The 115343-nt window shown below is 33.7% G+C and carries 83 protein-coding genes and 1 pseudogene (1 of these 84 running past the window's edge); 51 read left to right on the top strand and 33 right to left on the bottom strand.

What is annotated here, in order from left to right:
• Window positions 1–2210: the 3' portion of a TonB-dependent receptor gene (locus tag J8M14_RS03545; protein WP_211073135.1), read on the top strand. Its footprint begins 418 nt before the window's first position; only the last 2210 of its 2628 coding nucleotides appear in the window; the start codon falls outside the window, past its left edge; the stop codon is at window positions 2208–2210.
• Between the two features lie 160 nt (window positions 2211–2370).
• On the opposite strand, the gene J8M14_RS03540 is transcribed toward J8M14_RS03545, so the two are convergent.
• The 4 genes from J8M14_RS03540 to J8M14_RS03525 all read right to left on the bottom strand — a co-directional run bounded on the left by J8M14_RS03540 (window position 2371) and on the right by J8M14_RS03525 (window position 5243).
• The gene (locus tag J8M14_RS03540) at window positions 2371–3171 is read right to left on the bottom strand and encodes an alpha/beta hydrolase (RefSeq protein ID WP_211073133.1); all 801 of its coding nucleotides are present in this window, start codon (window positions 3169–3171) and stop codon (window positions 2371–2373) included.
• Window positions 3158–4033 (bottom strand): alpha/beta fold hydrolase, encoded by an 876-nt coding sequence (locus J8M14_RS03535; RefSeq protein WP_211073131.1) that lies wholly within the window; start codon window positions 4031–4033, stop codon window positions 3158–3160. The genes J8M14_RS03540 and J8M14_RS03535 overlap by 14 nt, the downstream gene beginning before the upstream one ends.
• A gap of 105 nt (window positions 4034–4138) precedes the next feature.
• On the bottom strand, window positions 4139–4777 hold the full coding sequence (locus J8M14_RS03530) for an outer membrane beta-barrel protein (RefSeq protein ID WP_211073129.1): 639 nt from the start codon (window positions 4775–4777) through the stop codon (window positions 4139–4141).
• A gap of 115 nt (window positions 4778–4892) precedes the next feature.
• On the bottom strand, window positions 4893–5243 hold the full coding sequence (locus J8M14_RS03525; protein ID WP_211073127.1) for a 4Fe-4S dicluster domain-containing protein: 351 nt from the start codon (window positions 5241–5243) through the stop codon (window positions 4893–4895).
• Window positions 5244–5310: 67 nt separating this feature from the next.
• Here J8M14_RS03525 and J8M14_RS03520 point away from each other — a divergent pair, with 67 nt between their 5' ends.
• The 6 genes from J8M14_RS03520 (at window position 5311) to J8M14_RS03495 (ending at window position 10506) form a co-directional block, all read left to right on the top strand.
• Complete coding sequence (locus tag J8M14_RS03520; RefSeq protein WP_211073125.1) at window positions 5311–6372, top strand: acyl-CoA reductase; 1062 nt, start codon at window positions 5311–5313, stop codon at window positions 6370–6372.
• A 127-nt stretch (window positions 6373–6499) separates the two neighbouring features.
• Window positions 6500–7564: a 3-phosphoserine/phosphohydroxythreonine transaminase gene (gene serC / locus J8M14_RS03515; protein WP_211073123.1), complete on the top strand. Its 1065-nt coding sequence runs from the start codon at window positions 6500–6502 to the stop codon at window positions 7562–7564.
• 85 nt (window positions 7565–7649) lie between these two features.
• Window positions 7650–8600, top strand: a complete 951-nt coding sequence (locus J8M14_RS03510; RefSeq protein ID WP_211073121.1) for a D-2-hydroxyacid dehydrogenase — start codon at window positions 7650–7652, stop codon at window positions 8598–8600.
• 196 nt (window positions 8601–8796) lie between these two features.
• The gene (locus J8M14_RS03505) at window positions 8797–9435 is read left to right on the top strand and encodes a DUF937 domain-containing protein (RefSeq protein WP_211073119.1); all 639 of its coding nucleotides are present in this window, start codon (window positions 8797–8799) and stop codon (window positions 9433–9435) included.
• 83 nt (window positions 9436–9518) lie between these two features.
• Window positions 9519–9953 carry a DUF6146 family protein gene (locus J8M14_RS03500; RefSeq protein WP_211073117.1) on the top strand — a complete coding sequence of 145 codons (435 nt, stop codon included), beginning with the start codon at window positions 9519–9521 and terminating at the stop codon, window positions 9951–9953.
• Window positions 9954–9984: 31 nt separating this feature from the next.
• The gene (locus tag J8M14_RS03495) at window positions 9985–10506 is read left to right on the top strand and encodes a DUF6787 family protein (RefSeq protein WP_211073115.1); all 522 of its coding nucleotides are present in this window, start codon (window positions 9985–9987) and stop codon (window positions 10504–10506) included.
• Here the strand turns inward: J8M14_RS03495 and J8M14_RS03490 are convergent.
• The 3 genes from J8M14_RS03490 to msrA are packed head-to-tail and all read right to left on the bottom strand — an operon-like array spanning window position 10503 to window position 12026.
• The gene (locus J8M14_RS03490; protein WP_211073113.1) at window positions 10503–10802 is read right to left on the bottom strand and encodes a hypothetical protein; all 300 of its coding nucleotides are present in this window, start codon (window positions 10800–10802) and stop codon (window positions 10503–10505) included. The genes J8M14_RS03495 and J8M14_RS03490 overlap by 4 nt on opposite strands.
• A gap of 58 nt (window positions 10803–10860) precedes the next feature.
• The gene (folE, locus tag J8M14_RS03485; protein WP_211073111.1) at window positions 10861–11457 is read right to left on the bottom strand and encodes a GTP cyclohydrolase I FolE; all 597 of its coding nucleotides are present in this window, start codon (window positions 11455–11457) and stop codon (window positions 10861–10863) included.
• 11 nt (window positions 11458–11468) lie between these two features.
• Entirely contained in the window at window positions 11469–12026 is a 558-nt protein-coding gene (msrA, locus tag J8M14_RS03480) for a peptide-methionine (S)-S-oxide reductase MsrA (RefSeq protein ID WP_211073109.1), read from the bottom strand.
• A 147-nt stretch (window positions 12027–12173) separates the two neighbouring features.
• Here msrA and J8M14_RS03475 point away from each other — a divergent pair, with 147 nt between their 5' ends.
• The 5 genes and pseudogenes from J8M14_RS03475 (at window position 12174) to J8M14_RS03455 (ending at window position 18381) form a co-directional block, all read left to right on the top strand.
• Entirely contained in the window at window positions 12174–14606 is a 2433-nt protein-coding gene (locus tag J8M14_RS03475; protein WP_211073107.1) for a DUF5916 domain-containing protein, read from the top strand.
• Between the two features lie 53 nt (window positions 14607–14659).
• Complete coding sequence (locus J8M14_RS03470) at window positions 14660–15322, top strand: ABC transporter ATP-binding protein (protein WP_211073105.1); 663 nt, start codon at window positions 14660–14662, stop codon at window positions 15320–15322.
• Window positions 15323–15327: 5 nt separating this feature from the next.
• The gene (locus J8M14_RS03465) at window positions 15328–16101 is read left to right on the top strand and encodes a TIGR02757 family protein (RefSeq protein WP_247672540.1); all 774 of its coding nucleotides are present in this window, start codon (window positions 15328–15330) and stop codon (window positions 16099–16101) included.
• Window positions 16102–16952: 851 nt separating this feature from the next.
• Window positions 16953–17906, top strand: a pseudogene (locus J8M14_RS03460) (RHS repeat-associated core domain-containing protein); the annotation flags it as partial.
• A complete protein-coding gene (locus J8M14_RS03455; RefSeq protein ID WP_211073102.1) occupies window positions 17878–18381 on the top strand; it encodes a hypothetical protein in 504 nt (167 codons plus the stop codon). The pseudogene J8M14_RS03460 and the gene J8M14_RS03455, both read left to right, overlap by 29 nt.
• Before the next feature lie 199 nt (window positions 18382–18580).
• Here the strand turns inward: J8M14_RS03455 and J8M14_RS03450 are convergent, their stop codons facing one another.
• The 6 genes from J8M14_RS03450 to J8M14_RS03425 form a co-directional block, all read right to left on the bottom strand.
• On the bottom strand, window positions 18581–19174 hold the full coding sequence (locus J8M14_RS03450) for a hypothetical protein (protein WP_211073101.1): 594 nt from the start codon (window positions 19172–19174) through the stop codon (window positions 18581–18583).
• Complete coding sequence (locus J8M14_RS03445; protein ID WP_211073100.1) at window positions 19149–30542, bottom strand: RHS repeat-associated core domain-containing protein; 11394 nt, start codon at window positions 30540–30542, stop codon at window positions 19149–19151. Before J8M14_RS03445 ends, J8M14_RS03450 begins: the two co-directional genes overlap by 26 nt.
• 16 nt (window positions 30543–30558) lie before the next feature.
• Window positions 30559–31284, bottom strand: coding sequence for a hypothetical protein (locus J8M14_RS03440; protein ID WP_211073099.1), 726 nt, complete (start codon window positions 31282–31284; stop codon window positions 30559–30561).
• Between the two features lie 8 nt (window positions 31285–31292).
• A complete protein-coding gene (locus tag J8M14_RS03435) occupies window positions 31293–46085 on the bottom strand; it encodes a leucine-rich repeat domain-containing protein (protein ID WP_211073098.1) in 14793 nt (4930 codons plus the stop codon).
• Window positions 46086–46146: 61 nt separating this feature from the next.
• Window positions 46147–52494: a hypothetical protein gene (locus tag J8M14_RS03430; RefSeq protein WP_211073097.1), complete on the bottom strand. Its 6348-nt coding sequence runs from the start codon at window positions 52492–52494 to the stop codon at window positions 46147–46149.
• A 181-nt stretch (window positions 52495–52675) separates the two neighbouring features.
• On the bottom strand, window positions 52676–53188 hold the full coding sequence (locus J8M14_RS03425; RefSeq protein ID WP_211073095.1) for an OmpH family outer membrane protein: 513 nt from the start codon (window positions 53186–53188) through the stop codon (window positions 52676–52678).
• Between the two features lie 458 nt (window positions 53189–53646).
• Here J8M14_RS03425 and J8M14_RS03420 point away from each other — a divergent pair, with 458 nt between their 5' ends.
• From J8M14_RS03420 to J8M14_RS03410, 3 genes are all read left to right on the top strand, one after another.
• Entirely contained in the window at window positions 53647–55110 is a 1464-nt protein-coding gene (locus J8M14_RS03420; RefSeq protein ID WP_211073093.1) for an alkaline phosphatase PhoX, read from the top strand.
• Window positions 55111–55118: 8 nt separating this feature from the next.
• Entirely contained in the window at window positions 55119–56924 is a 1806-nt protein-coding gene (locus tag J8M14_RS03415) for a cytochrome c peroxidase (RefSeq protein WP_211073091.1), read from the top strand.
• A gap of 108 nt (window positions 56925–57032) precedes the next feature.
• Complete coding sequence (locus J8M14_RS03410; RefSeq protein ID WP_211073089.1) at window positions 57033–58235, top strand: GAF domain-containing sensor histidine kinase; 1203 nt, start codon at window positions 57033–57035, stop codon at window positions 58233–58235.
• On the opposite strand, the gene J8M14_RS03405 is transcribed toward J8M14_RS03410, so the two are convergent.
• Window positions 58236–59795: an FAD-dependent oxidoreductase gene (locus tag J8M14_RS03405; RefSeq protein WP_211073087.1), complete on the bottom strand. Its 1560-nt coding sequence runs from the start codon at window positions 59793–59795 to the stop codon at window positions 58236–58238.
• A 223-nt stretch (window positions 59796–60018) separates the two neighbouring features.
• Between J8M14_RS03405 and J8M14_RS03400 the strand changes: the two genes are divergently transcribed.
• The 10 genes from J8M14_RS03400 (at window position 60019) to J8M14_RS03355 (ending at window position 68720) form a co-directional block, all read left to right on the top strand.
• The gene (locus J8M14_RS03400) at window positions 60019–60561 is read left to right on the top strand and encodes a porin family protein (RefSeq protein WP_211073085.1); all 543 of its coding nucleotides are present in this window, start codon (window positions 60019–60021) and stop codon (window positions 60559–60561) included.
• Between the two features lie 167 nt (window positions 60562–60728).
• The gene (locus J8M14_RS03395) at window positions 60729–61706 is read left to right on the top strand and encodes a YitT family protein (protein WP_211073083.1); all 978 of its coding nucleotides are present in this window, start codon (window positions 60729–60731) and stop codon (window positions 61704–61706) included.
• Between the two features lie 76 nt (window positions 61707–61782).
• Window positions 61783–62190 (top strand): RDD family protein, encoded by a 408-nt coding sequence (locus J8M14_RS03390; RefSeq protein ID WP_247672539.1) that lies wholly within the window; start codon window positions 61783–61785, stop codon window positions 62188–62190.
• Window positions 62191–62269: 79 nt separating this feature from the next.
• Window positions 62270–64195 (top strand): BatA domain-containing protein, encoded by a 1926-nt coding sequence (locus tag J8M14_RS03385; RefSeq protein WP_211073081.1) that lies wholly within the window; start codon window positions 62270–62272, stop codon window positions 64193–64195.
• A complete protein-coding gene (locus J8M14_RS03380; RefSeq protein WP_211073079.1) occupies window positions 64192–65451 on the top strand; it encodes a dihydroorotase in 1260 nt (419 codons plus the stop codon). Before J8M14_RS03385 ends, J8M14_RS03380 begins: the two co-directional genes overlap by 4 nt.
• A 1-nt stretch (window position 65452) precedes the next feature.
• Window positions 65453–65782 (top strand): hypothetical protein, encoded by a 330-nt coding sequence (locus J8M14_RS03375; RefSeq protein WP_211073077.1) that lies wholly within the window; start codon window positions 65453–65455, stop codon window positions 65780–65782.
• 109 nt (window positions 65783–65891) lie between these two features.
• Window positions 65892–66227, top strand: coding sequence for a hypothetical protein (locus J8M14_RS03370; protein WP_211073075.1), 336 nt, complete (start codon window positions 65892–65894; stop codon window positions 66225–66227).
• A gap of 14 nt (window positions 66228–66241) precedes the next feature.
• On the top strand, window positions 66242–67051 hold the full coding sequence (locus tag J8M14_RS03365) for a hypothetical protein (RefSeq protein WP_211073073.1): 810 nt from the start codon (window positions 66242–66244) through the stop codon (window positions 67049–67051).
• 42 nt (window positions 67052–67093) lie between these two features.
• On the top strand, window positions 67094–67753 hold the full coding sequence (locus J8M14_RS03360; RefSeq protein WP_211073071.1) for an alpha/beta fold hydrolase: 660 nt from the start codon (window positions 67094–67096) through the stop codon (window positions 67751–67753).
• A gap of 136 nt (window positions 67754–67889) precedes the next feature.
• Window positions 67890–68720, top strand: coding sequence for a M57 family metalloprotease (locus tag J8M14_RS03355; protein ID WP_211073069.1), 831 nt, complete (start codon window positions 67890–67892; stop codon window positions 68718–68720).
• A 78-nt stretch (window positions 68721–68798) separates the two neighbouring features.
• Here the strand turns inward: J8M14_RS03355 and J8M14_RS03350 are convergent, their stop codons facing one another.
• Genes J8M14_RS03350 through J8M14_RS03340 form a run of 3 tightly spaced genes read right to left on the bottom strand, consistent with a single transcriptional unit; the run spans window position 68799 to window position 70995 of the window.
• Window positions 68799–69212, bottom strand: coding sequence for a hypothetical protein (locus tag J8M14_RS03350; protein WP_211073067.1), 414 nt, complete (start codon window positions 69210–69212; stop codon window positions 68799–68801).
• Window positions 69213–69216: 4 nt separating this feature from the next.
• The gene (locus J8M14_RS03345) at window positions 69217–69774 is read right to left on the bottom strand and encodes an RNA polymerase sigma factor (RefSeq protein WP_211073065.1); all 558 of its coding nucleotides are present in this window, start codon (window positions 69772–69774) and stop codon (window positions 69217–69219) included.
• A gap of 27 nt (window positions 69775–69801) precedes the next feature.
• Complete coding sequence (locus J8M14_RS03340; RefSeq protein ID WP_211073063.1) at window positions 69802–70995, bottom strand: hypothetical protein; 1194 nt, start codon at window positions 70993–70995, stop codon at window positions 69802–69804.
• Between the two features lie 194 nt (window positions 70996–71189).
• Here J8M14_RS03340 and J8M14_RS03335 point away from each other — a divergent pair, with 194 nt between their 5' ends.
• Entirely contained in the window at window positions 71190–73730 is a 2541-nt protein-coding gene (locus J8M14_RS03335) for a PQQ-dependent sugar dehydrogenase (RefSeq protein WP_211073062.1), read from the top strand.
• 6 nt (window positions 73731–73736) lie between these two features.
• Here J8M14_RS03335 and J8M14_RS03330 read toward each other — a convergent pair whose 3' ends face one another.
• Both J8M14_RS03330 and J8M14_RS03325 read right to left on the bottom strand, forming a co-directional pair.
• Window positions 73737–74327 (bottom strand): DUF1801 domain-containing protein, encoded by a 591-nt coding sequence (locus tag J8M14_RS03330; protein WP_211073060.1) that lies wholly within the window; start codon window positions 74325–74327, stop codon window positions 73737–73739.
• 252 nt (window positions 74328–74579) lie between these two features.
• Window positions 74580–75365 carry a hypothetical protein gene (locus tag J8M14_RS03325; RefSeq protein ID WP_211073058.1) on the bottom strand — a complete coding sequence of 262 codons (786 nt, stop codon included), beginning with the start codon at window positions 75363–75365 and terminating at the stop codon, window positions 74580–74582.
• Window positions 75366–76065: 700 nt separating this feature from the next.
• Between J8M14_RS03325 and J8M14_RS03320 the strand changes: the two genes are divergently transcribed.
• The 10 genes from J8M14_RS03320 (at window position 76066) to J8M14_RS03275 (ending at window position 84405) form a co-directional block, all read left to right on the top strand.
• Window positions 76066–76983 (top strand): DPP IV N-terminal domain-containing protein, encoded by a 918-nt coding sequence (locus tag J8M14_RS03320; protein ID WP_211073056.1) that lies wholly within the window; start codon window positions 76066–76068, stop codon window positions 76981–76983.
• Between the two features lie 71 nt (window positions 76984–77054).
• Window positions 77055–77996: a PD40 domain-containing protein gene (locus J8M14_RS03315; protein ID WP_211073054.1), complete on the top strand. Its 942-nt coding sequence runs from the start codon at window positions 77055–77057 to the stop codon at window positions 77994–77996.
• A 62-nt stretch (window positions 77997–78058) separates the two neighbouring features.
• Window positions 78059–78409, top strand: coding sequence for a hypothetical protein (locus J8M14_RS03310; RefSeq protein ID WP_211073052.1), 351 nt, complete (start codon window positions 78059–78061; stop codon window positions 78407–78409).
• Between the two features lie 96 nt (window positions 78410–78505).
• On the top strand, window positions 78506–78961 hold the full coding sequence (locus J8M14_RS03305; RefSeq protein WP_211073050.1) for a GNAT family N-acetyltransferase: 456 nt from the start codon (window positions 78506–78508) through the stop codon (window positions 78959–78961).
• A gap of 190 nt (window positions 78962–79151) precedes the next feature.
• A complete protein-coding gene (locus J8M14_RS03300; protein WP_211073048.1) occupies window positions 79152–79556 on the top strand; it encodes a lipocalin family protein in 405 nt (134 codons plus the stop codon).
• Between the two features lie 108 nt (window positions 79557–79664).
• Window positions 79665–80588, top strand: coding sequence for a GyrI-like domain-containing protein (locus J8M14_RS03295; protein WP_211073047.1), 924 nt, complete (start codon window positions 79665–79667; stop codon window positions 80586–80588).
• Between the two features lie 48 nt (window positions 80589–80636).
• Window positions 80637–81164, top strand: a complete 528-nt coding sequence (locus J8M14_RS03290) for a sigma-70 family RNA polymerase sigma factor (RefSeq protein ID WP_211073045.1) — start codon at window positions 80637–80639, stop codon at window positions 81162–81164.
• A gap of 74 nt (window positions 81165–81238) precedes the next feature.
• Complete coding sequence (locus J8M14_RS03285) at window positions 81239–82126, top strand: PhzF family phenazine biosynthesis protein (RefSeq protein ID WP_211073043.1); 888 nt, start codon at window positions 81239–81241, stop codon at window positions 82124–82126.
• 70 nt (window positions 82127–82196) lie between these two features.
• The gene (locus tag J8M14_RS03280; protein WP_211073042.1) at window positions 82197–83522 is read left to right on the top strand and encodes a cytochrome P450; all 1326 of its coding nucleotides are present in this window, start codon (window positions 82197–82199) and stop codon (window positions 83520–83522) included.
• A 10-nt stretch (window positions 83523–83532) separates the two neighbouring features.
• On the top strand, window positions 83533–84405 hold the full coding sequence (locus tag J8M14_RS03275; RefSeq protein WP_211073041.1) for a hypothetical protein: 873 nt from the start codon (window positions 83533–83535) through the stop codon (window positions 84403–84405).
• 5 nt (window positions 84406–84410) lie between these two features.
• Here the strand turns inward: J8M14_RS03275 and J8M14_RS03270 are convergent, their stop codons facing one another.
• Window positions 84411–84950 (bottom strand): DUF1569 domain-containing protein, encoded by a 540-nt coding sequence (locus tag J8M14_RS03270; RefSeq protein ID WP_211073040.1) that lies wholly within the window; start codon window positions 84948–84950, stop codon window positions 84411–84413.
• 26 nt (window positions 84951–84976) lie between these two features.
• Entirely contained in the window at window positions 84977–87361 is a 2385-nt protein-coding gene (locus J8M14_RS03265) for a TonB-dependent receptor (protein ID WP_211073039.1), read from the bottom strand.
• A 331-nt stretch (window positions 87362–87692) separates the two neighbouring features.
• Between J8M14_RS03265 and J8M14_RS03260 the strand changes: the two genes are divergently transcribed.
• The 3 genes from J8M14_RS03260 to J8M14_RS03250 all read left to right on the top strand — a co-directional run bounded on the left by J8M14_RS03260 (window position 87693) and on the right by J8M14_RS03250 (window position 90200).
• Window positions 87693–88706 (top strand): histidine kinase, encoded by a 1014-nt coding sequence (locus J8M14_RS03260; RefSeq protein ID WP_211073038.1) that lies wholly within the window; start codon window positions 87693–87695, stop codon window positions 88704–88706.
• A 1-nt stretch (window position 88707) separates the two neighbouring features.
• On the top strand, window positions 88708–89466 hold the full coding sequence (locus J8M14_RS03255; RefSeq protein ID WP_211073037.1) for a LytTR family DNA-binding domain-containing protein: 759 nt from the start codon (window positions 88708–88710) through the stop codon (window positions 89464–89466).
• A gap of 287 nt (window positions 89467–89753) precedes the next feature.
• On the top strand, window positions 89754–90200 hold the full coding sequence (locus J8M14_RS03250) for a hypothetical protein (RefSeq protein WP_211073036.1): 447 nt from the start codon (window positions 89754–89756) through the stop codon (window positions 90198–90200).
• 126 nt (window positions 90201–90326) lie between these two features.
• Here J8M14_RS03250 and J8M14_RS03245 read toward each other — a convergent pair whose 3' ends face one another.
• Together J8M14_RS03245 and J8M14_RS03240 are read right to left on the bottom strand one after the other, a co-directional pair.
• Window positions 90327–90761, bottom strand: a complete 435-nt coding sequence (locus tag J8M14_RS03245; RefSeq protein WP_211073035.1) for an Hsp20/alpha crystallin family protein — start codon at window positions 90759–90761, stop codon at window positions 90327–90329.
• A gap of 430 nt (window positions 90762–91191) precedes the next feature.
• Window positions 91192–91593: a TerB family tellurite resistance protein gene (locus J8M14_RS03240; protein ID WP_211073034.1), complete on the bottom strand. Its 402-nt coding sequence runs from the start codon at window positions 91591–91593 to the stop codon at window positions 91192–91194.
• Between the two features lie 83 nt (window positions 91594–91676).
• Here J8M14_RS03240 and J8M14_RS03235 point away from each other — a divergent pair, with 83 nt between their 5' ends.
• Window positions 91677–91934: a DUF1456 family protein gene (locus J8M14_RS03235; protein WP_211073033.1), complete on the top strand. Its 258-nt coding sequence runs from the start codon at window positions 91677–91679 to the stop codon at window positions 91932–91934.
• 58 nt (window positions 91935–91992) lie between these two features.
• A complete protein-coding gene (locus J8M14_RS03230; RefSeq protein ID WP_211073032.1) occupies window positions 91993–93606 on the top strand; it encodes a class I SAM-dependent methyltransferase in 1614 nt (537 codons plus the stop codon).
• On the opposite strand, the gene J8M14_RS03225 is transcribed toward J8M14_RS03230, so the two are convergent.
• The gene (locus J8M14_RS03225) at window positions 93603–94109 is read right to left on the bottom strand and encodes a cupin domain-containing protein (RefSeq protein ID WP_211073031.1); all 507 of its coding nucleotides are present in this window, start codon (window positions 94107–94109) and stop codon (window positions 93603–93605) included. The two genes, J8M14_RS03230 and J8M14_RS03225, sit on opposite strands and share 4 nt — an antisense overlap.
• A gap of 249 nt (window positions 94110–94358) precedes the next feature.
• On the opposite strand from J8M14_RS03225, the gene J8M14_RS03220 reads away from it, so the two are divergent.
• Complete coding sequence (locus tag J8M14_RS03220; RefSeq protein ID WP_211073030.1) at window positions 94359–95687, top strand: OmpA family protein; 1329 nt, start codon at window positions 94359–94361, stop codon at window positions 95685–95687.
• Window positions 95688–95841: 154 nt separating this feature from the next.
• Here J8M14_RS03220 and sucC read toward each other — a convergent pair whose 3' ends face one another.
• The gene (gene sucC / locus J8M14_RS03215; RefSeq protein ID WP_211073028.1) at window positions 95842–97035 is read right to left on the bottom strand and encodes an ADP-forming succinate--CoA ligase subunit beta; all 1194 of its coding nucleotides are present in this window, start codon (window positions 97033–97035) and stop codon (window positions 95842–95844) included.
• Between the two features lie 147 nt (window positions 97036–97182).
• Window positions 97183–97818 (bottom strand): LON peptidase substrate-binding domain-containing protein, encoded by a 636-nt coding sequence (locus tag J8M14_RS03210; protein WP_211073026.1) that lies wholly within the window; start codon window positions 97816–97818, stop codon window positions 97183–97185.
• Between the two features lie 151 nt (window positions 97819–97969).
• On the opposite strand from J8M14_RS03210, the gene lysA reads away from it, so the two are divergent.
• Window positions 97970–99202, top strand: coding sequence for a diaminopimelate decarboxylase (lysA, locus tag J8M14_RS03205; protein ID WP_211073025.1), 1233 nt, complete (start codon window positions 97970–97972; stop codon window positions 99200–99202).
• Between the two features lie 57 nt (window positions 99203–99259).
• Here lysA and J8M14_RS03200 read toward each other — a convergent pair whose 3' ends face one another.
• Window positions 99260–100825 carry an amidohydrolase family protein gene (locus tag J8M14_RS03200; protein WP_211073023.1) on the bottom strand — a complete coding sequence of 522 codons (1566 nt, stop codon included), beginning with the start codon at window positions 100823–100825 and terminating at the stop codon, window positions 99260–99262.
• Window positions 100826–101024: 199 nt separating this feature from the next.
• Here J8M14_RS03200 and J8M14_RS03195 point away from each other — a divergent pair, with 199 nt between their 5' ends.
• Entirely contained in the window at window positions 101025–101537 is a 513-nt protein-coding gene (locus tag J8M14_RS03195) for an SRPBCC domain-containing protein (RefSeq protein WP_211073021.1), read from the top strand.
• Window position 101538: 1 nt separating this feature from the next.
• Here J8M14_RS03195 and J8M14_RS03190 read toward each other — a convergent pair whose 3' ends face one another.
• From J8M14_RS03190 to guaA, 4 genes are all read right to left on the bottom strand, one after another.
• Window positions 101539–101766, bottom strand: coding sequence for a DUF3820 family protein (locus tag J8M14_RS03190; RefSeq protein WP_211073708.1), 228 nt, complete (start codon window positions 101764–101766; stop codon window positions 101539–101541).
• Entirely contained in the window at window positions 101766–102302 is a 537-nt protein-coding gene (locus tag J8M14_RS03185; protein ID WP_211073019.1) for a DUF922 domain-containing protein, read from the bottom strand. The genes J8M14_RS03190 and J8M14_RS03185 overlap by 1 nt, the downstream gene beginning before the upstream one ends.
• 366 nt (window positions 102303–102668) lie before the next feature.
• Window positions 102669–104837, bottom strand: a complete 2169-nt coding sequence (locus J8M14_RS03180) for a LysM peptidoglycan-binding domain-containing protein (RefSeq protein ID WP_211073017.1) — start codon at window positions 104835–104837, stop codon at window positions 102669–102671.
• 50 nt (window positions 104838–104887) lie between these two features.
• Entirely contained in the window at window positions 104888–106420 is a 1533-nt protein-coding gene (guaA, locus tag J8M14_RS03175) for a glutamine-hydrolyzing GMP synthase (protein WP_211073015.1), read from the bottom strand.
• Between the two features lie 139 nt (window positions 106421–106559).
• Between guaA and J8M14_RS03170 the strand changes: the two genes are divergently transcribed.
• From J8M14_RS03170 to J8M14_RS03155, 4 genes are all read left to right on the top strand, one after another.
• Window positions 106560–107342, top strand: coding sequence for an alpha/beta fold hydrolase (locus J8M14_RS03170; protein ID WP_211073013.1), 783 nt, complete (start codon window positions 106560–106562; stop codon window positions 107340–107342).
• A gap of 89 nt (window positions 107343–107431) precedes the next feature.
• Entirely contained in the window at window positions 107432–109300 is a 1869-nt protein-coding gene (locus J8M14_RS03165) for a tetratricopeptide repeat protein (protein ID WP_211073011.1), read from the top strand.
• A gap of 231 nt (window positions 109301–109531) precedes the next feature.
• Window positions 109532–110278, top strand: a complete 747-nt coding sequence (locus J8M14_RS03160) for a hypothetical protein (RefSeq protein WP_211073009.1) — start codon at window positions 109532–109534, stop codon at window positions 110276–110278.
• A 109-nt stretch (window positions 110279–110387) separates the two neighbouring features.
• Window positions 110388–110933 (top strand): pyridoxamine 5'-phosphate oxidase family protein, encoded by a 546-nt coding sequence (locus J8M14_RS03155; protein ID WP_211073007.1) that lies wholly within the window; start codon window positions 110388–110390, stop codon window positions 110931–110933.
• A gap of 358 nt (window positions 110934–111291) precedes the next feature.
• Here the strand turns inward: J8M14_RS03155 and J8M14_RS03150 are convergent, their stop codons facing one another.
• On the bottom strand, window positions 111292–111657 hold the full coding sequence (locus J8M14_RS03150) for a helix-turn-helix domain-containing protein (RefSeq protein WP_211073004.1): 366 nt from the start codon (window positions 111655–111657) through the stop codon (window positions 111292–111294).
• 105 nt (window positions 111658–111762) lie between these two features.
• Between J8M14_RS03150 and J8M14_RS03145 the strand changes: the two genes are divergently transcribed.
• Entirely contained in the window at window positions 111763–112215 is a 453-nt protein-coding gene (locus J8M14_RS03145) for a nuclear transport factor 2 family protein (RefSeq protein ID WP_211073002.1), read from the top strand.
• Between the two features lie 11 nt (window positions 112216–112226).
• Window positions 112227–113423, top strand: coding sequence for an antibiotic biosynthesis monooxygenase (locus tag J8M14_RS03140; RefSeq protein WP_211073000.1), 1197 nt, complete (start codon window positions 112227–112229; stop codon window positions 113421–113423).
• Between the two features lie 256 nt (window positions 113424–113679).
• Here the strand turns inward: J8M14_RS03140 and J8M14_RS03135 are convergent, their stop codons facing one another.
• Window positions 113680–114660: an SMP-30/gluconolactonase/LRE family protein gene (locus J8M14_RS03135; RefSeq protein ID WP_211072998.1), complete on the bottom strand. Its 981-nt coding sequence runs from the start codon at window positions 114658–114660 to the stop codon at window positions 113680–113682.
• A gap of 91 nt (window positions 114661–114751) precedes the next feature.
• Between J8M14_RS03135 and J8M14_RS03130 the strand changes: the two genes are divergently transcribed.
• Window positions 114752–115168 carry a helix-turn-helix domain-containing protein gene (locus J8M14_RS03130; protein ID WP_211072996.1) on the top strand — a complete coding sequence of 139 codons (417 nt, stop codon included), beginning with the start codon at window positions 114752–114754 and terminating at the stop codon, window positions 115166–115168.
• The last annotated feature ends 175 nt before the right edge of the window (window positions 115169–115343 follow it).

Genomic DNA, 115343 nt, shown 5'->3' with positions numbered 1-115343 from the left:
AATACTCAGCTCCTTCTTTTAATGCGAATAAACAATCAGGATCCGATGGTGCTGACCATATTGATCCGGCAACATTAAGAGGTTTAGGACCTGATCAAACCTTAGTACTGATTAATGGAAAAAGAAGACACTCTTCATCATTAATTAATATTTTTGGAACCAGAGGAAGAGGAAATTCAGGAACCGACCTTAATGCAATTCCTGCTACGGCTATAAAAAGAATTGAAGTATTAAGAGATGGTGCAGCAGCACAGTATGGTTCTGATGCGATTGCTGGTGTTATAAATATTGTTCTGAAGGATAGTCAAGATAAAGTTTCAGGTAGTATTAGTTATGGTGCTTATAATGCAAATGCTAAAGGAGACTTCCCTATTGGCACCCCAAATACAGATGGAAATAGACTAGACACTGAAAATGATGGAAATCGAATTGCAGATGATAAAGATTTTGATGGAGGTTCTGTAAAAGTAACTGCTAATTATGGTGTAGGGATTGGAGAACGTGGTTTTGCCAATTTCACAACCGAATATATCAGTAAAAATAAAACACTAAGACCAGGATTTAATTTTAGGAGAGGGTTTGGAGAAGCGGCTATTGATGGTTTTAATTTCTTTGCAAACGCTGCAATACCAGTAAGTGATAAAACAGAAATATATGCCTTTGGAGGACGAAATTATCGGGATACGGATGCCTTTGCATTTACCAGAAATGTAGGTGATGATGACGAAAGAATAATTCCTGCAAAATTTCCAAATGGTTTTACTCCTAGAATTACTTCTAATATTATTGACAATTCAGTTTCTGCAGGCATTAGAACAGAAACAGAAAATGGATGGAAAATTGATATTAATAATACCTGGGGTAAGAATAATTTTCATTACTTCATACAAGGGACTTTAAACGCTTCTTTAGAAGAAGCTTCTCCTACAGATTTTGATGCAGGAGGTCATAGTTTGAGTCAAAACACGACTAGTTTAGATTTCTCTAAGTACTATCCTAATACTGCAAAAGGACTTAATATAGCTATGGGTGCAGAGTATAGAACAGAGAATTTTATCATTTTTGCAGGAGAAGAAGCATCTTATGCTACTTATGATACAAATGGTAGACCGATAATTGATCCAACTACTCAGAGTCAACCAATAGACCCTATAACAGGAGATCCAAGACCTGGAGGATCTCAGGGCTTTCCGGGATACAGTCCTGATAATGAAGTAGATCGATCTCGCTCTAATTTATCATTATATACAGATGCCGAATTAGATATTTCTGATAGTTTTTTAATAGCTGCCGCAGCAAGATTCGAGAATTACAGTGATTTTGGAAGTACGATTAATGGAAAAATAGCCTTTAGAGTAAAAGCTATTGAAGGAATCAATATCAGAGGGTCAGTTAGTACCGGGTTTAGAGCTCCATCTTTAGCACAGATTTATTACAATCTATTATTTACAGATTTTCAAGGAGGAGAAGCTTCAGAAACCTTACTATCCCCTAATAACAGTCCTGTAACCGCTTCTTTTGGAATCGAACAATTAAAAGAGGAAACGGCAGTAAATGGTGCTATAGGTGTAACTGCTAAACTTGGAGATTTTACAATTACAGCTGATGGATATTATATCAATGTAAAAGATAGAATTGTACTTACTGGAACTTTTCCGGCTCCTGATATTCCTGACGTTGCAGAAGCCCAATTCTTTGCTAATGGTGTAGATACAGAAACTTTAGGATTAGACTTAATTCTTTCCTGGAAAAGTAATTTTAGTTTTGGAAATCTATCTGCATTACTTACGGGAAATGTAAACAATATGTATATAACAGATATTAATACTGATCTAAGACCAGATATCTTTTTTGGAGAAAGAGAACAAGCATTTTTATTAGCATCAGCACCAAGGAGTAAATTTGCTCTTAACCTAAATTATAGCAATGAAAAGCTTAATGGCGGTATAGGTGTAACCCGTTTTAGTGATGTTACTTTGGTTGATTTTGGTGACGACGACGATGTTTATAGTGCAAAATTCACAACTGATCTTAATGTAGGTTATAAACTTACAAATAATCTAAAGTTCACTCTTGGAGGAAATAATATTCTTAATGAATATCCAGATATACAAGATGATGAAAATACTGAATCCGGTGGATATTGGGATTCTGTGCAAATGGGCTTCGGCGGAGCTTATTATTATGCAAGGTTAGATTTTAATTTTTAAATAAAATCCCGAAAACTTTATAAAAGAGGGCGTCTCAAAAGTAAAAAAAGAAGCTGTCACCTGGAGTGGAGTTGAAATATACTGAAAACAATACTCATTATTTCTCGACTCCGCTCGAAATGACGGTGTAGATTACTTTTTAGACCTATTTACTATTTGTTTACTTTCCTAAAACAGCATCAATAGTGTTAAGATATTCATCAAATTTGATTAAATCGTTATGACTGCCGCCTTCTACAGTAATCATTTCTTTATTTGGGATTGGAATACTTTTGAATAAACGTTTTCCAGACTTATATGCCACGACTCCATCAATAGTCCCATGATAAATCGTTATCTGACATTTTACCTTTTGTATAAACTCGTCTGATGGAAATTTATAGTTAAGGACATAGTTTATCGGAAAAACAGGAAGCCATCGTTGCACTACATCCGTCATATTGTAATAGGGGGTTTCCAAAATCAAATGCCTGGGAGAGTTCTCTGACGCTACCTTTGTAGCCAATCCCGTTCCTAAGGATCTGCCATACAATACAATTTGGTCTTCAGAATAATGCTTTAATGTATATTCATAAAACAGCTGCGCATCACTGTATAAATTTGATTCTGATATAGTTCCTTTACTCTTACCATAACCTCTATAATCCATAACAATAACATCATACTGCTTATTGGCAAAAAAAGATGTGATCCTCCCCCATCGCTTTAGGTTTCCTTTATTACCATGAAAATAAAGTATTACGTCTTTGGGGTTTTTATTTTTGAAATGAATGGCATTAAGTCTTGCATCATCATCAGTTTCAATAAAAAACTCTTCAAAAGTATGATCAAATTGAAATTTATAATTTGCTGGAAGATCTTCCGGTTGAAAAAGTATTTTTTCCTGAAACATATATAGGAATAAAGCAATCAAACCATATAGTATTATCGCATAAAAAAGTATCTTTTTAAGCTTGTGCATTTACTTTTTTTGAGGAATGCTTTACTCCAATACTGGTATTAGAAAGATTAATCTTCCTCATTTTGGAATTTATAATCTCCCCAAGCATTTTATGATATGATTCGAAATTATTTAAATTCTTATGTCCACCGCCTATCACGGTATACAATCGGGTTAATTTTGGCCTTATCTTAGACAACTTAACACTGGATTTAAAAGGGATTAGCTTATCCTGCGTGCCATGTATAATATGAATTGGGCAATTTACATACTTAAGCCATTTATAAGTTGGAATCGGATAACGCATAATTAAAGATACCGGCATAAAGGGAATAAATTTACCCGCAACTTTACTTAAACTATAGTACGGAGCATCAAGGATTAGCATTTTAGGGTTATTAATAGAAGCCAATTTAGCTGCAAAGCCTGACCCCATTGATCTTCCGTAGAGAATGATATATCTCTCGTCTACCTTTTCTTTCAGTTTATTATAGACAAATTGTAAATCTCGCTTTAATGCTTTAAAAGAACGCCTACCCGTGCTTTTTCCAAAACCTCTATAGTCTAACATAATAACATCATATCGATGTCTAGTGAAATCTACCGCAAATTTCCCCCAACCTTTAATGCTTTTAGAATTTCCCTTTAGATATAATACTACGCCTTTGGGGTTTTCTACTTTAAAATGAAGTCCATTTATTATAGCTCCGTCTCTTGTCTCTAAATTATATTCTTCGACAATTTGATTATCATAATGAAATTGGAAATCTTTATCTAGTTTCTCAGGTTTAAAAATGAAATACTCTTGTAGATAATATAAAGCTACGCTTACGACAATATAGACCGCAAGAACAATAATTGCTATATATCCCCAACCTGGCATAACTGTAAATTCCTTTTTTTTGTAAGTATCTAATTTACAAAAAATAAATTGAAGCCATAAAAAATCCTGCCGAAGCAGGATCTTAACTATATCATTTGTAATATTTTATCGCCTAGCATCATATATTCTGAATCGAACACCTACACGTGCATATACATCAAAAAACTTACTATCTATATCTACCAGGTTATCTGTAAAATCATTCGTAACACCAACTTCGGCCATAATATCAAACATCTCTCCTACCATCTGAGAAAAACCGGCACCATATACACCACTAATTACGAGCTGCTCGAATTGGTCACTGGATTCTAAATCGACATCCCCTGCTTTAAAACTAGCATTATATCTAATGGCAGGTCCAACATTAACAAAAGGCCTAAAACGATCTTTACCTCTATTAAATAAAAATCTGAATTTTGGATTAAATCCGATTTGTAATGCTGATAATTTTTCTCCTTGCGGAATAACTACATTTCCTTCAGCAGCTGGTAAAGCAATTGCTTGATCTAATTCACTATTACGTTGTAAAAGTTCTACGGAAAAAACGATACTGGTTTTAGCACGATAGCCGCTAACATAACCATATCCTGCATTAACATAAAAGCCAATTCCGCTACTAGTGTCTGTGTTTTCGAGATTAATATTAGAGAATGTTCCTCCAGCGGAAACTTCCCATCGATACTGCCCGTATGAAGTGAAGGATAAAATTCCAAAAAAGGCCAAGAATACTATTTTTTTCATAATTTCATGTTTTGATTTGAGGTTGTAAAACGGACTAAAATACTAAAATTTAAAAAACGAGTACAAAAAAACCCGTCAAAAGCGACAGGTTTTTATGTGTTTTGACATAAATTCTTTATTCCTTATGCATAAAAGATTGTTTCTCTAACAAAAACTCTTCAGTTTCTACAACATCTTCATCAGGAACACAACAATCTACAGGACATACAGCTGCACATTGTGGCTCTTCATGGAATCCTTTACATTCTGTACATTTATCCGGAACGATATAATAAATCTCATCGCTTACAGGTTCCTGCGCTTCATCAGCATTTATCGACTTTCCGCCCGGTAATACAACATCTCCTTCCAGATCAGTACCATCTGCATATCTCCAATCGTCTGCACCTTCATATATAGCTGTGTTTGGACATTCAGGTTCACAAGCACCACAGTTGATACATTCATCAGTTATTATAATTGCCATAGCTCTTTTTTATTCTAAATTTGCAATCACAAAAATAACTCGTAAACTAGTGATAAACAAATAAGAAATGGTATTAAATGAAAGGATTACAGCTTTTTCTGAATTAGGAAAGTTCTTGAAACAATTCAAATCTTCTGGTTATGAGAAAGTTAACAGCATTCTTCATAATGATGATTTTTTTGATGAAATGATCCTTAAAATTCAGACTGCAGAGCACCATAATGGCTGGTTTACAAAAGAGAATGTTATTTTCTCATTAGAACAATGGGGTAATACACTTACAACAGATAATTTGACTAAGTGGTTGTCAACATATAAGTTAAAAGAAATTATACCTAAAACTATTGGTATTATAATGGCTGGCAATATTCCATTAGTTGGTTTTCATGATTTCCTTTCGGTATTGATCTCCGGTCATAATGTATTAGTAAAACAATCATCAAACGACAATCAACTTCTGCCCTATTTAGCTTCTTATCTCATTGCTGTTGAGCCTCGTTTTCAAGATTGTATAACTTTTACTACAGAAAGATTTACCAATTTTGACGCTATCATTGCAACAGGAAGCAATAATACCGCAAGATATTTTGAGCATTATTTTGGCAAAGTTCCTAATATCATACGCAAAAACAGAAATTCTGTTGCGATTTTGACTGGTAATGAAACAAAAGATCAACTTAAGGCACTTGGAGAAGATATTTTCAGATATTATGGACTGGGTTGTAGAAGTGTTTCTAAACTAATGGTTCCTGAAGGCTATGATTTTGATACTTTTTTTAAAGCAGTCTACTCCTATGGAGATATCATCAATAGCGCAAAATATGCTAACAACTATGATTATAATAAAGCCGTCTACCTGATGAGTAATTATAAGCTATTAGAAAATGGTTTTTTAATGCTAAAAGAAGATGAAAGCTATGCTTCTCCAATTGCCTCTTTATTTTACGAAACCTATTCTTCTACAGATACATTAGCACAAAAACTAATAGCTGATAAGGATAAGATTCAATGTATAGTTAGCGATCGTTTTATGGAAAACTCCATTGATTTTGGCCGGACACAATACCCTCAACTTTCAGATTATGCAGATGGTATCGATATTATTGAATTTTTGACAAAAATTAATTAAATATTTTATCATTTTGATAATACTTTTGTATTAGATTATTAGCACCTTTGTGGTGTTTTTCCTAACCGGGATTTTAGGTTAAAAAAACATAGTAAACTGGAATATTCAATAATAATAAAAATTACCGATGAAGAAGCACAATTTTAGCGCTGGACCTTGCATTTTGCCGCAAGAAGTATTTAAAGAAGCATCACAAGCTGTATTAAACTATAATGACTCCGGTCTTTCTATTATTGAAATTTCGCATCGTAGTAAAGATTTTGTTGATATTATGGAAGAAGCTCGCAGCCTTGCATTAGAGCTATTAGGACTAGAGGGTAAAGGATACAAAGCCTTATTTCTTCAGGGTGGTGCAAGTACTCAATTCCTTATGGCAGCTTATAATTTAATGGAATCAAAAGCCGGTTATGTTAATACGGGTAGCTGGAGCGCTAAAGCCATTAAAGAAGCTAAGCTTTTTGGAGAAGTTGTAGAAGTAGCTTCTTCTAAGGATGCTAATTATAATTATATCCCTAAAGGTTATGAGGTTCCTGATGATTTGGATTACCTACATTTAACTAGTAACAATACAATTTTTGGTACGCAAATTAAAGAACTACCTACTACAAACATTCCTCTTGTTTGTGATATGAGTAGTGATATATTTTCTCGTCAATTAGACTTTTCTAAATTTGATTTGATTTACGCCGGGGCACAGAAAAATATGGGGCCTTCCGGAACTACATTAGTTGTGATCAAAGAAGATATTCTTGGAAAAGTTACTAGACAGATTCCATCTATGTTGGATTATGAAGTACATATTAGTAAAGCTAGTATGTTTAATACTCCACCTGTTTTTGCAGTATATACTTCAATGCTAACACTAAGATGGCTTAAAAAACTTGGTGGTATAGCAGCCATTGAAGAATTAAATGAAAAGAAAGCGAAGCTTATCTATTCAGAAATTGACCTAAATCCATTATTCAAAGGGTTTGCAGCAAAAGAAGATCGTTCTCACATGAATGCTACATTTACATTGGCTAATGGAGATCTTAAAGAAACTTTTGACGCAATGTGGAAAGAAGCTGGAATAAATGGAGTTAATGGACATAGAAGTGTTGGAGGATATAGAGCCAGTATGTATAATGCCATGACCATAGAAAGTGTAGCAGCGCTTGTAGATGTTATGGGAGATTTAGAAAGAAAAGCATAAGTGAAAATAGTTATCTATTTCTTAAAAAGAAACCAATTAAAAAATTAGATTCCCGCCTTCGCGGGAATGACATAAAAAATAATCAATGAAAGTATTAGCAAACGACGGAGTATCTCAAAGCGGAATTGACGCTTTAGAAAAAGAAGGATTCGAAGTTTTAACCACCACAGTAGCCCAAGATCAATTAGTAAATTATATCAATGAGAATGAAATTTCAGTTTTATTGGTTCGTAGCGCTACTAAAGTAAGAACAGATATTATCGATAATTGTCCTTCTCTTAAAGTTATTGGCCGTGGTGGTGTAGGTATGGATAATATAGATGTTGCATATGCCCGCGAAAAAGGATTACATGTAATCAATACTCCCGCTGCATCCTCAGGATCTGTAGCAGAGTTGGTTTTTGCTCACTTATATGGTAGTGTAAGATTTTTACACGATGCTAACAGAAATATGCCTTTAGAAGGTGATAGTAAATTCAAGAACCTTAAAAAAGCATATGCTGGAGGTACAGAACTACGAGGAAAAACTCTTGGAGTTATTGGTATTGGTAGAATTGGTCAGGCGACTGCAAAAATTGCTATTGGTGCAGGAATGAATGTGATTGCTTATGATCCATTTATCGAAGAAGTTGATATCCCATTAGAGTTTTTTGACGGACAGTCTTTAAATTTTAAAATAAAAACTATTTCTAAAGAAGAAGTGCTTAAAAATGCAGATTTCTTTACGCTACACGTCCCTGCCCAAAAGGAATATGTAATTGGTAAAGCTGAAATTGAGCAAATGAAAGATGGTGCCGGTATTGTTAATGCAGCACGTGGTGGTGTAGTGGACGAAGTAGCACTAGTAGAAGCTTTAGAGAATGACAAACTAGGTTTTGCTGGTTTGGATGTTTTTGAAAACGAACCAAGTCCGGCCATTAAAGTATTAATGAACAATAAAGTTTCATTAACACCTCATATTGGAGCAGCAACCGGTGAGGCTCAAGATCGTATTGGACAAGAACTAGCTGATCAAATTATCAGTATTTTAAAATAGATTTACAGTTATAAATATGTAATTACCGCTTCAGATTGAAGCGGTTTTTTTATGGGGAAAAATCACTTATACTTGTATTTCATCCAAAAAAACAACACTTCGTCTATTTTTAGTAGAAATAAAACTAGTTCATACCTATCATCTTAGATAGAAAAACTGTAAATTTAGATTCCTTTAACTAAAAACATTAAAAATCATGTCTGGAATTTTAGATCTTTTAAATAGCCCTATGGGGAAACAAATCATTAGTGGAGTAAGCCAACAAACTGGTCAATCTACTGATAAAACCGGAAATTTACTGAGTATGGCTATGCCAGTATTAATGGGCGCAATGCAACGCAATGCTTCTACTCCTGAAGGAGCTGAAGGGTTACTAGGTGCCATATCAGGAAAACATTCAGGAGGTGGAATTCTGGATAACCTAGGAGGTTTATTTGAAGGCGGTGTAGAAGAAAGTGTAACTAATGATGGAGCTGGGATTTTAGGTCACATTCTAGGAGGTAAACAACCTGCTGTAGAAAGTGCATTAAGTCAAAAATCAGGTATTGATGCTGGTTCTGTAGGTCAAATATTAAAAGTTGCAGCTCCTATACTTATGGGTGCTCTAGGAAAACAAGCCTCTCAAAATAATGTAAGCGATGCTAGCGGATTAACAAATTTACTCGGTAGCATGTCAGGAGGAGGACAAGGTTCTAAGCAACAATCTCTAATAGAATCTTTCTTAGATGCTGATGGTGACGGAAGTGTTCTGGATGATGTAGCAGGAATGTTATTAAGTAGTGGAAGCAAGAAAAGCGGACTTGGAGGATTACTAGGAGGGTTATTCGGAAAATAAATAGCACATACTTGACTTAAATATTGTTAAAGCCGAAGGTTATTCTTCGGCTTTTTTGTACTTTGAATTCATATAGTTGGAATATGAAATACATTATTTACACATTACTATTGGGTTTTTTGGCTTATAGTTGTGGTACTACAAAAGATAAAAACACATACATTTCATATGCAGATCAAGCAAATGATACCATCAGAATTGCTAATGATAGTTTAGAATATGAGATTATTATTATCGAACCCGGTTTTAATGCCTGGTTGGTTACTCAGCAACCAAGAGGGTTTTATGGCGAGAATTTTTTAGAAATGAGAAATAGGCAATATGTGGTGGAATATAATCTACGAGTAGCGCAGCCGCAGCGATTTGACCCTAACCTTTACATGCAGCAGATTAATTATGAACCATTTATTCATTATGGGTATGAGGTAAACTACCTCCTTTATAACTACTTTTTGTTTTTTGAACAACGATATAATCAGCGATTTGTATTTTCTAGGCGTGGTAGAGGTAGGTTTTGATTCTCAAACTTTTTAGTTGTATTTTTGCAGCATGCAGAAATTTAAAGATCGTTGGGAGATACAATCAAACTGGCAGCTAGTATTTCCTTTTTTAGGTGTAATTAGTCTACTTTTTTCAGGGTATCTTATCAGTAAAAATGTTTTAAAATCTGTTGGTGTAGAAAATACAGATATAGCATATATTGGTCTAATCTCATCCATTACTATATTCTTAACTATTTTCTTTCTTTTTATTACACTAAAACTTTTTAAAGCTTTAGCTACAAAATGGAAGGTAAGCTATCGTTGGGAACTCATTGCAATTTTTATTGCCTTCGCAGTAACGGGGTCCACAGCTGCTAGAATTTCTGATCCAATAATTTCCTTTCTGGGCTTTCACAAAGAAACCACTAATGGTTTCCTGTATTGGCCAGTTAGAGTACTACTTATATTTCCGGTATATCAGGTACTACTCATCATATTCGGATGGCTATTTGGTCAATTCAAATTTTTCTGGGAATTTGAGAAAAAAATGCTGAGAAGAATGGGATTTGCTCGTTTTCTTAAAGATTAAGAAGGATCAATATCTATGATCTCTTTTACTTCTTTCTTTTTTAGCACATAAGTATACACCCACATTATTGTAAACGTTGGAATAATATCCAAACCAGGTAAAGCTTCTTCTATAAAAGTAATAGCTCCGGCAGCTTTTCCTATGTTCCCCTTATACATTCTAGTCATTAACCATCCAGAAAGAGGTGCCCATAAAATATCTGCAAACTCCCCTATTCCCGGGATGATATAACTCGCCATTCCCAGTCCATCAAAAAGTAAACTTAATCCTAATTTTTTATATTTATTATCTGTCATTAAATAATTTGTTATAATTCAATATACGACAAATAAAGCAAAGAGTATTCCAAAAAAATTATCCTAGATCAGCAGTAATCAATCTTAGAAACTCTGTACGGGTCTCTATTTTTTCGAATTGCCCTCTAAACCCTGATGTTGTAGTCACAGAATTCTGTTTCTGTACTCCTCGCATCATCATACACATATGAGAAGCCTCTATTACCACCGCTACTCCTTTAGGCTTTAAGGTATTATTAATGCATTCTAAAATATCATGAGTAAGTCGCTCTTGAACTTGTAAGCGTCTTGCAAACACATCTACTACTCTAGGTAATTTACTTAGACCTACTATATGTCCATTAGGAATATAAGCTATATGGGCTTTTCCGAAAAATGGTAACATATGATGCTCGCACAAAGAATATAATTCTATATCCTTAACAATTACCATATCATCATAGTCCTCTGCAAACATAGCACTCCTCAATATCTCTGCTGGGTCTTGATGGTATCCCTGGGTAAGAAATTGCATAGCCTTTGCTGCTCTCTCGGGTGTTTTTTGTATTCCTTCTCTATTTACATCTTCGCCAAGGTCTTCGATAATAGATTCAAATTTCTCCTTAACTCCTTCTGTTACTTCTATGTTATACTCTTCAAAATTCTTATATGGCATTTTTTAACCTATTAGTTCTGCAATTCTTTTTTTAATTTGTCGCTAAAGGTACTGTGTAATTTTTTAAGTTTTGGATTTATTACAAATTGACAATATCCCTGACTACTATTCTGGTTATAATAATCCTGATGATAATCTTCTGCATTATAAAAAGCTCCAAGTTCAGTCACTTCAGTTACAATAGGATCTTCAAAAACGCCTTGTTCATTTAGGTCCGTAATTACCTGCTCAGTTATATTCTTTTGCTCTTCATCTGTATAGAAAACCGCACTACGGTATTGAGTACCCCTATCTGCTCCCTGCCTATTTAGTGTAGTAGGATCATGAGTCACAAAAAACACATCCAACAGCTCTCTAAAAGTAATTAAAGAAGCATCGAATTCTATCATAATAGCTTCGGCGTGACCTGTTCTACCTGTTGTTATTTCGCGATAAGCAGGATTCTTAATATCACCTCCGGTATAACCAGAAATAACTTTTATGACTCCTTCTAATCTTTGAAAAACAGCTTCTGTACACCAAAAACACCCTCCTGCAAAAACTGCAGTCTGCATTTTATTATTTTCCATAATACTGTTAAAAATTAAATTATGTTTAACGAAAATACACATAACCTAAACGCTAATTTATTTTTTAACTTTTCGTTAGTATCACATTTCAATCTAAAAGTTAGTTTTGTAGCCTATTCCAAAAAGTAAGTTTTTTTTTACATTTTTATGAACATTCAATTACGCTTTGTATTAAGTGTGCTATTCTTAGTTATGTCTATCATTTCTGTGGCACAAGAAAAAAAGGAAATTATAGCAGAACGAATCAGCAATCCTCCAAAAATTGATGGCGTATTAGATGATGAAATATGGAAAAACATTCCTTCCTATGGCAATTTTAGGATGTGGCAACCTGGAAACGAAGGGGAGATCTCAGAAAACATACGAACAGAGGTAAAAATGGCTTATGACAATAAAGCAGTCTATTTTGCTGCCTATTTGTATGATGACCAACCAGACAAGATACTGCGACAATTCAGTCAGCGAGATAATATATTTGTACAAGCGGACTTTTTTAATATCTCGATAAACACCTATAATGACGGGATTAACGAAACTCGTTTTTTTATAACCAGTGCGGGTACCATAGGAGATGCCAGAGCAGATCAGTTTAATGAAGATTTTAGTTATAATGTAGTTTTTGACGCTAAAATATCTTTTGACGACAAAGGGTGGTATGCAGAATTCAAAATCCCATATAATGCACTTCGTTTCCATGAAGTTGATGTACAAGACTGGAGTATAAATTTTTATAGAAGATTCCAAACCCGAAACCAAACACATACCTGGAACTTTATTGATAGAGAAGTAGGACAAAGAACTCAATACAATGGTATCGTAAAAGGTGTAGAGAACATTGATCCTCCGGTAAGACTTACTTTTTTTCCTTTTGTTCAAGGTTTAGCCTCTAGTTTTGATGGAGAAACTGAAACAGATTTTAGCGCCGGAATGGATGTTAAATATGGGTTAAGTGATAGTTTTACATTAGATGCTACCTTAATTCCTGATTTTGGGCAAGCTGCTTTTGACGAAGTACGTCTTAATCTGGGTCCTTTTGAACAAACATTTGGAGAAAACAGACAGTTCTTTACAGAAGGTACAGAACTATTTAATAAAGGCGGTATTTTCTTCTCACGTAGAGTTGGTAATGGACCCACAAGATCTATTTCTGATGACGACCTAAACCAAAATGAAATTGCGGAGGAAGCTCCTACCAAGGTAAATCTACTAAATGCTTTAAAAATTTCAGGAAGAACCAAAGGTAATCTGGGGATTGGTTTTTTTAATGCAATCACAGAAAAAACAGAGGTACGAATCACAGATACAATTACCGGGGCTTCTCGCAAAGAAGTTGTAGAACCATTGGCAAATTATAATATTTTTGTATTAGATCAACAATTCAACAACAACTCTTCTTTATCGTTGATCAATACTAATGTTACTCGTAGCGGAAGTGATTTTAGAGATGCTAACGTGACCGGATTGGTATGGAATTTAGCCAACAAAGCAAACTCATATCGACTTACCGGGAGATCTATTGTAAGCCAGGTGAATTTACCGGGAGATAATATAGGAGGATTTGCTTCTGAAATTGATTTTGATCGTATTAAAGGTAACATCAGATATGGTTTTGGTCACGATTTAGCAAATACCACCTACGATATCAATGACTTGGGTGTAAACTTCAGAAATAACTTTAATAGTTTTAGGGTCAATGTCTCCTATCAAATTTTTAAACCTACCAAAGTATTCAATGAATATAGAATCAACCTATTCACCAGACATCGTAGATTATATAAACCAAGTGTACAAACATCTAACTCTGTCGGTGTAGATTGGTTTTTTGTGACTAGAGAGCGATTTGGATTTGGAGGATTTACTATCTATGACTCTGATACCGATGATTATTTTGAGCCAAGAGTCGATGGTAGATTTGTTACCTATAGCGAAAACCTTGGGGTTAATTTATGGGTTTCTTCTGATTATCGTAAGAAATTTGCTTATGATGCCAGAGTTTTTCATCGTAACTGGTATGAAGATGGCCAGGAAACCTATAGCATGAACCTCTCACCGAGATATAGATTCTCTGATAAACTTCTTTTGATATGGAATACAGACTATTCTATCCGTAAAAATAACTTTGGCTATATAGATAATAACGATACTGATGTTTTTTTAGGGCAACGAGATATTGCTACCATCGAAAACTCGCTAAGCGCTAGTTATAATTTTGATCCTTATAAAGCTATAAACCTACGTTTTAGAAATTTCTGGAGTACTGCTGATTATTCTGAAAATATATTTTTTGTACTTAATGAAGATGGATCCAGAACCCGAACGGATTATGACACCTCAGAAAATGATCCTAATACTAATTTTAATATCTGGAACCTGGATCTTAGCTTTAGTTGGAGATTTGCGCCGGGTAGTGAAGCTACGCTGCTCTATCGTAATAAGATCTTTAATCAGGATGAGTTTTCGACCATTAATTATACCGAAAGTCTGGATAACCTTTTTGATCAACCCATACAACATAATGTATCGCTTAGAGTAGTATATTTTCTGGATATTAACAACTTAAAACCTTCTTCTAAAGGATAATCTTGGGGATTCTGTAGATATTGATTACTTTCACAGCTTCAATTGATGTATACATGATCAAAGCGAAAAATATTCATAAAAACTATGATGATTTACACGTACTCAAAGGTGTTGATCTTCATATCAAAAAAGGTGAAATTGTATCTATTGTTGGGGCTTCCGGGGCTGGAAAGACCACTTTATTACAAATATTAGGTACTCTGGATCAATCTAAAAAAGTAAATAATAGTACGCTTACCATTCACGAAACTGATATCAATACTTTATCGCAGAAGCAGTTATCAAAATTCAGGAATGAGCAGCTGGGTTTTATCTTTCAATTTCATCAATTGTTACCAGAATTTACAGCGGTTGAAAATGTGTGTATTCCTGCTTTTATTAAAAAAACATCAAAATCTGAAGCCGAAAAAAGAGCTAAAGAGCTGCTAGATTTCTTAGGCCTCTCTCATCGTTATGATCATAAACCTAATGAACTATCAGGAGGTGAACAACAACGTGTAGCTGTCGCAAGAGCGCTGATCAATAATCCAAAAGTAGTTTTTGCAGATGAACCCTCAGGTAATTTGGATAGTGAAGCGGCCGAAAACCTACATAAACTCTTTTTTAAGCTTAGAGATGAGTTTGGGCAAACTTTTGTGATCGTAACCCATAACCAGGAATTAGCAGATATGGCGGATAGAAAACTCACCATGGTAGATGGTAAAATTGTGGGTTAACAGCAATGAAAAAGATTCCTAAATCTGAGCTCAAAGATTTCCTTGACGAGAAAGCGGCACTGTATGAACAACCTAAATTTATAGAAACCGATCCGGTTCAAATCCCGCATTTATTTACTCAGAAAGAAGATATTGAGATTGCAGGTTTTCTTACGGCAACCATCTCCTGGGGAAATCGTAAAAGTATTCTCACCAATGCTCATAAACTCATGAATCTATTGGGTAACAGTCCTTATGACTTTGTGATGGAGCACAAAGAAGATGATTTAGAAAAATTAGAAGGTTTTGTGCATCGTACTTTTAATAGTACCGATCTTACCTATTTTATCACTGCATTGAGACATATCTATACCAAATATGGTGATATGGAAGCTTTCTTTACTCAGTATAAAGCAAAAAATGATTTACAGAATGCCATTCACCACTTTAAGCAAGCATTTTTTAGTCTACCACATCTCACCCGAACCGAAAAACATATTAGCGACCCTCATAAAAATTCTGCTGCTAAACGTATTAATATGTTCCTACGCTGGATGGTTCGCAATGCTAAAGCAGGTGTAGACCTTGGTATCTGGGAGAGCCTCTCTCCTTCTCAACTCTCTTGTCCACTGGATGTACACTCCGGTAACGTCGCCCGTAAACTTGGATTACTGAAACGAAAACAAAATGATGGCAAAGCCTTACAGGAGTTGGATACAACCTTAAGGAAATATGACTCTACCGATCCTGTGAAATATGATTATGCGTTGTTTGGGCTTGGCGTATTTGAGAAGTTTTAGGGATTTTCATAGCTTTTAGGGTAGTGCCGATTTGTAATTCGTTACGAGTACTATATAAAAAGAGACTATCTATGATGACAATCTCTTTTTATAGCTAAACTTTTATATAATATTTACTTATCGTTTATATAACCGCACGGATTGCAAATCCGCGTTATCGGGGTAAAAAAAACATAATGTATTCAACGAAAACAAGTACTTGTGATCACATACAGATATTTCCTGTTTAGACAGAGTCTGTTAAAAAATTAACACACGGATATGAGTTTAAGGTACCTAATTACCTACCTAACCCGACCCTAGAACCTGGTCTGGGTAAGACAAAAGCTTCTATAGTCGATGGTTTTTGCTCGGTGTCACCGAGGTTTGGAATAGGGTCATCGATGGTTTAGACTACCCCTAGCGATGCTTTGATAGTCCCTCATCGAAAGGTAGATATACCCTAATCGATGGTTTACCCTCGGGTTCACTATGTCTGGAGCTTCGATTAACCGAGGTTAAGAACACCCTGATGGTAGGTTTAGGCTCCGCTACCCCCACCTTAAAGGTGGGTTTTTGAGGTTTTAATGGTTTTTGTTAACAGTTTTTGTTAAAAACTGACTCTACCCGGGCAACTACACCCATCAATTTATTTTTATAACTACCTTTCTAAACTGATTGATAATTATAAGAGCTAAGTTTTTTATAAAAATTTATTATTTATATTTAGATCTAATGTTCATTGAAGATACTGCTTTTAAACCTGTTGTTTTTTTGACGTTTTTTGCATTAAACTGTAAAATAACAATTTATAGGATATCTATAAAAAACTTATTTACAGATGATAGCATCTATAATATTACTATCCGTTTGGGATGCTACTCCCTAACCGACACGGAAACTCATCTGAGTATAGGTATGGGTTTAACGGTAAGGAAAAAGATGATGAAGTTAAAGGAGAAGGAAATAGTTTGGACTTTGGAGCAAGGATATTAGATCCTAGGGTTGGAAGATGGCTAAGTCTTGACCCACAATCGGAACAGAATTCTTCAACTTCTCCATACAGTTATGTGATAAATAATCCAATTGCTTTTATTGACCCAAATGGAGAAAATTGGTTTTATTATCAAGGGGAGGGAGAAAGTAAAAAAACTTGGCATCATCATGATGGAAGAGTCGCACAGTATACTGATTCAGATGGTAATACTCAGACAATTGAAAGTGATATGGAAAAACTTGTGCTATTTGAGGTTGGAGCGGTTAACATCCGTGGGGCAGATACTGGTGATATTAAAATTTACGATCAAGATCAAGTTGTATTGACAATAGAAAATGCTTTTGCTGGGAGTAAATCGAAAGGACAAGGTAATCCACCAGAAAGGACATATTTACTTGATTTAGGAAATAGAAGTGTTGCTAATAATGTAACTAAAGGTCTTTTGGATTGGGATATGGGAATTGAACAGATTCCAGAAAAAGTTCAGGATAGAAACGGTTATAGCTATTCGCCTCGGGCTGAATGGGGTCAGGGTAGAATTAGATTACTTGAAATGAATGATGATGTGTCTATTGCAGAGGCACAAGGGACTGGGTTTTATTATCATGGTAGAGAAAAGAGTAACGATGCTACTGCTGGATGTGTAGCTGATAGAAGTTGCGGAGTGTTTTTATATTTTTGGAGTGGAGATGGAGAGGATTACAGAACATTGACCCCGTTTGTTGTTGACAGAGGGGAAAATGGATTAAAATTTGAAGAGAGCAATAATAGCGATGAAAACACTAACGATAGTAATAAAAATGAAGACAAAAAAGATCCTCAAGGATAGTCTTAGAAGAGGTTGTGTAGGTTTTGTATTTTTAGTTTTTAGTTGTAAATCCTTAAAACCTGAAACCAATTTGTACACCTTACATGTTTATGACCAAAAAAAGTACAAGAGCACTCTTATTGGGTTTTATAGTTTTTTTGAGTGGGATTTGGAAAAAAAGATGTTTGTTGAGCAAGCTGGTATTTGTAATTTGGTTGATGGAGAAAAGGATTATTATAATTCTGAAGAAGGAACAGTTTTTTATGGAAAAATAAAATGTATTAAAGGAGATGATGTTATTGTACAATATTATAAAAATGAAGGAGGGCTTGAGCCTTCCGATCCCAACAATAGGAAAATGAATCGTATTGATACAATAAATTTAAAATCTCATTTTGTTCTTAATAATAGATTTGAGTATCAAAAGAAAAATAAAGTTTATGACTTTAAAGGACTGTCGTCTAAAATAATTAAAAGAACATCTTGTGTCCACTAAATAGACGTAATATAAAAATATTTGTAATCGGATGAATTTTGTTATGATTAACAGAAGGATTAACCAGATTTCGTGAATTTCTAATTCTTGAGGTTACTAGGTCGATATTATAATTTTTTGTAACCGCCACAGAATGCAAATCCAAGCTATCATTTAAATTTGTTGGGTTATAGTGTTGCTATTTTTAATAAATATAATATTAATCATTGGTTATATTAGATAGGTGATTACTGAAGCACCAGGGAACCCTATTGCTTCCTTTAAAAGAATTATAGTTGAATTCTATAATACCATGTTCTAGGGATAATTTAAATATACAATTGTCAGGTTCAACACTACTATCTTCTTCAAACATTTCAAATGCTGTATGTTTTATTATGTAGTAATCATCATCCTTATCAATAATTTCTATTAAATATCCTAAACTAAAAAAAGGTATATCTTCACAATTTGAAGATTGTTCGAAATATTTTTTTTCATCACTGTTTGTAATCAAAATTGGGAATTTAACTATACAATCTTTGTCATTAAATAATGGGTTAATAAAATAAATAGTATCATTTAGTTTCCCCCAATAACCATAAACTTTATCTTCATTGGTAATATTAAAACTATATGCTTCAAAACAAGTAGTGTCATTTAGTTTTAAACAACCTTCCTCCAAAGTAAAATCTACCTCACTTTTATTGGAATCTGTTTTAAATAAAGAATTATTATTCTTATGACAGCTTTCAAAAATCAATATAAAAATGACAAATAAGGTTTCATTAACTCTTTTTCTTTTCTTGAGCATAAACTTTATAAGCTGCTCTAATTCTTTTATATAACTTCCCCGCCCAGGAATCCTTAGGGATGTCCTTTTTGGGGGGTGAATTACGAGGGCTTGTGCCAGTCTTTTCATAGTATTCTTTACCATGAGCCTCGATATGTTCTTCTTCACCAGATTTATTGTATTTCTCATCTCCAGTTACATAGTAATTAATATCATTTTTTATATGAAAATCAATTTCATGAGCTATTGTCATTACTTTATCCACTTCGGATTCGGTGTTATTTGAATTGATTAAAACACCAAAGCGTTTAGTGTTTTTATCGTCTAGTATTTTCTTATAATCCTTTGCAGTGATTCCTAAAGCTTCTAAAATTTGAATAGTACCTGGTATATTATCCTCAAAATCAGTTCCTTCAAATTTTGCAGTTTTTCTATTATACAAATCCACTGCTTTCACAAAACCTCGAATCTTTCTATTATTAAAAGCTTCTCCTCCCTTATCGGAATTCGGAAATGGATTTTCACCAAAATAGACTTTATACTTATCAGATAATTCGGGTTTGCTAATTGAGTTTAATAAAACTTCATTAAGAACATCATCCTTTTGAACGACTTCAAAAAATACATTACAAACATCATTACAAGAAGGATCATCATTTATAATAATCAACTCTTCTAATCCTTCAAGTTCAATTGCATGAATAACCTTATTTCCACTAAAAGAATAAGGTGTATAATGAGGATATTCAGCTGTCAACGGATCCACCGCAAAGAACCTCCCTAAACGTGGATCGTGCATCCTAAAGGTGTAGTTAATCGAGTTTCCTTCCCCTTTTACTTCATCATCTTTTTCCTGTCCCTGGAAGCCATATCTATACTCTGAACTGTTTCCGTGTCGGTTAGGGAGTAGCATCCCAAACGGATAGTAATCATTATATGAAAGAACGTCTGGTATAAAGGTAATCAAATCATCTCTTCCTGCTACATCTCCCGCCGTATTTATTACTTCACTAATGACTACATTATCCAGATAATAAGTCTGATCACCACCGTTGTAGCCATTTTCCCTTAACCTCGTATTAATACGATAGTTGCGGGATTCATCAGCTGTAAAGGTAATTTTAAACGTTCCGCTTAGGTTAAATAACTCCGTATGGATCCTATTACCACCTTTCCAAACTCCTACCTCCAGGTCTGGAGTAAAGCTATCTACATTGACATCCATACTTACCTCGTAGGTTCTTCCAGCTAATAAATAGTAGTTAGCATTTGCACCGTTATTGTTTCTACCAGTTACCACCTTAAGACTTCCGGCTTCTAAAGTCATGCTCGTAGTATTATTACTGGCTCTCCAAGGATTTACATCATTCGTAAACTCTGTTACATACAATGGTGGATTACCAGTGGTAATATCGATAATCTCAACCGTATCCAGGTAATAGGTTTGTTCACCATCGCTATATCTGTTTTGCGATAGTCGTGTTCGTAATCTGTAGTTACGTGATTCATCAGGGGTAAATGTTGTTTCGTATACACCGGTCTGAGTCACAATATCCGATTGCTGTTCCTGATTCCCCTTCCAAATGCCTATCTGTAGATCAGGAGCAAAGGTATCTTTATCTACTTCCATAATGATACGATAGGTTCTACCGGCATATAGCCAATAGTTAGCTTGTGCTCCTTGGTTATTTCTATCTGTAGTTACGGCTAGTCTACCATCTACTACCTCAGCTTTAATCGCACGGTTTGTTTTTTCCCATGGCCCTACTCCTGCTTCAAAATTATCAAAATGAATCACATTGGTTGGCCTTGGGTTGGGATCAGTTACAGTTTGATCATCAGCAATTACCTTACGGTCAGTGACGACACTTAGTACATTACCTAAATGGTTGCTTAACTCATAACGTTTATCCCCAACTTCATTAGTAAAGATATTTTGATCAGCTACTGATGCATCTGTTATAACTATATCCTTTTCCTCTAATCCTAATCTACTGCTACCATAAATATGGTGTTCTTTAACTCTCAAGTCCTCTACAGTATCTCCAGACGTATCAGCCTCATACACTGCCATCGTGTTTCCTTGTGCGTCTCTTGTATAAAGAGTAGTTTTATTCTCAGGCATTACTGTTTTAGAAATACGATTCCCTAGCCCATCATAAGCAAAACTAATGGTACTACCGTCATCTTTGGTTATCTTACGTACTTTACCATCTACTCTCCACTCGATATCGGTAATCCCTTCTTTCTTATCACTAATCAACTGACCAATAGCATCATACTCATAGTTTCTTGGTCTCTGATCTTTTAGATCATTAAATCGTCCACCTCTAACAGCATCATTAACATGATCCAACTGGTTGGAGCGTTTAGCTTCTCCGGTCTCAGAATCTATGACAGTCTTATATACATAATCCAAAGAATCCATTTTACGCAGTCTACCTCTATTATCAACTGTGGTTCTGTTTAATGTTAATAGGTTACCATTATTATCATAGGTATAGTTAGAACTATAATTTTCGTCCACATTAGATCCATCAACAGCTCTACCTCGCATAGATTTGATACGATTCAATTGATCATATTCATAATGATTCAACTGAGCTGCTAGCATTGACTCGTCATTATCCAACAGGCCTGTCACCATCTGCTTGATGTTACCGTTATACAAGTTTTTACCACTTTGTAATGCTGTAGTATTACTATATGAGAATGAAGGACTTGTATTACCCACCGATTTATAATCTCCATTATAATAACTTAAAGAATATCCCATTGCATCCTTTGCAACATCAGATCCCGTAGCACCATCACGTCCCATATCAGCATCTGGTGTAAGATTCTCTGAGTTCACTCCTTTTAACCAACCTTGTAAGGTATATGCGTAATCCATACCCTGCACTTGTTTATCACCTAATTCTGTTCTAGCCAGTGGACCGTGTGCAAAGTATTGATAGCTCACATCTTGCTCCCAGATCATACCATTATCAGAAGTTTGCACATTAACAATACGGTTATCCGCATCATATTCATACTGATGAATAAACTGATCTGCTTTCCCTTTCTGATAGAATACTTTATTAACATTTCCACTAATTAAATCATACTCATACTGCGTACGTTTCATACCAGAATTAGGATCCGTATTAGTCAAAGACATTTGCCTATTATGCTGTATCAACTCATTCACATTACCATGAATATCATACGTATAGAAGATAGCGTTATCATACTGACGCTCAATAGTAGTTCCTGCTACATAGTTATCATAATAATAGATAGCAGTCACTCTGTTACGAGTGTTACTATTATAAACATCAAGATCTGACACTGTTTCAAAAACAGTAGTAGCATCTACTAATAGATCATTATATCGTGTACGTGTAACTTCCACTCTATCGGTTGATACATTATATGGATAGTTGTCCTCCACTCTAGCAGGAACTTCTGCACCTCCGGAAGTGAATATTAATTTACCAGTTGTATCATTAATATCAATCGCTACACTAGGAATCAACTCACCCGCTTCTACAATTCTTCCTAATCCGTCATAAGTAGTGTAACTGAATCTATTGTTTACTTTTTGTTTTGCATTCTGAGAACCTATAATCCTACCCAAATCATCATAGGCAAAACGTGTTACTCCACCGTCCGGAGTTTTTTGCCAAACTAATTGATTCAACGAATTATAACGATACTCAGTAATCAACTCATGATCAGGTAATAATCGACTACTTTCCTTAGCTATATTGTTACTTCTATATAGATTGATCGAATCATTAAGAGTAAGTCCGTTAGAAAATGTTGTATCCAACTCATCATTAGTAAATCGATCTGTACCATCCGGCGGAACTGTTTGAACCAGATTACCGGATTGATCATAATAATATAATGTATATTGATATTCTTTATCAAAATACTTCATATCAAATTTCTCAACAGCATTATCAATAGCATTAGTTACGTAAGACTTTACAAATTCTTCTCGTTTAATATTCAAGAAACTTTCATATGTATCTCTTGTATATGCAGCACGTACACTTTTTACAAACTGTTCACAATCTGTATCGTCCGGGAGGTCTATCCTAACATTTGTAAAATCTGTCGGGAATGGCCTTGGTACGCAAATACTCTCATTACCTGACTCATTCAAGTAATTGGTTGTCCAGGCAGTCCATGATTCTACAACATCAGGAGTGCTAGCGGTAGTTACGTGAGTATAATATAAATCAATGATTGGAGCTCTGCCTTCGTATGATGCACGCATTCCTGGATATCCAAAATTAAACTCGGTAGCGCCAAAACGGCCAATAGACATATAATTAAGATCTAAAGTCGAAGTAATACCAAACTTGGTAATAAAATACTGATAATCATCTACCAAATATTGTAATGAATTATCACAGAAATCTTCTTCACTGGTTATATCACCTTCTTCTTTGTCAGATATCCCATTCATCAGCGTTTCATATACTGTATATTTATCAGTACAACTTACTGGGGGCACTACTGGAGGGATACAAATATCAATACCACAAGGCTTCTCTTCGGTAATAATAACTGTTGATTTAGAAGTAATTTCTGAAGCTATTGATACTGAATTTTTGAACATTATTTCTACTTCAGAAAGATTGTCATCCGGCATGTCAACACTTCCTTCAACTGCACTCATTTTTCCTAAAAATGATCGGTCAGACAATAAACCTATGCTTTTTCCAGAGAAATTAGACGCAACAGCATTAGAAGCAGACAAATCCACTGCAAATATATCGCATAAATCTACTAAAGGGTTAACGGAAAATCTACCGTCACTTCGTAAGTCCGCTCTTTCAACTAATATCGCTACATTTTTTGCGATTAATGACTGACCTGTAGAATTGATGTAATTTACAGTGCCATAAAAACTGTTATTGTTTAAAGATCTTCTTAAAATTTTGACATCCAATACTTCACTTACATCATAAAAATCCTCTTCAAAATTGATTTCTATTTTCGTATTGGAGAAAGTAGTAGATTGTGCAAAAAGTTCAAATCTGGTTCTTACAAAAGCTTCTTTATCGGAATTTTGATCATTTCCTTTTCGGTACCAATATCTTGAAAAATTATCATTAAATTCTACATAACCAGGTTCATAGTTTTCTGCATAGAAAGGTACAAGTATGGTTTTGTATCGTTCATTAAGATTGAAACCTGTTCTAAACAGTGAATCATAAAAAGTAGATGCCTCTTCATTGGTGATCTCTCCTTTTTCTTCTTTAAACATTGCAGTCAAAGCACTAGCTAATACTGATTCGAATTGATTTTCGACAAAACCATCAGCAGGACATAGGTCTACATCATTATTATCTAATGTATCTGGATCCGGTTGTAGTGAATAATTACCATAAACCTCATTTAGATCACAATCAAAATAAAGATCTGTAGCTACCTGAGCACCAGAAGTACCAGAAAATCCTACATTAGAACGAGATTGAACAATTCTTATTACAGTAAATTTTCTAGTGCCTGTATTATCGATATATGCTAACGTAAATTGGTCAGGTGCAAATCCTGTGTCATAATCATTTCGTAAAGTAAAAGATTCTATACTGGTCGCATTAATAAGATTCTCATCAATAGTAGTAAACCCAAAAGTATGAATATCAGAAAACCTAATTACAAAACTTGCACTACTACCATTATCATAAAAAGAAAACTGAACATGATCAGTATTATTAAAATCTATTGCTTCATTATTACAGAAAATTGGGTTTTTAGTGCAGTGATATGCAGTATTATCTGTAAAAAAGGACTGTAAAAAACCAGTATACTCAGGATAGTTTCCTAAGGAGATTAGTTGTCCAAAATTATCTCCTAGGGCTTTTCCATCTGTTATCATTTTATTTAGTAACACTGTCATTTCTTCCGCAAATTTTGTGGAATATCCTTCAGCAAAACTACATTCAACTGCAGGAGGCTCTTCATAGAAAGAACAGTCTAAGAAAAGCTCTGTTGCATTATTGCTACTATCAATTGTGACAAAATTGAATAACCCGCCTCTTCGTTCTATAGGTCTAACTACTGTTCCATCTCGTAATTCATAAGCTATAGAGATAAAACTACCATCCGTACCTTGAGTAAACTCTTTATCAAGACATTCTATTCGCTGTATATCCTCCCAGTTTTCCTTTAATGAGTACGTGATTCTAAAACCAACAAACTCATTATTTTCCTCAAGTCCAATTGGGAAAAGGAGGCTATATATAATATCATTTGAAGTATTTCTATTTAGATTCAGATAAAGTTTTGACATATCCACATTTGTAGGAATGTTAGAACTTGTACTTGCATTAATAGCTTCTATTTCTCGAATTAACCTCCCCTCAAGATTAAGATCATTGATGAGATCATTTCTTAAATACTCAGGTAATAAATATTTTTCGGTTCCTAATGCATATGAACTTCTTAGCACATAATTTGTAATCTGGAATAGATTATTTTCTAATGACTCCTCTAATTGTTGATAATCTATACATTCAACCTCTTTAATATCACACTGAATAGGTTCTTCAGACCCCACCTGATCATTAATATCACCACAACATAAGAAATTAAGTAACCTGCAATCATTAAAACTTCCTCCCTCAAAATTTGCATTCAGTTGCGCTTTACTATTGATTTTCCCCGATGCAACTATTGATTCTCCACTAAAGAAACAAGACTCATATATTTTACCCTTAATTATTTTTTTATCTAATTGAGTATCTATGTATGTTATTCTGATGTTCTGATGTGTTATTAATCCTGTGCTGGTATATGCATAGCTAAAACCTACTCCAGTAACAAATAAAATATCATCAGGGTCTAGAGATTCTTCTAACTCTAAGGTCATTAAAGTTTCATTAAAACCAAAGTTTTTACTAATTGAAGATGCTAAGAACTCTATGCCTCCACCTCCTCCGGAATTGATTTGATACACTCCTCCTCCTTCATTTGACCATGTAGCTCCTTCTGCCCCAAAAAATGAAGATAAATAGCTGTCTTTATACTCAGGTATATTAGTAAGATCTGTATAATCTAATTGATTATTTGCCTGCAGTCTATTTAATAATCGTGCTAAAGCTTGGGCAAAACGACTTTCTTTATTACATCCTGTCGAACTATTTGAGTTCCCTCCACTAGGTAAATATTCTCCGATACCATTGGCCTCTGTAATACTACAATTAGAGATTCGGGCTTGGGTAGTACCGTTTAAGATAATCTCCTTATAGTCATCATCAGTACTATTCGTTCTTACCTCTGCTATTACTGCATATTCAAATATTTCATCTTCCTCTGTATTGGTTGCATAAATATTTTTAAGCCTTGTAATCACCCAGTTTCCTTCTCCATATGAACTCCAATTATAATTGACATCTGTACTTCTAACTATTATTGGCTGAAAACCTACCTCAAATCCTGCTTGATTAAATTTAATTTCCAAAGTGTTTCCATTTATCGCTGCTCCAATCTGAACTGCATCTTCCGTAGGATGATTTCCTCCTAAATCTTTAAATAATGCTGGAGTTAAATAGTTTCCTTTAAACTCTTGTGTGGTGGTAAATCCTCCACTAGGGTAATCCTTAAAGTAATACGTTAAAAACAACTCCAAGTCTCTTCCCATAGGACATACTCCAGTTTGCACATAATACTCATAATTAGTCAACTCTTGTAAATCCTCTAGAATGTCCTGGTCACTATCCCCAGAATTGTATAAATTGTCCGATGGCTTAAAACGCTTCTCTTTATCATCATATAAAGAAGCATTAGGATCATTACAAATATCTTCTTTATTACTAATCAGTCCATTTACCCTACTTTTAATACTTTCACTATAATCTGAGATTACGGTAAGCAAAGTTGTTGGTGGTTCTTCTGGACCAATACATCCATTATAGCAACCATTATTCTCTGCATAAATATTAGCGAATAAAGATTGGATTACCTGCTTGGCTGTAAAGTAATTTGCCTTATACGTATTCCAGAATTGATCTTGTTCTTCTTCTGTGGTTAAATTACTTTCAACTGTAGTTGTTCCGTTAAAAGGCTCATCACAATTGTTTATACTTCCGCAAACCATCGTTGCATACGAAAACTCTAACAAATTTCTACCACTACCATTGTAATTTGTATTTAGAGACTCAATGATCATATCTCTACGAATACCTTGAACACTACTATTCTCAAAACCTGAAAATGAATTTCTAAAGTATGGATCCTGATCACCAATGGTAGTACCACTTAACAAACCTTTACGCTTGGCTTCGTTATAGGTTTTTATGGATTGCAAATACACTTCATAGCCATCAGAGTTCATCGTTGCACCATTTACCGATGATATCTGTGCACAAACAGATTGGCTATACTCTAAGTAACAATACTCAGGGTGATATACCAATAAGGATTCTGCCCAATTATCCTGCCAAATATCATCTGATAGAAAATCAACAACATCAGCTAAATGTTGTGGTTCTACATATACAAATTCGGGATCATTGGCGATTTCTATGATCTCTATATCTTCTAAAAGAGTTGGTTCATAGGTTCTCTCTTCTTGCTCTTCTCCATTTTCGTCAGTGGTGAAAGTAATGGTTTGTTTTACCTTCACATAACTAATAGTACCATCTTCGTTATAATAATGTCCATCTATATATGGAGAAGTAGTACTTGGTGCAACTAAGTCATATCTAAAATGACGTGGATTACGCCAGCTGTTAAATGTATCCGCAACTTTTGTGCTATATAACTCATTAGCTTGGCTATATATGCTTAACGTAGTATCATTAGTTGAAGTAGATTGAGCATTAGACGTATCTTGGTTATTATACACATTAGCAGTAAATGCTCCGTATTGACCTAATGGCTTCATATCATTAAGCAAAGCTGATTCTGCAATATTGCAACTTAAAGAATTTGCTACAATATCATCGATTTGCTCATCTGTAGGATTTGCAGGAACATCTATTGTACCGTCAGCACAAGGTGCATTACATGCTCTTACCAAAGCATCCCATTGTAATCCAAATACTTCTTCTAACCTTTGTTTTTCTTCTGCCAATTCTGTATCAGAAAGATAGTCCAGATCAGAAAAATCATAATTCTCGATCTGGGTAGTTACATATGCGCTTCTACCTCCATAATCATTTATTAAAGCTTCCTCACATTCTTCACAGCTAATAAAACATCCTTCAAAGCTTAATACTGGTAAATCCGATACTTCTTCAGGGCTAATATAACAAGCATCATTGGGGTCCTGCAGCCTTAACACGTACTGATCCGCATATAACTCTAATGAGTCTTTATTAATTACCAGGCTTTTGGTGACACTATAACTTCCTCGTTTTACAGAAGCAACAAACTCTGGTAAAATAAACTCCCCTCCTGATTGACCTAGATCAATTGTGTTTTCTATAGGACCTGCAATCAAAGAATTGGCGTCCATATCCAATACATCAATTGCCAAATCATATACCAAAGGATATTGTACTGTATTATTTACCGTATCGCAAGCATAAATAAAATAAGGATCATTGTTCAATGTATAATTAAAAGTACGGTTCTCTTCAAACGGAGAAACTTTGGTGCCTGCATATTCTAAGGCATCCTCTAGCGCTCCAAGAGATTGTGTAGCGGTCTTAATATTATTGTCTTGATTAGTATCTTTAGCTTCTCTTGATAACTTTCCTAACAAATCAACATTTAGTTCTTTATGTAGTCCACTCTCATCGGCCTCATCCGTAAGTCCATCTAAGTTTGGTGGTGTATATCCAGATAATGCCGTAGCAATGGTTCTTCCTTGAGGATCGATATAACTTATACTGGCTTGTCCGTTAGGATCAATCACCAAATTTTTCTTATAGTGTGCTTTGTTACCAACACTATATCCGAATAATCGGTTTAACTCTTTTTGCTCTGGCGTACCATAGTAATACTCCATCTCTTGGCCACTACCAAGCTGATGAGTGACTCCTACACCACTCTTTCTGCGAATACGTCCTGTATTATCCGGCATATATTCTATCTGAGAAAAAGGATGACCCTCGGCATTTGGAATTCTAGCTCTAAACTCATCATTAATATCATTGGACTCTGAGTAATATTTACTGGCTCCATTAGTCTCGGCCATTGCCTTGACAGTAGTCGACTCATCCAAGACATTTTGATCATTTAAATCAAAATCCTGATAATCATAAGGTGTTCCGGGTTGTATTGTACTTTGATTAAAATCTCTATTATATCCAATTTGTTTTCCTGTTGTGGGAACCGGTAGCACCTCAACTGCAGGACGACCTTGAGCATCATAAATCACCTCTCCAACGATTACATTGTCATCAGAGTTGATCTTTGTAACCGTCTGACGGTTACGAAGCGTACCATCAAAATAACTTACAACTTCTTTCTTCTTGCCTTCTTCTGCATAACTGGCTTGAAATTGCCAGTTTTTATCTTGTTCATGATCTCCATTAACCTGATATTTATCAGGCCAGTTGGCTATTGTAGTTTCGTTGCTAAGACCACTACTCCATTGACCATACTTATATTTAGATGTATTTTCACTGTAACGCCCAACAGCTCTTACTCTATAAATCACATAACCCTTACCGTAAATCAAAGGAATATTATAGTTCGTATTAGTTGTTTGTATACGGGTACTATTTAATTCAAAATCACGGCTACTAAAAGCAATATTATTAGCGGTTTCTGCCGTTGCAAAGGTATCTCCATAGCTATCTACCCAAGTCCATTCTACTTGATAATGGTCAGCACCGGAAATATCAGCCCAACCTACCGATAATTCATTATGAGAAGCGTCGTAAGTTCCAGTTATACCGGGTGCTGCTTCCGAAAGAGATGCATAATATTCACTAACCAACTCCATATCCAATAAAATGTTCTCAGGAATATATCCATTAACATCTGCACCTGAACCAGTTTCCAGATTCTCATATCTTCCTTCATCAATGATTACTCGGGCTCCATAACGATCCTTCAAAACATGCTTTATTACATCAATTCCTCCATTACCAGCTCCTAATAACATATTATGCTCTACAGCTAATTTTACAGTATATGTATTAGCGCTATCAAAATCTCCATTCAATAATCGAGGGGTTACGGATAACTGTAAAGAATACCTGTACCAATTAAATGGCGCTTCGTTCGTATCTACTCGTAAAACAATATTTGTTGCCGAGGACACTATTGCAGCACTACTAATAGTAGTAAGATCCGGATTAAACTCTATTGGAGTCCCGGAGGTAAGTACACCATTAATCTCTGATGAATTATAAGATACCTTATTTTGGCCATAACCTATGGTTACAACAAAAAATAAAATAATAAGCTTTAGATATTTGGAAATATTTTTCATAAATACACTTATTTTTTTAATTGGCTTGATTGATTAATGTATAGCCTTTATACTGTTCGGTTAATGAGATATTATTATCGGGTGATATTGTAATAAAATCACTTAGAGCTGGTTTAGAATTATTTTGCAGATCTTTTAATTGTAAAAGAATAACTAAACGCCCATAATCCATCTTTTTTGTGTTACTCTCTTCATCTACAAATGGAATCAGCGTAGAAAAAAACAATTCCTGTTTTTCTATTAAATAAGTGTTCTTATTGATGTGTAAGACCACTTTACCATATGGATTTTGAGAAACAGGCTTATTCGAAACCATTTCACATATTAGAACCCCATTCTTTTCGGTTACCGAAGTTTCATAATAAAGCTTCAAAAAAACACTTACATCTATAGGAGAGTGTTGTGAAGCGGCACCTATCTGCGTTTTTGCGTAAATCACTTTCTTTTGATTATGATCTATATTCAATTGCGCTTTAGGAAACTGAAGTATTTCAGTTTTCAAGACTCTAAATCGAGTGACATCTTCATTTCTGACCATTTCACCTTTATAAGATTCGGTGATCGAATTACCCGTCAATCCTCTATGCATATTGTAGATGGTTTCTATCTCATATTGCTTCTTATCGTCATAAGATTTTTTTACTTTTTCAAGTACATCTTTTGCTTTTTCATTTTGCGCCTGAGCAAGCTGTGCTGTAGATACAAAGCACAGTAATAGCATTATATATTTTAACTTTTTCATCTTTATTATTATTCCTGTGCGTTATTAAGTTTAGAATTACCAGAACGTGTTTCCTGAATTGTAAAGACTCCTCGTTCGGTTTCTTTTTTAACACGTATCAGACCGCCTTCCTGATCATATTCATAGAAAGTCGCATAGTTATTTTCATCTAGCTCTGATTGCAACCTTTGTGTAATTGGATCGTATACAAAGGTTTTCATATTACCATCAAATGGGTGCATACGTATATCATCAAAATATACATTCAATAAGGCTGAAGCATCATTCTGAAGATTGCTTTCTAAAGAGATAACCATATTCGTAGCTTCTAATGGAATTGTAAAGTCAGCCGAAACTCGTTGCCATCCATCAATGATAGCTCCTTTAGGTCTGAATTCTACTTTACGAGTTTCCAAAGGAATATCGACACCATCACTATTTCTATATCTCAACTTAAGTAGAGAATTTGCATAATCCATTACTTGATACGTAGGATCAGAAACATAGTCGTACATAGTAATTTGATCATTAAGCAATGAAGCTGAGTTACTATCATTACTCAAATTCTGATTATTGTAAGAAATATTTACATCTACTCTCCTTTCGATATCAAAATATACAATCTGTCCAAAAGGAAGGCGGTCTACTGCTTGCTCTGTTACTGTCTCTACAGTTTGTCCCGAAATTTCAAAAGAAGAAGTGATACAAAGTTTACTACCACATATGTTAGCTGTTTTGAAACTTAGTTTTAATTCTGGATTTCCTAGTAGAGGATACCTATATGAAGCATCACCATCATAACTGTTATAGTCACTTGGAAAATCTAACTTCACTTTTGGGGTTCTGTACTCAAATCTGGTTGCATTTGATTCTGGAGACAAAGCAAAACTAAATCCTATCGTTTTATCAGCACCGTTACCATCTTGTTTCTCCTTTATATATTCAAAGTTATAAATGGTTAAGTTTTTATCTTCTGTATTAGCTAAAAATGGTACCAATACATCAAACTCTCTTGTATCAGCCTTAGGAATATAAACTTCAGGAATATGTCTTTCTTCTGGTAATGATGCTAATACTTTATCTTTTAGAATATGATTAAGTAAGTCTACGAATACATCACTAACTTCACTGAAGTTTCTAGTCATAGGATTAATAGCTTGTAAACCATCTTCACGAACCCATGCACTAATCACATATCTTGCTCCAGGCTGAGGGCGAAAACGTATACATCCCACTAATGACGGAGGTAATTCATCTGTAATCCTAACGATAACCTCTTCACGCTGAGTACTTGAACAACACCCAATATCACCTGGCGAACAACCAGTTTCTGCTTGCGCTGCATAATAGGTAACGCCATCAATTAGTTGTTCTGATGGGCTGTATGCTGTTCCTTCAAAAGCAGCATCATACCATACAATGTTACTACCAATTGCTACTAAGTCTGAAACATAAACAGGCTCATTAGTATAAAATGTTTGAATTCTATCCGCTACATATGGTGCCGGAACGTCAAAAATGGAGACAACAATACGCTTTCTTGCGCTTTCATTACCTAAAACATCTTTTTGAGTTAAGTAATATACTCCATTATCAACCAATCCTTCATCCAAAGAATAGGTGGCACCACCCGTTTCTTCTTTATACCATACCAATTCATGATTGTCTGATATGGTATATCTTTCTTCCAAATCAGCAACAGTAGCATCCTCTGAAGCACAGAAAGATTGCCATCCATCACCTTCTGGTTCATAGACACCTACAAATACTCCTACTTCAAATCGACAAGCACCATCTACTTTCTGTCCATAATATTTCTTTCCATCCTCTAGTGCTAATCCAGGAGATAATTCCGTTCCTCCGGAACGCGCATCAAACCAACGAATAGTATTATCCTGAGGTTGTAAATCACTTATAGTAGGACTAGTAGAAATTAAAAACTCTTGATAGTTTAATTCGATTAAATCATATCCCGTAATCCCTTCATCTATAACAACTCTAACCGCAATTCTTGGTTGAGATGCATTTTCTTCTGCCCATATAGTTACTGTTTCTAAAATCTCAATATCCGAAGCCAATGGTGATCCTCCTGTTTCATTTTCGAACCAAGCAATGGAGTTACCTGTAAATGGAGATGATAAATCGTCAATAGTAGGATAGTTGTCTGCTGAAACACAGAAGGATTGTACCACAGGGGTTCCTCCTCCACAGTCTCCATCAACTTTAATTACTTTGATACCGTCTATAAGTAAATAAACAGGGGCATATTCAGTTCCTAAATATTCCAGATCTGCCAAAAACTCTAATCTTCCAGATACGTCTGTTGCCACAAACTCAATACTCTCCTGAGTCCAATTTACATTTTCCTCTGTTCTAATCGCAGTTGACTTTTTATACGATTCTGTAGAATTTAATCTCACTTTCCATAAACCGTAAGTATTATTGATGACTTCAGTATCTAAATATTTTCTACCTACAGCCTGATAAAATGTAACTTTATATGTGCTTCCTATTTCTAAATTAGGAAGTTCAACTCCAAAATTTCCAGATCTTGTAGGTATGTTATTAGCCGGAACGCCAATGAAGACACCTCCATCAGGTGAAGGGATAAGGTTATCACTAATAATATCACTAGAAGGATTTACCGGAGTTAACCAGGCGTCTGGACGAACTATATTAAAGCTAGTCCAAGTGTCACAATCAAAATTATATTGCACCTCATCATTACCCGTTCTTGCTATACCGCTGCAGCTCTCAAAACTTCCATCAGCAATTCCTTCCAATACATCACAACCTCCACCCGGAGGATTAATTATATCCTCTAGTTTAAGTATAATCCTATTACGCTCTAAAGTCAATCCTTCTATAGTGCTATTAGTTGCTGTAAAATAATAGGTACCTAAATCTGCTTCAGTGATATTATTAATAGGAATCTCACGTAACGTAGTTTCAATTAAAAATTCTCCATCTTTAAACCAACGATAAGTATTGTTGGTACTGGTAAGATCGTCTGTAAATAACCTTGCTGTTCCACCTAATTCCACAATGATAGTTTCTGTACGATCCACTCTAGCCTGAGGGATATAAGTGTAGTTTGTTAGATTATCTCGATAACCTGGGTGCTCAGGTTCAAAATCACTGAATACAAAACGGTTATTATTGATCTGAACATCTGTATTCGCAACAGCAAAGTTTGGAATCAACAATGGTAAATCACCTCCAAAAGAGTTGAAGTCCAGATGTACGCTATATAATCCCGGAATTGTTGCTATGCTAGCCGGAATACTTCCAGAAAAGTTATTCTGAGATAACCAGAACACTTCCAATTGTGATAAATTACCAATTGCATCAGAAACTCCTCCTCTAAGATTATTCTCTTGCAACTTGATCGTTTGTAAAGGAGCTATGGTATATAATCCATCAGGTATTGTTCCTTCTAGTTTATTTACACTTAAATCTAAGTATTTAAGATTTTGTAACCCACCAATTGTAGTCGGAATTACAGAAGAGAATCTATTCAATCCTAAATCTAAGGTCTGTAAGCTTGTTAAGTTTCCTATCGCTTCAGGAATGGCACCAACTAATACATTTTCTCTAAGGTTTAGGGTTTGTAAGTTTGGCATATTACCCAAGCTTACTGGAATCTCACCGATCATATTATTTTGCGCCAGGTCTAAGATTTTAAGATCATCCAATACTTCTAATGAAGCAGGAATCTCTCCTCTTAGATTGTTATTAGGTAGCCGTATGCTTTCAATTTTATAATCTGCACTTACCGTTACTCCATACCAATTACAAACTTTGGATTCTGGATTGTTAATTAGCCAAGGCTGATTAACATTAGTAGTATTGGCCCAATTATCACCATTTGTGGTTTGATAGAAATCAATTAATACTTGGCGATCTGCATCAGAAACCTTACATGCTCCTGCAGGCAATACTTCTAGAGTAATAGGATTACGTTCTAGTGTTAAACCAGTAACGATACTATTAGTGGCTCTAAAAATATATTCTCCGGCATCTGTACTAGAAGCATTTTCTATTATATAATCTTTATTAGTTGCTCCCGTTATAGCAACACCATTTTTATACCATTGATAGTTATTATTAGGACTTGTCAAAGCTGTACTCGTTAAGGTAATTGATTGACCAGAAATTATTGTTTTAGTTTCCGTTTCATCTACATTGGATTGTGGACTATATTTAAAGTTATTTCCTAACTTAGTTTGATAATTATTAAATTCAACTTCAATATTAGAAAACACAAATTCATTATTGAAGAACCTTAATTGTAATAAATTTGGCATTCCCAAGAATTCTAAAGGAATGTCGCCAGAAAGTAAGTTATCATCAACTGCTATTAATTCTAAACTACTGATCTCTGATAATTCACTTGGAATATTACCAGAAAGTTTATTTTTAGACAAGCCAAGTTGTTTTAAGCTTAATAAGTTTTTCAAATCAACCGGTATTTGACCTGTTAGCTGATTATTAAAAACATTAAACCTTATTAGTCTTTCGAGCTGCCCTATTTCAGAAGGTATAGTACCAGTAAGTAAATTATTATAAACATATAGATATTGTAAGTTTTCTAAACTCCCTATCTCTAATGGTATTTCGCCATCAAGTTGGTTGTCATTTAACGCTAATTCATTTAAATATGGAAGACTGCCTATTTCTTTTGGTATACCTCCTGTTAATGTATTATTAGATAAATTAAGTTTAAGTATATTAGATAATCCTTGTAAAGAGGATGGTATATTTCCTGATAAATTATTAAAATGAAGATATAAATATCTTAAATTTTTCAGTTCACCAATACTAGCAGGAATGTCGCCTTCTAAACTATTAGCATGTAAGCCTAAGGTACTCAAGTCAATTAAATTTTTAATTGAATTGGGAATAAACCCTTTCAAATTATTGCTAAACAAATCTATGGCAACTAATTTCTCCCCAATCACATTTATCCCATACCAATCACACACTGGGGTATCAGTTAACCAATTAGTGTTATTCTTCCAATTAGGCCCATCTGTACTGTTATACAAATCAATTAAGACTTGTTTTTCGGCATCAGATACTCCACAAGTATCTCCTTCTGCACGTACTTCTACACTGATTGGATTACGTACCAAGGTTAATCCAGTCACCACTGTATTGGTTGCTTCAAAGAAATACATACCCGCATCATCCTGTGTAGCATTAGTAATTACAAGATCTTTATTAGTGGCTCCAACAATAGGTAACCCATTTTTATACCACTGATATTGATTATTAACACTAGTTAATTGTGTACTTGTTAATGTAATTGTTCCTCCAAATGCAATAGCTTGTGTAGCTTCAGTATCTACTTTAGCTTGAGGTTCATAACTAAATACTCCTGTAAACTTTGATTGATAGTTCGCAAACTCTGCTTCCAGATCAGAAAAGATGTATTCATTATTGTTAATCAATAAAACATCCATGTCTTGAGGTATATTCAATGAAGCTGGAGCCATTCCGCTTAATTGGTTCCCATCAAAGTTTACCCTTAACAATGAGGGTAAACTTGTAAAAATGTCAGGTAACGTTCCATTAAGACTATTTTGTCTTAGGTTAAGCTGGGTTACTCGGCCATCTTGAACAAACACTCCAAACCAATCACATACCTTAGATGCGGGGTCATTGATTAACCAAGGTTGGTTATTGGCCTGGTTATTGGTCCAGTTTGCTCCACCAGTGGCATTATACAAATCAATTAATGCCTGACGTTCCGTAGCGGCAACATTACAAGTTTCTTCAACCGTTAATGTAATTGGATGACGCTCTAATGTCAATCCGGCAATTACACTATTTGTTGCCGTAAAATGATAGACTCCGGCATCTGCTAAAGTTGCATTTTGGATTACATATGTTCTCGAAGTTGCTCCTGTAATAGCCGTGCCATCTTTAAACCACTGATAGCTATTGTTTTCGCTAGATAATACTGTCGTCAGCGTAATACTACCATTGGTAGTTACGGTCTTAGTTTCTACAACATCAGTCTTAGCTTGAGGACTATACTGATATGCTACGTTAAGATTCTGAACATATCCAGGGTGCCTACTTTCGAAATTAGAAAATATGAAGTTATTGTTTTCTAAAACGAACTCTTCTAATCTTGAGAACTCGCTAACTGTAAATGGAATAAATCCTGACAATTGGTTATTACTTAATCCTAAAAATTCCAGATTAGATAATGCTGTCAATTGAGAAGGTATAGTTCCTGAAAAACTATTATTTCTTAAGTCCAGTCGAACTAGCTTAGTAAGAATTCCTAATTCTTTTGGAATACTTCCTGATAATTGGTTATTAGATAAGTCAAGGATTGTGGCATTAGACAAATTACAGAAGGCAATTGGAATAGGCCCTTGCAAATTGTTATTGCTAAGATCCATCAGTGTCAGATTTGACAAACTTCCTAATGCTGGTGGAATCAAACCACTCAAATTATTGTTATCTAATGACAAAGAAGTAAGTTCTAATAAAGCTCCCATAGAAGATGGGATTTGTCCCGTAATGTTATTTTCACCTAAATCCAAAGAGGTAAGATGTAATACGTTACTTATAGAAGCTAGAATTGTTCCTAGTAAAGCATTATTTTCTAGGTTTAATCCTATAACTTCTCCATTCACCACTGTTACCCCATACCAATCACATACTGAAATACTAAGATCCCAAGGCTGATTATTAGCCTGTGTGTTGGTCCAATTCTGTCCATTAGTTGACACATACAGATCCCATAATGCTTGTCGTTCTGATGCTGATACACCACAAGTATCTGGGGTAATAGTTAAAGTTATGGGATTACGCTCTAAAGTAAGACCAGTCACAACACTATTGGTAGTGATAAAATGATACACTCCAGCATCAGTAGCAGCCACATCAGCAATAACTAAGTCTTTACTAGTTGCGCTAGGAATGGCTACGCCATCTTTAAACCACTGATAACTGTTGTTGGTACTAGTTAATGCTGTACTGGTTAATGTTATAGTACCGTTTTCAATGACAGAAAGGGTTTCTGTTTGGTCTACTTTAGCTTGAGGAGCGTATTTAAACTTTGTTCCTAATTTTGCTTGATACGCATTAAATTCTGCTTCGAAGTTGGAGAAAATGAATTTATTATCCTGAATTTCAAGTATTTTAAAATTAACAAAATTGATAAACTCAGGAGGTATACTACCTTCAAATTCGTTATTAGCCAAATACAAACTTTCCAGGTTAAGCAAGGTGCTTAATTCTTGAGGTATACTCCCTGTAAAATTATTATTTGACAAGGCTAGTACTTTTAGGTTTGATAGACCACTTAATTCTGCAGGAATAGTTCCTGATAATTCATTAGTACTAAGATTTAAACTACCTAAAGAAGTCATATTAGCCAATTCAACCGGAATACTACCTGACAATTTGTTATCAGATAAATTAAAATTTGATAACACACTAAGCTGACCTAATTCTGAAGGGATATCTCCTGTTAATTGGTTTGTAAAAAGATGTAAATTTATTAGAGAATTTAATGACCCTAATTCTGGAGGTATACTTCCACTTAATTGATTTCTCTCTGCATATAAGGTATGTAGTTTTGATAGATTGCCAATTTCTTTAGGAATCGAACCAGTAAGATTGTTCTGAAATAACCCTAAAAAGGTAAGCTCACTCAATGAACCAATGGTCAATGGAATACTACCAGAAAGAGCATTTCTATATAATAAAAGCCCTTCTAAATTAACTAAATTTCCTATTTCATTAGGAATACTGCCTATTAATCCTGGATTACCATTGATAGTCATTGCCGTAAGATGAATTAAATCCCCAATACTAGCCGGTAAGGTTCCTATCAAATTATTACCTCCTATTTGAAGTTTAGTTACTCTATTGCTTACTACAGTAACCCCTAACCAATCACATACAGGTATATTCAAATCCCATGGTTTGTTATTAGCTTGAGTATTTGTCCAGTTCTGTCCATTAGTAGCTAAATACAAATCCCATAACGCTTGCTTTTCTGCGGCTGATACCTGACATATAGGTTCAGTAACAGTCAATGTTATCGGATTACGTTCCAAAGTAAGATCAGTTACCACACTATTGGTAGCTGTGAAGTGATATACTCCAGCATCTGTGGTGGAAGCATTAGCAATTACAAAATCTTTACTAGTAGCTCCAGGAATGGCGACACCATCCTTAAACCATTGATAGCTATTATTAACACTAGTTAATGCTGTACTTGTAAGCGTAATTGTACCATTTTCTGTAACAGAAAGCGTTTCTGTTTGGTCTACTTTGGCTTGTGGAGAGTATCTGTAAAGATCATAAGTTGTGTAAACATTATGTTCATCCTCGAAATCTGAGAATACAAAATTATTATCCCATATAGATAAAGACACTAAACTAGGGATCTGAGATATTTGTACTGGAATTTTTCCTTCTAGGTTATTGTTACCCAATCCAAGTATTCTTAAGCTAGTAATATTTCCAAAAGCTTCTGGCACTTTACCTTCTAAGTTGTTATTATCAAGATATATTACCTGCAGACTTTGTAATCCTCCTATTTCATTAGGGATCGTTCCAGCTAATAAGTTATCACTTATGAATAGCTGAGTAAGTTTTTTCATGTTACCAATTTCGGGAGGAATACTGCTAATTTGATTTCTTTGCATTCGCAATACTGACAAATTTGGAACTTGAGTTAAACCAACAGGTAATGCTCCGCTAAGATTGTTATTGTATAGATATACTGTATTTAAATTTATCATTTGAGCACCAAAACTATTAGGTATTGATCCTTCCAAATTATTCTGATCTAAGAACAACTCTCTTAAATTTGTTAAATTTCCTATTGATTCCGGAATTTCACCACTCAGGTTATTATTACCTAAATACAAAATTGACAAGGAAGTTAGTTGACCAATCTCAGTTGGAATGGTGCCACTGAAATTATCCCCGGTAATCTGAAAACGTTGTAACAATGTTAAGTTTCCAATCGTTCTAGGTATTGTCCCTCCTAAATTTGGATTTCCATTCAGAAATAAAATTTCAAGATGTATTATATCTCCAATAGAATCAGTAAGAGTTCCACTCAAATTATTATTGAATAATGCAAGCTCAGTTACCTTACCATCAACTACTGTCACTCCAAACCAATCGCATACTGGTGCGTCCGTTAACCAATTGGTATTGTTAGTCCAGTTTAATCCATCAGTACTATTAAACAAATCAATTAAAGCTTGCCTCTCAGCAGCAGAAACACCGCATAAATCTGGAGTAACTGTTAAAGTAATCGGATTACGCTCTAATGTAAGATCCGTCACTACACTATTGGTAGCGGTAAAATGGTAAACTCCTGCATCCGTAGTAGTAGCATTTGCAATTACTAAATCTTTATTAGTAGCTCCAGTAATCGCTACGCCATCCTTAAACCATTGGTAAGAGTTGTTAACACTTGTTAATGCTGTACTTGTTAGTGTAATTGTACCATTTTCTGTAACAGAAAGGGTTTCTGCTTGGTCTACTTTAGCTTGGGGACTATAAACTAATGTTGTTATATTGTCTTTATAAATTTGAAACTCTGCCTCAAAATCACTAAACACGAAATTATTAGTGCTAAAAGTAAGATTGTTCAAAATATCAGATGATGCCAGTACAGCCAATCCCGATGGTATGCTTCCGGAAAAATTATTTTGTGCCAATCCAAGATATGTTAAGTTTGGCAATTGACCAATGGATTCTAGAATCTCTCCTGAAAGATTATTTGTTCTTACATCTAAAATCTTTAACGAGCTTATTGTTCCTATAGAAGAAGGTAAGGAACCTGAAAGTGTATTCCTACTCAAACTAATTACTTCCAGATTAGGTATATTACTTAACTCTAAAGGAATCTCTCCTTCTAATCTATTCCAGAAAAGACGTAAACCAATCAAATTGGATAAATTCCCTAACTCTGATGGTATTGTTCCACTCAGTGAGTTGTTACCTAGATTTAATTCTTTTAAAGAAGTTAAATTTCCAAAAGAAGCAGGTATAGGCCCCGTGATTTTATTTCTTTCAAAATGTAAATTTTCTAGTGTAGATAGGTTTCCTAACTCAGCAGGTAAAGGCCCTTCTAAACTATTAATGTATAACATTAAGGTTTTAAGTTTAGGTAAACTACCTAAAGAAGCGGGTACGGTTCCCGTTAACCTATTACTAAATAGGTTCAAAAATTCAAGGTTTACCAAATTCCCTAATTCTGAAGGAATTGAGCCTGTAAGTCCATTACTATAAAGGCTTAGCGCATATAGATTTGTCAAGTTACCTAATGATGGAGGTATCTCACCAGTTAACTGATTAGATCCTACATGAAAGAATTTCAAGGCTGTCATTGTGCCGATGGATGGTGGAATAGTCCCTGTCAATCCATTTCGTTCGAAAGTAACAGTTTCTAAATGTATTAAGTCGCTAAACGTATTAGGTAATGGACCGGCTACTCCATTAAGTGCCAAACTCAACCCTGTAACTTTTCCATTTGTCACCACCACTCCTTGCCAATCACAAACAGGAGCATCTGTTAACCAATTCGTATTACGTGTCCAGTTAGGACCATTGGTGCTATTATATAAATCAACCAAAGCTTGTTTCTCAGAAGCAGAAACACCACAATCTACTGTTAATGTGATGGTGTTACGTTGCAATGTTAAATCAGTAATTACTGAGTTTGTAGCTGTAAAATAGTAGGTTCCTGCATCTGCATCTGTAGCATTACTTATTATTAAATCCTTACTTGTAGCTCCTGCAATGGCTACACCATTTTTAAACCATTGATAGTTATTATTTGGACTGGTAAGCGCTGTACTGGTTAGTGTAATACTACCTCCCGGAACAACAGATAATGTTTCTACTTCATCTACTCTACCCTGTTCTAAATAAGAAAATCCAGTTAAATTATTCTTTAAAACAATAAAATCAGATTCGAAATCACTAAACACAAAATTATTGGTGCTAAACCCAAAAGAATTAAAAACATCATTAGTAGCTGATATAGCAAAACCATTTGGGATAATCCCAGAAAGCTTATTACGAGCTAATCCTAAAGTAGCTAATTGTGGTAAATCTCCTAAAGATGATGGGATCGAACCCGATAATTGATTCGTTGACAAATAGAGCGTTACCAAATTAGATAAGTTCCCAAATGTAGAGGGTATTTCTCCTGTAACTCTATTTTCTTCAATGGATAAAAATGTTAAATTAGCAAGCTGCCCTAAAGAATCAGGAATACTTCCACTTAATCCATTTCTAAACATATTAAGATAGGTTAACTGAGATAAGTTACCTAACTCTGAAGGAATAGAACCTGTTAATTGATTTGCATTTAAGAATAATCTCTGTAACTTAGTCAAAGAACCTAAGGATGCTGGGATACTGCCACTAAGACCATTTCTTGCCAAATTTAAACCTTCGAGGTTAACTAAATTCCCCAATTCTGAAGGAATCTCTCCGGTCAAAGCATTTTCAAAAAGACTAAGACCTGTCAGCTTGGACAAATTAGCCAATGATACAGGTATAGAACCTGACAATCTATTACTTTCCAAAGTCATTCCCGTCAAATTGGATAAATCACCTAAAGACGATGGAATCACTCCTGTAAGACTATTTCTTCCTAAATTAATACTTTCTAATCCTGATAAAGTACCCAATTCAGTAGGTATTTCTCCAGAAAGCTTATTAGAATTAAGATCAATAGCTTTTATATTGGTCCAATTACCAATGGTATTCGGAATACTACCTGTCAATCGACCATGTCGTGCTATAACTATAGATGTAAGATTTACCAGATCACCAATAGATGCAGGTAATTCTCCGTTAAGAGCATTATCCAAAAAGTATAATCTTACTACTTTACCATTTTCAACCCCAACTCCTGCCCAATCACAAACAGGTGCATCTGTCAGCCAGTTAGTATTTACCCTCCAATTAGCACCATCAGTACTGTTATATAAATCAATCAATGCTTGCTTTTCTGCTGCAGAAACTCCACATAAATCCGGAGTAACGGTTAACGTAATCGGATTACGTTCTAGTGTTAAATCAGTAACCACACTATTGGTTGCTATAAAGTGATATACTCCTGCATCAGTAGTAGCAGCGTTAGTGATTACTAAATCTTTACTTGTAGCTCCAGGAATGGCGACACCATCCTTAAACCATTGGTAACTATTGTTTGTACTAGTAAGTGCAGTACTTGTTAAAGTAATACTACCATTTTCTGCAACAGATAGTGTTTCTGTTTGATCTACTTTTCCTTGTAGTAAATAATTAAAAGTTGTTAATCCGGTATTATAAGTGGTATACTCGGACTCAAAATCATTAAAAACAAAGTTGTTTCTTTCTAAACCTAGACCTGTAAGAATACCACTAGAAGTAAGATTAGCTAAACCAGAAGGAACCTTCCCGGATATATTATTGTATGCAACTCCTAAACTTTGAAGGTTTGGTAATTGACCTATGCCCTCTGGAATAGAGCCTGTTAATTGATTTCTAGTTAAAGTTAACGATTTCAGCTTAGTTAAATTCCCCAGTTCAATGGGTATTGTACCGGTAATAGCATTTCTCTCTACAGTAAAGGTTTCTAAATTTATTAAATTTCCTAATTCTTTAGGGATTGAGCTCGTTATCTGATTAATATAGAGTACTAAAGTTTTAAGCTTGGTTAAATTTCCTAATTCCGGAGCGATATCGGTTAATTGATTAGAACCCAGATATAAACTCTCTAAATTAGATAGATTACCCAGCTCACCAGGAATAGGCCCAGTCAATAAGTTTCTCTCTAAACTCAAACTAATTAAATTCTGAAGATTACCAAGTTCCGGAGGAATTGCACCGGTAAGCTGATTCTGAAAAAGGTTTAGACCCGTTAAGTTGGTCATCGAACCAATTTCTGTAGGTATTGAACCAGTTATCAGATTACGCTCAAGACTTAAACTAGTCAGATTAGTCATAGTTCCTAACTCTGGAGGGATTGGTCCTGTTAACTGATTTAAACTTAAATTAAGAGATGTCAAGTTAACAAGATTACTTATTGACGCAGGAATTGTTCCGGTTAAGGCATTCCTAGTCAACCCTAATTGTGTTAAGCCTACTAGATTTCCAAGTTCTGTGGGTATAGCACCATCAAGTTTATTTATTGCCAGGTTTAAATATGTAAGGGATGTTAAATTACCCAAAGATGCTGGAACATCTCCTGTCAATAAGTTACCTCCCAGATCTAGAGAGGTTAAATTAGTTAAATTACCAATGGTTGAAGGGATAGTCCCGGTCAAACCATAGCTTCTAGTAATGGTCAGAGAGGTCAGATTTACTAAATCCCCAATTGAATTTGGAAGAGGACCCGCCACTCCACCTCCAAAAAGGTAAAGTTTAACTACTTTCCCATTTTCGACTGTTACTCCAGCCCAATCACAAACAGGCGTATTTAAATCCCAAGGATTAGCCCAATTGGGACCATTAGTGCTATTAAACAAATCAATTAACGCTTGTTTCTCAGAAGCAGATACACCACATGTATCAACCGCAGGTGTTACATTTAATATGATATTATTGCGCTGTAGAGTAAGACCTGTGACAATACTATTAGTTATGGTAAAATAATATACTCCCGCATCTGCCTCGGTAATATTACCTAAAACTAATTTTCCCGGAACATCCGGAATAGGTACTCCATCCTTATACCATTGCACAGTGTCATTTGGGCCAATAGCTATACTACCTAACAAAACAATAGATTCACCTTCAGCAACAGTTCTCGTTTCTTCTACATCTATTTTGGCTTGTGGGGTATAAAAAAACCTATTTCCTAATTTCAGTTTGTAATTATTAAACTCTGATTCAAAATCTGAGAAAACAAATTGATTGTTTTGAATCCAAAATGTTGAAAGATTAGGTAAATTTGTTAAATCGGGAATCTTGCCGTTAAGGTTATTACCTACTAAGTAAAACTTTTCTAAGCTTATTAATCCATCAAACCCTTGCGGTATAGTTCCTGTAAATTTATTATTTTCTAGGTGTAATTCTTTTAAGTTTACTAGTGAGCTTAATTCTGTAGGTATTTCTCCCGTTAACTGATTGTTATTGACAACTAGATAAACTAACTTCTCTAAATTCCCTAACTCTCTAGGAATGTTTCCTGTCAAATTATTATTATTCAAACCTAAAGTTTCTAAGTTTGAAAGTTGACCAAATTGACTAGGAATAGTTCCTATCAACTCATTAACATGTAGGGCCAGAAATCTTAAGTTTATTAGGTTTCCAAGTTCAGTGGGTATTTGCCCAGTTAGTTGATTGTTATTTAATGAAAGTGTATTTAATGATAATAATTGTCCTAATTGAATCGGTATATTACCCGTCAATTCATTTCTAAATAAATGAAGTGTTTCAAGCTTAGTTAACTGCCCTAATTCTGCGGGTATATTTCCAGTTAATTTATTAGTATCTAATCTGAGAGATGTAAGATGAATCAAATCTTTAATACTTCTTGGAATGGATCCTACAAGGTTATTTCCCATTAAGCTTACACTTATTACCTGATCGTTGGTTACACCAACTCCATGCCAATCACTTACCGGAGAGTTTGGATCATTAATCTCCCATGGTCTATCACCTACTCTGTTATTAGACCAATTATCACCATTGGTAGCATTGTATAAGTCTATTAATGCTTGGCGTTCTTGTGGTGAGACTTGTGCACTAATAGTTAAGGTACTAAAAACGGTGAATAGAACTAAACAAGTATACCTTGTTAGTTTTGATTTTATATATGTTAGATTTCTCATGTATCTAATTAATTTTCTTAGTTTTTAATCTAATAATCTTGGACTTTGTATCTGATCTCAATTAATGCTTGATTTTATCCAGGTCATCCCATTCAGGCAGTCCACATACTTTGATCCTATTACCAATTCCTGTTAAGTGAACAGATGTTCCTCTTACCGGTTTTCCATTACTCTTATTTAAGATCATAAATTCTACCTCCCAGGTATTCGGTGGATCCCCACTTCCTCCACGTACAACATCAAAATCTAAATCAATATATTTCTGACCTCTGATATCCAATACATCTTCAAATATGAATCGTTCCCCTAATCTATGTCTGACATCATCTTGAGTAAAAAGTTTTTCATCATTTATATAAAATGTCATCTGTCTATAATTAGACCTGTGAAATATTATGGCGTATTCTATAGGATCGTTAGGATTACCATGTATTGTAAATTCTGCACTTTTACCATTACATTCTTTTCGGCCGTTTACATATAAAACTTCATTAGTGGTATATCTTCCAAAAATTTGTGGTACCGCATCATCATCACATTCATCTCCTATACCATCATTATCATAATCTGCATTGGTACTTGGCGTATGAGGACATAAATCATTAACATCTAATATATTATCATTATCATAGTCATTATCCTTAGGTAACTCTCCAATAAGATTACGTTCTAACTCTGCACTTTCATTAGCTGGAATTAATAAACTTGTTCTTCCACTATGAGATACATTTTCTGATACTCTTACTCCTTCAAGACCATCTTTATCAACAGACCATTTAAAGTTAAAATGAGCGCTATCGGCATTTTTAAATGCATAATCCTCAAAACCATCCATTCCCATATCACGATATCTACTGTTAGAACTTACTGCGGTAGGAAGTGTATAATTATATCCATATTGTGCAGCAGAGTATCTATCAAGAGCATCTTTATTCTCTAACTCTGCTCCAAATGGGCTATACTGAGTAACCTCACTCGCAAATGTCCAGGCATCATTAGCCGAGCCAGATTTTTCCCAGCTACCATTTTCTAATAAAGCGTAGTAAGGTGTAAATTCTTTGAAATATCCTTCTCTACGGGTATTTACTTTAGAAGTACTACCTTCATTCACATTGTTTCGTTCTGTTAAATATGCATAAGATCTTTTAGCTCTCCATTCTCCTTTTGCATTATACACATAAGGATTAAACGGATTCTCAAAAGGATAATCACCTTGAGAAATATCTTCCAGGCTATCACCATTAAGAGACTCCGGTGCAAATGGAAGTTCACTTTCACATTGACAATTCCAGAAATCATTATATTCTACTGCACTTGCATTAACAATTCTTAAGTTATCTGCAGCAGATCTATTTGAATTTAAAGTGAATGTATTGGTGTCAATTTTATCTAAATAGGTACCATTTAGATCTTGGATAGGGTTCTTCATCATTGTAATAGACCCCATATTGGCCATCTGTTGATTTCGGTGTCCTGATCTTACAATCTTAAACCTAATATCATCAGTAATTTCTGATCCCTGGGATTTATTGATTACACTACCATTACTTTCCATCAACATAACTCCATTATCGGAGCCATTAAATCCAACGATCCATAAGCGTTTACTTACGTTTGCTCTACCATATGTAGCAATAATTTCATCTCCAAACGTAAAGTATTTTTTAGCATCGTTAATCGTGAAGAAATCTCCAGATCGTTTCAAAGTCCCTGTAATTCCTATGTTTCTGGATGCTTGACCCATATTTTCATAAGACCAATACGCTGGGAAATTAAAGTTATAGTACTCATCATCAAACTCATTTATGGTTCGAGTTAACAATACTTGACCAGTTTCTGCGTCCCAAGCTTCATTAATAGTAGATACTTTAGAACCTAAATCTATGGCAATTTTCTCCTTCATTATAGCAGTAGTGTGCACTACTTTGGTAGTTATTGTTGAAAAAGCAACATTCTCCATTTCTGTTCTAGAAGGTACAATTGTTGGAATTGGAACTACCACAACCCCAAAAACCAAGGCTACAACATTCGCTTTAATACCTTCAGTTTTTGATTTAGAATAACTTTCTCTAAAATCTGTAACTACATCATAATCTACACCTAGTTGACGATCATATAATACTTCGCCTCCTTTAGTAATTACAGGTAACTTATTATCAAGTACCGTTGGGTCATTTTGTTTTGTACTATATTTATATTCGACAGAAGACAAAGGTTTATCTTGACCTTCAGCATATATCTTCTGGAATCTCATCTTACCATTCATATCATTAGTATGAACCATAAATCCTTGAGAAAGAGCATATTCATTTCTGGATTTAATCTCTCCTCCAAAAAGTCCTTTGAGAAGATTTTCTAAAAATTGATTTTGATCGGTGGCATAATTATCCGGACTATCTAGATCAGTATAATCAACTTTAGTAGGATAATCCTTTGAAGTAAAGTATTCTGTAACAACTTTTCCGGTAGCGTGTTTTGTAATACCTTCTCTAGCCAAATTACTAACTGTGACTCTACTATAAGTTACAGAAGCAGAAGGAAAGAACGATTCACCAAATGGTTTTTCTACATAGTTTACTTCTCGCGGAGCCACTAATCGATCTGAGTTATTATAGAATGGTTCTACAAATGGGTTTTCCTTACTCATATTGGGTTCATAAGTTGCTACTCCACTTGTAGAACCATCTTCTAAATTATAGTCATAGGTCTGACCATATTCCTTATTATATTTTTTGTTATTATCAGGAATTGTTTGATCTACCATTTTATTCCATTGGTCTTTCATCACCAATTTCTTAATTCTGGCTCCTCCTCCTAACTTATAATTTTTAGGTGTAGACAATCTAATCCAGGATTTCTCTGGGATAAATCGTTGTGCACACAAAAATTGATTGCTTCTTAGTTTTCCATTGGGTCCGGTAAGAATATCTTTATTGGCTTGAAAACTACTCAGTACTTTTTTAGCAATACTCTCTATATTTTCTGACCTATAATCGGTATTTAAGCCATACACTAATCCATTTAGATATCTACGCCCAAAATACCAACCTGCTTTGGAAATAGGGTTTACCTGTTTTGTTCCGGCAACACCACCTTCCATATCAGTCATCTTCATCGGAATAGCAGCATATATTCCTTTGTTCTGAACCTCGAAAACATTTGCACTTTTGTTCTTTGATATTTCAAAATAACCCGTAACATAGTCGTAATTACTACTGTTTTCGCTAACAGCTCCAGATTTGGTCATATTCATAAGGAACCTGAAATACACCGGTTTATCTTTAATTCCTTTTAAATACTTTTGCTCAAAGACGGCATTACTAATCAGAGATTCTTCAGGCAGTTTGATATATAAATAATCTGCATCTCCGTCAAATACATTAAAGAAGCCTGATTTATATAACTTTTGATTACCTTCTGGATCAGATGAACTATTATTCTCTCCAGCACCAACAACTTTAAACATTTGCATAGTATCTCTATCCTGAACGAACTGATAGTCATCACTTTCATAAGTCAAATCAATTTTACCTCCAGATGGTAAATCAATTGAGGTTAAAGACCAGGCAGAAGCAAATGCGTCCTGTAGTTTTCTATCTTCTTGCCCAACAAAGGCAAATTCTGGAGCTGTAATTGGATCAGATGTATTACAAAACCCGTTATTACCTCCCTCAAAATCAGTATTTAACTGAGGTACATCAACACCAGCTTTGTTTTTAACATATACTACATTTCCATTTGCATCGTATTGCAATGCATTTTTTACAATAGGCTTATATCCGCCCCATACATCATAAGATTTCAGATTGTAATCAGGATTAAACCCTTCATAATTAAAGGTATACGGAGTATATTTCCCCATTTTAGAATCTCTATAGGTAAAATACACTTTCTTTAAAGTTAGCTTACCTCCTTGGTTATCCTCAGAAATCGCATCGAGATTGTTTTCTACATTTTTACACTGGGAGTAATCATATTCGAAATGAGCAGTTTTTATAGCACTGATAGGCAAATCATTGTCCTTATCATCATCTAATATTTTTGCTTTAATTGCTTCGGGTTTAGAATATAACCTTACCTTATCAATCTTATACATTTGTTGTCCTGATGATGGAGCGCCACCATTATCACCCACAACTCCTCTAGCGTCTTTACGTGGAGAAAGATCGAATAATGCTACGTGAGTCTTAGTGACAATCTTATCTATATACTTAATCTCTTTTTCACCATATAGATAACTCCCTTTTTGATCAGCTTTATCAGTATTCAAACCTGCGTTATATGAAGCCGTATTACGTGCATATGGTATTCTCCATTTATAATCTTCTTCTATGGGCTTGTATATGAAATTAGTATAAGCTCCTAAGTCATCATCTGTAGGCCCATCCCCTTTAACATCTTCATAATCAGAAGATAGCACCGAAGAAAGCAAATAGGTATGTGCATATGCCGGAGTTATTGTGGCGTCGTAGAAGTTGTCAATTCCACTTCTATTTCCTGTGGAATTCTCACCTGGTTGATAGGTTACAACTCCCTGTGCACAATTGTAAGCATTACTATCCGTAGTAAATGTAACTTCTTTCTTTACATTATTATATGCCGTTTCTCCAAACACATATGTAGAACCATCAGAATTAAGGACTCTTACCTCCGCAGTATGATGTGGTTTTGCACTCTTATTGGTGCGTGATTTAGCATATTCTTTATCTGCATAGAAGCTTACAAGTTCTCCTGCACTTATCTTTTGTACGTTTTGATTTCGTATATCCCTACCTCTCTTAAATTTGCCACTAAATCCAGGTAAAGTTCTATATTTTGGAGTATTGTTAGTGTTATATTCTTTAATACGAAAACGGCTATCAGCGTATTTATTGAAACTTTTTTTGCTACCTCCAATTTTTAAAGCGATCGGAGAATATCCTCCTAAATCCTCGAATAACTCTTGATCTTTATCCACTCTAGGTTCTCCGATATATTTAAAATACACTGGTTCATAATCTAATTTTTCATCAGATTCTTTTCTATCTTCTCTCTCTTGCTTAAAGTTTTTCAGCGCTTTTGTGTCCCAAAGACCTGTTCTACTCACCGACGGTGCACTTGTAAAATTAGCTCCAAAATGATACCCGGTTCCCGGTTCTATCTCAACTCCAAGACTCAAGCTAGAACTTTCATCTTCTACCAGGTCATCGTTAATCTGACCTACTTGACTTCGAAAAGGTCTGAACATACCACCAGCTCCTTGACCCTGAACCGAATATAAATCATAAGTATAATTAGAAACCGGTAAAGCCAATGTAGTTTTACTTATTATCTGATCTTTCTCTCTGTTATAATCCTTAATGTTTTCTGGAGATGCAAATCCCGTAAACTCGTATCCATACGCCTTTTCCTTTTTTATAGGATCTTTAACTTTTTGAACAGATCCCATTGCAGATACTTCCCCCTCAATATCAGCTCCAAAAATATCACCTCCCAATGATACTGCTACTGTACCATTATTATTTATAAAAGCGGTTCTTTTACGCGGAGTTAATGATACGTTGTTAAAGGAAATTGAACCTGATCCAGATCCAAATTGTGCTGTCCTACTTTGAATATTTTTGACCTTATCATACTTCTCATGTTCTTGATCTTTAACACCTGTTAATCCTAAAGATCCTGACAAGTTAAAGGAAGATAATCCCTGATTAGAATTATAAGATATCCCTGCGTTAAGTCCTCCCGTGATCGCCGCATTTTTTGTACTTCCCAATGTAGCACTTGCCCCAACACTTGGAGATACGGTAACGCCCTCAGTAGCTGAAGTTTCCACATCCACACCTACACTAACAATATTTGCTAAATCAAATGAAATACCATAAGATGGTGTAAAGGATATTCCCGTATAATTATTGTATTTAAGATTTACTCCAATTGATGCTGTAATTCCTACTCCGTTATCATCTAATACATTTACACCATCTACCTCTTCAAAACCAAAAATCTGATAATCTACTTTAGCCGATACACCTACAGTAACATTGGGCTTCATATTACTTTCATAAGTCATCTCATCCCCCTTAAAATCATCGGGGATACCACGAACTTGTCTATTGATTTGACCAACATTAAGGTTCCAACCTAATCCTACCCATGAAGCTTCCTGATCCATAGTTACTCCGGAATCATAGGCTAGATTCAATGGATATCCCCCAACATCCATTATTGGAATATTGTAGTTGAAATTACCAGAAGACAAATTCACCATATCCGATGTACCAATTGGTGTAAATGAATTAAATTCCGGCTGTGATGGACCACTAGTTAATGCCCATAACTGTGTGGGTTGCATCATCTGAACAATCATTTGTGTTGCCAAATAACATGCAATTACCTTACTTACTTTACTTTTTCGTATTGTATTGATCATATCACTTAATGTGTGTTATAATTTAATTGGGAAATTTATAAGCTTGATTTTGGATTCCTTAATATAGAATGGCTATTAAAGCATATTTTGAGGTACCTCTACTTGTCCTAATTAACAAGGAGGTAACAAAAGAAATCCGATAAAAATGAATAGTAAATTCTTTCTATAAATTATTGCTTAGTTAATTTCCCTCGTATTTATTGTTGGCGTATTCCAAAACGTCCACAGTAATGTTAATTTTATCAATGGCATACATTACATTGCCATTGCCTTGAGTTCCTAAAACAATTTTATATTGATTAGTTTCTCCATATTCCTTTATATATTGATTTAGTCTATTCCAGACTTTCTGACTAAGATCTTTAGAAAAATACTCATTCATTTTTCTCAACTCCTGATCTTCAGATCGAAGTTGATTTTCCAATTCCTGAGTTTTTTCCGTGTTTTTTTGTTCTTTAAAAATTGAATAGATAGAATACAAACTATCTAACTTCTTCTTTTGTTTAGTTATCTTTTCATTATTGATCTTTCCTAAATCTTTAGCCATGTTAAAACCATTAAACAGCTCAACATTGTCTACATAAACAATATCAGATTTTGAGATACTCGATAAATAAATTGAAAGTAGTACGGTGAGTGCTATTGCCAATAGTCCATTAATTACCAATAGCCAGGTAATATATTTCTTTTTCAAAGTGGTTAGTTTTATTTTGGGGCTGCAAATATATGTTAAAATAATTAACATATTACGCAAAAACCTTACTTTTTTATTATTTTATTATTTATTCTAATTTTTAGATAATTTCCCTATAGATAAATCAATAATTCTACCCAAAAAGTTCAAAAGCATTAAATCGTATTACATTAGATAATCTTTTCTTTTTGGGATGATTATATTCTAATCTATATATGTTTATGTCACGAATTATATTTTGTTACCCTTAATTTTATTTTTTTTTATTTTAACAACATATACGGCTTTCACTCTTACCTTTTTGAATAATCATAAATTTAGATTTATCCTAAACCATAATATTTACTTTACATTCAAAACATTTAGATGATATTTTAATAATAACAATAAAACACCCACATAAAGTTGTTCAACTGAGCCTTGCGCTAATTTTGTATAAACAAAAAATTAACGCAATCATGAAAAATTACTTAGGCTTAATCACATTATTATTTACACTTGTCGTTACTTCATGTAAAGATGACGATAACACTATAATTAATCCTCCAATTGGAGATATAATCGATTTAAAGAGTCACTCTATAACCCCAGTATTTCTTAAAAAGATGTCTGGATTTACTGACATAGAAATTTATAACTACCTATCTTCTGAAGATACTTATATCCCGGATTTCACTTATGGATCTATGGCTGATGGGGCCGGATTATTAAAAAACGAAGATGGTACCTACACGCTAATAAATAATATCGAAGCTGATTATGCTATCGCCAGGATTACATTAGATGAAACTTTCAAACCTGTTAAAGGAGAACATATCCTTAATGCAACCGCTACGGCAAATACTGCCCAATGTTCTGGATCAATGATTACTCAAGAAGAGCACGGTTTCGGACCATTATATCTTTCTGGTGGAGAATGGGGTGGTAACTCCAAAGGAGTTTTTGCAACAGATCCATATAGAGATGCTTCTATAGCTTCTACTCCACGAATGTTAACTGCCATGGGACAATGGTCTACAGAAAATGCTGTGGCTATTGGTAAAGATGCATATCCTAATAAAACAGTAGTTTTTATAGGAGATGACAATAGTAACAATGAAATTCCTTCGGGACAATTAGGAATGTACGTAGGTAACCATGGTGATGTAGAAGGTGGAAAATTATATGGTCTTAAAGTAACGAGTGCCGGAATTACCTATGAAATGGATATGGAAGAAGGTAAAGAATACGATATGGAGTTTGTAGAACTTACTGAAAAAGCTATTGATTTATTAGATGCAGAAGCTAAGACAAAAGGGGTAATGGGATTCTCCAGACTAGAAGATATTGACTGGAGAAGAGGTTCTGCCGCAAATAACAGAGAAGTTTATCTAGCGGTTACCGGTAGAGATAAACCAGATTTAATAGGAAAAGGAACACGTTCCGGAAGAGTTTATAAAGTAGTTCTAAACGAAAATGATCCAACCGGTGCCGGTAAAATCATTTGTGTACTTGACGGAGATAAAATAGGTGGAAAAGCTGAAGCATTCCATAGTCCTGATAACATTTTAGTAACAGAAAACTATGCTTACATTCAGGAAGATCCTAATGGAATCCAAGATTTTAAACCTACAGCTGATCATTATGCAAGACTGTATCAATACGACTTAAACACTGGAACTTTAAAAGCTGTATTAGAATGTGATCAAATTGCTGCAGCTGCTGCCGGATATGGAAATACTACCAGTACCTGGGAGATTACAGGGATGATAGACATCTCTGATATCATTGGGGTAGATGAAACCTTTATTATGATTACTCAAAATCACAAATGGGAAAAAGCTGACGGAACTCCTTTTACAGATCCTAATGCTAATCCTGATATAGCTGGTAGCAGAAAAGAAGGAAGTATGATGTTTGTTATAAAAGGATTAGGAAGATAATATCTAATATGAGAATACTTAATTCAATTCAATATATAGTTAACAAAGAGGTTTATGTTATCATAAGCCTCTTTGTCATTATTTCTTCCTGTTCAGAGACTCAAAAGGAAATAAAAGAAATACCTTTTAATCATAAATTACAAATTCAATTTACAAAGGATGTAAATAAAGCAATAGCCTATCTAGATAGTAGTAAAAATGATATCAAAAGCTTAAACAAACACTTTCTAGCTTCCAGAAAATATTTCAAAAAAATAGAGCCAATACTTTCTGCTTTAGATTCAGAGAATTATAGCTTTCTAAATCAACCCAATATTCTCAAAATTGTAGAGGAAGATTATACTGACATTAAGATAAAAGAACCTAGTGGCTATCAAGTATTAGAAGAAGAGATATTTGCGGATGAAATGGATACTGAGGTAGTCTTAAAACATATTAATTTGGTTTCTCACCGACTACAATTAATTAGGAAAAATATAAGTTTTGATCACCTAAACACATATCATTTCCTTTGGTTATTCAGAAAAGCATTTGTAAGAATAGCATTAACCGGAATCACTGGCTTTGATTCTCCTGTATTAGAAAATTCTTTGGAGGAATCCAAAATTGTATATAAAAGCCTTCTTGGTTATCTAGCTATTTTTAAAACCGAATTCAAAAACCCTGTCTTATTCAAAAAATGGAATCAGGAAATACAATTAACGATAGAAGATCTATCTGGAGATTTTAATAGCTTTGATAGATATCATTTCATCAAAAATCATACACATCATCAATTAGAACTTTGGAATCAAACTGTAAAAGATTGGAAGGTTAAATTTCCTTTTGAATTGGCTATAAAAAATGATGTGACTTCACTTTTCTCTTCTAACACATTCAATATTGATTATTTTTCTGATCATAATTTAGGAAAAACTACTCCAAAGAAAATAGCTTTTGGAGAGAAACTATTTTATGACAAAAACCTATCTTCAAATAAAACCATAAGTTGTTCTAGTTGTCACCTTGCTGAAAAAGCATTTACCGATGGTAAAAAAATAGCTTCTGGAGTTACACGCAACTCTCCTACCCTATTTTATGCGGCATTACAAAAAGCTTTTTTCTATGACAAAAGAGCTGGAAGCCTAGAAGGTCAGATTATTGCTGTTGTAGAAAATGAAAACGAGTTTCATACTAATCTCGAAGCTTTGGAAATTGCTATAAAACAAGATTCAGGATATTTTAAAGATTTTTCTGAATTATACCCTGATAAGAAAGTCAGTGATATTTATATTAGAAATGCAATAGCTAGTTATATCAGAAGTTTAGTACCTTTTAATTCTAAATTTGATCGTAACATCAATAATTTGGAAAATACGCTAACGCAAAGTGAAATCAATGGATATAATCTTTTTAATGGAAAAGCAAAATGCGCTACTTGTCATTTTGCACCGGTATTTAATGGCACTGTACCCCCAGATTATAAGGAATCTGAACTAGAACTAATTGGTGTACCAGAACGTAATGACACCATCAATGCAACTATTAGTAAGGATCTAGGCAGATATTATGTATATAAAACTCAAGAGCGTAAACATTTTTTTAAAACATCAACAGTTAGAAATAGCAATAAAACTGCTCCTTATATGCATAACGGGGTATATAATACTTTAGAAGAAGTTATTGACTTTTATAACCGTGGTGGTGGTTCAGGAATAGGTATTGAATTAGAAAATCAAACCTTACCTACTGATTTACTTAATCTTACAAAAAATGAAATAAATGACATCATAGCCTTTATAAAAGCATTGGATGAAAATCTCCCCGAATATTAAACATTTCATTTATTTTTTACATTTGTGGCCTCAACTTTTAGTTTTTAACATATATTTTTGTTAATTTTATTAAGAATTGTTCTCACACAACTGAACTCTTAATAAACCATGATTGCACCGGCTTTACCCAAAAACGAAAATTTCAGACTAGAAACACTAAGATCTTTAGAGATTCTGGATACTGAATATGAGAAAGAATTTGATGATATCACTGCCTTGGCTGCACACATATGTGGAACTGAGATAGCTCTGATATCTTTAGTCGATGAAGATCGTCAATGGTTTAAATCTAAATATGGATTAGATGTTTCAGAAACTCCAAAAGAATATTCTTTTTGTGCACATGCTATTCTAGAACCTGAAAAACCTTTAATAATTCCTGATGCACGTAAGGATAAACGATTTTATGATAACCCACTGACCGAAAAAGATAAGATCGTAATCTCTTATGCCGGTATCCCTCTTGTGGACAAGGATGGTTTTGCTTTAGGAACACTTTGTGTTATTGATGGTAAACCCAAAGAATTATCAGAAAAACAACTACAATATCTAAAAGCATTAGCTAATCAAGTTATTATACTCTTTGAACTAAATAAAAAAAATAGAGATTTAGAAAAAATACAAAGTGAACTTCAAAAACGAAATGAAACTTTGCGTGAATTTGCCAAAGTAATCTCTCACGATCTTAAAATGCCTTTGGCTAACATTGTTACTACATCTGATGTTTTAGAACTAAAGCTTAAAGATGTGTTGAACGAAGAAGCTAAAGAATATTTTGGGTATATTAAAGAATCTTCTTTTACCATGAGCACATACATTAGCGATGTGTTAGCACATTATGAGAGTGAAAGTCTGGTATATCAAAAACCTGAAGAATTTGGTTTGAACAATCTACTAACAGAAATCACTAATCTTTTAAGTATAAAGGATGACTGCATCATTAATTATCCAGAATCTGATACTGTTATAGAATCAAATAAACTAGCTTTAAAACAAATATTCATTAACCTCATCGGAAATAGTATTAAGTATAATGATAAAGAACAGATTATCATATCTATTGACACCTGTGAGGATGACATATTTTACTATTTTAAAATCACTGATAACGGCATGGGAATTCCACAAAATAAGATTGCCGGAATCTTTGATTTATTTACCACCGCCGGAAATGTAGATAGAAGTGGAAATAGAGGTAATGGTATTGGATTATCTACGGTTAAGAAATTAGTAGAAAAGTTAGATGGTAAAATCAAAGTTTCTTCTGAAATAGGTGAATACACTACTTTTGAATTTTCTATAAAAAAATAACTACCTTTTTATGCTAGCTGCACAAGCCTCTGCACACTTTTCTCCATCAATAGCAGCAGAGATAATACCTCCTGCATATCCAGCACCTTCTCCGCAAGGATACAATCCTTTGATTTGAGTATGTTCCAGTGTTTGTCTATCTCTGGGAATACGTACCGGAGATGAAGTACGAGATTCTGGAGCGTGAACTACAGCTTCATTCGTAAGATAACCCCTCATACTCTTATCAAAAGCCTTAAAACCTTCCTGCAATGTTTTATGAATAAACTTAGGGAATACAGTACTCATATCAGCACTAGTTAAGCCGGGTTTATAAGATGTCTCAGGTAAATCATTTGAAATCTTACCTTTAGTCATATCCACTAATCGCTGAGCTGGAACACGTTGGGTTTCTCCTCCTACACGCCAGGCTTCTTGTTCGATACTTTTCTGAAAATACATCCCGGCTAATGCTCCGTACTTAGAAAATTCTGCAAAATCTTCTAACCTTAGTTCTACTACAATACCACTATTAGATGTTGGTTGATCGCGTTTAGAGGGAGACCAACCATTGGTCACTACTTCTCCAGGACTAGTGGCGCAAGGCGCAATCACGCCTCCCGGGCACATACAAAAAGAATACATTCCCCTTCCTCCTACTTGTTTCACAATACTATACGGAGATGGTGGCAGGTACGGTCCTCGAGTATCACATTTATATTGTATCTGATCTATCAATTGCTGTGAATGTTCTACACGAACACCCAATGCAAAGGGTTTTGCCTCAATAACTATCTTCTTCGCATACAATAATTCAAAAATATCTCGGGCTGAATGCCCTGTTGCTAAAATTACTTTATTGGTAGCAATATAGCTTCCATTTTGAAGTGTAACTCCCCGTATTTCCGAGTTTTTAATATCAAAATCAGTAACTCGTGTCTCAAAATGAATTTCTCCTCCCCTCTCTATAATCTTCTCTCTTATATCTGCAATAATAGCCGGCAACTTATTTGTCCCAATATGTGGATGTGCTTCGACCAAAATCTGATCTGTAGCTCCAAAACCAACAAGCAATTTCAGAATGCGATTAACGTCTCCTCTTTTTTTGGATCGAGTATATAGTTTACCATCACTATAAGTTCCGGCGCCTCCTTCTCCAAAACAGTAATTAGAATCTTCATCAACGATATGATCTCTATTAATTGCTTTAAGATCTCTACGCCTGGAACGCACATCTTTACCTCGTTCTAATACAATGGGTTTAAGCCCCAATTCTATACATCTCAAAGCTGCAAATAATCCTGCAGGACCGGCTCCTATAATCACAATTTCGTCAGCTCCGGATACATCAGGATAATCGGGTAATTGTATTGGTTGATCTACAAAATCTTCCTGTACATATACTTTTACCTTGAGGTTAATTTTAATTGCTTTCTGACGCGCATCTATAGAACGCTTTAATATTTTTACATGTCTAATTTCAGATGTTGGAATACCATTTTTCCTTGAGACTTCAGTCTTTAGCCAATCAACATTATGAGCGATTTCGGGAGATACCTGTATGGTAAATTCGTATTGCAAGTTTTGAGTTTTTCAGATTTTTAGCGAAGATACAACTCTTAACTATAAAGTAGTTTTACAAAAAATTAGTGGAAAATTGCTTCGATATTTTAAAATACAAAAAAACAAAATACTTTTTAAGATAAATACACGTTATATTATAACTAATCCTTCCAAAAATTTAACCTTTTATTAGGTAATTAAGTTTCTATCTTTGAATCCAACAATCTTAAAACAATAAATCATGAAAAGACTTTTGATGATAGCCATTGCGCTTATAACTTTCACAGCAACGACCAATGCCCAGACGTTTAAATTAGGTATAAAAGGAGGGGTTAATTTTGCTAATCTTGAAGGGAATTTAGATCGAGTTGCTAATATCGATTCCAGAACAGGATTTCATATTGGTGGTTTGTTAGAATTAGGTTTTGGTGATAATTTCTCGATACAACCGGAAGTATTATATTCTTCTCAAGGGGCAGATGTTAGAGAGTTTGACACAGATATTGATTATCTAAATGTTCCTGTACTAGCAAAATTTAAGTTTCTGAAAATATTAAGTTTCGAAGTAGGTCCACAATTCGGGTTTGCGATACAAGAAGGTGATGAAAATCCCTTAACCGGTGATTTTAATAATTTGGATGTTAGTGGTGCTGCTGGTGTAAGTGTAAAAATTAGTAGCTTTTTTGCGCAAGCTAGGTATAATTTTGGATTTACTGACGCCTATGATAATATTGACACTAAAAACTCTACCGTTCAACTTTCTGTAGGGTATTACATTTTTTAAATCACATCAAAAACATAGATCTAAAGCGAGAGTAAACCTCTCGCTTTTTTATTGCCCAAAGGTTTGTTAAACAATAGTCAAAAAACAGAAAGGTTATGTAGCTTTATGAGAACTAAGTAACAAGTGTATTTTTAGTCATTTATTAATGAAATCTAACCTAATTCTTAATGAATTCGATTTGGAAGCGAAAAATCATTCAAGTTCTTGCCTTGCAAAAGCTGAGAAAATCAGGACAACTCTCAAGCGCGAATTCTCATGAAATAGCCAAACGAATCAGAACCCTAAGAATATCAACTTTCTCCCTGTTTAAAGATATCTTATTCATGACATTGGGAGTTTTCTCAGCTGCCTTTGGATTAGAAAGTTTTTTACTACCCAATATGTTTATTGATGGAGGTGCAACAGGTATCTCACTACTGATATCTGAGATTACATCTATTCCACTTTATATTCTTATTGTAGCGATTAATATTCCATTTATTATTATGGGATTACGTGTTATCGGAAAACGTTTTGCTATACGGGCTACAATTGCTATATCTGGTCTAGCACTGACACTATTTATTTTTAATTTTCCAGAAGTCACGCAAGATAAATTACTAGTTTCTGTATTTGGCGGATTCTTTTTAGGAGCCGGAATAGGACTTTCCATTCGTGGTGGAGGGGTACTTGATGGTACAGAGGTATTAGCAATCTTTATGAGTAAAAAGCTTGGTTCCACCGTAGGTGATGCAATCACAATTATCAATGTGATTATTTTTTCTGCTGCGGCTTATTTATTATCTATAGAAACTGCTTTATATTCTATGCTTACCTATTTATCTGCATCTAAAACTTTGGATTTTGTTATTGAAGGAATCGAAGAGTATACTGGAGTTACTATTATTTCTGAACACAATACCGAGGTCCGAAATATGATTACTCATAAAATGCGTCGTGGAGTTACTATTTATCAGGGTAAGCAAGGATATGGAACAAATGGAAACATGAACGAAGTTGATATTGTTTACACTGTAATTACACGTCTTGAGATCAGTAAACTTAATACCGAAATTGAAAAGATTGACCCTAATGCCTTTGTAATCATGCATAGTATCAATGATACCAGAGGAGGCATGATTAAAAAAAGACCGTTGGAGTATTAAGTACAAAATTATTCCTAAATGATTTTCTGGAAAAGAAAAAGAATTGTAGATTGAATTATTAAATATCGACTATTTTATGGAAACAATAATTGAAAACGCATACTCTGGTATCTTTGACAGAGTAAAAGCTGTAATAGTTGATTCTATTATAATAATCATTTTTATGATCATCATTACAGATGTTTTTTCTTCTTTTGAAGATGTGCCAAACAATGCTCGAATAATAGCCTTCGTATTTATCTTTTGTTTATACGACCCTCTTTGTACAAGTATTTTTGGAGGCACTATAGGTCATATGGTTAATGGCATTAAGGTAAAACGTGAAAATAATCCAGAAAAGAATATATCTTTCCTTCCAGCATTGTTTAGATATTTGGTAAAATCGTTTTTGGGTTGGATTTCATTATTTACAGTGATGGGAAATCAAAAACGCCAGGCAATTCACGATTTTTTGGCTGGATCCGTTGTTGTCTATAGAGAGTAGATAATATCAAAATAAATATTTATTCTCCAAAACTACTAATACCAAATCTTATAGTATATTTGACAAACTCTTAATAGGAATGCAGTTTAAACACCCGGAATTTCTTTACGCACTTTTTGCTCTTATTATTCCTATCCTAGTTCATTTATTTCAGTTACGACGTTTTCAGAAAGTAGATTTCACCAATGTACAGTTTCTTAAGGCTGTTACCATCCAAACCCGTAAAAGTTCGCAGCTCAAAAAATGGTTGACTCTTCTGACTCGTTTATTAGCGTTAGCAGCAATTGTTTTAGCTTTTGCACAACCATTTTTTGCTTCAGAAGAAATAGTAGGTAAAGCTAATGAAACTGCAATTTATCTAGATAATTCCTTTAGTATGCAGGCAAAAGGGTCTAAGGGGCCATTGCTAAAACGTGCTGTACAGGAATTACTTAGTAACCTTTCAGAGGAAGAAACAATATCACTTTTTACCAATTCAGAAACTTTTAATCAGGTTTCTAAAAAAGATATTCAGAATGATTTGCTTCAGATTGATTATAGCTCTAATCAGTTACCTTATAATGCTGTTTATCTTAAAGCAAAACAACTTTTAAGCACTTCTAAAGAAACCATAAAAAGAGTAATCCTCATTTCGGATTTTCAACAAAAAGATGAAGGTTTTGAACTACTTACAGATGCTGCCTCAAAAACGCACTTAGTACAATTACAGCCCGTGACACGTCAGAACATTGCTGTTGATAGTTTATATCTACAACGTAATATCAATAACGAGTTGATGTTGCAGATAAAATTAAGCAATACCGATGCTAATGCAGAAAATACTTCTTTAGCTTTATATAACGAAGATAAACTTATTGCCAAAACTGCTGTTTCTATTCCTAAAAACGGTTCTGTGAATACTGAATTTCGTTTAGATGAAAATACAAAGATCAATGGTCGTGTAGTTCTTGAGGATCCTGCCATTACCTTTGATAATTCCAGATACTTTACCATCAATACTCCCGAAAAAATCAAAGTAGTTGCGATTAATGAAGCTAATGATACTTTTATTAAGAATATATATACTCAAGATGAATTTGAACTGATCAGTAGTTCATTAGAAAATCTTAACTATAATGACATTAGTAACGCTAATATCGTTCTGGTCAATGAGATAAAGCAGATTCCTGTATCATTAACTAATGCTTTGAAATCATTTACTGATCAAGGGGGTACGGTGTGCTTTATTCCGGCTAACGATGGTGATTTAGCATCTTATCAACAATTTACATCTGGTTTTTCTTCAGAAGGTTTACTGACTGAAAAAAAGCAGGAAAAGAAAATTACTACTATTAATTTTTCACATCCTTTATATAAAGGAGTTTTTGATAAAAGAGTTGCTAATTTTCAATATCCAAAAGTAAACACATATTATCAGGCTAATGCAAATAATGTAGTTTTATCTTATGAAGATAGTAGCCCTTTTTTATATAAGACCAATAATTTATATGTTTTTACAGCAGCGATCAATAGTGAAAACTCTAATTTCAAAAATTCGCCACTGATTGTTCCTACCTTATACAATATTGCAAAACAAAGTTTACAACTGTCTGATATATCATATACTATTGGACAAAATAACACATACGATGTCGCTATATCTCTAGGACAAGACGGAATATTATCACTGGTTTCTGACCAGGAAAACATCATACCATTACAACAAAGTTTCTCTACTAAAGTAAGAATAACAACAGACGAAGTACCCACTAGAGCCGGAATTTATGCTTTGCAAAATAAAAATGACATTATTAAGCATGTAAGCTATAATTATGACAGCTCAGAAAGTGATTTACAATATTATAATCTAAATACTACAGCTGATTACGAAGTAACCGAATCTGTAACCACATTATTTGATCAGATAAAAGAAGAGACCAGTATCCAAGAACTTTGGAAATGGTTTATTATTTTTGCGCTGATATTTCTGCTAATTGAAATTCTATTATTAAAATATCTAAAATGAACCTCTTATTAAAGGCAGCTACCGTAATTGATCCCGAGTCACCTTTTCACAATCAAACGGTAGATATTTTGATCGAAAACGGAATCATCTCTGATATAGATGCCTTAATTGAAGCTAAGGATGGATTTCAAGAAATAAAACTAGATAACCTACATATATCACAAGGTTGGTTCGATAGTAGTGTCAGTTTTGGAGAACCCGGTTATGAAGAACGAGAAACTATTACTCACGGACTTGATGTTGCTGCCAAAAGCGGGTTTACAGGTATTGCGTTAAATCCAAATACATTACCAATAACTGATACCAGTGCTTCTGTAGGCTTTTTAAAAAGTAAATCACAAAACAATGCTGTATCACTTTACCCTATTGGTTCGTTGACTACGGAATCCAAAGGTCTTGATATGGCCGAGTTGTATGATATGCAGGAAGCAGGAGCCGTAGCTTTTGGAGATTATAAAAAGGCAATTCAGAATCCAAATCTACTTAAGATTGCTTTACTCTATGCTCAAAATTTTGATGGATTGGTACTTTCTTTTCCTCAGAACAATGATATCGCAGGAAAAGGTATGGTCAATGAAGAAGAACAAAGTACATTATTAGGGCTGAAAGGAATTCCGGCACTTGCAGAAGAATTACAAATCACCAGAGATTTATTTTTATTGGAGTATACAGGTGGAAAATTACATATCCCTACCATTTCTACAGCTAAATCTGTAGCATTAATTAAAGAAGCTAAAGCAAAAGGATTACAAGTAAGCTGCAGTGTAAGCATCCATCATCTGGCTCTTACGGATAATGAATTGACTTCTTTTGATGCTAATTATAAAGTTTTGCCTCCACTACGGACTCAAAAAGATGTAGATGCACTACTAAAAGGTATTGAAGATGGGACCATTGATATGGTAACCAGTGATCACCAACCCATGGATGTAGAACATAAAAAAGTAGAGTTTGATAATGCCAAATATGGTACTATAGGATTAGAAAGTACTTTTGGAATTTTGAATAAAATCCTCGGAACAGAAAAATCAATAGCACTACTTACCAAAGGTAAATCGGTTTTTAATATTGAGAACAATATCATAGATAAAGGAAATAAAGCAGAGTTATCCTTATTTACCCCAAAAGGAAATTCTACCTTTACAGAAGATAATATCTTATCAACCTCAAAGAATAGTGCTTTTCTTGGTAAATCAATGACAGGTAATGTTTATGGGGTAATTTCTAATGGAAAAATGATACTTAAATCATTATAACATGCAATCAGACTACGCAAAACAAGGAAAAACTGCTGCAATTGTTGCTTACATAACCATAATAGGAACATTAGTTGCTTTTTATATGAACAATGAAAAGAAAAATGCATTTGCTAGTTTTCATATTCGTCAAGCATTAGGTTTATGGATTATGTATTTTTTATTAGGTTCTTTAGTAAGTATTTTTAATTCTTGGAATATTACATATGCTTTTTATATATTCTTATTTACACTTTGGATTTTTGGTTTTGTTACTGCTATACGCGAAGAACAGAAACCTGCACCTCTTGTTGGTCCTTTGTTTCAAAAATGGTTTACGTTTATTAAATAGGCTTTTAAATAGTAATTTTTTAAAACCTATGTAACATTCTTGATGAATGCTCTACATATTATGTATAGTTACATCATACTTAACCAAATCATTAAATTAAACAGCCGTAATGAAATTAGAGTCAAACTATATCAAACAAGGAAAAACTACTGCAATTATTGCTTACATAACTTTTATCGGTACTATCATTGCGTATTTTATGAATAGTGAAAAAAGAAATCAATTTGCTAGCTTTCATATTCGTCAAGCAATTGGTATTTGGGTTTTATTCTTTTTAATGTATACTTTGATCAGTCCTTTTCATTCTTCATCCTTAAATAGTTTTTTTTCTATCTTTAAAATAGTACTAATATTATTCGGCTTATTTAGTGCTATACGAGAAGAACAAGAAATGTTACCCATCTTTGGGCCTCTATTCCAAAAATGGTTTGCATTTATTAAGTAAACACCTATCAAAACATGCTTAAAAAAGTTTTTAAGTTCATTCTAAAGCTTTTACTTTTTATTTTCTTGACCATACTAACCCAAATTGGTGGAATAGTCTATATTGCTGTAGAACTATTGGTGAAAAAACATATAAAACGATATCGTGCTAAAAAAGCAGGAATATTTCTTATTGCATACCTTACCCTTACTTTTTTAGTCGTTCCGTATATCGCACCAATATTTGGCCGAGAAAAGATAGATGATACTAACCTGGTAGAAGCGCATACTTTTTTTACCAAATTAATGAATCGAAATTATATAAGTTCTGAACTTCAGGAATCTTTAAAGGAAATAGCACTAGACTTTCATAAACAAAACCCTAGAATCAAAATCATCTATCTAGATGCTAATTTTCCGTTTATCAATGGTTTTCCTTTACCGCCACATTTAAGTCATAGTGATGGAAAGAAAATAGACATATCATTAATATACAAAAATCAAGAAGGCAATATTACCAACAAAAAACCTTCTTTAAGCGGTTATGGAGTGTATGAAGCACCTATTAAGGGGGAATACAATCAAATTAAAGCTTGTAAACAAAAAGGATACTGGCAATATGATTTTGCAAAGTATATCACTTTCGGAAAAATAAACAAAGACATAAAACTTTCAGAAAAAGCTACAAAAGATTTACTTTTGGCAATTGTAAAACAACAACAGATCGGTAAAGTTTTCATCGAACCTCATCTAAAGAATCGGCTGGGATTGAAAAACTCCAAAATACGATTTCACGGGTGCCAGGCAGTGAGACACGATGATCACATACATTTGCAATTAAAATAAGGCGCGACAAGCGCAGCCTCATATAAACATTAAGTAACCACTATGCAGACCAAAACGTTATCACTACATCATATTATCAAGGAGCCAACCATTAAAAAAGAAAAGACTCCTGCCCTATTTATGTTTCATGGCTATGGTAGTGATGAGAATGATCTATTTTCTTTTGCCTCAGAACTACAAGAAGAGTTGTTTATTATTTCTGTTCGCGCTCCATATCCTATGCAACCCTATGGCAATGCCTGGTACGCTATTTATTTTGATGCTCCACAAGGTAAGTTTAGTGATGATAAGCAAGCAATAGAATCCAGAGATAAGATTGCTAATTTTATTGATGAAGCTGTACAAGCATATGATCTTGATGCTGATAATGTAACATTATTAGGATTCAGCCAGGGAACTATTTTAAGTTATTCGGTTGCACTCTCCTACCCAGAAAAAGTAAAGAATGTTATTGCTTTAAGTGGATATATAAATGAAGATATCCTGAAAGAAGGATATAATAACAATAATTTTGATACTCTTAATATTTATTGTTCTCATGGAAGTGTAGACCAGGTAATTCCCATAGAATGGGCTCGCAAGGCTCCTATAAAACTTTCTGGATTAGGGATACAAACTTCACTAAGCGAATTTCCAGTAGGACATGGTGTTGCGCCTCAGAATTTTTATCAATTTAAGGACTGGTTAAGTAATAAGATCTAATAAAAAGGTAGTCCCGTAACTTTTCAGAAAGAGATTCTTACAAATTTTAAAGTATTCATAATTAAGTATTTACGATTGAAATTATGTGATATTTAAGTTATATTTAAGATACTTACTCTAACTTAAATATATTATTATGAAAAAACTCAATTTGTTTGTGACACTCTCTTTGTTGTTGAGTGTTTTTTTTGTTGCCTGTGAGGAACAAGAGGAAGTAATTCCTACTTTACAAGAAGTACCGGTCGATGTTTTAAAAAAACTTGAATCTTCAGGATTTAATGTAACTGACTGGATACCAATTAAGTTTGAAGACGGTTATATTGTAGAAGGTGATATTTTTCTTTCTTACAAAGATATCATGAGTTCTGATCAACCAGATGACGGTATTACAGTTACTTCAAAACAGTACAGTACCGATAATCTAGTAAGCACTAATGGTAATAGAACTATAACAGTATTTGTTAGCTCTAGGTTTAATAGTGCTACTTCTGCCGGGGTGGATCTAGCTATTCAAAGATACAACGATGAAAATCTGGAAATTAATTTCCAAAGAGTTAATTCTTCTAATGGAGCAGATATAAGAATTACAAGGCTGAACTTTTTCCTTGAATTCTTTGGTGTTCTAGGGTCTGCAGGATTTCCAACCAATGCAGGTGATCCTTTTAATCAAATTTCATTAAATGGTAGATTATCGAGACTTGGTTTTGATACTGGAGGAATTGCTACCATTGTATCTCATGAAATGGGACATTGTATTGGTTTCAGACATACGGATTTCTTTGATAGAAGTATTTCCTGCGGTGGTGCTACTTCTAATGAAGGAGATGGAGGTGTTGGAGCTAACCAAATCCCAGGAACCCCTTCTGGAGCTTCTCTTGCAGATGGTTCTTGGATGTTAGCTTGTTCTGATGGAGGTGATAGACCTTTTAATAACGATGATAAAACGGCTTTAGACTTTTTATATTAATGTTTTTTAGAACATTAGCCTGTTTGACTTTTAACCACCTTGTATTCCTCAAGGTGGTTAAATTATAAATAGTAATACCTACAAATTAAAAACAAGATCTTCTGGATAGTAATCTTTGTCAATAGTAGTTCCGGTTTGTAAAATTTCTTTTGAGTTATTTGGAGTTGAAACTACTTTTGTTTCCTTATTTTGACTCCATAAAAAAGTGCTGATAATTATCACAAATACAGCAGCCACTTGATATGCTGGAATAGGATAATGTAAAACCCTTGTCAAAAAGGATGGTTTTCTTATCATAAAATCCGGTTCCTCTAATTTAGGCTCTAACAAATTATCCTCTTGCCTAAATTCTAATACAGTAGTTTTAAAATCTTTATACAAATCAGCCCCAATAGATTCTTCTACTATTTGCCTCTCTTCAACAGAAAGTTGTTCATAATCCTTTAAAGCTAATAGCTCAAATATTTCCTCAGGTATATTTTCTTTATCCATTACCTTATAATATTAATTCCTTTAAACTTTTCAACGCATAGTAAAGCCTAGACTTCACTGTTCCTTCATTACAATCCAAAACTTGACTAATCTCTTTGATCGTAAGATTATTAGAATATTTTAATACAATAACTTCTCTATGATGATCAGATAGTTGTTTCATCTTTTCTTTCACTTTCAAAGATCTTTCTAGTTTATTGATATTCTCCTCCTCTTTTTCTTCATTGTCAATAGATAAAAAAGCTGAAGCGAATTCTGAATGTTTTTTTCGTATAGAATGACTTCGTATTTCATTCTTCCATCTATTTTTAGCAACAGTAAATATCCATATTTTAAAGTTTTTTGCAGGGTCATACAACTGGGGGGTATTGTATAAATTGATAAATACAAGCTGTGTGACATCTTTTCCTTGTTCGATATCTTGTGTTAACCATCCAATATATTTAGATAAAGAAACAAAATATCTATTATAAATCTGAACAAAGACATCCGGATTTCTTTCTTTAATAAATTGCTCCATTAACTTTTCATCAGAGAGGTCTTTTATTGCATAATGTGGCATTAGGCAGTAACTTAAATTTCTTATGTATTACTTCGTTTTTGTCTCAAACCAACTTAACACCTTATCTTTCTTTCCGCTATCCATAGCAATTTTATTAATCAAAGCATTATAATGATTGTATTTTTCAGTTTGTTTTTGGGATTTGTAATGATCTCTCATATGTATCAAACCAGGTAGATATGTTAGATTCATTTGCCCTTTGACCATTTCATCTTCAGGGTGATACTGAAAACTTTTAAATAAATATTCCATATAATATTTCTCTTCAAAATTCTTTTTAATTACAGCAGTATTATCAAAGCTTTTTTCTGAATATTTTAAAGCATTTCCTACTAAGTACATCTTATTTTCGATATTATGATCCCTAAAAAACTGGATCGATGTTCCAGAAGAAGTATAAACCGGTCTCTCAGATTTTTTCAATACTTGCACAGCTAAATAATCAGCATATTCTAGTGTCCCTGAAAAATCTAATCGTTTTTTAAGATTAGAATTTATATTTATTTTTTGAAAAATGGCTTCTCTATAATTTTTATTATCAGCCAGCAACCATTTATTCACAACTAATACATCTTCTCTTACATTATCACCAAATTGAAGTGCCCATTTAGGCTCTGTATCCATATCTCCGTTAGTAACAATTATCCCATTTTTTTCTACTGATTGTAGCGCATTGTAGTTCCATTTAAGATTGGCATCACTATAAATATTGCTCTGTAATATTTTAAGACCTAGTTCTCTGCATTTTGTTTTATCAAAAAGCTGAATATAATGCACTAATAACCAACCATAAACTTCGCTGCGGTCCGAATCAATAGCATATGCTTTTTTTAAGGATTGAATTGATTGATCCCTTCTTGTGTTAAGTCCTTTTATATAATAGTACTCGAATGAATTACCTATACTATTCTTCGCTTTAGTAATAATTGGAGTCAATGCTTCGTAAAAAGCAGTTTTATCATTAGCCCAAACATCAGGTTTCTGTAATTGCAATTTAGCTCTCTCCGCCTTGTAATAGTTAAGCCAAGCCTCAGCATTTCTTGGGTCCTTACTAATGAGTTGATTCCAAAGTCCTGACTGCTCTTGATAATATGAAACAGGTTTTTCTTCTTTAGCAATACCTTCTATTTTTTGAGGTTTTTGAGGTTTTTGAGCAATTGCAATTGAACACCCTAGGACAATAGTGATAAGACTATTGATATAAACGCTATGAATTCTCATGTTATATGTAATTAATTTAGAAAAATAATCTATGCTTATTAAAAGCATACTTCAATATAAATACACATCCCAAATAAAAAGGTTCAATCTAAAGTTAAAATTATGATAAGATAGAAGCTATACATATAATTAAGATACTATAGAAACACATTTTTCGTTTGAAATATAATACACAAACTCTTAAACCCCAACAAATGAAGACGCTAACCAAAATCTGCATTGTTTTTATTTTTTTGATTTCTTTTATCAATTCTAAAGCTCAGATTACGTATGAAGCTGCATTTCCTAACATAGACTTTGAATTTCCGGTAGAGATACAATCTCCAATGGATGGTACGGATCGAATGTTTATCGTGGAGCAAAGAGGAAGGATCAAAGTATTCCCAAGAAAAAGCGATGTATTTTCTTCAGAAGTAGACACTTTTCTTAATATTACAGATCGAGTACGTTTCAGAAACGGTCAGGAAGTAGGCTTACTAGGGTTAGCCTTTCACCCTGAATTTACCGATAATGGATATTTTTATACGTATTACACAACAGATAGCCCAGTATCCGGTATATCGGTTAGAATGGTATTGTCTAGATTTTCTGCTTCTGCTGCTAATCCAGATCTGGTAGATCCTGATACTGAATTAATTCTTTTTCAATTTGACAAAAATCAAAATAACAGCAATCATAATGGTGGTAAAATTGCCTTTGGCCCTGACGGATACTTGTATATTTCTATAGGAGATGGCGGTGGTGGTAATGATCCACAAGGTAACGGACAAAATAAAAATACAGCGTTTGGTAGTATTCTGCGTATTGATGTAGATCTGGATGGTAGTAACCCTGTAGAAACTAACCCAATTCTACCTAATGGTAATTATGAAATCCCTAGTGACAATCCTTTAGTAGGGACTACAGGATTAGATGAAATTTTTGTATATGGAATTAGAAATACCTGGAAATTTTCTTTTGATGAAGTTACTGGAAGAATATGGGGTGCTGATGTAGGACAAAACGCATTTGAAGAAGTAAATATTATCGAAAAGGGGAAGAATTATGGTTGGAGCAGGTTCGAAGCCAATGCTGTAGCTAATAGTGATGTCACTATTACTGAAACTACCGTTTTTCCTGTATATTTCTATAATCGTAACCAAGGAGATCGTTCTATCACGGGAGGTTATGTATATCGTGGTACGCAGATTACGAGTCTAAACCCTGATATCAGTTCTAAATACATATTTGGTGACTATGTGAGCGGTAGAGTCTGGGCATTAGATTATAATCCTACAACCGGAGATTCCAATAGCACTTTACTCTTTAATACTTCTGGAGAATTTGTTTCTTCTTTTGGAGTAGATAAAGATGGTGAACTATACTTTAGCGACTACGGAAGTAATGCAGAGATATACAAATTAGTAGATGGTACTAATGCTCCCTCAGGAACTACTGTAAATGGAATAGGGCAATGGAACACACTAAATCAAGGAGTTACAAATGGTATAGTACAGGCAATTGCTGCAAACACTAATGGCGATGTTTATCACGGTGGTACATTTAATCAAGTCGGAAACATCACGGCAAATAATATAGCGGTTTGGAACGAATCTTCAGGATGGCGTGCATTAGGGAGTGGTTCTAATGGCACTATCAATGCTATAGAAATTGCCGCCAATGGTAACGTCTATGCCGGCGGTTCTTTTTCAGAAATTGGAGGTATAACTGCTAATAATATAGCGGTATGGAATGGTGTTTCCTGGGCAGCATTAGGACCTGGAGTAGATGGCCCAGTAGCAGCATTAGAAATTGATACTGGTGGTAATTTATATGTCGGTGGTGTTTTTGAAACCGTAAACGGAAACACTGTAAGAAACATTGCAGTATGGAATGGTGCTACCTGGTCTGCGCTAACAGATGCCACTAATGCCGTATCCGGTACCAATAATGAAATACGATCTCTGGCATTAGACGATAATGGAACGTTATATGTGGGTGGAAATTTTGACGAAGCGGGAGACAATACAGCCAATAGAATTGCAACCTGGAATGGGACTAATTGGGGAACGTTAGGTTCAGGAACAAGCGGTTTTGTAGAAGCGATTGCAGTGACACCGACAGAAGTTTTTATTGGAGGTAATTTTGCAATTGCAGGAGGGCAAACCGTAAATCGTATTGCTCGATGGAACAAAAACACCTCTAGTTGGTCAACTCTGGATAACGGCGTTAATAATATTGTGAATACATTAATCCACGATGGAACCAATTTATATGTTGGAGGAGCTTTTGATACTGCCAATATTGATAATAGTAATCGCATTATTGTTAATAATATTGCAAAATGGAGTGAAATCAATGGCTGGGAAGCCATGGGCACAAATACAAACGTAGGTGTTGATATCAAAGTTAATAGTGTAAGCTTTGCAACTGATGTTGATGGATCGGATAAAATATTTGTTGGAGGTAATTTCTCAAGAGCTGGGAATACCGACGCTAATAACACGGCGCGATGGCTCTCAGAAAATATACTAAGCATTCCTGATAATCCTAATCAATCAATAGTTTACCTCTACCCCAACCCAACTACTGGAATCGTGCAATTGCCAAAAGAAAATGATTGGACCTTGGCTGATAATTCAGGTAAAATTATTGATAAAGGAAGAAGTACTACACTTGATATATCCAAATATTCAGTTGGTCTATATTTTTTGAAAATAAAAAATGGTAACACACTAAAGATTATTAAGGAATAGATAGTTTTAACGATACTTATCGTTAAGACCTATACCTTCCAATATCATTGGAACACTTTTTTCTAATCTTGATAAACGCGTAGCTTCTCGTTTTGCCATAGCAATATATTCAATGTATTCTTTTTGTTTAAAGGGTGTAAGCTCTTCAAATGATTTCTTAAGATCAGAATTCTCCTCTAAAGCATTTGCTAATTCTACTGGTATGTCAATAGGTTTAGACTTCTCAGGTTTGATTTCCTTTCCTTCTTTTTGATTTTGTATAGCTTCCTTAACATATTGAAGTACCAGGTTTTCATCTATTTCATGAACCGAGTTAAACCTCCATTGTCGAAGTCCTTTAGTTTTTCCTTCCTGAGCATTAATCATTTTTTTTTCTGTATCCTTCAGGAATACACCATTATAGAACCAAATTCCTACGTATGATTTAAAAGCTCCTATACCGACTACATTTTTACCATTCACAGTGTAAGCTGGTATTCCCCATTTTACAGTTTCTACCAGTTCTGTAGAGAGCATTATAGATCTCAGCTTCTCCAGGGCATCCTTCCATTCTGATTTCTTACTGATAAATTCTTCAACAGATTTATTTCTTTCCATGATTTAGATGACATTTAGTATACTGCAATGTAATAAAAGGAAAATTACCTGTTAAAAGACTATAAACTTAAGTTTTACACCTCTTACATTTAGATATTTTTCAAATAAAACACCTTACTATTATCAACTTATTTCGGTGTAGAAGGATGTTTTTTCACTTGATTCACCTAAAACCGAATAACTTTTATATAAAGAAAAAGCAACTGTTTAGCTGCTTTTACAAAAAATAATTTTTTTATGTCCACCAATTATTTATCCGGCAGGACTATACCGTTTAAATAACGGAACAAGTTTCTCTTCTACTATTCTATTAAAGGACTTCTTGATATCATCTTTAGTTTTTCTTCTTACCACTGCTATAAGATTGATAGCGTTTATAGGAATAACTGTTAACATTCCCCTATTACATTCTTCATTCTTGATTTTTGAAGAGAAAAAGTTTGCATATATATTATCATTTTTCACATCAGAAAATTCTCGCTTTGTTTCTTCTATTTCAGGAAGCGAAAACGAAATTTCTATCACGTCTTTTTTTACCTCATTCATATGAAATAAATCGATGATCTTATTTTTTGTATCTATTAGACTCTTACCGCTTCTTCGGGTAGGCTTTGGGTATACATACCGCCAGTATTTACAAGCAGCGACATAAACAATCGGATTCATAGTTACACTAACCATAAACACTTTTTTAGACAAGTTTCTAAACTTGGTCTTAATCATAGTGTTCATTATAATACTCTTAGGAAAATATGCTCCATTATCCCTAGCCTCTTTAATTACTCCAATCCCCGGACGAACATAGATGTTTTTTTTATTCTCAGGGTCATTACAATACATAAAATAAGCAAGTCCAATATCCTTAGCATCTTTTTTCATAATATAGATATCCATCTTCTCTAACTTTAAAAACATTTTTCTAAAATTAGTAATGGAAACCTGATCACTTATGGCTGCCTTAAATAAATTGTATAATCGAGTCTCGAAAGATGAATTTTCCCGAATTTCTCGGATAAGATGATGTTCTACTTTTGTCATATTTTGGGTTTTGTTGAAAGAAGTAAGTATCCTACATATGTTAATTATTTTTTCCTACAAACTAAAACCAATTTAGATTTTTTTTTACACCCATAAAACTGAAACTAGAATCTTTAACACTTATTGATGATTTCTTAATCAAAAAAACGTCTTAAGACCTAATTTTATTGATTTTTTACGGTTTTACCATAATTAACATGCGTTACTATTACAGCAAAAAAAATGCGATCCAAAAATTCAAAAAACAAAAAGAATAAGCATTTATTTTTTCCTACAAAAAAAGTTAAATTTTAACAAATAAATTGGTCATTTTTAACTAAACCTGATGTATAAGCGATTGTGAAGTTTATGAAAAGATATATTTATTTGACTGTCTGATTTTTACAATATCAATTATCTCTGTTTTACAATAAAATACACCAACTTTAAAAACAAAACATATAACACTTAAAAATTTAGGAAATGGTATTTGGAGACTGTTTTACAGAAACGTACTTTTATGATACATAAACAAAGGAACAGATAACTATCAATTAGGTTAGAAGCTAATTTAGTGTAAAGGCTAATAATCTTTAACTTTTGTAAGCCCTTATCTTAATGCACATTCGCTCGTCTTGAATAAAATCTAAAATATTAATAACCTTTATTCGTCGGTTATGATATCTTATCAGATCCTTTTTAAGTATAAAAAAAGAAAGCCATGAAAAAAATAATTCGTGTATTTACCATTAGTTATGTACTACTGCTTTTGTCGTGTAATTCAAATTCTAAGCAAAAGAACATCCAGAATAGTGATATTAATACTGATAGAAAAACGAATTATAGAGACTACTTCCCAAGTTGGTCACCTAAATTGGATGAGATTGTATATTTGACAAATAGAGATGGGAGTAACGAAATATACACTCTGAATATTAAATCTTTTATCAAAAAAAGATTAACAAAAAACAACATAAAAGAAGGAAGACCCGTATGCTCCCCGGACGGAAAATGGATTGCTTTTTATTCTGAAGAGATGACGGATAGAGAGTTATTTATAATGGATTATCAAGGTCAAAATAAAAAACGAATAACCTATTCAGAAGGAAAAGATGAAGCATTAAATTGGTCGCCCGATAGCAAAGAGTTAATTTATTATTCTGAACGAGATGGAAATGGGGAAATTTATATAAAAAATTTAGAAACTGACAGTTTAACAAGAATTACTAACCATCCAGCTAGAGATAGATGGCCTTCATATTCGCCTGATAAGCAATACATCGTATTCAATTCAGACCGAGATTCAATTCATAAAAATGATTTATATATTTATTCGCTTGAATCTGAATCTGTAACACGTATCACTGAGAACGATAGAGATAATTATAATCCAGAGTGGTCACCAAGTGGAGATAAAATTGTCTACACATCTGTTAAAAGAGAAGAGAGCTTAGTTACTATAATAAATACTAAAGGGCAGGTCATTAACACCATAACAAAAGATGGAAATCAAGAATTAGAACCAAAATGGAGCCCCGATGGAAAGAAATTGGTATTTGTAGCAATTATAGATGGTAACTGGGAGGTTTTTATTCACGATTTAGAAAAAAATCAAAGAATTAGATTGACTAATGAGTAGCATAAATAGCACTCTCTTTGATATATAAATAACAATATCTCAGGATTCGATAATATTAAACTTTGTAACACATGAAAGGGGCAAAATTTACAATGATATTATTTACACTAATTAGTCAAGGTATGCTATTAGTTTTGATTAGCTGTAAAGACGATTCGAAACAATTAAAACCACAGGTTTTTGAACCGGGAAATATATCAACCACTTCAGTAGAATATGCTACAACATTTTCTATTGATGACTCTGAAGTTTATTTTGCCAAAAGCAATAATAAATGGGGAACAAGTAACATGAAAAGTTCTATATATTATTCGGTTAAGGAAAATGGAGAATGGTCTACACCCAAACTGGCTTCATTTTCAGGTAAATATGATGATAGTGGTCCTCATATAAGTAATAATGGAAAAACTTTGTATTTTATTTCTAAAAGACCATCAAAGGAAGTTACACCAATTTCAAAAGATATCTGGAAAGTAGAAAAAGACAAAAATGGTACTTGGGGGGTTCCGATAAGGTTAAATGATGCTATTAATTCTGAAAAAGATGAGTATAGCCCGTGTACGGATAAATATGGTAATTTATACTTTGCATCCAATCGGTTAGGTGGATATGGTCAAGGTGATTTATATATAGCAAAAAAGGAAAAAGACACTTTTTCTTCACCAATTAATTTAGGAAATACAATTAACTCAGATAAAGGTGAATGGAATTTAGAAGTAAACAATGATGGTAATATAATTATTTTTGAGTCATCCGGAAGAGAGCAGAACCTTTCTTCATATGGAGATTTGTATATAAGCTTTAAAATCAACGACCAATGGTCAATTCCTCAAAATATTAAAGAAATAAATACAACTGGTAGCGACCTTTATGCTGAATTAATTGAAGATGATAGATTACTGTATTACACCAGTAGTGATAGTCTAAAAAGTACTCATACAAATATATATTCTATTGAATTTGCAGCACTCAATAAAAAATATCGAAAAAATGCTGTTTTATCAAAACAATAAAAAAGTAAAACGGTTGTCTGAATGACCAAATAATTAATCTTTTAATAAATAAAATTACTAAAATGAAAAAACTCCTAATCCTATTATGTATTACACTTGCTACCCAATATGACCTGCTTGCTCAGATTGAATTTGAATTAGAACCCTCCCAAAGTATGTCTATTACAGGAAAAGGACCTGGCCAAGATGCCGCCGAAAACCCTTTTTCAGGATCTAATTGTTATGCAATTATTGAAAATGCCGGAAAGAATGAATTTACTATAAGAATTCAAGAAGAAGGAGAAATTATAGAGACGATTTCTATTGAAAAAGGGGTAATAAAAAAGGTAAAACTATTGAAAGGATATGAACTATATTTAGATAGCAAATTGAAAGGAAAAGCTAAAATCGAATTCCAAAAAATGAAGGAATAAGGCGTACATCTATAAAGTATATAAGGTATTACCTGGGGTATGTATCATATACAAACTGCTAGTGAGCTTTAGATTAAAAAAAAACTTGAATTGGAAATGATATTTAGAAAAGCAACCGAAAATGATGTTCCTATAATTATAGAAATGATTGCCGATGATGAACTTGGTAAAAAAAGGGAAAACTTTCAAAAGCCCTTACCGAATGAATATATAAAAGCATTTGAAAAAATAAACTCAGACGAAAACCAAGAACTGATTGTGGTCGAAAATAAAAACTCTGAAATAGTTGGAACCTTACAGTTATCATTTATCCAGTATTTAACGTATAGAGGAGGAATAAGAGCACAAATCGAGGCAGTAAGAATTAGAAAAGATAAAAGAGGGCTTGGCATTGGAAAAACAATGTTTGAGTGGGCAATCAATAGAGCCAAAGAGCGAAAAGCACATTTACTTCAATTAACAACTGACAAAAAAAGAATAAAGTCTATCAAGTTCTATGAAAATTTAGGGTTCACAATGTCGCACGAAGGAATGAAAATGCATTTTAAATAAAAGATATAATCTCAAATTAACTAAAGACTCATGATATTAATAGTATAGTATTGGAAATGAAAATTATATTGTGCTTTAAAAATTGAATATTAACGATGGTGATATTTTATCCTAATAAAAGGTCTAGAGTTACGCAACTAAACAATGGTTCTTACATCTATTATACAACAGCTTTTTAAAATAACCCATCATGAAAAAATTCTCTATACTCCTTATAATCATTGGATTTTTCACATCATGTTCTAATGATAATAATAACAATTCAGAAACCGTAGTGCTCATAGGAAAATGGAAGTTGATTGAACAATTAGCTGATCCCGGAGATGGTAGCGGAACTTTTCACAGTATTGATAGCCAAAAAATATTGGAGTTCAAAACCAATGGAACTATCCTAAGTGAAAATGGATCTCTATGTAACCCATATTCTGAGCAGCAAATAACCTCAGGAAATTATTCCTTAAGCGAGTCTAGAATTACAACAAATTGTCAAGATCCAAATATTGCATTTATAAGTTTTGAGATTATTGATAGTTTTTTGATTCTTAATTTTGCTTCAAATGAAGGGTTTTCTCAGAAATTCATAAAAATTCAATAGAAATATACCAACAACACTCTGTAATAAGTTTTTTTTAATAACTACAGTAATATTTTTCTCATATATAACGAATATATTTGTTAGGAAACAGACCGTAGAAAATAAAGAATGTCGACTTCAGTTAACCGGATAAACAAAGATTATATCAACAGGATTAATAAAGCTTTGGTATACATAGATAATCACCTGGATACTGAACTATCATTAGAAACCATTTCTGGTATTGCTCATTACTCGCCATATCACTTTCATAGAATTTTTAAGGCCGTTATTGACGAAACATTAAATAACTATATTACTCGTAAACGAATTGAAAAATGTGCTTCGGTTTTGATGCATAAAGAAGAGGTAAGTATTACAGAACTTTCACTACAATATGGTTTTAACAGCAACTCTTCTTTTACAAGAGCTTTTAAAAGATTTTATAAGGTTAGCCCATCTGAATTCAGAAAACTTAACCCAGGTAAATTTAGCAAGATTGGTATAATTGATAGCAAGAATGGACAAGAAGATTTAATCTTTGAGAAATACATTTGCAACATTAATAATCACCTAAAATGGATTAAAATGAATGCAAAAATTGAAATCAAAGAAACACCTAATTTTAATTTGGCGAGTATTACGCACATTGGCGTAAACGGTGTTGAAAACACATTCGAAAAATTACTCAAATGGACCAGGCCAAAAGGACTGTTAGAAAACCCAAAAGCAAAAATGGCTAGAGTTTTTCATGATAGTTTTAAGGTAACAGCTCCTGATAAAGTACGCATGAGTATTTGTTTACTTACTGATGAATCTTTTAAAACTGAAGGAGAAATTGATAATCTTACCATAGAAAAAGGAAGATGCATCGTTGGACGTTATGAAATAACACCAAACGATTTCGAAAAATCTTGGAGTAGCCTTTTTGTCTGGATGAATGAAAATGGTTACCAAAAAGCAGCGCAAAATCCTTTTGAAATATATCATAATGATTTTCGGGACCATCCAGAAAACAAATTCATAGTTGATTTGCATATTCCGATAGCGTAAAAATGCTTATCTTATACAAAGCAATCGAGTTATCAAAAGTCTGTACTGATGAAAAATAAAATTGAGGAGATATGGATAGATTTGAATGAAGAACTTTACAGGTTTATAAATGGCAAAATCAGAGATGAGCAAATTACTAAGGATATTCTTCAAGAGGTTTTCTTAAAAATAAATGTAAAAATTGATCAGCTCAAAGATACTTCTAAACTTACATCTTGGGTATATCAAATCACTCGAAATACAATATTTGATTATTTCAGGAAACAGAACAAAAAAACTATAGCCATAGAACATTACGATATTCCGGAAAACGAAAATGAAGATTTTCAATACCAAAAACTAAGTAATTGTATTAATCAAAAAATTGACAACCTGTCTTTGAATCATAAAGAGGCTATAATTCTTACTGCTTTTAAAAGCTATTCTCAAAAAGAATTAGCTACGTATTTAAACATCTCATATTCTGGTGCAAAATCCCGAGTTCAGAAGGCTCGGGATGTTTTAAAAAAAGAAATCCTGAACTGTTCTAATGTTCTACATGATAAAACCGGTAAATTAATAGACTTTGATAATTAAAGATTATTATTTTTTATCTACGTCTTTTTCTAATTTCTAACGTCCATTAATTATAACATATAAAATGTATAAAAATGGATACAACGGAAAAAATCAAAGTACAGATTCTTAATGCTTTTACAGATCATAACAAAGGAGGAAATCCGGCAGGTGTAGTACTGGATGCTGATCATTTATCAAACAAACATAAATTAGAAATCGCCTCAAAAGTAGGTTTATCAGAAACAGCATTTGTTTCAACATCTAAAATTGCAGATTTCAAATTAGACTTTTTTACTCCTAATAGGCAAATTGCTCATTGCGGACATGCTACTATAGCCACGTTTTCATACCTAAAACAACTTGGAGTTGTAAAAAACAAACATTCATCAAAAGAAACTATAGATGGTATTAGAAACATAAAACTCACTGGAGATATGGCTTTTATGGAACAGACATCTCCCCAATATATTGATGTTAATCACAGAAAAGATCAAATTCTAGATTCACTTGGAATAAAAAATTCAGAACTTCTCCCGAACACTAGTATACAATTGGTCAATACAGGTAACTCCTTTCTATTAATTCCGGTTAAAAGCTCTGAGGTGTTAAAAAACATTGTACCTGACTACGAATTAATTACCAAAATAAGTAATGAATTTGATCTCATCGGTTTTTATCCTTTTACTACAGAGGTTAATAATCCTGAAAGAGATGCCAGCACAAGAATGTTTGGCCCTCGATACAATATTCCTGAAGAAGCTGGAACCGGGATGGCTGCAGGACCGCTTGCCTGCTATCTTTATGAAAAACTAAACATAAAAAAAGACAGGTTCTTAATACAGCAAGGAGAGTATATGAAAGAACCTTCTACTAGTCTAATAATTGTTGACCTAAAAATTGAGAACAACAAAATCCAAAGTTTAATGGCCGGAGGAAAGGGTTCCTTACAAAATCAAACTGAAATTGAAATAAGAGTCTAAAAACAAATTATAATTCTATATAATTTACTAGTTTTAATAGCTGTAGTACACCAATCACAAACTCACTATTATGAAAGATTCTGAACTAACTGAAGTTCCAGGAAATAAACCTTCCATTCTTCCTTGGGGAGAAGCTATACCTTTTTTTAGAAACTATTACGAATTCAAAAGAAAAAAGGTTGAAAAATACGGTGAAATTTATAAAATCCAAATCCTAAATAAGCAAATTTCTGTACTGCTTCATAAAGATGCTGCCAATTTCCTATTCGTCAAGCAAGGTAAAAACTTTAGTAGTAAAGAAGCCTGGGAATTGACCTTAAAAGGTTTATTCCCTAATGGCTTAATGCTTATGGATGGAGATCAACATAAACATCATCGTTCTATTATATCAGAAGCTTTTAAGAAAGCACCCATGGAAGGGTATCTGACCATGATGAAAGATATTGTCCCCACATATCTTAACCAATGGAATGAGACCAATCCAAAGCTTTTTCCATTACTAAAAGCATTTACCCTGGAAATTGCTTTAAATGTTTTCTTCGGAATTGATAAAGATCAAAAGTTTACAAAAATTAATCAAGCAATTAGTGATATTGTAGAAGCAAGCTCTGCCCTACCCATCAAATTGCCTTTTACTAAGTATAACAAAGGAATAAAAGCAAGAAAATATTTAATCAAATTTTTTAAAGAAATATTACCTCAAAGAAAAAACAATCCACAAAAAGACCTTTTTAGTATACTGGCAACTGCCAAGAATGAAGAAGGGCAATCCTTTAATGATGAACAAATTATTGATCACCTTATTTTCATACTTATGGCAGCGCACGATACCACTGCCAGTACACAAACAAGTTTTTGTTATTTCTTGGCTAAACATCCTGAATGGCAAGATAAATTACGTGCAGAAGCCAAAACTTTTTATAGTGAACACGGTACTGATTTCAAGGTCAGAGATTTAAGGAAATTAGAACTTATGAGTCTTGCCCTAAAAGAAACCTTAAGAAGATTTCCGCCACTAGTTTTGGCAGGTAGAGTTGCTACGACAGATTTAGAATTTAATGGGTACGCTATTCCCAAGGGCACTCATGCCTCAACAAGTTTTGAACATAATCATCATAACCCTGAGATATGGTCTTGCCCAATGAGTTTTGATCCGGAACGTTTTTCTAAAGAGCGAAGCGAGCATACCAAATGCCCTTATACCTACACTCCGTTTGGAGCAGGTTCACATCACTGTATTGGTTTTGCTTTTGCAGAAATGCAAATAAAATATGTAATCAGTCAATTACTACTAACTCATGAATGGTCAGTTCCCGAAGGTTATGAAATACCAATGAAGCCTGTACCTATGCAAGTACCAAAAGATGGATTACCCGTAAAAATGAAAAAAATATAGTCGTAATCATATGAAGAGGTTTGATAGAAAATATTATCTGCTGAATTATGTGTTTATAACTGGTTTGGTTATTCTATTCATAAATGATCATTTTCTAAAACACTATTTTTCTAATTGGGTAACCGGTAAGCTCTCTGATTTTATAGGTATACTTATTCTTCCTTTTTTGTTGACATTTATATTTCCCAAATTTTTAAGATGGAATATAATCTTTACTGGGGTGTTCTTTATATTTTGGAAATCACCTTATTCTCAAGAACTTATAAACTTTTATAACACATTTGCCATTATTAAAATCAGTAGAGTTATAGATTATACAGACCTCATAGCTTTATTAACACTTCCTCTTTCTTATAGTATACTATACAAGCTAGATCACTTGCCACGAATACAACTTAAACAAGTGATTATTAATCCTGTTTTTATTTTAATTCCTTCGATATTTATTTTAATGGCTACTTCGCCTCCACTTAAGTATTATTATACTTTTTCTAACGGTAATCTAAGATGTCATAAATGTTCTATACATATTAAAAAAAGTAAAGATCAAATACTTAAAGAATTAAAAGAAAATAACATTAAGGTTTATCCGGACACAAATCCATTAGGAGATAGCATTTCTACAAATCATTGGTACAGTCCAGACTCAATAAAAGATCAAAAATCGCCTTATTACCGTGTTGATGTTATTACTATTGATCAGGATACTATTAGAGATTTTCAATTTTCTATGGTGTCAATTAATGAGAATAAAACCAAGATTTATATAAATGGCATGAACATCTCAGAAGACATCCCGGATAATAAGGTAAAGCGAAAACTCAGAAAATATTATAGAAAAGCTATTAAAAGATATCTAAAACATAACCTTTCTATACAATAAAAAACTTATTCTTTCAAAATATCTCGAACTATCTTAAGATGATGACGAGTATGTATTTTGATAAATTTCTTTGCCTGTTGCTTATTTAATTGATTAAAAACTGGATGATTAAAATTGGATTTGTCATCTAAGCTATCTAGTGCTACCAATTTATCTCTTGCCAATGATAATTGTGCCACAATATCTTCCGTTTTAATAGTATCCGGTGGTAATACATATTTGGGAGATTGTGCTCTACCTCTAGGAATAAAACCGAATGTAAAAGAAAAAAAACGTGCAATATTAAACTTCCTTTTATATGCAGTAGGATCTGAATTTTGTAAAGAATCAGATATTCCATTAATCACTTTTAGACTATGATCTAAATGCCAGGCTACTGCAACTTTGGACACTTCTTTATTAATACTATCGCTATGGACTAGATAGTGCTCAATTTTATTTAATTCGCTTGTCATATCATCATTTTTTAAACTCTGCCCAGAAACTTGAATAACTACCAAAATAATCAAGCTTAAGATAAGAACAAATACTACTATCTTTTTCATATCATTTATTCTAAATATTTATTGTATTAAAACTGAAATCTATACCCAAAATCCGGGAAGAAACCAATCTGATTAACCTCATCAACACTATTGGTTAATCGATTATACCGTCTTACAAATACATTATCATTATTACTTACATTCTGTAGATCAACATAGAATTGATGTGAAGTTTTTTTAGTTCTACTGTTGATTTTATATCCAAACTTAACATCCCATCTAAAATAATCGTCAATTTGTTGACTAAAGGCAATGTCCTCCTGCAATACTTCAAAACCCGCTTGTTGAGAAGCATTTAAATCAACTGGAGTAAAATATCTTCCTCCGGATAAAGTAAGTCGGGTATCAAAAAACAATACATCCTTATTACCTTTTCCTATTAAAAATTCTTTTCCAGCCAAAAGATTCAAGACATACCCATTATTGAAAGGAGTATTACGTTCGATATTATCACTTCCTTCATATTTACTTTCAAAGAAAGAAGTCGTTAATAACCCATAATATCCATCAGTAAAGAATTTCTCCAGAGTAAACTCAATACCTTGATTAAAACCTACTCCTTCATTAACCAAAGACACTCTATCATTATCAAACCCAAAATCAGCTCCCTCGGTTAATGATGAATAACTCGATGGAAAAGCCTCTACAGCTGCATCCTTAATATCCTGATAATATACTTCGATTTTACCACGCCAACTGTTACTTATCCTAACATCGTATCCTAATACATAATGACTACTCTGTACAAAGTCCAAATTTCTATTCGTTTGTATTATCTCTCCATTTACATTTTCATTCAAGAATAATAATGGTAGCGGTACTGGCTGATAATGCAATCCATACCCTATACTAAGATTATGATTTTTAGCTATTTTATAAGTTGCCCCTGCTCTGGGTTCGAATACAAATTGCTTATTAAGCGTGCTATATTGACTATGTAATCCTGCATTTATAGTTAAGTTTTTGGTAAACCGAAATTGTCCTTGAATAAAAGGTTGAATAATAGTAAGATCATCATCAATATCTCTAAAAGTAGTAAGGTCAGGATCTCCATCCAGATTCAGATCTGGTTGTTCAGTGCGATCACGCAGTAATGATTCTATTGTAAAATTTTCTACTAGTACACCAGCTCTCAAAGTGCTTCTACTGCTCAATTTTGAATTAAAAAGTGTAGAGAATGACAACCGAGTTTCTGTATTATCCGCTTCCGTATATGAAATGATCCGCTCTTGTGGAGTATCTTTATCAATAAAACGGTCGGCATTAAACTCATTGGTATTTGTAGCGCCCGAAAGTATTGTTCTTAAGTAGGAACTTTTTCCAATATTAACCTGATGCTTTAGACCTACAACCCCAAAACCAGAATCTACAAAAGTGTTTTCATCTTCAGCAGCAAATAAATCATCTTCATCAATATCATCTCCAAGGAATTCAATATCAGAAAACCCAATAATTCCAAACAAAGATAGGTTCCCAAGTTTACCTTTTCCAAAATCAACATTAAAAGAAATATCAGAATAGTTAGGGGCAGCCGATGTTCCTCCTGCTCCAACACCCAATAATCCAACCAAAGAATATCGTCCGGCTATTAGAAACGATCCTTTGTTCTTTCCTAATGGGCCTTCTGCCATAGCTTCTATTCCAGTAAAAATACCAACCTGAGCAGTATATTCATAATCATCTAAATTTCCTTTTCTAAAACCAAGATCGAATACTCCCCCAATGGCGTTTCCGTACTCGGCAGGAAAAGCTGAAGTAATGAAGTCTGAGTTCTTTAACATATTTGGATTTAAAGCCGAAACAGGGCCTCCTGTAGTTCCTAATGTAGAAAAATGATTCGGACTAGGGATTGGAACTCCTTCCAGGCGCCAAAGTAGTCCCGTAGGCGAGTTTCCACGAACCACAATATCATTACGACTATCATCAGGAGCGGATACTCCCGCAAAATTAGCCGCAAGACGCCCCACATCACTTCTTCCACCAGAAAAACGTGTTACTTCTTCTACTCCAAACTGTCTGGCAGAAACTGATGCCAATTTGTTAATAGCTTTAGCTTTGGCGTTACCATTAGTGATCACTACTTCATCCAATTGATCAAAAGACTCCACAAGACTTATATTAGTCACTGCATCTTTCCCTGAAGTTACCACAATATTAGGTAGTGTAATAGATTCAAAACCAATAAAACTTACTCTGATACTCTGACGCCCTAATGGTACATTTTCTAATGTGAAATAACCATCTATATCGGTAACAGAACCAATTGCTTGTTCTACATTTAACAATTCTACTGTAGCTCCGACCAAAGGAGTTTCGGACTGTTTATCTTTAACAAGTCCTTTTATAACACCGGTCTGAGCATTAGAAATAAACACGCAAAAAAGTAATAATAATAAAAAAACCTTTTTCATAAGTCTATGATTTTATGATTTAAATCAAAGATGATTGGTTTATTTAAAGATTAAAACCCTATCTCTCTGAATTGATAATTTTATTACTGAAGTGTTATTTTTTCTTTTTAAGATCTTCTACCTTTTATTGAAATTTAGTTTTTCGGATCAAGTATATATAACAACAATTCAACAACTAATTTAACAATTGAATCCCTAATAAAAGTAACATTGCTTCTATGTTATGTATCTTTATAAGCATTAATCATATGCAGCATTACTAGTGATATCTAAGAATTACATAAAAAAATTTATTATTCGCTTTATGATAGTAAATCTGGTTTACTTTTTTGTGAAGCTGACTATAAATCATGATAAAGACGATTCTGGAATATTTGATCCTCCCGGAATATTTTATTATGTAAGTGCTTTTTTTCTATTGATGCTAGCCTGGGAAATTAATGATTGGTTGATAAGAAGGGAACTACATAATGATACCAATAAAAGTCTGGACATATCTAATGGTTTTAAGATATTAGGGCTCAATCTACTTATTGTACTTCCTATTTCTGGATTGGTATATTACACTGCAATCTTCGAATTAGATCAGATTTGTCAAATTGATACGGATGATCCTTGGTTAAGGTTTAGAATAGATTTTTTTAGAGCGGCAGTATTAGGCTTTGCAGCTATAGTATTCAACATGTTTTATTTTGCACTACAACAAAAAAAGGAACTAGAAAATACGATGAATAAACTCAAAAAAGAAGTGGTAACCTCTAAATACAAATCTTTAAAAAACCAGATTAGTCCACATTTTCTTTTTAATAGTTTAAACACTTTGACATCCCTGATGTATGAAGATAGAGATCTGGCCTCGGATTTTGTATCAAGACTAGCTTCTTGTTATCGATATATTTTGGATAATAGAGAAGAAGATTTAGTAAGTTTGGAAAAAGAACTTAGTTTTTTGGATTCCTTCATTTTTATGATGAATGTACGTCACGAAGGAGCATTAAGTATTACTACCAGTATCACTGTTGACCCTTCTGCTTATATCATTCCTACCTTAACACTACAAATGCTTGTAGAAAATGCACTGAAACATAATTATTATTCAAAAGAAAAACCTTTGGAGATAAGTATTGTTTCTATTAATAAACATCATATACTTATAAAAAATAATCTTCATGTTAGAAAGCAAAAAGAAGAATCTACAAAACTAGGACTCAAAAACATACAAAAACGGTATGCTTTTTACACCAATCAAAAAGTACTCATTGAAACCGAAGACGGTTATTTCAAAGTTACTATACCACTATTGAACAAAAACATTAAAGAGGTTGCTATTGTAAAAGTTTCATAAAATGAATGCAGTTATTATAGAGGATGAAAATATTGCTTCAAGACGGTTAGCAAGTTTAATTGAAGAATTAGCTCCAGAAATAAACATTGCTGGTCAGATTACCTCTGTAGAAAGTGGTTTACAATGGTTTACTAAAAACCCATTACCAGATTTAATTTTTCTAGATATTCAATTAAACGACGGATACGGGTTTGACATCTTAGATGCATTAGATAATCACCCACCGGTTATCTTCACTACTGCTTATAATGAATATGCTATCAGAGGTTTTAAATATAACGGATTAGATTATCTGTTAAAACCGATAGATAAAAAAGATCTAAAAAATGCATTGGAAAAATATAGAAAGAATCACTTAGATAATAGCAGCATACTAAACGAAGATAAGTTTGAGAAGATTAAAGATTTGTTTTCTAAAGAATTCAAACGTCGTTTTATGGTTAAAGTAGGTAACCAATTCAACACTTTTAGTGTTGAAGACATTGCATACTTTAAGTCCCACGAAGGCACTATCTTTTTACATGCTCATAATGGACAACAATATCCTATCGAATACTCAATTGACCAATTAGAAGACATTTTAGATCCAGTTCATTTTTTTAGAATTAATAGAAAGTTTATGGTTTCTGTAAAAGCGGTAACTGAAATTCATAGTTATTTTAATAGTAGACTGCTACTAAAATTAATACCTAAGGAAGAGGAACAAATCATAGTCTCGCGTGAACGCACCTCTAACTTTAAAAAATGGCTAGACTTATAAAAATTTCTTTTAAAGCTGAACAACTGTTAAAGTTTACATTTTTTTAGCTACACGCATTGAATGTTTTTCATAGGTTTTATAGTATCTCAGAACGGAACATAGGGGAAAAAACCCTATACTAAATTACGGTTTTTCCCCTACAGGTTTACCAAATAATTTAGTAGCTTCGCAAAATCACACCATTATCAATACTTTTTTTTAGGGAAAACTCTACTATTATAATTTACTGTTTACAAACTGTTTAACGAGATATCGCAGAGATTATACTAATGCCCTAAATTTGAATTATGTTTTTATCTTTCTTTACCAGTGTATTCAATTCTGACACTGTCAATGAAAATATATTTATCAGCTATACTGATCCCAAATCTAACAGAACTATTATGATCGAGGAGGATGACTGTTCAGTATGGTGTCACCTATTACAAAAGGATAAAGAAGGAATTGATTTTGACGGGTTTTTATGTTCTGTCATTGATCCCAAATTATTGGATGTCAATATAGATGACATATTAGAGTTAGGCAATACTCCTCCATTAAGCAAAGCATTTTCTAATAAACATAGTTACGTAAAAAACCTGAGGAAAAAAGATATCAAAATATATTGGGAAGAAGATCAAATAACAATCACCATAAGGAAAGAAACATATCTTGTTATGAATCTTAAAGAAAAAACCAGTTACTCCAAAGCAATAAGTAAAGATGGACCATACGGTAAGTCTTTACAAGACTAAGAAAAGTAGCTCTGGTAAGTGCTTTGCAATGCAATTTTTCAAAATATAGTTTCACTAATAAAAAACGTCCTGAATATCAGGACGTTTTTCGTAACAATTAACTAACTAAATAAATCTCAAATCAAATTATGAAATCTCAATCAACCTCTTAGGTTGTACTTTTGCCTCTTCTTTTTTAGGTAATGTTAGTACTAACACTCCATTTTCATAAGAAGCTGCTATATCTGCACCATTTACCGTATCTGGTAAGTTAAACCTACGTTTAAAGATACTATAGCCAAATTCTTTTCTTGTGTATTTACCGTCTTGCTTTGTTTCCTTTTCAGATTTGGTTTCCGAAGAAATGATAAGAACATCATTATCTAGTTCTATATTAAAATCCTCTTTAGTCAATCCTGGAGCAGCTAATTCTATAGCAAAATCATTATCTGATTCTTTTACATTAACTGCTGGAGTATTGAATCCAATTTTACTGATATTAGACGTTCCTCCTAACCAATCTGCGTTAAAAAAATCATCTAAAAGGAAAGGTAATCTGTCTGTTCTTTTTACTAAACTCATTGTATATTCTTTTTAAAGGTTAATCTTAATTTTAAAATCAATATGTATATAGCAATTAGGGTTCCATTGCAGATTTAATGTCATTATGACATATTTACGATAACACAAACTGTCATTTTGTCTTTATTATGTAGTTTTTGATGACAAAATCTCATAAAAAAACCCGCAAGAATCAACTTGCAGGTGGTAGAAAAAATATTTTAAATTTTATTAAGAAAACAATTCAAAAATACTTTGTCTTTGGAATTGAATCATCAACAAAGATAGATCTCGTTCTACAACGGGATAGTTCGACTAGATACATTCAATGCTCCGCCAAAGCGGATTTTGAAAACAGCATAAAAACTGAATGGATCCCGTTCTACAACGGGATAGTTCGACTAGATACATTCAATGCTCCGCCAAAGCGGATTTTGAATGTACAGTCTCACTAATTATAAAACCTTGAAAAAATTGAAATCAATTCATTAGGAGGGATTACTTTATTAGGATACTTATGCATTTCTTCTAAAACTGTATCTATAGCTTCAGGACGAAGCCCCATTTGCAAACCCAAATCTTTGATCTTATGAATCTCTTTAGGTGAAGCTTCCTGATCTACATTCATGAGTAGTACTAACCTATGAAATTGAAGAATTCTCTGTGATTCTGGTTGAAGATTCTTTTTTTCAGCTCCATTATCATACAAATCATCTATTTCTTCTTTAGAAACACCTAACTGAGCAGCTACTACCAAAATAAAATTATGTTCTTGCTCTTTATACCTCCTATCTGCTTTTGCAAATTGTATCATTTCTGAAAGCAAACTCAATTTTTCCTCCTTACTATACATAAACCTATTACTTTTTGTGCCGAAAATAATAAATTTCAGATTATAATGAATAACATTTCTACTACAAAGCATACCTTTGTAGCATGGGTTTAACAAACAATGACATTTTCAAAAAACTTCGCGTAGCGCATAAATTGCGTGATGATGATATTGTAAAAATTTGTGCACTAGTTGATTTTAAGGTTACAAAAAGTGAACTTGGTGCTTTTTTCAGAAATGAAAACCATCCTAAATATATGGAGTGTGGTGATCAAATACTACGTAATTTTCTGAATGGTTTGATCATCCATCTTAGAGGTCCGATGCCTGAAAAAAAGAATAACCCTTCCACAAAAAAATAACATAAAATGCTTAATTTGGTTGAAACTAACATTTTAACAACCAATCAATTAAGCATCTATGCTCTCCAAAAAAGAAAAACAACAATTTAGAGAAGAATTATTCAGACATCTAGACGGAATTGTCGTATCTCCCATAGCTTATGCTTTATTAAAAAATGGAATCACAAATTTTCTCTTAGAAAAAAAAGAAACATCTCTCTCTAAAGTAACAGAAGCGTTTAAAGCTAATGAAGGATATTTAAATGTTGCTTTCCGCATATTTGCCTCTCAGAGCTGGATTGATTATAAAGTAGATGATAACAAGGTAATTCTAAAAACAAATTCGTTTACTAAAATCGCCTTTGATCATTTTTATCTTTATAAAGGTGTAGTTGACTTATTGGAATATTCCGGAAAATTTCATCCACGCAAGTTCGAATTAGAACCTTTTCATAAACTCGAAAAACTATTTAATAAATATCAAAATCGTTTTCAACTAAAGCCTTCTGAGAATACTGCTATCCTTAAAATTCAAAACCAAATTCTTAAACACATAGAAGGTATTTTAGCAGGCCCCACTATCGTGCATCTTGGGATGGGTGGAATGTTTCATAAATATTTTATGGAGGCTTCTTTTAGCCCAGATGAGTATCACAAATTTCCCAAAAGCTTTGACACCATTCTTATGTTTTTAAGCCACCTCGGCTGGTTTAGTAAATCTAACAACCATTACACTTTTACCGAAAAAGGGCTATTCTTCGCCAAAAGAGCATCGGCTTATGGTGTAACCGTTTCCTATATCCCTATGTTTCGAAAAATGGAAGAATTATTATTTGGAAATCCTAATATATTATGGAAAGATGACGGCGATACAGAAACCCATGTGGATCGAGAAATGAATGTGTGGGGAAGCGGTGGAGCACACGCTACATATTTCAAAAAAATTGACGAGATAATTATAAGTTTATTCAACAAACCTCTCGAGGAACAACCTAAGGGTATTTTAGATATGGGGTGTGGTAACGGAGCATTTTTGATTCATCTTTTTGAAGTTATTGAATCTAAAACTCTTCGAGGAAAACATTTGGATGACTATCCGCTATTTTTGGTTGGAGCTGATTTCAATAAAGCTGCATTAAAGGCTACAAGGGTCAATCTTATACAAGCCGATATATGGGCAAAAGTAATTTGGGGAGATATAAGCGATCCTGATTTACTTCAAAAAGACTTGCTTGATAATTACCAAATAGTATTAAAAGATCTATTATCAGTAAGAACATTTTTGGATCATAATAGAATCTGGAGTGACCCCGTATCAAAGCTTGATACTCCTAGTCAATCAACAGGTGCTTTTGCATATAGAGGAAAACGATTAAGCAATAATGATGTAGAGCGAAATCTAAAGGATCATTTTACCAAATGGGCACCACATATAGAAAGGTTTGGGTTAATTGTCATAGAGCTACACACCATTGCTTCAGAATTAACTGCTAAAAATCTTGGTAGAACCGCTGCAACTGCCTATGATGCAACACATGGTTTTTCTGATCAATATATCCTGGAGATTGATTCTTTTCTAAAAGTAATTGAAGAAGTTGGCTTACAAAGTGATCCTAACTACTTTTCTAAATTCCCAGATTCCGATCTCGCAACCGTTAGTGTTAATTATTTAGTAAGAAACACTAAACCCTAGGTTCTAGTAAACTCTCTTATCACATCTTTATGATCAGGAAATTTATTAGCTAGACTTTCTCTATCTGCCAACTCAAAATCATCAAAGTCAAAACCGGGTGATACCGTGCATCCCACCAAAGAATAATCTTTTTTATTTTTTACACTGGAAGCAAACCAACAACCAGCCGGAACGACTAATTGTGGCAATTCTCCTTCCTCAATATCCATCCCAACAGTATACCGCTGATAATTTTTATCCGGAGTAATCACATGTACATATAATGAAGAACCAGAATAATAATGCCACATTTCATCTTGTTTAATTCTATGAAATGCTGAAAAGTTCTCTGAGGTCAATAAAAAATAAATTCCTGTACAATAATTCCGATCACCTGAGAATTCGTTATCCAGAACATCCTTAGGAATGATTCCTGAACTTCTATAAGTTTCTTTATAAAAACCTCCTTCAGGATGTGGTTTTAACTGTAGCTTAGCAACTATGCTCTCTATTTTTTGATTCATTATTTCTTTATTCTCAATTTACAATACTATAAAAACAATAAAAATGACACTTCACAAGACCTGTCCGATCTAATTCTTTTAGGAAAAGTAATATCTAAGGATTTGCCCAACCACTATCACAAAATAAGAATTTTAAGGTATTCAATCCTAATTTTAAAAACTTCTGGATGCTAATAGTAAAATTCTAATATTGCATTTTTTATGGTATAATAGTTGTATCATTGGATTGAAATAAATAAAACCATCATAATGATCACACTTAATCATCTTTTAAAACGCGCTATTTTGCTAGGCTTTCTTGTTTGCTGTATACCCAATGTTAATGCACAATTTATTGATAACCTAATCAAAAAAGCAGAAAAAGCATCAAAAAAAGAAATAGAAAAAGCAATAGAAAAGAAAGCAGAGAAGGAAACAGAAAAGGCAATGGATTCTATTTTAAATCCAAAAAAGAAATCTAAAAAAAGAAAAAAATCAAAAGCTATAATATCTTCCGAAGGAAATACTGGTCGCAAAAAAGAAACTACTTCGGATAAAGAAATTACAGATATAACTACAGATCCTATACAAATAAACAGGAAATTTAATTTTGTTCCTGGAGATAAAATATTGTTTCAGGATGATTTTTCTAAGGAGTTCGAAGGGGATTTACCTAAAAACTGGAATACTAACGGAGGTGGATCAATTGTCACCCTGGGTAATAGTTCAGAAAGATGGTTTGAGATCACTTCTGGAAAGAATATTTTTTATATTCCGGATGTGTTGCTTCCGCAAGAATATACTGTAGAATTTGATTTAACAATAATAGGTATTGATAAGTTAAGTATACTTGCATATTTTAATGTAATATTCAGCAATAACAATAAGTTTGGATTGAGTTACGCTCAATATGGAAACAAGAAAGAAAATCCGTATGCATACTTTAGACTTCCAATTAGTGAAGCTAATGATTTAGGTATTTCTATAGAAAATAGTCATGAAATAAAAAGCAAGATAGATTTAAATCTTAAAAAAATAAAATTTGATAATCTTCATGTCTCTATTGCTGTAAACAAAAAGCGTTTTAGAATCTGGCTTAATGATCACAAATTTGTGGATATTCCTAGATTCATAGAGGAAGCAGACGAGCTAAAATATTTGAAATTCAATTTAAGTAGTCTAGCAAAAGCACAGGTATTGATAAAAGATTTAAAAGTAGCAGAAGGAGGCGTAGATCTTAGACAACAATTGTTAAATAAAGGTACGTATACTTCTAGCGGAATCCTATTTAGCTCTGGGTCTGCAACACTAAAACTACAATCGTATGGAGTTATAAAACAAGTATCTCAGGTATTACAACGTGATACTACTATGAAACTAAAAATAACTGGACATACGGATGCAGATGGTAGCGAGGCGGAGAACCTAGCTTTATCAAAAGCAAGAGCTAATGCCGTTAAAGCTACTCTGGTAGAGGTTTATGGGATAGCTGAAGATCGATTAATCACAGATGGCAAAGGCGAAGTTACACCTGTAGCTGATAACACTTCTAATAAAGGGAAAGCGCAAAATAGAAGAGTAGAGTTTACCTCCTATTAACTTAAAAATGATTGTTAGCCACTTAAGTTTCGTTATATAGCTTAATACTACAACCTAATATAAAAACAGATAATCAATTCATTTTTCAACAAAAAAAGAAGCATTCGTTTAAACGAATGCTTCTTATATATTTCTATAGGTATTTATTTTCTTATTAAGCAAATACCGCTTGTACTTTATCAGCAGCTTCCTGGAATTGTACTGCACTCTGCACATCCAATCCACTATTATCAATCAATTCTTTTGCGATATCAGCGTTTGTTCCTTGTAAACGCACAATGATTGGAACCTTGATAGCATCTCCCATATTCTTATAGGCATCTACAACACCTTGGGCAACACGATCACAACGTACAATTCCTCCAAAAATATTAATCAAGATCGCTTTTACATTAGGGTCTTTAAGAATAATTCTAAAAGCAGTTTCTACACGTTTCGCATCAGCTGTACCTCCAACATCAAGGAAGTTAGCTGGCTCACCACCTGCTTGTTTAATCAAATCCATAGTTGCCATCGCAAGACCAGCTCCATTAACCATACATCCTACATTTCCATCCAGATCCACATAGTTCAGTCCAACTTCTTTGGCTTCAACTTCAATTGGATTCTCTTCACGGATATCTCTCATATCCACATAATTCTTATGACGATATAATGCATTATCATCCAGAGTTACCTTAGCATCTACTGCCATTATTTTATCATCACTAGTCTTAAGAACTGGATTAATCTCAAACATAGAAGAATCAGACTCTACATATGCTTTGTATAATGCCATCACAAACTTTACCATCTCCTTAAAAGCTGTACCACTCAATCCTAAGTTAAATGCTACTCTCCTAGCCTGAAATGGTAACAATCCAACAGCTGGATCAATTTCTTCAGTAAAAATTAAATGTGGAGTTTCTTCTGCTACGGTTTCGATATCCATACCACCTTCTGTAGAATACATTACCATATTTCTACCTGTAGTACGATTTAATAATACAGATACATAAAACTCATCCGGCTCACTATCTCCAGGATAATATACATCCTCTGCAACCAAAACCTGGTGTACTTTCTTACCTTCAGCAGAAGTCTGAGGAGTAATTAAGTTCATTCCTATGATTTGTTCTGCAATTTCTTCTACTTCTTTTAGATTTTTGGCAAGCTTTACTCCGCCACCTTTTCCTCGTCCACCAGCATGTACCTGAGCTTTAATCACATGCCATCCCGTTCCGGTTTCAGCAGTAAGTTGTTTTGCTGCAGCAACAGCTTCATTTGCATTTTGTGCAACAATTCCGCGCTGAATACGCACTCCAAAGCTGCTTAATATTTCTTTACCCTGATATTCGTGTAAGTTCATAATTTTGTCTTCTTTATGGAAGTCCCAAAAATATAAAAAGTGAAGTTACTGTGCCAATCTTTTGTCGTAAAAAAAGTGAATGATAATCAATGACTAATATTCTATCTAAATGGATCAAATTTGAATCAATAAACTAACAATAGAAGATTATAGTTTAAAATCCTCAAAATCCAAAGGATCAAAATTCTTAAAGTGCCCATTCATCTTGATCACTTCTTTAGCTCTATTCATTTCTTTGACTACAGGAATAGTAATTTTTAGGTGGCCAATTAAGTAATTGAGACGTTCTAGTTCACTACGAAGTTTTAGTAAATGATATTCCTGATGTAAAGCTAGCCCCACTTTGTGAGCTACCTGATAACTAACAAACGGAATATCAAAAATTGGAGGGTTATCTATTGTTAATTCCACATATAAAACAGCAATATTTCTCAATAACTCTTCCTGAAGTTCTTCTACTCCATTATCCGTATCTTCTAGAAATTCTACTTCTCCTCCAGCATATAACTTACCGGGCATCTGCGGAAAAAAATCAGTAACCCTAAAAATCCTTCTACCCATACAAACGACATCACTTTCTCCATTCGTATAGCGTTTGGCTACTTTTTGTAATACTACCTCTGTTCCATATTCTAATTTTTTATCGATATAGGTTGGGACACCAAAAGAAATTTTCTCTTCTTCACAATCTCGAATGAGTTGCTGATACCTTTCTTCGAAGATATGTAAAGGCAATCGTTCACCAGGATACACAACAAGTTGTAATGGAAAAAGAGGTAACATATTTTTCTTTAAAAATACTAATTAGCCCTTTTCTGAACCCTTAAACAGTAGTTAAAAAACCTAAAATCTACTTATTGAGTAGATTTTTTACACTTTAGACCTTAAAATATCTAATATAATTGATAATTTCGTAGGCTTAAATCGAGACCAGATGGAAAATAAAAATTTATTAGCAATCGCAAGAGAGTTTGGGAGTCCGGTTTATGTATACGACTCCTCAAAAATTGTTTCACAGTATAATCGTCTTAATGACGCATTCAAAAAAGTCAAACAGGTGAAACTTAATTATGCTGTTAAAGCATTATCAAATCTTGCTATTTTAAAGCTGGTAAATTCTTTGGGGGCAGGACTGGATACAGTTTCCATTCAGGAGGTACAACTTGGATTAGCTGCAGGAGTAAAACCTGGCGATATTATCTTTACTCCAAATGGAGTTTCTCTTGAAGAAATCGAAGAGGTTGCCGCAATGGGTGTACAGATAAATATAGATAACCTTTCAATTCTAGAGCAGTTTGGCACCAAACACCCTAATGTTCCGGTTTGTATTAGGATCAATCCACATGTGTTAGCTGGTGGAAATAGTAAAATATCAGTAGGACATATTGATAGTAAATTTGGGATATCTATACACCAGATTCCTCATATTCTTAGAATTGTAGAAAATACAGGAATGAATATTAATGGTATTCATATGCATACAGGTAGTGACATCCTGGATGTAGAAGTATTTTTATATGCTAGTGAAATCCTATTTGAAACCGCTAAGCATTTTAAAGATCTTGACTTTATAGATTTCGGAAGTGGATTCAAGGTTCCTTATAAAGAAGGAGATATCGAAACTAATGTTGAAGAGTTTGGAGAAAAGCTCACCAAGCGTTTTAATGATTTCTGTAAAGAATATGGCAAAGAATTGACATTAGGTTTTGAACCTGGAAAATTTCTGGTAAGTGAAGCAGGATACTTTTTAGCTAAAGTAAATGTAGTAAAACAAACCACCTCTACTGTTTTTGCAGGAGTAGACACGGGACTTAATCATTTGATCAGACCTATGTTCTATGGATCGCATCATGAAATTATCAATGTTTCTAATCCAGAAGGAAGGCAACGTTTCTATTCTGTAGTTGGATATATTTGTGAGACGGATACATTTGCTACTAATAGAAGAATCTCTGAAATCACTGAAGGTGATATTATTGCTTTCAAAAATGCAGGAGCCTATTGCTTCTCTATGGCGAGCAACTACAATAGTCGTTTCCGACCTGCAGAAGTGTTATGGCATAATAATGAAGCTCATTTGATTAGACAAAGAGAAACTTTTGAAGACTTGACTAAGAATCAGGTCGACGTAGATATATTTTCTAAGGTTGTAGAAAAAGTTTCCTAAAAACATATCACTGAATAGTAAAAAAACGTCGGAAGATTTCCGACGTTTTTTTTTAAACTATTCTTTCATCCCTGGTTGCACAATAGAAAAATCTTCTTTTTTCTTAGCCTCATCAACCATTCTTTTTACATCTTGCAATAATGCTTTAGCATCATAAATAATTCCGTCCTTGATTGTATATTTTACTCCTCCGGCACGAATGACTTTATTATCTTTTGTCAATCTTATGGCTCCGGTACCATACAGCACTTTTAAGTTTTTCAAAGGATTCTCTTCTACCAATACAAAATCAGCAAGTTTACCCACTTCTACAGATCCAATTTTATCAGATACTCCTAAAGCTTCTGCTCCATTTAAGGTAGCCGATCTTATAATTTCTAAAGGGTGAAATCCTGCTTCACGTAATAATTCTAATTCCCTAACATAAGCAAAACCATATAACTGAAATATAAACCCTGAATCAGACCCCACAGTTACTCTTCCTCCACGATTTTTATACTCATTAATAAAAGTCATCCATAACCTGTAATTCTCTCTCCAAGCTACTTCCTGTTCTGTTCCCCAATCATGCCAGTAAGAACCGTGTGAGATTTTACTAGGCTGATAAAACCTCCATAAAGAAGGTAAAGTGTAGGTCTCATGCCATTCTGCTCGACGTGCTCTTTGCAAATCACGACTAGCTTCGTATATATTAAATGTAGGATCTAAAGTAAAATCAAGCGCTATTAATTCATTCATTACCTTATTCCAATGTTCAGAATAAGGTTTTGCAGCTTGTTTCCATAACCTACCGGCCTCTTCAAAACGATGTTGTTCATTCTGGTAATTATAATCTAGCGGATAATGCTGTACCGTTTTATCTTCAAATAGTGCTTCGGGTAAACCGTACCAATGTTCCATTGAAGTTAATCCGGCTCTAGCCGAATGCAAAACATTCCATCGTGCTACATCTGTCTGCGCGTGGTGACAGGCTGATCCTAATCCTAATTTTTTATTTTCATCTAAAGCAGCAGACATAATTTCCGGAGCAGCACCAAAGAATTTTACTCCATCCGCTCCTTTCTTTGCATTTTCACGAACCCAGTTTCTTGCCATTTCTGAATTACTAATCGGTTGTTTACTACCTTGCCCAAAGCCTGTATACGCATAAATACGTGGTGCGACGATTTCATTTTTTAAGCTCTTTCGCTTTAGATCTAGTGTCCAATCAATTCCTCTTCCACTGGGTTCTCGAACTGTAGTAACACCATGAGCCATCCATAATTTAAATACATAATCCGAATCCGCCCCTTGAGCAACTCCACCAATATGACCGTGCATATCCACAAAACCGGGAAGCAGATACATCCCTTCAGCATTTAACTCTTTACCTCCTGACGTTAAGGCTGGACGTTTGGAATTATCAATAGGAACTCCAGGATATCCCACTACTACAATATCTTTGATTACATTCTTTTCTACAATAATATCGACAGGACCTCGCGGCGGTGCACCATTACCATTAATTAAAGTAACACCCCGAATAATCAATTGAGAAAAAGGACCTTCGCTAAATTGCTGAGTATAAGACTGAAAACTAATACAAAAAACAAAAGCCCAAAAAAGATATTTTTTAGTATTCATATTAACGAGTTTGAGTATGTGTAAAATTATATAGATATTAAACTTACAGAATTCATTATAGATTCTGTAAGTTTACTATGAATAATTTAACTGAATCCAATTTTATAAACGTATAAAAAACATTAAGACATAGTAGTTTAACTAATTTTAAGATACATTTTTCTTATTTTTAAGTCACACCTAATCAACATTTTTAATCATGGAAAAATTACAATGGAGCTCATTTACAAAAAAGATCTATATCCATACTTCAATAGAGAATCTATATAATTTATGGGCTACTTCTAAAGGTATTACTTCGTGGTTTTTGAAGAATGCAGAATATAGAAGCCCTAAAGGACAAGTCAGAAAACCCGGAGAACTTATCCAAAAAGGAGATACGTATACTTGGGAATGGCATAATTGGGATGAAAAAGAAGAAGGAGAAATTACTGAAGCTAATGGAAAAGATTATATCGAATTAACTTTTGGGGGTTGTAAAGTCTCAGTAAAGTTAGAAAAGAAAAACAATGTTACTATGGTGACCCTTATTCAATTTGAAATCCCTGAAGATGATGACAGCAAGCTAAAACTTCATTATGGGTGTAGTAATGGCTGGACATTCTGGTTAGCTAATTTAAAAGCGTTTATAGAACACAGAGTATTATTAAATGAAACTGAGATTGATCTGAGAGCACATGAATTGGCTGGATATCAGTTTGTAAATATGTAGATTATAATTTTCTGATATTTCTAATCAGATATTCTAAACCATTTAGTTTTAATTCATAAACGGTTTGTAATTGTTGACCTAATTTCCCTTTGGGAAAGCCCTTATTGTGATACCAAACAATATAGTATTCTGGAAGATCTATTAAATATCTATCTTTGTATTTACCAAAAGGCATTTTGGTGTTAGCAAGTTGAATCAGGAATTCTTTTTGAAGTTGAGTATCCAAGATTATTTTTTAAAATCTCTATAATACCACATTAAGGTTTCTACCTTCTTTTTCCACTTATTCTGAGCCTCTTTATTTTTTGAATGATCTGTTTCTTCATCATATAGCTGTTGCATATTAATACGCATTCGCTCTACTCGTTTATACATCTTATTAAGATCCTTCTTTACATTTTTTCCTGGCTGATATTCTTTTAATTTTTTGCGCATTATTCTGGCATGTAGCTCAGAAATATCAAAATGAAGTTGCTCATGAGCTAATAAATAATCAGACATTTGACCTTTTTTAACCCAAGATAAAGACGGATAACAGAAACTATCTACTTCATATTTTAACTCTATCTCCTCTCCTTGATCTTTACTATACGACCACTGATAAGTGATACCGGTATTAACCGCAGAATCAAAGTTACTATTATCATCCGGATCGCCTCTAAAGTCCGACCAGTCTAATTTACTTTTTTCTGCATAAGAAAATCGCTCCACATATCCACCACCTGCAAAAACTAAAACTAAAAAAATGGTAAAGATTTTACTCATAATTGTAACAATTATGCCCAACTAAAAGTTATATTTTACTATTTAAGTGCGCATACTAAAAACAATACGGGGCCAGTATTGATTGCAATCACAAAAATAACTTAATTTTTAACATACAAAAATGCAAACTGCACTTTTAGACAATATTTTTTGTATAATCAATTTTGATGCCATTTGTTATAGCAAACTATAACATCAATATTTTTCATCCTCAAAAGCATTGAACCATTGATAATTACAAAATATATTTTCTTCTGTACCAGATAAAAAATATCAGACTAAAACTTTAACTTTTAATTCTTAATATCGTTTACCTATAAAAACAAGCTGATTTGTGTGATCAGTTTTTGGTATGATGTTCTCAATTTACTCTACAACGGTTAATTTTAGATCATCATCAAATTTAATAAGATAAGCCGCCTTATTATAATAACCTCCCAAAAGATCTTTGGTATAGTTAAATTTATTTTCTACATATTGTGTTGTTCCTTTATAACTTGCAGAATGATATACATCATCTGCAGTACCTAATCTCATCAAAATATCATACATGATATCAAATCCTCTAACTGTATATTTATTAGGAACAATACCGTATTTCTTCTTATATAACTCAACAAAAGGAGTCAAAGACTCTTCATTTTCGTCAAATTCTTTATTAATTGACGGATAATGTAAATGTAATTTTGACAAGTGTTCATACTTGATACTATCATCATCAAAGGCATTATTCTTATCCGTAGTAAACAATGTTATCTGATCGCTTTCTGCCTTTGCATTAAGTAAAGCAGTAACATTACTTATCATTGCTATGTCACTCGATTCAAGAATTACCCAGTTTGGTTTATTCTTAGCTAGAACCTTGTTTAAATTAACTTCATAAAGATAGTTACCTTCTTCTATTTTTGCCAATTTTGCTGCAGGAAATTTAGCAATTAATTTTTTCTTTACTTCTTCATGCTTTTTCCCTTGCTGTACTATGATGATAATATTTTTATCTAATGAATCTTTTTCAATAAATGAGATTAATTTATCCTGCAACATTGCATCTGTTGGCCTGGTCTGGAAAAAATTACTATACAGTTTTGATTCTTTTCTAGAAATAGGTGAGAAAACGGGGGTTTCATATTTCTTAAGTTCCTCAACCACTGTTTCAACATTAGCTTGAAATAACGGACCGATAACAACATCCATTTCATCAAAACTATTTTGTGCTATAATCTTCTTTATATAATCTGTGTTTTTATTCTTCTTAGTATCAAATGTGTACAATTCTGAAGTAACCCCTTGAACCCTGGCCGAATCTGCTGCCATCTTTATACCTCTGTAAAAATCCAATGCTACTCTTGCACCTGTTTTGTTTTTAAGGTATTCTTCTGCATTTTGTCTAGACTTCATCTGTAATGTATCCACACCAAAAGGCAACATAATTGCAATCTTTCTGGACTTAAAGTTATACAACTTACTGCTTAAATCAATGATTTTCTCCTTATCAGTATCAACGACCAAAGCAGTAGTATCTACAACTGTCTTAGGTACCTTGATCACCATACCTTCTTTAAGGCCCTCTTTAATAAGGAAAGGATTCATTTTAAATAAAGAATCTGAAGAAATCCCAGTAACACGAAGTATATTATAAATAGTCTCCTTAGGAGGAACTTGATACAATTCCATACCTTCTTCTACATTCTGCTCCCCAAATGGTATAAAAACGGACGTAGGAACTAAAATCTCAGTTCCTATAGGAAGAGAAGGGTCCAAATTAGGATTAAGCTCTTCTAATGCAGGAATAGTTATACCATGTCTTCTGGCAATATTAAACTTAGTATCTTTAGGCTGAATACGATATTTAGTAATTGTAGAAACTTTAGTCACTGGAGCATCTAGCGGTTGCTGAGCCACAATTCCTTCCGCATAAATAGGAATTCTAATCTTATCCTTTCTTTTCAACTCTTCAGAATACAGTCTTTTATTATACTTTTTTATATTGTCGATAGCAACATTATATTTTTTAGCAATGCTAAACAATGTTTCTTTACGCTTTACTTTATGAGTTTTAAAACGTTCTATTTTAGGTTCTGTAGGAACTACCTTTAAACTATCTAGCACTGCATCTTTACCCTCCTGTCCTATAGTATCAATATTTGTATCGGATGTATCAGTCTTTTTAATCTTACTAACTCTTAATACCTGTCCTATATTGATTCCATTAATAGTTTCAGGATTAAGAATATAAAGTGCTTCTTCAGTAGTATTATACTTTTTAGAAAGATTATATATCGTATCCCCTAGCTGCACTTCATGAGTATTATACTCACTATTATCCGTTATAGGTATAGCAAGAATCTCTCCTTCTTTTATCCCTTCTTCAGCTTTAGGGTTTATCTTATAAATGGCTTCTGGAGTGGTATTATAGCGTTTAGCTATTCTAAACACGTTTTCCCCTTTGAGAACCGTATGACTTTTATACTTCTGTGCATAGGTAAAATTACTTGCTATAAACAGGAATAAAAAGAGCAATAAAATCTTTTTCATTAAATTATTATTTTTTTGCAACCCCTAAAATAAACTTTTTTATCTAAACGTTATTCCCACTCTATTGTTGCAGGAGGTTTAGAACTAATATCGTATACTACTCTATTAACGCCTTTTACCTTATTTATTATTTCATTTGAGGTTTTTTGTAAAAACTCATATGGTAAATTCACCCAATCCGCAGTCATACCATCAGTACTTTCTACGGCTCTAAGTGCTACACATTTCTCATACGTTCTCTCATCTCCCATTACTCCTACACTCTGTACCGGTAATAATATTGCTCCGGCTTGCCAAACCTTATCGTATAAGCCGTTTTCTTTTAATCCATTGATAAAGATAGCATCTACCTCCTGCAGAATGCTCACTTTTTCTGCAGTAATATCTCCTAAAATCCTAATTGCTAATCCTGGTCCGGGAAATGGATGCCTGCCCAGTAACTCCTTATCCATACCCATAGATGTTCCTACCCGTCGTACTTCATCTTTGAACAGCATTTTTAATGGTTCTACAATCTTTAGTTTCATATAATCCGGCAATCCTCCAACATTATGATGACTCTTGATCGTAGCACTTGGACCTCCTGTTACCGAAACACTCTCGATTACATCTGGATAAATTGTTCCCTGCGCTAGCCATGATACATCCTCGATAGCATGCGCTTCATCATCAAAAACTTCAATAAAGGCTCGTCCAATCGCTTTACGTTTCTTTTCCGGATCGCTTTCTCCAGCTAGGGCTTCCAAAAAACGTGCCGAAGCATCTACCCCCTTAACATTAAGTCCCATACCCTCATAACGTTTTAAAACCGTAGAAAATTCATTTTTACGTAGTAAACCATTATTTACAAAAATACAATGCAGATTTTTACCTATAGCCTTATGTAACAACATTGCTGCTACTGAAGAATCTACACCACCAGAAAGTCCTAACACAACTTTATCATTGCCTAGTTGTTCTTTTAAGTTTGCAACCGTTTCTTCCACAAAAGAATCTGGAGTCCAATCTTGAGCAACACCAGCTATATTTACTAAAAAATTCTCCAAAAGTTGTGTTCCATCTTTGGAATGATACACTTCCGGATGAAATTGAATAGCATATGTTTCTTCACCATCAATTTTAAACGCAGCATTTTCCACATCATGTGTACTTGCTAAAAGCTTACCGTTAGTTGGTAATTCTTTTATCGTATCGCTATGACTCATCCACACCTGTGAGCCTTCAGAAATATTCTGGAACAATTCATTATTGTTAACATAAGACAAGTTTGCACGCCCATACTCTCGTGTATTCGATTCTGCAACTTGCCCTCCTCCAAAATGAGCGAGGTATTGTGCACCATAACAAATACCAAGTAGTGGTTTTTTACCACGTATCTCTTTAAGATCAGGATGAGCCACATTATCGCCTCTAACAGATAGCGGGCTACCCGATAATATTACAGCTTTATAACTGTCAATATCCTTAGGTGGTTTGTTGTACGGATGTATTTCTGAATATATATTAAGCTCTCTAACGCGACGCCCAATAAGTTGTGTTACCTGTGACCCGAAGTCTAGAATAAGTACCTTGTTGTTTTGCATAGGCAAAAATAAAATTAAATTGATAACCCTGAAATCCTAATACAGATAATTTTCAACTTGTTTTTAATTATTTTACAAACTGAACGACTAACTATTAAAGAATGGTTCAAGTTATTAGTATATTTATTCAAAAAAAGCTATGAAAGCCACACTGTTAAAAGGTTTCTTTCTATTTTTCGCGCTATTATTTTTGTGTTATTCATGCAAAAGCGGATTAGACACCAGAGGCTCCGAGGGATATAAAAGTAGTATTAATGAGGCTTCTTTTACTTCTATTCCATTAACTCCTGGGAATATAATCAGTAAAATCAAGGTCGAAGACAAGGAATCTGAATGGAAATATGATCTTACCATTCCTGAAATTAAAGCAGGTGAAAAAGCGCCTCTGTTTATTGTCCTCCACGGGGGTGTAGGAAGTAAAAACTATACAAAATTTAGTGATTGCCTTGTAGTCCCGGGATTAAAAAACTCTAAGGGTTTTATCTTCAGCCCTTCTGGAGCCTGGAGAACCTGGACTTTGGATTATCTCGAAAAAAGAATTCTGGATTTTATTGACCTTGCTAAAAAGCATTGGCCTATTGATCCTGAAAAAATTGTTTTGGTAGGTTATAGCAATGGATCACTCGCCGGATGGGAATATGCCAAAGATTATCCTGATATTTTTTCGGCTATGATATTAATGGGTTCTAATTGCAAAGTTGAAGAAAAGTTAGACATTCCCATTTATGTGATTCAAGGAACTGAGGACAAATTTTTTCCCATAAAAAAGGCCCGTAAGCGCATTGCAGAGGCCAAAGCTCTTGGATGCAATATTACCTTTGTAGAAGCTGAAGGCAAAACACATATCAAAGCCTGTGAATATTCAGAAATATTAAAAACCAGTGTACCATGGTTACAAAACCAGGTATGGAATTTAAGATGATTACACCCTACTGTCCAATATAAGCCATTGTATTTAAATAGGTTATCAAATATTTTAGTATTTTAGGATATTCAATCACGGTCATCTAAATGAAACCTCTCGTAAATATACTATTGATACTAGGCTGTTTTTGCTTTTATTCTTCAACCGCACAAAACCAACAGAAAATTGACAGCCTACTTCAGGTTATTAAAGAAGAACAAAGCCACGACACCACACGGGTTAAAGCATTTAATGATTTAGGCCTACTATATGCATCAGTCGATCCAAAACAAGCAAAATCTTACATCAATAAAGCACTTACTATTACAAAAGACATAGAAAGCCCCAGAGGAATGGCAGGTACTCATAATTGTCTTGGGATAGTTTACTATTACCAAAAAGAATATGATTCTGCCAGGATTTCCTTCGAAAAAGCTTTGACGCTTAATCAAAAAGTAGATCATAAATGGGGGCAAGCTTCAGCACTAAATCAAATTGGGGTTATACAAATGATCCAGGACAAATATCATGATGCCATACAAAGTTACAGGAAGGCTAAAGTAATTTTTGAAGAAATGAAAGACACTGTATCCATGGTTTCTTCAATAGACAATATAGGATTAGTGTATCTAAAAATGGGGGATTATCAAAAAGCCAGTTCATTTGTCTTCAAAGCTCTTCAATTCTATGAAAACATGAACAATGAACCCGGTATAAGACGTGGATATTTTAGAATGAGTAGTATTGCCAGAAAACAAGGTGATTATGAAAAGGCTTTGGAATACTCAAAAATGGCACTCCCCTTTGCCGAAAAAGATGGAAATAAACTTCAGTTGGCCAGTGCATTAACGAATATGGCTGATTCTTATAGTAATCTAAAGGAATATGATAAAGCCATAGCATATTTTAATAAAGCTTTGGAATACCGTAAGTTATTATCCAACAAAAAAGGAATGGCTTTGGTGCAATCCCGTTTAGGTAAAACTTATTATGATCTTAGACAATACGAAAAATCGATTACCCAGTTGCGTCTCGCTTTAAATAATTTCTCAACAGAAGGAGATGAGAAGCCTAAAGCTTTGACTCATAATCATCTTGCAAAATCTTATCAAAAGCTGAATGAATTAAATGCTGCAAATCTTCATGCTAATACGTCACTTAATATTGCGCAGAAAATAGGAAATATTGAAGCAGAACGAGATAGTTATCTTACTCTGGCTGCTATAGCAGAAGACTTCGGGAAAAACACACAGGCACTACAGTTTTACAAAAATTATCAAACATTAAATGACTCTATATACAATAAAGAGAACGAAAAACGGGTTCGAGAACTACAGACCATTTATGAAACTGAAAAAAAAGAACAAGAAATAGTATTGCAGCAAAATGAAATCGAGTTGCTGGAACAAAAAGCAAAAACAGATAAACTACAACGAATCGTATTAGGTTATGGTTTAATAATCTCTATCATCATTTTTGGTTTAGGTTTTTATGGCTTACGCCAAAAGATAAAACGTTCTAGACTAGAAAAAGAAAAAGTAGATGCAGAATTAGCTTTTAAAAAGAAAGAACTCACCACCCATGCCCTACATCTGGCTAAAAAGAATGAGGTGCTTGAGAGCCTTAAACAAAAAGCCAAAACGCTTCAAACATCAGAAAACGGTCAAAACGGATATCAACAATTAATACAAACCATTAACTTCGACCTTCAAGATGATAATAATTGGGAAAATTTCAGAAAATACTTTGAGCAGGTACATAAAGATTTTAATATCAACGTAAAGAAGAAATTTCCTGACGTTACCTCAAATGAGCTTCGTCTAATGGCATTATTAAAAATGAATTTATCCTCAAAAGAGATTGCCAATATTCTTAATATTTCTTCTGAAGGTATCAAAAAAGCAAGATATCGCCTTCGCAAAAAGCTAGAAATCACTACAGATAAATCTTTACAAGACCTGGTCTTAGGCCTGTAAAACAAAGACCTAGACAAGTGTCCACCATTTGTCCCCTTCCTTTTTTTAAAGCGTCCACCTCTTGTCCACTACCATTTTTATATTTTTGATAATCAATGTTTTAGGTTTGTATAGTCATTAAAAATGATAATTTCCGTTTTGTGGTGTTCTGTCCGGCTATGATTGGGGGTCATATCGGGCAGGTCACACAAAACTTCACACATTAATAAACCACAAAACATTTTTTTCATTATGAAAACATTAAAAAAGAATTTAGGGCTATTCGTTGTAGTATTTTTCATCGCTTTAACCTTTGCTTGTAGCACTGATGATGGCCTTTCTATTGCAACACCATCAGTAACTTTTAAAACAACAAATTATGATTCCGATTTTTTTGAAGAAGGAAGTACAGAGATTCCAACAATACTATGGAATGGGGATCTAGGCACTTTGCGTTTAGGCAATAACATTCCCGGTATAACATTAGATGCTTCATCTGGAGTGATTAACTGGTCTAAAGCATTGCCATTAGGGATGAACAATGTAGAGCTTATTGCAACCAACTCTCAAGGTTCTAGCACGACAGTTATCACCATTGAAAATAAATTCGAAGGGACTTTCATAGGAGCGTACAACAGTGATCCAAACTCTACCGTTGTTTCCGCTAATTTTGCTATGGTTTTCGAAGACGATTTTATGATGACTGCCTATGATGGTGGACTAGATGGTACTCCTACCACAGAAGGTAACTGGACACGTATTGGTAATACTATAACCTCAGTATATACATATAATGACACAAGTTTTATTACGGTCGAAGTTGATGTAACCCATAATGAGACCGAAGCAATAATAAATGGCCAGTGGTATCGAGGTAGTGACAATACAACAACTCCCGTGGGATATCTATCCTTGTCATTAGATTCATTTATAGAAGCTAGAAACTCCTTGTCCACAAAAACTAACAAAAATCAGAATAAGGTCTTGCAAAGCTTATGATTATTTTTTTGAATTAGTCATAAAAAAGGCATCCAAAAAAAATGGATGCCTTTTTTATGTACAACCTATAAATTAATTAACTTTATAAAGACAACAATTACCCAATCCAATGAAAGATATTATCTTCTCCTCTATTGCCGTAGATCTTAAAAATGCAGCAGAAAATTCTGATCACCCGTTCAGATATTTTACATTAGCTACTTCTGACTTTAATAATATCCCAAGATTAAGAACAGTAGTGCTTAGAAATGTTGATGATGACCTGAATATGATGGTATATACCGATGAGCGGTCAAAAAAAATCTCAAATATCCAGGCTAACAATCGGGTAAGTCTTTTGTTTCTTGATCAACAAAGGCTTTTACAAATCTCTATAAGAGCCAAAGCAGAAATTATCACAGATCACCAAGTCATACATAAAATATGGGAACAAATTCCTGAAAAATCCAAAAAGGATTATACCACAGAATTATCTCCAGGGAAAGAAATAAAAAACCCTGAAGATGTCGATTATTTAGAAGGAAAACATTTTTTCTCTGCGATCAAGATCACTCCTATCCGGATAGAGTATTTGCGTCTTAAAAGACCAATTCATACCCGAGTAATATTCAAAAAAGAACTTGGTGAGTGGAAAGGCACTTATTTGGTTCCTTAACAATGTATTATCAAATTCTTTCATTAATTAATTTTAAAGGTTTTTAATTTGATTTAAAACCAAATAAACACTTAGAAACCCTAATTTTTTTGTGAAAATTAAATTCTTTGTAAAAAAACTAGAAATATCCACTAATCATATATTAATGGATTTTATTACTAATATCTAACATCCCTTTTTGATCAATATCTAACCGTTTTTTATAGAGTTTTTTTTTAAACTAGGAATTTTATGTTTCTTTAATAAAAGAAAAAGAAGTAGTAGCCGTAGAATTATACGTTTATTATACGGTTGTAAACGTTTTTACAATGGATAAATAGTAGCAATTGCAATTATAATATTGTTGGCAATAATTCCGTTACACCTCTAATGCCGTTTTTTTTGATTCGCGTAATTCATCACCCCAATTACAAAGTGTTTGTAAAGTTGGAGCAAGTTTTTTGCCAAATTCAGTTAAATGATACTCTACGTGCGGAGGTACGGTTTTAAAATCTTCACGTATTAAAAGACCATCTTCCTCAAGACTTTTAAGTTGCTGGGTAAGCATTTTTTCCGAAATCATCGGTAGGGCTCTTTTCAAAAGACCAAATCTGTTTGCGCCCAAATGGATGCCCCAAAGGACATTTATTTTCCAACGACCTCTCAATAATTCAACAGCAAAGGACAGACCACACTCTGCCATTTCTTTTTGGTTTTCACTAAAACTAGAGTTTTCTTTTTTCATGAAAGGTACTTACTAAATTGTATGTACTAAACTTTTTATTAGTACGAAGCAAACTTATCACCTTTGTACAAGAAATACAAATTATAATCTAAAAAAAACATAAAAATGAAAACATTAAAAGAATTATCAGACCTAAATGAAATCCAAGAGCTTCGCTACAAATTCGCCAAGGCGTTGGACAATCAAGACTGGAATTTATTTCAGTCGCTTTTGAACGATAAGCTGGATATTGATTATTCTAATTTCGGAATTCCGCAGGCAGAGATGACTAATCAAGACTACACAGCAATGATGCAGCACTCTTTTTCTACCAATGGACTTAAAACAGAACACTTTGTAACGAATATGCTAATCGATATTCAGGATAAATCTGCAAAAGCTGAAGTGAATGTACTTGCAAGGCACATTGTTGACCATGATGACAAGGAGTACACACTCGATGTCAATGCCTATTATGAAGACGAATTTATAGAAACCGATAAAGGATGGAAATTCAACGCCATAAAAATTAATCCAAGATGGATTACGGGAGACCCTTCAAAAATATTCACTTTCTAAACACAACAATCATGAAATCGAAGATTCACGAATACCAAAACAAATATTCAGTAATGAGTAAAACAATAATAATAAAAACAACAATTTTAATACTTTTAATTATGACAACACAAGCATCAAATGCACAAGCACTTATCAAAAAACCACTGCCAAAAGAGGCAATAACAATTCATGTAACATTTACAGCTCAAACAGGTAAAGCAGATGTGGCCAAACAGGATGTATTGGGCTTAAGTAAACAAGTTACGAATGAACCAGGAAATGTACATGTAAAGATGTACCAAAACCCTGAAAATGAACATGAGTTTACGTTCTATGAAACATTTGGCAGCAGAGAATTAGAAAAGAAGCATACGCAATATCCTTACATGGCTGCCTTTTACCAACGTCTTGGTAGTTATGTTCAAGAAGGAACAGCAAATACAGAATACTGGAAACTTTATAGCTATACCTATGGCAAAGGAATGAATACTGATTATGACAAATCGAAAGAAGTAAGTTTTAAAATCAAATTTACTACAAAAGAGGCCAAAGAAGAAGAAGCCAAGAGAATTGTAAATGATTTAGTCGCACATGTAAATAATGAGGATGGTAACATAGAGGTATTGATGTTTCAAAATCCAGAAAATTCTAGAGAATTCATGTTTATGGAAACCTTCGTTAATAAAGAGGCAGAAATCCAACATACCAAACAGGATTATATGCAAGTGTTTTATAATGATATTTCCAAAGTACTAGATGGTGAATCTACCTTGACCTATTGGCATCGCTTTAGTGATAGTGATGGACGAGCGTCTTCATTAGGAAATATTTCACCCTTCGCGGTTGTAATGAGCGTTTCAGAGCTAGAGCCTACAATAAATTGGTATCAAAATATATTAGGTTTTGAAAAAATTGCAGAATACGATTTAACAGAAGAACAGGGCAATCATTTGGTTTTGTTGTCTAAAAACAACTTTATGATTGAGTTGGTAAAAAATCAAAGTAGTAAACCCAAGGAAAAGATAGAACTTCCTCCATATCACTACAAAGCCCAAGGTATTACTCAGTTTACGTTTAAAGTGCCCAATGTTGACCTAGCTTTGCAGGAATTAGAATCAAAGGGAATTGTCGCTACTGGCGAAATTATGAGAAATGAAGATTTGGGTGTTGCCTATTTCTGGATTCAAGACCTGAATAACAATCTTATCCAGTTTATTCAAAACTAATTGTCGAAAGATATTTTTATAAGAAAATAAACTATTGCCAACAACGTATAAAAATAATAGCGGTTTGGGTGTTTAATCCAATCCGCTTTTTTATATTTAGTATCTGGATTAATACGAAAAGTTGACGTTTTTAAATTCGCTACTATTCTTATACAAAACGTTGTGCGTCAACCGAAAAAACTCACTGCTTTAATGACCAATAACGAAATACTTAAAAGCAAAAAAAGGGCATAAAAACTTATGCCCTAAATGGTTATTAATAATTGCCTTGACTTGCAGTGTTAACACTATACAAACTTTTTCCAGCAGCTATATATAAAGTGTTTTTATAATTGCCTTTACCAAATGCCAAATTAGCAGGTTTTTCAGGTGTTGGTAAATAATCAATTTCAGTACCATCTGGCGAATAAACATAAATACCCTTTCTATTTTCATCCCTAACTGCGGCATAAACATTTCCATTACTATCTACTTTAATTCCATCTGCACCTTCTTTAAAACCGTAGTCCACAAATATTTTATCAAAAACAGGTATTCCATTTTTATCAAGAGCGTACCTAACTATTTTCATATGCCCAAATTCTCCAGGACTATGTAGGTTATCCAAACTAGTATACGGGTGTTCGGCTACGTAAAGATATTTTTGGTCAGGAGAAATCGTAATACCATTTGGTGCGGAAAGATTTTTAATAACAGTAGAAACTTTTCCATCCAAGTCAATCATATAAACACCAAAAAATGGAATTTCAATTGTTCCATAATCCATATACCTAACATCCGTAAAATAAATTCTTCCGCTTTTATCAATAACAATATCGTTTGGACTATTAAAATCTTTACCTTCAAATGAATTTGTAACGATGTAAGCTTTTCCAGTTTTCATATCAGTCCTCTGAACATCTCTTGGACTATTTGCAACATTGTTTTGAACTGTATACAAATCCCCATTCTTACCAAATGCCATTCCATTAGTAAAGCCACTTGGAGAACGAAATAGAACAATAGAATCTTTACTTGGACTGTAATAATATAAATGTCCAGCTTGATTGTTGGAAAATTCAGGAATTGTCATATCGCTGAAATAAACATTACCTTCAGGGGATACCGCTACTGCTTCTGTAAAAACCCCATCACTAAATAGTTGTTTAACCTCGTTAGGTTTTGGGAATATCTTGCCACTTTGGGCATTTGTAATTATTTGAAAACCAAATAAAATACCGACTAATAATTTTTTCATTTTCTTGTTTATTATAAATTTAACTTGCATTATGCAAGTGCAAATATACAAAAGAACTTGTGAATTGCAAGTTGTTTTGTATATTTACAAAATGAAAAACAAGAAAAGGTCAAATTGCCCAATAAGTCATAGCTTGGATATCATCGGAGATAAATGGTCTTTAATAATACTTAGGGACATGATGTTCAACGGAAAGAATTTTTATAATGAATTCTTGAATTCAGACGAAGGAATTTCGACTAACATTCTAGCAAATCGACTAGAAATGTTGGTTAATTATAATATTATTAAAAAACAGCAGGATTTACATAGCAAAGCAAAGTGGTATTATTCATTAACTGAAAAAGGGATTGACTTTTTACCAACAGTTGTAGAGTTAATCTTATGGGGTTTGAAACACGATAGAATGAAGACACCCAAAATTAAATATGTATTGAGTATTTTAGATAATAAAGATAGTTTTATTGAAAAATCTATGATAGAATTGAAGATTGCAAATCAAAAATAATCTGAATTTCATTGAAAACCATAACGAAAAGCCGAACGCACAACAATGTATATAAAAAATAGGCGAAACAGTAATATGTTCAAGTATTTGGGCTCGTATCAAACTTTGTGTTTAACCGAAAGTTTCGTGCTTCGAAATCGCCTACTTTTCATATACTAACCGTTACCTGTAATTT

It is taken from the genome of Aquimarina sp. MMG016 (genome assembly GCF_018100805.1).
In the GTDB taxonomy this organism is placed as follows: domain Bacteria; phylum Bacteroidota; class Bacteroidia; order Flavobacteriales; family Flavobacteriaceae; genus Aquimarina.
This window is presented reverse-complemented; position numbering and strand designations above follow the sequence as displayed.

Bases quoted from the DNA above. Each gene is read 5' to 3' on its own strand.
- J8M14_RS03540 (WP_211073133.1), bottom strand. From the start codon at position 3,171: ATGCACAAGCTTAAAAAGATACTTTTTTATGCGATAATACTATATGGT.
- J8M14_RS03535 (WP_211073131.1), bottom strand. From the start codon at position 4,033: ATGCCAGGTTGGGGATATATAGCAATTATTGTTCTTGCGGTCTATATT.
- J8M14_RS03530 (WP_211073129.1), bottom strand. From the start codon at position 4,777: ATGAAAAAAATAGTATTCTTGGCCTTTTTTGGAATTTTATCCTTCACT.
- J8M14_RS03525 (WP_211073127.1), bottom strand. From the start codon at position 5,243: ATGGCAATTATAATAACTGATGAATGTATCAACTGTGGTGCTTGTGAA.
- J8M14_RS03520 (WP_211073125.1), top strand. From the start codon at position 5,311: ATGGTATTAAATGAAAGGATTACAGCTTTTTCTGAATTAGGAAAGTTC.
- serC (WP_211073123.1), top strand. From the start codon at position 6,500: ATGAAGAAGCACAATTTTAGCGCTGGACCTTGCATTTTGCCGCAAGAA.
- J8M14_RS03510 (WP_211073121.1), top strand. From the start codon at position 7,650: ATGAAAGTATTAGCAAACGACGGAGTATCTCAAAGCGGAATTGACGCT.
- J8M14_RS03505 (WP_211073119.1), top strand. From the start codon at position 8,797: ATGTCTGGAATTTTAGATCTTTTAAATAGCCCTATGGGGAAACAAATC.
- J8M14_RS03500 (WP_211073117.1), top strand. From the start codon at position 9,519: ATGAAATACATTATTTACACATTACTATTGGGTTTTTTGGCTTATAGT.
- J8M14_RS03495 (WP_211073115.1), top strand. From the start codon at position 9,985: ATGCAGAAATTTAAAGATCGTTGGGAGATACAATCAAACTGGCAGCTA.
- J8M14_RS03490 (WP_211073113.1), bottom strand. From the start codon at position 10,802: ATGACAGATAATAAATATAAAAAATTAGGATTAAGTTTACTTTTTGAT.
- folE (WP_211073111.1), bottom strand. From the start codon at position 11,457: ATGCCATATAAGAATTTTGAAGAGTATAACATAGAAGTAACAGAAGGA.
- msrA (WP_211073109.1), bottom strand. From the start codon at position 12,026: ATGGAAAATAATAAAATGCAGACTGCAGTTTTTGCAGGAGGGTGTTTT.
- J8M14_RS03475 (WP_211073107.1), top strand. From the start codon at position 12,174: ATGAACATTCAATTACGCTTTGTATTAAGTGTGCTATTCTTAGTTATG.
- J8M14_RS03470 (WP_211073105.1), top strand. From the start codon at position 14,660: ATGATCAAAGCGAAAAATATTCATAAAAACTATGATGATTTACACGTA.
- J8M14_RS03465 (WP_247672540.1), top strand. From the start codon at position 15,328: ATGAAAAAGATTCCTAAATCTGAGCTCAAAGATTTCCTTGACGAGAAA.
- J8M14_RS03455 (WP_211073102.1), top strand. From the start codon at position 17,878: ATGAAGACAAAAAAGATCCTCAAGGATAGTCTTAGAAGAGGTTGTGTA.
- J8M14_RS03450 (WP_211073101.1), bottom strand. From the start codon at position 19,174: ATGCTCAAGAAAAGAAAAAGAGTTAATGAAACCTTATTTGTCATTTTT.
- J8M14_RS03445 (WP_211073100.1), bottom strand. From the start codon at position 30,542: ATGAAAAATATTTCCAAATATCTAAAGCTTATTATTTTATTTTTTGTT.
- J8M14_RS03440 (WP_211073099.1), bottom strand. From the start codon at position 31,284: ATGAAAAAGTTAAAATATATAATGCTATTACTGTGCTTTGTATCTACA.
- J8M14_RS03435 (WP_211073098.1), bottom strand. From the start codon at position 46,085: ATGAGAAATCTAACATATATAAAATCAAAACTAACAAGGTATACTTGT.
- J8M14_RS03430 (WP_211073097.1), bottom strand. From the start codon at position 52,494: ATGATCAATACAATACGAAAAAGTAAAGTAAGTAAGGTAATTGCATGT.
- J8M14_RS03420 (WP_211073093.1), top strand. From the start codon at position 53,647: ATGAAAAATTACTTAGGCTTAATCACATTATTATTTACACTTGTCGTT.
- J8M14_RS03415 (WP_211073091.1), top strand. From the start codon at position 55,119: ATGAGAATACTTAATTCAATTCAATATATAGTTAACAAAGAGGTTTAT.
- J8M14_RS03410 (WP_211073089.1), top strand. From the start codon at position 57,033: ATGATTGCACCGGCTTTACCCAAAAACGAAAATTTCAGACTAGAAACA.
- J8M14_RS03400 (WP_211073085.1), top strand. From the start codon at position 60,019: ATGAAAAGACTTTTGATGATAGCCATTGCGCTTATAACTTTCACAGCA.
- J8M14_RS03395 (WP_211073083.1), top strand. From the start codon at position 60,729: ATGAATTCGATTTGGAAGCGAAAAATCATTCAAGTTCTTGCCTTGCAA.
- J8M14_RS03390 (WP_247672539.1), top strand. From the start codon at position 61,783: ATGGAAACAATAATTGAAAACGCATACTCTGGTATCTTTGACAGAGTA.
- J8M14_RS03385 (WP_211073081.1), top strand. From the start codon at position 62,270: ATGCAGTTTAAACACCCGGAATTTCTTTACGCACTTTTTGCTCTTATT.
- J8M14_RS03380 (WP_211073079.1), top strand. From the start codon at position 64,192: ATGAACCTCTTATTAAAGGCAGCTACCGTAATTGATCCCGAGTCACCT.
- J8M14_RS03375 (WP_211073077.1), top strand. From the start codon at position 65,453: ATGCAATCAGACTACGCAAAACAAGGAAAAACTGCTGCAATTGTTGCT.
- J8M14_RS03370 (WP_211073075.1), top strand. From the start codon at position 65,892: ATGAAATTAGAGTCAAACTATATCAAACAAGGAAAAACTACTGCAATT.
- J8M14_RS03365 (WP_211073073.1), top strand. From the start codon at position 66,242: ATGCTTAAAAAAGTTTTTAAGTTCATTCTAAAGCTTTTACTTTTTATT.
- J8M14_RS03360 (WP_211073071.1), top strand. From the start codon at position 67,094: ATGCAGACCAAAACGTTATCACTACATCATATTATCAAGGAGCCAACC.
- J8M14_RS03355 (WP_211073069.1), top strand. From the start codon at position 67,890: ATGAAAAAACTCAATTTGTTTGTGACACTCTCTTTGTTGTTGAGTGTT.
- J8M14_RS03350 (WP_211073067.1), bottom strand. From the start codon at position 69,212: ATGGATAAAGAAAATATACCTGAGGAAATATTTGAGCTATTAGCTTTA.
- J8M14_RS03345 (WP_211073065.1), bottom strand. From the start codon at position 69,774: ATGCCACATTATGCAATAAAAGACCTCTCTGATGAAAAGTTAATGGAG.
- J8M14_RS03340 (WP_211073063.1), bottom strand. From the start codon at position 70,995: ATGAGAATTCATAGCGTTTATATCAATAGTCTTATCACTATTGTCCTA.
- J8M14_RS03335 (WP_211073062.1), top strand. From the start codon at position 71,190: ATGAAGACGCTAACCAAAATCTGCATTGTTTTTATTTTTTTGATTTCT.
- J8M14_RS03330 (WP_211073060.1), bottom strand. From the start codon at position 74,327: ATGGAAAGAAATAAATCTGTTGAAGAATTTATCAGTAAGAAATCAGAA.
- J8M14_RS03325 (WP_211073058.1), bottom strand. From the start codon at position 75,365: ATGACAAAAGTAGAACATCATCTTATCCGAGAAATTCGGGAAAATTCA.
- J8M14_RS03320 (WP_211073056.1), top strand. From the start codon at position 76,066: ATGAAAAAAATAATTCGTGTATTTACCATTAGTTATGTACTACTGCTT.
- J8M14_RS03315 (WP_211073054.1), top strand. From the start codon at position 77,055: ATGAAAGGGGCAAAATTTACAATGATATTATTTACACTAATTAGTCAA.
- J8M14_RS03310 (WP_211073052.1), top strand. From the start codon at position 78,059: ATGAAAAAACTCCTAATCCTATTATGTATTACACTTGCTACCCAATAT.
- J8M14_RS03305 (WP_211073050.1), top strand. From the start codon at position 78,506: ATGATATTTAGAAAAGCAACCGAAAATGATGTTCCTATAATTATAGAA.
- J8M14_RS03300 (WP_211073048.1), top strand. From the start codon at position 79,152: ATGAAAAAATTCTCTATACTCCTTATAATCATTGGATTTTTCACATCA.
- J8M14_RS03295 (WP_211073047.1), top strand. From the start codon at position 79,665: ATGTCGACTTCAGTTAACCGGATAAACAAAGATTATATCAACAGGATT.
- J8M14_RS03290 (WP_211073045.1), top strand. From the start codon at position 80,637: ATGAAAAATAAAATTGAGGAGATATGGATAGATTTGAATGAAGAACTT.
- J8M14_RS03285 (WP_211073043.1), top strand. From the start codon at position 81,239: ATGGATACAACGGAAAAAATCAAAGTACAGATTCTTAATGCTTTTACA.
- J8M14_RS03280 (WP_211073042.1), top strand. From the start codon at position 82,197: ATGAAAGATTCTGAACTAACTGAAGTTCCAGGAAATAAACCTTCCATT.
- J8M14_RS03275 (WP_211073041.1), top strand. From the start codon at position 83,533: ATGAAGAGGTTTGATAGAAAATATTATCTGCTGAATTATGTGTTTATA.
- J8M14_RS03270 (WP_211073040.1), bottom strand. From the start codon at position 84,950: ATGAAAAAGATAGTAGTATTTGTTCTTATCTTAAGCTTGATTATTTTG.
- J8M14_RS03265 (WP_211073039.1), bottom strand. From the start codon at position 87,361: ATGAAAAAGGTTTTTTTATTATTATTACTTTTTTGCGTGTTTATTTCT.
- J8M14_RS03255 (WP_211073037.1), top strand. From the start codon at position 88,708: ATGAATGCAGTTATTATAGAGGATGAAAATATTGCTTCAAGACGGTTA.
- J8M14_RS03250 (WP_211073036.1), top strand. From the start codon at position 89,754: ATGTTTTTATCTTTCTTTACCAGTGTATTCAATTCTGACACTGTCAAT.
- J8M14_RS03245 (WP_211073035.1), bottom strand. From the start codon at position 90,761: ATGAGTTTAGTAAAAAGAACAGACAGATTACCTTTCCTTTTAGATGAT.
- J8M14_RS03240 (WP_211073034.1), bottom strand. From the start codon at position 91,593: ATGTATAGTAAGGAGGAAAAATTGAGTTTGCTTTCAGAAATGATACAA.
- J8M14_RS03235 (WP_211073033.1), top strand. From the start codon at position 91,677: ATGGGTTTAACAAACAATGACATTTTCAAAAAACTTCGCGTAGCGCAT.
- J8M14_RS03230 (WP_211073032.1), top strand. From the start codon at position 91,993: ATGCTCTCCAAAAAAGAAAAACAACAATTTAGAGAAGAATTATTCAGA.
- J8M14_RS03225 (WP_211073031.1), bottom strand. From the start codon at position 94,109: ATGAATCAAAAAATAGAGAGCATAGTTGCTAAGCTACAGTTAAAACCA.
- J8M14_RS03220 (WP_211073030.1), top strand. From the start codon at position 94,359: ATGATCACACTTAATCATCTTTTAAAACGCGCTATTTTGCTAGGCTTT.
- sucC (WP_211073028.1), bottom strand. From the start codon at position 97,035: ATGAACTTACACGAATATCAGGGTAAAGAAATATTAAGCAGCTTTGGA.
- J8M14_RS03210 (WP_211073026.1), bottom strand. From the start codon at position 97,818: ATGTTACCTCTTTTTCCATTACAACTTGTTGTGTATCCTGGTGAACGA.
- lysA (WP_211073025.1), top strand. From the start codon at position 97,970: ATGGAAAATAAAAATTTATTAGCAATCGCAAGAGAGTTTGGGAGTCCG.
- J8M14_RS03200 (WP_211073023.1), bottom strand. From the start codon at position 100,825: ATGAATACTAAAAAATATCTTTTTTGGGCTTTTGTTTTTTGTATTAGT.
- J8M14_RS03195 (WP_211073021.1), top strand. From the start codon at position 101,025: ATGGAAAAATTACAATGGAGCTCATTTACAAAAAAGATCTATATCCAT.
- J8M14_RS03185 (WP_211073019.1), bottom strand. From the start codon at position 102,302: ATGAGTAAAATCTTTACCATTTTTTTAGTTTTAGTTTTTGCAGGTGGT.
- J8M14_RS03180 (WP_211073017.1), bottom strand. From the start codon at position 104,837: ATGAAAAAGATTTTATTGCTCTTTTTATTCCTGTTTATAGCAAGTAAT.
- guaA (WP_211073015.1), bottom strand. From the start codon at position 106,420: ATGCAAAACAACAAGGTACTTATTCTAGACTTCGGGTCACAGGTAACA.
- J8M14_RS03170 (WP_211073013.1), top strand. From the start codon at position 106,560: ATGAAAGCCACACTGTTAAAAGGTTTCTTTCTATTTTTCGCGCTATTA.
- J8M14_RS03165 (WP_211073011.1), top strand. From the start codon at position 107,432: ATGAAACCTCTCGTAAATATACTATTGATACTAGGCTGTTTTTGCTTT.
- J8M14_RS03160 (WP_211073009.1), top strand. From the start codon at position 109,532: ATGAAAACATTAAAAAAGAATTTAGGGCTATTCGTTGTAGTATTTTTC.
- J8M14_RS03155 (WP_211073007.1), top strand. From the start codon at position 110,388: ATGAAAGATATTATCTTCTCCTCTATTGCCGTAGATCTTAAAAATGCA.
- J8M14_RS03150 (WP_211073004.1), bottom strand. From the start codon at position 111,657: ATGAAAAAAGAAAACTCTAGTTTTAGTGAAAACCAAAAAGAAATGGCA.
- J8M14_RS03145 (WP_211073002.1), top strand. From the start codon at position 111,763: ATGAAAACATTAAAAGAATTATCAGACCTAAATGAAATCCAAGAGCTT.
- J8M14_RS03140 (WP_211073000.1), top strand. From the start codon at position 112,227: ATGAAATCGAAGATTCACGAATACCAAAACAAATATTCAGTAATGAGT.
- J8M14_RS03135 (WP_211072998.1), bottom strand. From the start codon at position 114,660: ATGAAAAAATTATTAGTCGGTATTTTATTTGGTTTTCAAATAATTACA.
- J8M14_RS03130 (WP_211072996.1), top strand. From the start codon at position 114,752: ATGAAAAACAAGAAAAGGTCAAATTGCCCAATAAGTCATAGCTTGGAT.